This window comes from Luteolibacter arcticus (assembly GCF_025950235.1).
Classification (GTDB): domain Bacteria; phylum Verrucomicrobiota; class Verrucomicrobiia; order Verrucomicrobiales; family Akkermansiaceae; genus Haloferula; species Haloferula arctica.
On the sequence record NZ_JAPDDT010000004.1, the window covers coordinates 1 to 115,343 of the forward strand.

The 115,343-nt window shown below is 61.6% G+C and carries 85 protein-coding genes and 1 pseudogene (1 of these 86 running past the window's edge); 30 read left to right on the forward strand and 56 right to left on the reverse strand.

Features of this window, described 5'->3' with window-relative positions; genetic code table 11:
- Positions 1-746: 746 nt before the first annotated feature.
- Together OKA05_RS10950 and OKA05_RS10955 are read left to right on the forward strand one after the other, a co-directional pair.
- A complete protein-coding gene (locus OKA05_RS10950) occupies positions 747-1,130 on the forward strand; it encodes a hypothetical protein (RefSeq protein ID WP_264487180.1) in 384 nt (127 codons plus the stop codon).
- Positions 1,131-1,311: 181 nt separating this feature from the next.
- The gene (locus OKA05_RS10955) at positions 1,312-1,575 is read left to right on the forward strand and encodes a hypothetical protein (protein ID WP_264487181.1); all 264 of its coding nucleotides are present in this window, start codon (positions 1,312-1,314) and stop codon (positions 1,573-1,575) included.
- A gap of 17 nt (positions 1,576-1,592) precedes the next feature.
- Here the strand turns inward: OKA05_RS10955 and OKA05_RS10960 are convergent, their stop codons facing one another.
- From OKA05_RS10960 to OKA05_RS10970, 3 genes are all read right to left on the reverse strand, one after another.
- Positions 1,593-2,747, reverse strand: a complete 1,155-nt coding sequence (locus OKA05_RS10960; protein WP_264487182.1) for a sensor histidine kinase — start codon at positions 2,745-2,747, stop codon at positions 1,593-1,595.
- Positions 2,748-2,879: 132 nt separating this feature from the next.
- A complete protein-coding gene (locus tag OKA05_RS10965; protein WP_264487183.1) occupies positions 2,880-3,035 on the reverse strand; it encodes a DUF3309 family protein in 156 nt (51 codons plus the stop codon).
- A 391-nt stretch (positions 3,036-3,426) separates the two neighbouring features.
- Complete coding sequence (locus tag OKA05_RS10970; RefSeq protein ID WP_264487184.1) at positions 3,427-3,999, reverse strand: hypothetical protein; 573 nt, start codon at positions 3,997-3,999, stop codon at positions 3,427-3,429.
- Positions 4,000-4,294: 295 nt separating this feature from the next.
- Between OKA05_RS10970 and OKA05_RS10975 the strand changes: the two genes are divergently transcribed.
- Positions 4,295-4,795 carry a DUF892 family protein gene (locus OKA05_RS10975; protein ID WP_264487185.1) on the forward strand — a complete coding sequence of 167 codons (501 nt, stop codon included), beginning with the start codon at positions 4,295-4,297 and terminating at the stop codon, positions 4,793-4,795.
- A gap of 14 nt (positions 4,796-4,809) precedes the next feature.
- Here the strand turns inward: OKA05_RS10975 and OKA05_RS10980 are convergent, their stop codons facing one another.
- A complete protein-coding gene (locus tag OKA05_RS10980) occupies positions 4,810-6,756 on the reverse strand; it encodes a hybrid sensor histidine kinase/response regulator (protein ID WP_264487186.1) in 1,947 nt (648 codons plus the stop codon).
- Between the two features lie 254 nt (positions 6,757-7,010).
- On the opposite strand from OKA05_RS10980, the gene OKA05_RS10985 reads away from it, so the two are divergent.
- Positions 7,011-7,178, forward strand: coding sequence for a hypothetical protein (locus tag OKA05_RS10985; RefSeq protein WP_264487187.1), 168 nt, complete (start codon positions 7,011-7,013; stop codon positions 7,176-7,178).
- Between the two features lie 103 nt (positions 7,179-7,281).
- On the opposite strand, the gene OKA05_RS10990 is transcribed toward OKA05_RS10985, so the two are convergent.
- The gene (locus OKA05_RS10990) at positions 7,282-7,587 is read right to left on the reverse strand and encodes a hypothetical protein (protein WP_264487188.1); all 306 of its coding nucleotides are present in this window, start codon (positions 7,585-7,587) and stop codon (positions 7,282-7,284) included.
- 159 nt (positions 7,588-7,746) lie between these two features.
- Positions 7,747-8,664 carry a glutathione S-transferase family protein gene (locus OKA05_RS10995; protein ID WP_264487189.1) on the reverse strand — a complete coding sequence of 306 codons (918 nt, stop codon included), beginning with the start codon at positions 8,662-8,664 and terminating at the stop codon, positions 7,747-7,749.
- A gap of 162 nt (positions 8,665-8,826) precedes the next feature.
- Here OKA05_RS10995 and OKA05_RS11000 point away from each other — a divergent pair, with 162 nt between their 5' ends.
- The 5 genes from OKA05_RS11000 to OKA05_RS11020 all read left to right on the forward strand — a co-directional run bounded on the left by OKA05_RS11000 (position 8,827) and on the right by OKA05_RS11020 (position 14,073).
- Positions 8,827-10,254 carry an OmpA family protein gene (locus OKA05_RS11000; RefSeq protein ID WP_264487190.1) on the forward strand — a complete coding sequence of 476 codons (1,428 nt, stop codon included), beginning with the start codon at positions 8,827-8,829 and terminating at the stop codon, positions 10,252-10,254.
- A 12-nt stretch (positions 10,255-10,266) separates the two neighbouring features.
- The gene (locus OKA05_RS11005) at positions 10,267-10,539 is read left to right on the forward strand and encodes a GNAT family N-acetyltransferase (protein WP_264487191.1); all 273 of its coding nucleotides are present in this window, start codon (positions 10,267-10,269) and stop codon (positions 10,537-10,539) included.
- Positions 10,540-10,579: 40 nt separating this feature from the next.
- Positions 10,580-11,677: a flavodoxin family protein gene (locus OKA05_RS11010; RefSeq protein ID WP_264487192.1), complete on the forward strand. Its 1,098-nt coding sequence runs from the start codon at positions 10,580-10,582 to the stop codon at positions 11,675-11,677.
- A gap of 264 nt (positions 11,678-11,941) precedes the next feature.
- On the forward strand, positions 11,942-12,229 hold the full coding sequence (locus OKA05_RS11015; protein ID WP_264487193.1) for a hypothetical protein: 288 nt from the start codon (positions 11,942-11,944) through the stop codon (positions 12,227-12,229).
- A 2-nt stretch (positions 12,230-12,231) separates the two neighbouring features.
- Positions 12,232-14,073 carry an AsmA-like C-terminal region-containing protein gene (locus OKA05_RS11020; protein ID WP_264487194.1) on the forward strand — a complete coding sequence of 614 codons (1,842 nt, stop codon included), beginning with the start codon at positions 12,232-12,234 and terminating at the stop codon, positions 14,071-14,073.
- Between the two features lie 6 nt (positions 14,074-14,079).
- On the opposite strand, the gene OKA05_RS11025 is transcribed toward OKA05_RS11020, so the two are convergent.
- The 3 genes from OKA05_RS11025 to ku all read right to left on the reverse strand — a co-directional run bounded on the left by OKA05_RS11025 (position 14,080) and on the right by ku (position 18,144).
- Positions 14,080-14,604: a DUF892 family protein gene (locus OKA05_RS11025; protein WP_264487195.1), complete on the reverse strand. Its 525-nt coding sequence runs from the start codon at positions 14,602-14,604 to the stop codon at positions 14,080-14,082.
- Between the two features lie 282 nt (positions 14,605-14,886).
- Positions 14,887-17,211: a DNA ligase D gene (gene ligD / locus OKA05_RS11030; protein WP_264487196.1), complete on the reverse strand. Its 2,325-nt coding sequence runs from the start codon at positions 17,209-17,211 to the stop codon at positions 14,887-14,889.
- A 36-nt stretch (positions 17,212-17,247) separates the two neighbouring features.
- Positions 17,248-18,144 carry a non-homologous end joining protein Ku gene (ku, locus tag OKA05_RS11035; protein ID WP_264487197.1) on the reverse strand — a complete coding sequence of 299 codons (897 nt, stop codon included), beginning with the start codon at positions 18,142-18,144 and terminating at the stop codon, positions 17,248-17,250.
- A 213-nt stretch (positions 18,145-18,357) separates the two neighbouring features.
- Here ku and OKA05_RS11040 point away from each other — a divergent pair, with 213 nt between their 5' ends.
- The 4 genes from OKA05_RS11040 (at position 18,358) to OKA05_RS11055 (ending at position 20,541) form a co-directional block, all read left to right on the forward strand.
- Positions 18,358-18,747, forward strand: coding sequence for a hypothetical protein (locus tag OKA05_RS11040; RefSeq protein ID WP_264487198.1), 390 nt, complete (start codon positions 18,358-18,360; stop codon positions 18,745-18,747).
- Between the two features lie 32 nt (positions 18,748-18,779).
- Entirely contained in the window at positions 18,780-19,490 is a 711-nt protein-coding gene (locus OKA05_RS11045; RefSeq protein WP_264487199.1) for a hypothetical protein, read from the forward strand.
- Positions 19,491-19,504: 14 nt separating this feature from the next.
- Complete coding sequence (locus OKA05_RS11050; protein ID WP_264487200.1) at positions 19,505-20,191, forward strand: superoxide dismutase family protein; 687 nt, start codon at positions 19,505-19,507, stop codon at positions 20,189-20,191.
- A 107-nt stretch (positions 20,192-20,298) separates the two neighbouring features.
- Positions 20,299-20,541 carry a hypothetical protein gene (locus OKA05_RS11055; RefSeq protein WP_264487201.1) on the forward strand — a complete coding sequence of 81 codons (243 nt, stop codon included), beginning with the start codon at positions 20,299-20,301 and terminating at the stop codon, positions 20,539-20,541.
- A gap of 36 nt (positions 20,542-20,577) precedes the next feature.
- Here OKA05_RS11055 and OKA05_RS11060 read toward each other — a convergent pair whose 3' ends face one another.
- From OKA05_RS11060 to OKA05_RS11075, 4 genes are read right to left on the reverse strand one after another with little or no spacing between them, the layout of a single operon-like run.
- Positions 20,578-21,225 carry a TVP38/TMEM64 family protein gene (locus OKA05_RS11060; RefSeq protein WP_264487202.1) on the reverse strand — a complete coding sequence of 216 codons (648 nt, stop codon included), beginning with the start codon at positions 21,223-21,225 and terminating at the stop codon, positions 20,578-20,580.
- Positions 21,222-23,588 (reverse strand): endonuclease/exonuclease/phosphatase family protein, encoded by a 2,367-nt coding sequence (locus tag OKA05_RS11065; RefSeq protein WP_264487203.1) that lies wholly within the window; start codon positions 23,586-23,588, stop codon positions 21,222-21,224. The genes OKA05_RS11060 and OKA05_RS11065 overlap by 4 nt, the downstream gene beginning before the upstream one ends.
- Positions 23,589-23,625: 37 nt before the next feature.
- Positions 23,626-24,912, reverse strand: coding sequence for a glycosyltransferase (locus tag OKA05_RS11070; RefSeq protein WP_264487204.1), 1,287 nt, complete (start codon positions 24,910-24,912; stop codon positions 23,626-23,628).
- Positions 24,909-27,137 (reverse strand): hypothetical protein, encoded by a 2,229-nt coding sequence (locus OKA05_RS11075; protein WP_264487205.1) that lies wholly within the window; start codon positions 27,135-27,137, stop codon positions 24,909-24,911. The genes OKA05_RS11070 and OKA05_RS11075 overlap by 4 nt, the downstream gene beginning before the upstream one ends.
- 225 nt (positions 27,138-27,362) lie before the next feature.
- On the opposite strand from OKA05_RS11075, the gene OKA05_RS11080 reads away from it, so the two are divergent.
- A complete protein-coding gene (locus OKA05_RS11080; RefSeq protein ID WP_264487206.1) occupies positions 27,363-28,379 on the forward strand; it encodes a CheR family methyltransferase in 1,017 nt (338 codons plus the stop codon).
- A 213-nt stretch (positions 28,380-28,592) separates the two neighbouring features.
- Entirely contained in the window at positions 28,593-30,611 is a 2,019-nt protein-coding gene (locus tag OKA05_RS11085; protein WP_264487207.1) for an ATP-binding response regulator, read from the forward strand.
- On the opposite strand, the gene OKA05_RS11090 is transcribed toward OKA05_RS11085, so the two are convergent.
- From OKA05_RS11090 to OKA05_RS11145, 12 genes are all read right to left on the reverse strand, one after another.
- Positions 30,584-30,985, reverse strand: a complete 402-nt coding sequence (locus OKA05_RS11090; RefSeq protein ID WP_264487208.1) for a DUF6515 family protein — start codon at positions 30,983-30,985, stop codon at positions 30,584-30,586. The genes OKA05_RS11085 and OKA05_RS11090 overlap by 28 nt on opposite strands.
- Positions 30,986-31,178: 193 nt before the next feature.
- Complete coding sequence (locus tag OKA05_RS11095; RefSeq protein WP_264487209.1) at positions 31,179-31,925, reverse strand: hypothetical protein; 747 nt, start codon at positions 31,923-31,925, stop codon at positions 31,179-31,181.
- Complete coding sequence (locus OKA05_RS11100; RefSeq protein ID WP_264487210.1) at positions 31,922-32,941, reverse strand: sulfate/molybdate ABC transporter ATP-binding protein; 1,020 nt, start codon at positions 32,939-32,941, stop codon at positions 31,922-31,924. The genes OKA05_RS11095 and OKA05_RS11100 overlap by 4 nt, the downstream gene beginning before the upstream one ends.
- Before the next feature lie 42 nt (positions 32,942-32,983).
- Positions 32,984-33,823, reverse strand: coding sequence for a sulfate ABC transporter permease subunit CysW (cysW, locus tag OKA05_RS11105; RefSeq protein WP_264487211.1), 840 nt, complete (start codon positions 33,821-33,823; stop codon positions 32,984-32,986).
- Positions 33,824-33,827: 4 nt separating this feature from the next.
- The gene (gene cysT, locus OKA05_RS11110) at positions 33,828-34,646 is read right to left on the reverse strand and encodes a sulfate ABC transporter permease subunit CysT (RefSeq protein WP_264487212.1); all 819 of its coding nucleotides are present in this window, start codon (positions 34,644-34,646) and stop codon (positions 33,828-33,830) included.
- 99 nt (positions 34,647-34,745) lie between these two features.
- On the reverse strand, positions 34,746-35,759 hold the full coding sequence (locus OKA05_RS11115; RefSeq protein WP_264487213.1) for a sulfate ABC transporter substrate-binding protein: 1,014 nt from the start codon (positions 35,757-35,759) through the stop codon (positions 34,746-34,748).
- A 20-nt stretch (positions 35,760-35,779) separates the two neighbouring features.
- The gene (locus tag OKA05_RS11120; RefSeq protein WP_264487214.1) at positions 35,780-36,793 is read right to left on the reverse strand and encodes a sulfate ABC transporter substrate-binding protein; all 1,014 of its coding nucleotides are present in this window, start codon (positions 36,791-36,793) and stop codon (positions 35,780-35,782) included.
- A gap of 35 nt (positions 36,794-36,828) precedes the next feature.
- Entirely contained in the window at positions 36,829-38,046 is a 1,218-nt protein-coding gene (locus tag OKA05_RS11125) for a porin (protein WP_264487215.1), read from the reverse strand.
- A gap of 257 nt (positions 38,047-38,303) precedes the next feature.
- Positions 38,304-38,504 carry a YezD family protein gene (locus OKA05_RS11130; protein ID WP_264487216.1) on the reverse strand — a complete coding sequence of 67 codons (201 nt, stop codon included), beginning with the start codon at positions 38,502-38,504 and terminating at the stop codon, positions 38,304-38,306.
- Positions 38,485-39,069 (reverse strand): RrF2 family transcriptional regulator, encoded by a 585-nt coding sequence (locus OKA05_RS11135; RefSeq protein ID WP_264487217.1) that lies wholly within the window; start codon positions 39,067-39,069, stop codon positions 38,485-38,487. Before OKA05_RS11135 ends, OKA05_RS11130 begins: the two co-directional genes overlap by 20 nt.
- A 198-nt stretch (positions 39,070-39,267) precedes the next feature.
- A complete protein-coding gene (locus tag OKA05_RS11140) occupies positions 39,268-40,665 on the reverse strand; it encodes an MBL fold metallo-hydrolase (RefSeq protein WP_264487218.1) in 1,398 nt (465 codons plus the stop codon).
- Between the two features lie 130 nt (positions 40,666-40,795).
- On the reverse strand, positions 40,796-41,158 hold the full coding sequence (locus OKA05_RS11145; RefSeq protein WP_264487219.1) for a copper-binding protein: 363 nt from the start codon (positions 41,156-41,158) through the stop codon (positions 40,796-40,798).
- Between the two features lie 289 nt (positions 41,159-41,447).
- On the opposite strand from OKA05_RS11145, the gene OKA05_RS11150 reads away from it, so the two are divergent.
- Entirely contained in the window at positions 41,448-42,890 is a 1,443-nt protein-coding gene (locus OKA05_RS11150) for an FAD/NAD(P)-binding protein (RefSeq protein WP_264487220.1), read from the forward strand.
- Between the two features lie 14 nt (positions 42,891-42,904).
- Here OKA05_RS11150 and OKA05_RS11155 read toward each other — a convergent pair whose 3' ends face one another.
- From OKA05_RS11155 to OKA05_RS11195, 9 genes are all read right to left on the reverse strand, one after another.
- On the reverse strand, positions 42,905-44,551 hold the full coding sequence (locus OKA05_RS11155; protein ID WP_264487221.1) for a sulfatase-like hydrolase/transferase: 1,647 nt from the start codon (positions 44,549-44,551) through the stop codon (positions 42,905-42,907).
- A gap of 9 nt (positions 44,552-44,560) precedes the next feature.
- Positions 44,561-45,970: a sulfatase gene (locus OKA05_RS11160; protein ID WP_264487222.1), complete on the reverse strand. Its 1,410-nt coding sequence runs from the start codon at positions 45,968-45,970 to the stop codon at positions 44,561-44,563.
- Positions 45,971-45,992: 22 nt separating this feature from the next.
- Positions 45,993-47,420 (reverse strand): sulfatase, encoded by a 1,428-nt coding sequence (locus tag OKA05_RS11165; protein ID WP_264487223.1) that lies wholly within the window; start codon positions 47,418-47,420, stop codon positions 45,993-45,995.
- A 204-nt stretch (positions 47,421-47,624) separates the two neighbouring features.
- Positions 47,625-48,629: a cysteine synthase A gene (locus OKA05_RS11170; protein WP_264487224.1), complete on the reverse strand. Its 1,005-nt coding sequence runs from the start codon at positions 48,627-48,629 to the stop codon at positions 47,625-47,627.
- 18 nt (positions 48,630-48,647) lie between these two features.
- Complete coding sequence (locus tag OKA05_RS11175; RefSeq protein WP_264487225.1) at positions 48,648-49,631, reverse strand: serine O-acetyltransferase; 984 nt, start codon at positions 49,629-49,631, stop codon at positions 48,648-48,650.
- The gene (locus OKA05_RS11180) at positions 49,628-50,164 is read right to left on the reverse strand and encodes a rhodanese-like domain-containing protein (protein WP_264487226.1); all 537 of its coding nucleotides are present in this window, start codon (positions 50,162-50,164) and stop codon (positions 49,628-49,630) included. The genes OKA05_RS11175 and OKA05_RS11180 overlap by 4 nt, the downstream gene beginning before the upstream one ends.
- Positions 50,165-50,183: 19 nt before the next feature.
- Complete coding sequence (locus OKA05_RS11185) at positions 50,184-50,654, reverse strand: HAD family hydrolase (RefSeq protein ID WP_264487227.1); 471 nt, start codon at positions 50,652-50,654, stop codon at positions 50,184-50,186.
- An 18-nt stretch (positions 50,655-50,672) separates the two neighbouring features.
- Complete coding sequence (locus OKA05_RS11190; RefSeq protein WP_319800651.1) at positions 50,673-52,460, reverse strand: SufS family cysteine desulfurase; 1,788 nt, start codon at positions 52,458-52,460, stop codon at positions 50,673-50,675.
- Entirely contained in the window at positions 52,441-53,385 is a 945-nt protein-coding gene (locus OKA05_RS11195) for a family 2A encapsulin nanocompartment shell protein (protein WP_264487228.1), read from the reverse strand. Before OKA05_RS11195 ends, OKA05_RS11190 begins: the two co-directional genes overlap by 20 nt.
- Before the next feature lie 1,032 nt (positions 53,386-54,417).
- Here OKA05_RS11195 and OKA05_RS11200 point away from each other — a divergent pair.
- The 5 genes from OKA05_RS11200 to OKA05_RS11220 are packed head-to-tail and all read left to right on the forward strand — an operon-like array spanning position 54,418 to position 64,060.
- Positions 54,418-54,588, forward strand: coding sequence for a hypothetical protein (locus OKA05_RS11200; RefSeq protein WP_264487229.1), 171 nt, complete (start codon positions 54,418-54,420; stop codon positions 54,586-54,588).
- Between the two features lie 24 nt (positions 54,589-54,612).
- Positions 54,613-58,056 carry a laminin G domain-containing protein gene (locus OKA05_RS11205; protein ID WP_264487230.1) on the forward strand — a complete coding sequence of 1,148 codons (3,444 nt, stop codon included), beginning with the start codon at positions 54,613-54,615 and terminating at the stop codon, positions 58,054-58,056.
- Positions 58,057-58,078: 22 nt separating this feature from the next.
- Positions 58,079-61,474: a hypothetical protein gene (locus OKA05_RS11210; RefSeq protein WP_264487231.1), complete on the forward strand. Its 3,396-nt coding sequence runs from the start codon at positions 58,079-58,081 to the stop codon at positions 61,472-61,474.
- Between the two features lie 13 nt (positions 61,475-61,487).
- The gene (locus tag OKA05_RS11215) at positions 61,488-62,177 is read left to right on the forward strand and encodes a hypothetical protein (RefSeq protein ID WP_264487232.1); all 690 of its coding nucleotides are present in this window, start codon (positions 61,488-61,490) and stop codon (positions 62,175-62,177) included.
- Between the two features lie 20 nt (positions 62,178-62,197).
- The gene (locus OKA05_RS11220) at positions 62,198-64,060 is read left to right on the forward strand and encodes a sulfatase-like hydrolase/transferase (RefSeq protein ID WP_264487233.1); all 1,863 of its coding nucleotides are present in this window, start codon (positions 62,198-62,200) and stop codon (positions 64,058-64,060) included.
- Positions 64,061-64,167: 107 nt separating this feature from the next.
- Here the strand turns inward: OKA05_RS11220 and OKA05_RS11225 are convergent, their stop codons facing one another.
- The 8 genes and pseudogenes from OKA05_RS11225 to OKA05_RS29430 all read right to left on the reverse strand — a co-directional run.
- The gene (locus OKA05_RS11225; RefSeq protein ID WP_264487234.1) at positions 64,168-65,532 is read right to left on the reverse strand and encodes an FAD/NAD(P)-binding protein; all 1,365 of its coding nucleotides are present in this window, start codon (positions 65,530-65,532) and stop codon (positions 64,168-64,170) included.
- 110 nt (positions 65,533-65,642) lie between these two features.
- Positions 65,643-65,987 carry a hypothetical protein gene (locus OKA05_RS11230; protein ID WP_264487603.1) on the reverse strand — a complete coding sequence of 115 codons (345 nt, stop codon included), beginning with the start codon at positions 65,985-65,987 and terminating at the stop codon, positions 65,643-65,645.
- Positions 65,944-66,990 (reverse strand): ShlB/FhaC/HecB family hemolysin secretion/activation protein, encoded by a 1,047-nt coding sequence (locus tag OKA05_RS11235; RefSeq protein ID WP_264487235.1) that lies wholly within the window; start codon positions 66,988-66,990, stop codon positions 65,944-65,946. Before OKA05_RS11235 ends, OKA05_RS11230 begins: the two co-directional genes overlap by 44 nt.
- A gap of 226 nt (positions 66,991-67,216) precedes the next feature.
- The gene (locus OKA05_RS11240; RefSeq protein ID WP_264487236.1) at positions 67,217-68,653 is read right to left on the reverse strand and encodes a hypothetical protein; all 1,437 of its coding nucleotides are present in this window, start codon (positions 68,651-68,653) and stop codon (positions 67,217-67,219) included.
- Positions 68,654-68,708: 55 nt separating this feature from the next.
- Positions 68,709-69,140, reverse strand: coding sequence for a thrombospondin type 3 repeat-containing protein (locus tag OKA05_RS11245; RefSeq protein ID WP_264487237.1), 432 nt, complete (start codon positions 69,138-69,140; stop codon positions 68,709-68,711).
- Between the two features lie 1,297 nt (positions 69,141-70,437).
- Positions 70,438-77,844 (reverse strand): galactose-binding domain-containing protein, encoded by a 7,407-nt coding sequence (locus tag OKA05_RS11250; protein ID WP_264487238.1) that lies wholly within the window; start codon positions 77,842-77,844, stop codon positions 70,438-70,440.
- A 718-nt stretch (positions 77,845-78,562) separates the two neighbouring features.
- Entirely contained in the window at positions 78,563-82,408 is a 3,846-nt protein-coding gene (locus tag OKA05_RS11255; RefSeq protein ID WP_264487239.1) for a beta strand repeat-containing protein, read from the reverse strand.
- A gap of 169 nt (positions 82,409-82,577) precedes the next feature.
- A pseudogene (locus tag OKA05_RS29430) lies at positions 82,578-82,814 on the reverse strand (LamG-like jellyroll fold domain-containing protein); the annotation flags it as partial.
- Positions 82,815-82,940: 126 nt separating this feature from the next.
- Between OKA05_RS29430 and OKA05_RS11260 the strand changes: the two are divergent.
- A complete protein-coding gene (locus tag OKA05_RS11260; RefSeq protein WP_264487240.1) occupies positions 82,941-83,243 on the forward strand; it encodes a hypothetical protein in 303 nt (100 codons plus the stop codon).
- A 287-nt stretch (positions 83,244-83,530) separates the two neighbouring features.
- On the opposite strand, the gene OKA05_RS11265 is transcribed toward OKA05_RS11260, so the two are convergent.
- The 3 genes from OKA05_RS11265 to OKA05_RS11275 are packed head-to-tail and all read right to left on the reverse strand — an operon-like array spanning position 83,531 to position 87,632.
- Positions 83,531-85,288: a class I mannose-6-phosphate isomerase gene (locus tag OKA05_RS11265; protein ID WP_264487241.1), complete on the reverse strand. Its 1,758-nt coding sequence runs from the start codon at positions 85,286-85,288 to the stop codon at positions 83,531-83,533.
- Positions 85,285-86,238 carry an ROK family protein gene (locus OKA05_RS11270; protein WP_264487242.1) on the reverse strand — a complete coding sequence of 318 codons (954 nt, stop codon included), beginning with the start codon at positions 86,236-86,238 and terminating at the stop codon, positions 85,285-85,287. Before OKA05_RS11270 ends, OKA05_RS11265 begins: the two co-directional genes overlap by 4 nt.
- Positions 86,235-87,632, reverse strand: coding sequence for a sugar porter family MFS transporter (locus OKA05_RS11275; RefSeq protein ID WP_264487243.1), 1,398 nt, complete (start codon positions 87,630-87,632; stop codon positions 86,235-86,237). The genes OKA05_RS11270 and OKA05_RS11275 overlap by 4 nt, the downstream gene beginning before the upstream one ends.
- A 443-nt stretch (positions 87,633-88,075) precedes the next feature.
- Here OKA05_RS11275 and OKA05_RS11280 point away from each other — a divergent pair, with 443 nt between their 5' ends.
- Positions 88,076-88,969, forward strand: a complete 894-nt coding sequence (locus OKA05_RS11280) for an AraC family transcriptional regulator (protein ID WP_264487244.1) — start codon at positions 88,076-88,078, stop codon at positions 88,967-88,969.
- 92 nt (positions 88,970-89,061) lie between these two features.
- Here OKA05_RS11280 and tnpC read toward each other — a convergent pair whose 3' ends face one another.
- Positions 89,062-89,955: an IS66 family transposase gene (gene tnpC, locus OKA05_RS11285; RefSeq protein WP_319800653.1), complete on the reverse strand. Its 894-nt coding sequence runs from the start codon at positions 89,953-89,955 to the stop codon at positions 89,062-89,064.
- Positions 89,879-90,580: an IS66 family transposase gene (locus OKA05_RS11290; RefSeq protein ID WP_264487245.1), complete on the reverse strand. Its 702-nt coding sequence runs from the start codon at positions 90,578-90,580 to the stop codon at positions 89,879-89,881. The genes tnpC and OKA05_RS11290 overlap by 77 nt, the downstream gene beginning before the upstream one ends.
- 811 nt (positions 90,581-91,391) lie before the next feature.
- On the opposite strand from OKA05_RS11290, the gene OKA05_RS11295 reads away from it, so the two are divergent.
- The 5 genes from OKA05_RS11295 to OKA05_RS11315 all read left to right on the forward strand — a co-directional run bounded on the left by OKA05_RS11295 (position 91,392) and on the right by OKA05_RS11315 (position 101,420).
- The gene (locus tag OKA05_RS11295) at positions 91,392-94,991 is read left to right on the forward strand and encodes a beta strand repeat-containing protein (RefSeq protein WP_264487246.1); all 3,600 of its coding nucleotides are present in this window, start codon (positions 91,392-91,394) and stop codon (positions 94,989-94,991) included.
- Positions 94,992-95,174: 183 nt separating this feature from the next.
- Positions 95,175-96,845, forward strand: a complete 1,671-nt coding sequence (locus tag OKA05_RS11300; RefSeq protein WP_264487247.1) for a LamG-like jellyroll fold domain-containing protein — start codon at positions 95,175-95,177, stop codon at positions 96,843-96,845.
- A 36-nt stretch (positions 96,846-96,881) separates the two neighbouring features.
- Positions 96,882-98,867, forward strand: coding sequence for a glycoside hydrolase family 38 N-terminal domain-containing protein (locus OKA05_RS11305; RefSeq protein WP_264487248.1), 1,986 nt, complete (start codon positions 96,882-96,884; stop codon positions 98,865-98,867).
- A 232-nt stretch (positions 98,868-99,099) separates the two neighbouring features.
- Positions 99,100-100,308 carry a glycoside hydrolase family 38 C-terminal domain-containing protein gene (locus OKA05_RS29325; protein WP_264487601.1) on the forward strand — a complete coding sequence of 403 codons (1,209 nt, stop codon included), beginning with the start codon at positions 99,100-99,102 and terminating at the stop codon, positions 100,306-100,308.
- A gap of 26 nt (positions 100,309-100,334) precedes the next feature.
- Positions 100,335-101,420 carry a hypothetical protein gene (locus tag OKA05_RS11315; RefSeq protein ID WP_264487249.1) on the forward strand — a complete coding sequence of 362 codons (1,086 nt, stop codon included), beginning with the start codon at positions 100,335-100,337 and terminating at the stop codon, positions 101,418-101,420.
- A 573-nt stretch (positions 101,421-101,993) separates the two neighbouring features.
- On the opposite strand, the gene OKA05_RS11320 is transcribed toward OKA05_RS11315, so the two are convergent.
- From OKA05_RS11320 to OKA05_RS11345, 6 genes are all read right to left on the reverse strand, one after another.
- The gene (locus OKA05_RS11320) at positions 101,994-102,605 is read right to left on the reverse strand and encodes an RNA polymerase sigma factor (RefSeq protein WP_264487250.1); all 612 of its coding nucleotides are present in this window, start codon (positions 102,603-102,605) and stop codon (positions 101,994-101,996) included.
- Positions 102,583-103,029, reverse strand: coding sequence for a periplasmic heavy metal sensor (locus OKA05_RS11325; RefSeq protein ID WP_264487251.1), 447 nt, complete (start codon positions 103,027-103,029; stop codon positions 102,583-102,585). The genes OKA05_RS11320 and OKA05_RS11325 overlap by 23 nt, the downstream gene beginning before the upstream one ends.
- A gap of 338 nt (positions 103,030-103,367) precedes the next feature.
- Positions 103,368-104,021: a PEP-CTERM sorting domain-containing protein gene (locus tag OKA05_RS11330; RefSeq protein WP_264487252.1), complete on the reverse strand. Its 654-nt coding sequence runs from the start codon at positions 104,019-104,021 to the stop codon at positions 103,368-103,370.
- Positions 104,022-104,413: 392 nt separating this feature from the next.
- Positions 104,414-105,553: a HupE/UreJ family protein gene (locus tag OKA05_RS11335; RefSeq protein ID WP_264487253.1), complete on the reverse strand. Its 1,140-nt coding sequence runs from the start codon at positions 105,551-105,553 to the stop codon at positions 104,414-104,416.
- Positions 105,554-105,678: 125 nt separating this feature from the next.
- A complete protein-coding gene (locus tag OKA05_RS11340) occupies positions 105,679-109,206 on the reverse strand; it encodes a glycoside hydrolase family 38 N-terminal domain-containing protein (protein WP_264487254.1) in 3,528 nt (1,175 codons plus the stop codon).
- A 306-nt stretch (positions 109,207-109,512) separates the two neighbouring features.
- Positions 109,513-110,568, reverse strand: coding sequence for a LacI family DNA-binding transcriptional regulator (locus OKA05_RS11345; RefSeq protein ID WP_264487255.1), 1,056 nt, complete (start codon positions 110,566-110,568; stop codon positions 109,513-109,515).
- 97 nt (positions 110,569-110,665) lie between these two features.
- Between OKA05_RS11345 and OKA05_RS11350 the strand changes: the two genes are divergently transcribed.
- Together OKA05_RS11350 and OKA05_RS11355 are read left to right on the forward strand one after the other, a co-directional pair.
- The gene (locus tag OKA05_RS11350; protein WP_343226962.1) at positions 110,666-111,331 is read left to right on the forward strand and encodes an RraA family protein; all 666 of its coding nucleotides are present in this window, start codon (positions 110,666-110,668) and stop codon (positions 111,329-111,331) included.
- Positions 111,332-111,391: 60 nt separating this feature from the next.
- A complete protein-coding gene (locus tag OKA05_RS11355) occupies positions 111,392-112,465 on the forward strand; it encodes a mannonate dehydratase (protein WP_264487257.1) in 1,074 nt (357 codons plus the stop codon).
- A 41-nt stretch (positions 112,466-112,506) separates the two neighbouring features.
- Here the strand turns inward: OKA05_RS11355 and OKA05_RS11360 are convergent, their stop codons facing one another.
- The 3 genes in view from OKA05_RS11360 to OKA05_RS11370 are tightly spaced (at most 30 nt apart) and all read right to left on the reverse strand, a layout consistent with a single transcriptional unit that may run on beyond the window.
- Positions 112,507-113,274 (reverse strand): SDR family NAD(P)-dependent oxidoreductase, encoded by a 768-nt coding sequence (locus OKA05_RS11360; RefSeq protein ID WP_264487258.1) that lies wholly within the window; start codon positions 113,272-113,274, stop codon positions 112,507-112,509.
- A gap of 30 nt (positions 113,275-113,304) precedes the next feature.
- Entirely contained in the window at positions 113,305-114,336 is a 1,032-nt protein-coding gene (locus OKA05_RS11365) for a lactonase family protein (protein WP_264487259.1), read from the reverse strand.
- 30 nt (positions 114,337-114,366) lie between these two features.
- On the reverse strand, positions 114,367-115,343 hold the 3' portion of the coding sequence (locus OKA05_RS11370) for an MFS transporter (protein ID WP_264487260.1). It continues 676 nt past the right edge of the window; only the last 977 of its 1,653 coding nucleotides appear in the window; its start codon lies beyond the right edge, outside the window; it ends in the stop codon at positions 114,367-114,369.

Below are 115,343 nucleotides of genomic sequence, written 5' to 3' on the forward strand. Positions count from 1 at the left end.
GGTTGATCCGCGACCATGAAGTCCGGATCGAACACTCCGAAGCGCTAATCTATCTCTCCATGACCAAGCGCATGCTCACCAGAATCGCGGCCTGAGCATTTTTCAGACAGCCTCTAAGACTTTCGCGTACAAAAGCGATCGTACATCTCCCGAAAGACAGGCGGAGCAACATCCCCTAGCCTTTGGCAAGTCGACTCCCCTCACCACCTCTTACCCTTGTCCTGGTTGCCATGCAAAAGAGTCATCGTTCCCATTTCACGGTTTCCTTACCACGTCCCGAACGCTCCCAACTTGTCGCTGAAATAAAACGGAAGTTGCCTGACTCCACCAATGCCGAAATCGCCGCCGCGTTGCGCTTGGCGTCCGCCTTGCTCACCCCGGCCGTTAATCGGCCAAGTCTGGTGGTCGTGGCGGAGGGCCTCCTCAAGTCGCGCTAAACAGCGGCCCGACCTTCGCCAGATTTTCTCCCTCGTTTCCCCCCAAGAACCGAACCCAAGAAGGCGGGTGCTCTCCATGAGCGCACCCGCCGCTTTTTCGGCAGGCTCGGGTGAATGTGATCGATGTGTATGATCGCATCAAATTGCTGCGGCAGCCTGCATTCATGATAGTGGCTCACCCGCTCGGGGGCGGACGGAGAGAATGACTCCGAGTGCCAGTTGAAGTTGCGCCCCCCGCCAAGGAATACGGTGTGGCGCAGCATAGCTCGGACATCCCATCATGCATGATGCATCCATCTAACATGACCCTTGCCAGCCCTCGCCACCGACGCCTATGAACCGCCGTTCATGAGCAGTAAATCGAAGAACGTCCCGAGTTCCCTGAGGGGCAAGCGCTATACCTTGCGGGAGAAAGCCGAAGTGCTGGACTTCGTGGACCGCTACAATGCTGAGCACGGCCGCGGTGGCCAGACGGCCGCCACCAGGAAGTTCCAGTTGTCTGCCCTCAGCATTTCCTCATGGCGCAAGCAGGCCTCACAAGGAAGAGGCATTCCGTATCTACCCCCGTCACACAACCTTCCCATCGGCAGGGCAATCGCCCAGATGCAGGAGCTTCACGAGCGGATCGTAGAGCAGGAGCAGATGATCCAACGTTTGAAAGCCCAGTTCAACACGCTGAAGACCAGCCTTTGATCACGTATCGTGCAATTTGCTCCTCCGAGTTTGCCGGAAGCACGGCTGGAAGTTTTCGTCCACCCCCGTCCCAATCGCTCCGTTTGGGATTTCCTTCGGGTTACAAAGGAACTTGGTAGCACCCGTATTTCCCGCAGGCCACCCGGGCGGACATGGCACGGCGGCTGCATTTCTAGCTCGCATGAAGATCCGAAACGACATCATCACGCGGATCGAGTTCGTCGGTGGACCGGAGGACGGTCGCATCCTCGAACTCAGCGACTGTCCAGCCATGGTCACCGCTGAGGAAGCCGAAGAAATCGGCAAGGTGTCGATGTTCCTCGCCATGGATAACTTGGAAAGCTTCGAGGAAGGAGACGAGCTCGAGTTGATCATTCTCGGCCACTACGTCTCAAGTAGTAGCGACGGGAGCTGCGCCAAATTTGACTGGGTTCCATTCTGTTAGACTGCATCCCGCCCTTCTCAGGCGTGTGGAGCGGCCTCGTCGGATAGAGCGGCCGGGAAGTCCAACTCGAACGCGGCTCCCTCCACCACGGGAAGCGCGGAAATGCTCCCGCCATGGGCTTCCATGATCCGCCGCGCGAATGCCAGGCCTAGTCCGCTACCGGGAAGATGACGCGCATTCTCGCCTCGAATCCCCGATTCAAAGATGGACTCCAAGGCATGCGTGGGCACCCCTACCCCTTGATCGGAAACGCGGACAAGAATACGCCCACCGCTCCCCACCGTGCCTTCGACTACGATACGCGGCGGCCGTTCACCGGCATACTTGATCGCGTTCTCGAACAGATTGATGAAGAGCTGAACCAGCATCGTGTAGCTTCCTTGGACCCAGGGCAAAGGGGTGGCATCGATGATCGCCCCACGATCCGCGATCAGCGGTGCCAGGTTCAATCGGGCTGATTTCACCACTTCATCCAAACCCACGGCTTTCATTTCGCCGGCGCTGGTTCGCAACAGGGCATCAGCATGCAACTCGCGAATCAGAGCCTCCATTTGGCGCAGGGATTGGACTGCTTGTCGAAGCTGGCCGACAAGCGCCGGACATGCGCCTTTCTCCGCAGTCTCGCGCGCCAGTTCAGTCGTGAACAGGGCGCTGTTGAGCGGGTTTCTCAAGTCGTGGGTTACCAAGCCCGTGAACGCCTCAAGGTCGCGATTGCTGCGTTCCAGCGAGGACTCGGCGAGGCGAGTTTTCTGGAGCTGTTCCTCCAGCCGCGCATTCGCCCGCTGCAAGCCCGGAAGCTGGATCGCCTGCGGCCCGATCCGGCAGAGCGCGATCACGGTGGCCCAAGACGCCACCGCGGTGATGACTTTCACCAAGGCAGAGAAGCGGTAGATGGGATGATAAAAGATCACCGCCTCGATCACGTGAGTCCCCCCGCAACTGAAAATGAAAGCGGCAAACAGCCAAAACAGGCGGGGAAAGGCGAGCTCCCCGCGCTTCAACCACCAATAGCCGGCGAGAGCCACGGGAATCACCGAGTAGGCGGCGGCAATCGCAAGGTCGGATATGATATGGAACCACCCGTGCGCCGGGGTCCAGTCACCACAATGCCAGCGTGCGGGAAAATCGGACGTATCAAAAAGAAGGCCGAGGTTCGCCAATAGCGAGTGCATGCGGGATGGCTATCAGATCCGGAGTCCACTACAAGACTTGAGGTGGGACTCAAAACCTCCCGCGACCGCACTTCCGGCCGCATGGACCTCCCGACCTGCGCAAGAGCAAGTATCGACCGCACACCCTTACCCTCAGAGAATTCCCATGATCAGCAGGACAATGATGATCACCAGGATCAGGCCGATCCCGCCGCTCGGAGCATAACCCCACGAACGGCTGTGTCCCCACGTAGGGAGCGCACCAATGAGCATTAGGATCAGGATTACAAGTAGAATGGTTCCAATCATGACTTTTGGTATATGGTTAAAATAACTATCTGCGAGGCTGTTGAGGTGGTAGATCAACCCGCCCCCCGATTGGAGCCGACTCTCCGCCGGCAGGTTCGCCAGTGGACAGCGCCTGAGCACCGGGATCAGGTTGATGATTCACCGGTCGGGAATAATTGCCACAGGCCGTGAGGCACGAGAACACCACTAAGAAGCCAAGACTCCGGGGAAAGAGGAACGCTTTCATAGCTTTCTATTCAGCAGGCCCTGTTCCCTACCTGATAATGGCGTGGAACCCATCACCTAAGGGAATTCTGGACTGTTACTGCTCGGCCGCTTACACTGTGGCATTGCATTTGTCCCTGCCATCCGCCGAAGGATGCATGAATGCCCAAGGGGCTCGTCAACTTGGTCATGGCGGCGGCAGTTGCTGCCACACCTGGCGGATCGCATCTTGGGCCAGCTCCACTCCGTCCGGAACGGGAATAGGGCCATCCTCGGCCAGCTCGTGGGCGATGACGAGGGGAAGCACATGATCGAGCCGGCTCACTAGCGGAGGACAACCCAGCAACGCCAGTTGCGCAAACGCGGTGCATTCCTTCTGGTCCAGACACCTCGCCATGGTCAGCAGCATCCCGTAGCCGGTGACGGCCACGTCCAAGGCGATGATGTCGTCCCTCACCATGCGGGAAACCGGGTGCTCCCTGAGCTTCCCATAGATCCCGGCCAGGGTGCCTGCGACCGCCATGACCGTCCCCTTGACCGCGGCACCAAGCGCGCCGCCTCCGCCCTGGGAAATCTTCCGCAAGAAATCGGTCCGGCCCTCGCTCCCCGCCACGATGTCGAGCAAGATGTCGCGAAGCCCTTCGTGACGGTCGACCCGTTCGTCTTCAAGCTGCCCGCGAACAGCTTGGGAGATGTCGCGTTCAACAGCGACCATGTCGTTCAGGTAGGCGGTCAGGTGCTTGCGGTGGATTTCATTCATCGGGGTAGCTCTCGCAGCGGCCATGCCCGCTTGCAGCATGGACTGAGAACGCTCCCAGATCCTTCCTCGTCGGCTTCCGGTGCCGCGGCAAAATGTTGGCATTCGAAACCCAAACCACCGACTCCACAGCCGCAGGCGAAATGAACGGCTGATGGTCGCCGGTAAGGCGATGCCAATTGCGATGTTGACTTGCAAAGTGCCCTAGCAGGCTGTTCACTGTTTCGTTGAAACCGCGCCGGCAGGCTGAGGCCCCCCGGTACGAATCTGGCATAACAATTGCGAACGCCCGACTACGATGCCAACCGACCTTTTGAGCTTGTTCTTCCGGAAGCTGCGCATGCTCTACTGCAGCGAGCTTCAATTGATCAGCTTCCTCCCGGAGCTTGCCGCCCACGCCAGTGAAAGGGGCCTGCGCACCGGCCTGCAGCAGGAGTTGGAGCTTTCCCGCCAGCGCCGTGACACGCTGGAGATCATGGCTGCCACCCACCGGATCTCCTCGGCCGGTGACGATTGCGACTCAATGCGGCGGCTCATCAGTCAGAGCCGCGAAGCACTTCGCGCAACGGCCTGGCATTTCCCCGGCGACGACGATCTTCATTCCATCAGCGCTGCGCTGCACCGGCTGCAAATCCTGAACTACGGCGTCGCTCGTAGTTTGGCAAATCGGGTGCGGTTGGCAGGTGACGTGGAAAAGCTCGATGGCTTGCTGGATCTCCTTCTCGACCGCTATCCCGAAACCTGCGACGCGCTGGTGCCCGCCGGCTTGCTGGCGCGGGATCAGCCGGCGTTCCGCTGAACCCAGCCTCATCCTTATCCTGCGCGGCTCTTCTTGAAGTAGCTGGCCAGAAACGCGCGCAGATCGTCCGGCGAGACGGGCTTGACGAGATGCTCGTCGAATCCTGCTTCCGAGCTACGGCGGCGGTCTTCCCGGCTGCCCCAGCCACTCAAGGCGACCATCACCGCCTGCGGGAACATTTTGCGGATCCGCTTGCAGGCTTCAAAGCCATCGATCTTGGGCATGCCCAGGTCGAGGACCACGAGGTCCGGTTGAAACGCCCGGGCTTGGGTGACGGCCTCATCGCCATCGTAGGCAACCGCGGCCTCGAAGCCTTCCATGCGGAAGAACATGCCCATGATGTCCGCCGCCGAGCGGGAGTCGTCTGCGATCACCACGCGCAGCGCTGCGGGCACGTTTGGATCTGCGGAAGCGGGGTGAACCGGGCTGGACAACCCCTCGCCGGGAACGAGAACCGGCAGCCGCACCGTGAACTCACTGCCCTGCCCCTCTCCGCCGCTGGCGACCGTTACCTTCCCGCCATGCATCTCTGCCAGGGAACGAACGAGGGTGAGGCCGATCCCCAGCCCTTCCGCAGGCCCGGTGCCCCCCTGATCGAACAGCTCGAAGATCGACTGCTGGAACTCCAGCGGGATACCCCGCCCGTCATCCTTTACTGAAATCTTCAACATCTCCTCCGACTCCGCCATCACCGAGAGCTGGATGTGGCCACGAGTAGGCGTGTACTTGGCGGCATTCGAGAGGAGGTTGGACAACAACTGAGCAAGCCGGTGGGGATCCGCTTCGATCCTCAAGTCACCGGAAGCGAGGTTCAAGGTAAGCACTTGCTCCTGTCGCTCGATCAGCGGCTTGATTGCCTCCAAAGCCCGCTCCATGACCTCCGAGAATGCCACCTGCGACTTCCTCAGCTCGATCTTGCCAGTGGTGATGCGGGAAATGTCCACGAGGTCATCGATCAGGTGGGCCATCTGATCCACTTGCCGCTTCAGCATCGCTGCCACGCCGGCGACCTTCTCCGGATCGCCCGGCGAACGCAGGATGATGTCCACCCCGGGTAGAATCGGCGCGAGCGGATTCCTCAGCTCATGGGCAAGCGTGGCCAGAAAGGTGTCCTTGCGCCGCCCGGCCTCCCGGAGCGACTCCGCCTGGCGACGGTCAGTCAAGTCGCGGGTGATCTTGGCGTAGCCGCGGAGTTCACCGCTGTGATCCAGGAGCGGCGTGATCAGGACATGACCCCAGAAGCGGGTTCCGTCCTTGCGCATGCGCCAGCCCTCCTGCTCGGCGCGACCTTCCCTCAGCGCCTGAGCGAGTAACTTCAAAGGCACTCCGCTTTCCTTCGCCGGCTGGGGATAGAAGATCGAGAAGTGCTGGCCGATGATCTCATCCTGATCGTAGCCCTTGATGCGGTGGGCCCCGATGTTCCAGCTCATCACATGACCCTCGGGGTCCAACATGAAGATCGCGTAGTCTCGCACGCTCTCCACCAGCAGGCGGAACCGCTCCTCGCTCTGCCGCAATGCCTCCATGGTCATGCGGCGTTGCGTTAGGTCCCGGGTGATCTGAAGGAAGCCTTGGACCTCACCCTCTGGAGACCTGAGCGCGGTAATGGTCACGTGACCCCAAAAGCGTTCTCCGCCTTTGCGCAAGCGCCACCCTTCGCCGGTGAAGGAGCCATCCCGGATTGCGATCTCAAGAATGCCCTGCGGCACTCCACCCGCCCGTTCGACTTCGGAAAAGAAGCAGCCGCTGCTCTGCCCGATCATCTCTTCGGAGCGGTAGCCCATGATGCGCTCGGCACCGGCATTCCAATCAAGAATCTCACCCGAAGGCGTGAGCGTGAAAATCGCGTATTCCTCAACCACCGCGACAATCTCGTCGAAGGCAACAAGCCTGGTTTCAAGCCAAGAGGAGTCATCGGTTTGGGAGTCAGACGAGGCGGTTTGGTCGGAAAGAGCGTTCATATCCAAGACGCGAAGGGGGAGGAGATCCTCCAGCAACCGGAGGCGAAGGGATTCCAGCAAATGAAGTGCCCGCCACGAATTGATATCCCGTCACGATGTTTCATTTGCTATGACGAGCATTTCGCCCCCTTCGCGAGAATTCGTCGTGCATGCTGCATCCGGCCAGGACCGTTCGCCTAAGCCAATCGCGTACGGTACATTGCGTGAGAAGGCCTATGGCGAACCTGCCTGCAAGCCGCCACTGTGACCAACTTATGAAGTCCCGGTTGTGCTACGCGTGGTTCGGCGATGAAGATATCAAGCGCCTCATTTCGGCGGCCAAGCCCAAGGGCGACAACAAGGGAACAGACACCAAGGAACCGGCTCGGAACTGCACAAGCAACAACGGGAATAGCGGAGAGATTACCCGCATCGACGGCTAGTCACACCGCATCGAAATCACACGCGGAAATCCGAGCTTTCCGCTTCCCTATGCACACCCGCATACAAGCGGCCCGCAGGAGCCGACGCCTGCCGCCGTCGCATTCAACTGCGAATCAAGGTGTCGACGATCTCAATCTTCGGATCGTAAGGATTGAATCCCGGGCGGGCGTTTCCGAAGCACTCCAAGAGGATGTCCAGATCGCGCATCTCCGCGAGCCGGAAGTAATCCCATCCTTCCTGCGGATGAGTTTTCCATGCGCAGAGGACGAAGGCGCGGGTCTTGCGGAAGTTCCCGAAAAGATGGGGCTCCGTGATGTATTCGACCTTCCGGTAAATGAAGCGCATTCGACGGCGCTGCTTGATGCATCGGCGGACGTCTTCAAGCGAGGCGTAGGAAAGAACGGGCATGGCAATGGGCAGGGATTTCGCGAGGCCTCCGGAGAAAGAAGCCGTAAGTGGCGTCTTCTTGCATAATCCGTGCCTCGGAACTCTCAACCGCGATGCTGTACGCCAGCGCACCTTACTTCGCCTAAGTCATTTCACTAGGACCCGCCGATTTTCCTCTCGTTAGCATCCTCCCCCGGTGCCCGGCTTCTCGAACACGGCCGCGGGACCGAGGGGCACGATGCCACTCGGATTCAGCTCCCGATGGGTGCCGTAATAGTGGCGCTTGATGTGGTCGAAATTCACCGTCTCCGCCACGCCGGGCAGAGGGTAGACATCCCGCATGAAGCGCAGCAGTGGCGGGCAATCGACGACCCGGCGGAGGTTGCACTTGAAGTGGCCGTGGTAGACGGAGTCGAAGCGGATCAAGGTGCAGAACAAGCGCAGATCGCTCTCCACCAGATGTTCTCCCAGGAGAAACGTCGATCGCTCCAAGCGGACCGCCATCTCGTCAAGCCCCAGGAACAGATCGCGCACCGCTTCCTCGTAGGCGTTCTGGGTGGTGGCAAAGCCCGCACGATAGACGCCGTTGTTCACGGTTTGATAGAGATAGTCGCTGACCTCCGCCTGCTCTTCCGCAAGGTGCAGGGGGAACAGGTCGCGAGCCGCCGGACTGGCGAAGCTCTCTTGAAACATCCGGCAGATGTCATCCTCGGAGTTGTTGACGATGCGCTTCTCCACCCGATCCCACAGCACGGGCACCGTGTAGCGCCCGCGAAAGCCAGGATCCGTGGCGAGGTAGGCCTCGCTGAGGAAATGAAAGCCCTCCGCCTCGTCGCGATGATGCCCATGTCCCTCGCGAAAAGCCCAGCCACGCTCGTCCCGCACCGGGTCCGCGATGCTGATGCCGATGCTACTCTCCAGTCCTAACAGGGATCGCACGATCAGGGTCCGGTGAGCCCACGGGCAAGCAAGCGAGACGTAGAGGTGATAGCGCCCGTCCACCACGGGCGGACCACCCGCTTTCCCCACCCACATGCGAAAGGCATCCTCCTGCCTCTCGAACTGCCCCTCCTTCATTTCGTCAGGAAATTCAGCCATCGTGACCGGATAGCACCACTCTCGTGATGATGCATCCTTCTTTATCGTTGCACGGTGCACCGGGTGAGAGGTCGGCTTGCACGCTCCGCAAGCGCTTCGCTCTTGGAATCCTTACAGTTACGGGTGTCGCAAGACGGAACGGATTGAGCAACGAACGTACTCATGAAAACTTCCTCTTCCTCTCTCCGGGTCTTCGCGGCGCTGACTGCCACTCTGCTGAGCCTCCCCTCGGCCTATGCCCAGGAGCCCGCCAACCCGGAATCCGAGCCGTTGAAAGATCGCTCTACAAGAGCGTCAAAGCGCTCCGAACCTGTCGAAGACACCACCCGACGTGCCAGCGAAGACTCCCGCCCGGTTGAGGACGAAAAGCGCCCTGCCGGGGAGCGGACCCAGCCGGCGGGTAAGGATGCCCGGCCGGTGGAAGATGACAATTCCAAGGCAAACGAGCGTTCGCGGAATCAACGCGATACCGATGAGAAGGCCAGTCCCGACGCCAGGAAGACCGAGGACGCCACTCCTCGCAAAGCCTCGCCGGACGCCAGACGCACCCGGGACGCCAGCAGCGACAAGGCGGGGCCCGAAGCCGCGAAGGTAGAGGATAGCAACGACGACAAGGCGAGCCCGGATGCCCGAGAAACATCTCCGAAGGATCGTCGGCGGAATGCCCCACCCGCACCGTTTAAGCCAGAGAAAGAACTCCCGCCCGCGGAAGCGAACGTCGTCCGCGCTCACGAGGAACTCGCACAAGATCTTCATCAGCGGAAGCTCCAGATCCAAGGCCGAGACGAGGCCCGCCGGATGGTCGAAGACATTCTCGGCAAGGAGAGCAACCTTTCCCGCGCGGAGTTCAATCGCGCCGATCAATCAGCGGCACGGCGGGCGGCCCGTGCCGATCGTCGTCCTGCGGTGGAGTTCCTCCGCCAACGACTGCGGGGCCAAGCTGAGGTCCGCGAAATTCCACCGTTTTTCCGAACCGCCGCCCCGGCCGAAGCCGCGGCAGGCGAACCGATACTGCCCGAGCCCTATTTCGTCCACGAGGGTCGCCGCTATGTGTACTATCCTTCGCGCGAGGACGTCCCCGCGGTGTTGCTCGCGAGTGCCGAGCTTGAGCGCGTGAGCATCATGCCCGCGGCTGAACAGGATGCCGCCGTCTTCAGTCAACGCATCCCCTTGGAATATCGCGGAGGCGATGCCTGGGTCGTTTCCTATCCCGTGGTTTCCTCTTCCACCGTCACCAGCCACGATATCTTGTTCCTTGAAGGATCCACGCAGTTCGCCGACGGCCATGCCTTTGACATGGTCATGGCCCTCGCCGAGGCGATGCTCGACTCCGAGCTGGCAGGCTCCCGCTTCGCAATCGAAGGCCATGCCTCGGCAGAAGGGACGTCGGCCGAAAATCAAGTGCTCTCACAACTCCGTGCCGAAGCCATCGTGCGGGAATTGGTCCGCAGCGGCGTACCCGCGGATCGCTTGATTCCCTTCGGCTATGGGGAGAGCGAAGCACATCACTTGGCTGACGCTCCCGAGAATCTGCTCCGCCAAGATCGCCGCGTTGTCGTTTCCCGAATCGACGCGCCTGCCGATCGCTAGTTTCTTCTCCTCATGAGCCTCGTGACCGATCAGCCCTCCCGCCAGCGCTTCGAACTCAAGGAGGAAGGCAAGCTCGCCTACGCCGACTACAGGCGCGAGGCGAAAGTTCTCATCATTCCCCACGTGGAAGCTGATCCCGCTTTGCGGGGTCGCGGCACCGCAGGGCGATTGATGACTGGCATGCTTGAGATCGTGCGTTCCCGCGGCGAGAAGGTCCGGCCACTATGCGGATACGCGGCGGCATGGATCCAGCGGCATCCGGAGTATCACGATCTGGTTGATTGAAATCACCTGCCCGCCCTCGGCTTCCATGTTAGGTTGCCGGATGGAATCGCCGTCTTCCCCCTCCCCTTCTTCTCCCATCGTAAGAATTGGCCAAGGCCCGCTCCCCCTGCCACGTGCTGAGTTTGAGCGTCGCTACCGCGAACAATTTGCCGACCCGGCTTTCGAAGACGCCAAGGATGCCGTCGATCAGGTTACCCGGATCGCCGCCGATGCCTACGAGGAGCGTCGCAAGACCATTTCTTCCCGGCCTGCCGGATCAGGCTTCCAGGATCCTTCCTACGAGCTGGCGACCGAATGGCTCGATGCCCGAACACGCATCCAGGAAGCACAGAAGGAGTTTGAAGACCCCGCCCGGTCCACCCGCGTCCTCCTGATCAGTGCCTCGCCCCGGACTGACGAGAGCTGCCCCGGGGAAATAGCCAAGTCCTTCCGCCTCGCCGGCATCGCGCGCACGAAGCTCGAAGCGGACGGTTGCGAGGTCGATCTGTTAGACCTGTCGCTGCTAACCGCCGAGTACGGACGCCGTATCTTTCCCTGCAAGGCCTGCGTCTCCACGGCGATGCCACTCTGCCATTGGCCCTGCTCGTGTTACCCGAACCACTACCTGGGCCAAGTGCAGGACTGGATGAACGAACTCTATCCGCGCTGGGTAGCCGCGCATGGGATCATGATCATCACTCCTGTCCACTGGTTCCAAGTTCCCTCCGGACTCAAGCTCATGATCGATCGCCTCGTCTGTGCTGACGGGGGAAATCCGGATCCCACCAGCACTTCAGGAAAGGACGCAGCCAAGGCAAAGGAGATCGAGCTCAACGGTTGGAACTATCCAAAGCATCTGGCTGGGCGGCTATTCTCCGTGATCGTGCACGGGGATGCAGAAGGAAGCGGCGGGGTGCGCCGCAATCTCCACGACTGGCTTTCTGGAATTGGTTTGGTCTCTGCGGGTCCGGTCGCCGTGTTCGACCGCTACATCGGCTATTTCGAACCCTACGCCACCAGCCATGAGGCCCTTGATCGCGATGCGGCGATTCAAGAGGAAACCCGCCACGCGGCCACGACGCTGGTTCAAGCGGTGACCGAGATGCGTTCAGGACGTCGTCCTCCCGGTGACGACTTGCCCGCGCCACGAGCGAAGTGAGCTGTCCGGAATCCCGCAGAAGCACGCGAACTGCACCCTTCGAGCGGAAAATTGCGATGATCCTTCAGCCACCCGAAACCCGCACGGCCTGGAACCCCCACCCATACAATGACTTACAACGCCCACAACTTACGGCACGGCAATGGCTCATGGGATTGGGACGAAAGATAGATCTTCTAAACAACATTCCTGCACGCCTTCGCGTGGAAGCAATGCCACCACAGGGGACAACGATTTCGCCGCACTGCAAACCCCTTAACCACCATGAACAGCGACTACACCATTACCCGGAAGCGGGAATACGAGCAACGATTCGGACCCTATAGCGACGATGACTTCCGCTCTCCGGAACATTGCCCCGAAGACCGGCGCGAACTGGTCGCGGAAATCAAGGTGAGCGCGGCCGCAGTTCCGTTGTCCGATCATCTTCTGGACTACGCTCATGGCGAATACCCACTGCCGCTTACAGAACAGTTGGAACCGCTCTTCCACAAGATCATCGAGTGGGACCGCTACCTCCCACGGCATAATCAGGCCGTATTGACCCCATGACCGTGAGAAAGCGACGTCGATGGGTACGGCGCGGCGCAGTCCTGCTCGCGGGAGTGGCTGCCTTGGGCATCATGGCCGAATGGATTGCAGGCCGGGTGGTCGAACGCCGTTTTCACGAAGAACTCGCTGAACAGGGCTGGACGCTCGAGCGAAGTTCCGCGCTCTGGAACCCATGGCATGGACTAATCCTTAACCATGTCAAACTCCGGCGAGGTGCCGAATCTCCTGTCCTCGGGGCGGAGCGAGTCGCTGCTGACTTCCCGCTACTGGGAGGTGCCGGCGGCAGCCAGTGGAGGATCGGCCCCGGCGAGCTGGTGCTGCGTGACAGCGATGGAGAGATTCGCTTGCAGGAGGTCGATCTGAAATTCGATGCGCATCCTGGAAAAATCGAAGTGACCAAGGCCGAGGCTCGCCACGAATCCCTCGTCGTCTCCACCACCGGCACGATCCTTTTGGAATCCGGGAAGGGACCTTCTCGATACGAGCCTGACTTTTCCGCTCTTCGCGGGACCTTGGCGGTGCTGAAAATGAGTTCGGATAAGTTTCGCATGACCGGGAGTTTCTCGGTCGATGCCCGTGGCAGCGGACCACCACGCTGGAACGCGGACCTGAAGGGCGACGGAACCGTGACGAGCTGGCACGGCATTCCCCTGAGAAGCGTCAGTGCTGCAGCCGGCATGTCCTCGGAGCAGTCCACAATTACGGCAACCCTCGTACTTCCCTCGGGCAAGTCGGACTTCAAGGTGACCAAGGCAGACTGGGGTATCTCACCCTATCGTATCGATGGGACCCTGAAAGATGACGCCGGGCGAACCGACAACTTCTCCGGAAGCTACCAGCCCGAGGCCAACCAGTGGAATCTCGATTCCCTGTCAGGACCAGCCGACCTATGGCAACTCGCGCAAGACATCCCGTTGGTTGCTGCCAAATTGCCGGAGCAACTGCGCTGCGAGAGCTTTCCCATCATTCGTGTTGAGAAAGCCCGTTGGACCCCGGAGAAAGGTTTCGCGGTCAAGTCGGTGGCGACTTCCGGCAAGGGAAGCTTCACGATCGATCAGGGCGACCGCGAAATTCAAATCGAGAAGATCAGCGGCGGGTTTGCGTACGACGATTCAACTTGGACACTAAATGGATTATCCGCAGACGTCTTCGACGGCCGGGTCAGCGTCAGCGGCCGATACAAGGATCCGGTGTTAACAGCCGGAAAGGTCACAATCGAAGGGATCAGCCTGGCCAAGCTTAAGGAATGGTCCGGCGAGGAGGCCACTGGCAAGGGCCTCCTCTTCGGAAGCTACAGCGGCAGCGTGGACACCGGGGACAAGACCCTCAGCGGGAAAGGCAGCCTCCGCCTTGAGGACGCGCCCGTCATCGAAGTGCCTTTGCTCGACCAAGTCTGGCAGCTCTTCACTGCCATGATTCCGGGGGTGAAGCGCGCCAGCAAAGGCGCGTTCTATGCCGACTTCGTCGCCAACTCGAACTTGGTCGAAGTGCCAAACTTCAAAGCAACCGGCGGTTCACTCACCGTCACCGCAAAGGGAACCGTGGATCTGAAGCGACGCCGTGTCGATGGCGTCGCCCGGGGCAAGCTGGACGGCCTCCCTGGCTTGGTCACTCATCCCCTGAGCAGGCTTCTGGAGATGGAGGTATCCGGCCCTTACGATGACATCCGCGTGAAGCCCTTGGGACCGCCGAAGCTCGTATCGAATGCCGCCTCCGCCACGGTCGGAGTCGCCGTGGAAACGATCGAAGAAGCAGGCAAGATCTCCGGCACGGTGATCGTCGAGAGCATCAAGCTTCCATTCCGCTGGCTTCAAAAAAAGGCCGACGAAGGAGCTCCCCGATAGCCCGGCTCAAGGCCTGAACGGCTCATCCAGCACCGGCGCCACCGGATCCGCCGGCCCGGCCACCGTATAGAGGTCGATCGCCAAGCTCGTGAGTGACCGGTCGTCCGCCTCTTTCTCCGCCAAACTCGTGGCGAGTAGCGCTTCCACCGCCTCGTGTCCCAGGACCCGGGCCAGCGTGCGTGCCGTCCCGTAGCCGCAGATCAAAAGGTGTGCGACCCTTTGGGCGACGATGATCAGACGGGCATCGGAGATCACCCCATCCGTTTCGTCGCCTAGTATTTCGTGCGCCGCTTTCACCAGCTCCTTCATCGGCGCATGCACCCGGCCGCGCGGCGTAATCCCGAGCATCTCGGCGATCTCTTCGATGCGCTCGATGTGACGCTTGGTCTCTCGAGCCTCCCGGCGGAAATGTTCGGCCAGCTTTGACCGCGACGAGCTGCGGATCATCGCCGGCAATGCCAGTAGCCACTGCCGCTGAGCGCTGAACAGCTCCTTCAGCTCCGCCGCCAGAACGTCGTCGAACGTCTTCATCCCACCCCGTATCCCGCAATCGATGTGCCACCCGCTCCAGATTGATCGTCAAAGGGCCGTCTCTCAGAGGGATTGCACCTTCCCTCCGGACAATTGCATGACGCACGCTCAAAAACCCCTTCACGCTACCGGCTCTTTTTCTCGGGAAAGTAGGCGGAGGAGTAGGCAAGGGCTGCACTCAGCCGCAGCCCCTGGTCATTGATAAAGCCCTGCGCCGACGCCTTGAGCAGCTTATCCGATGCCGGGTCCCGTTGATGGTTCCTCTGCCATCGCCTTGGTAAATCATGATCCACCTGAAATCTCTCGCACAAGCGACACCGGCAAGTGCTGCGGCTCGATCGACTTCCAGCTCGCCGGTTCCTTGACAGGTTCGCGGATGGTGAAGCCACGCGGACCCATCTCGGCCAGTTCATCCCATTCGACCGGCATCGAGATCGGGGCACCGGGACGGGCACGCAGCGCCCACGGCGCGATACACGTCGCCCCGCGGCCATTGCGCAACCAGTCGATGTAGATCTTCCCGGAGCGCTTGCTTTTGGACGAGGTGATGATGAAGCGCTGTGGATTTTTTTCCGCCACCTTGGCAGCCACCGCCTTGGTGAAAGGCTTCATGAAATCCCAGCCGTGCTGACGCTTGATGTGCATCACCACGTGGATCCCCTTTCCCCCGGAACTCTTCACGCGCGTCTCCAGCCCGTAGTCCGCCAGGCAGTCACGCAGCAGGAACGCCGCACCCAGGGTTTCTTTCCACGGCACCTTCTCGTCCGGGTCCAAGTCCCATACCAGCACGTCGGGCTTGTCCACCAGCGGCAAGCGACTCCCCCACGGGTGCAGTTCGATCACGCCAAACTGCGCCAGCGAGATCAACCCGGCCACATCGTGGATGAAGAGGATCTCGGTGCCGTCATCCAGAGTCTTCACCTTCACGTGCTCCGGCACGTGACTCTTGAAGCTCTTCTGAAAGAATTTCTCGCCCGCAATCCCCTCCGGCGTGCGCAGCAGCGCCAGCGGCCGGTCAGCCACATGGGGAAGCATCAGCTCACCGACCCGCTCGTAGTAGCGAGCGACCTCCAGCTTGGTCACGCCGTCATCCGGGTAAACCACTCGGTCGGAATTGCTGATTTCGACACCCGCCACGACAGACCCGCGTCCACCTGTCGCCTCCACCGGATCGACATGCACCTCCGACGCCGGCTTGTCCTCGCGCAAGGACACGAAGCTACCTTGGCGGATGGCGCCATCCCTTGTCAGTTCGGCGAAATCCACTTCCGCCACCAGACGAGGTTCAACCCACGTCACCCCACGTTCAGAGGCGGGAAAAGGAGCCCGGCTGGTGGCCAGTGGCTTCATCTGTTTCAAAAGACGATGGCGGCTCTGGTCGGTGAAACCCGTGCCCACCTTGCCGCGCGGCACCATCCGGCCGTTCTCAACCGACCCTAACAGAAGAGCCCCGAACGCCGGACAACTCCCTTTCGGTTCCGTGAAGCCACAGATGATGAACTCCTGCCGCGGCCGGCACTTCGATTTCGTCCAGTCGCGCCGGGATTCGGGCTGATACGTGCCATGCGATCGCTTGCTGATGATGCCTTCGAGGCCGAGCTTGCAACTCTGCTGGAACAGTTCCACCCCTTCGCCAGACGGCCACGTTTTTGATCGCCGCACGGGGCCGGTCTCCTTGGGCACGAGTTTCGCCAGGTGCTCCAGCCGCTTGGATAGAGTTAGGCCCCGAAGATTGCGGCCATCGAGGTGAAGAAGATCGAAAGCCACGAAGTCGATGCCCTTGCCCGACTTCAGAGCCTCCTGCAAGGCGCCGAAGCTCGACCGGCCCTTGCTGTCGAACACCACCGCTTCGCCATCGAGCACGAAGTCCCCGCCCTTGAGCGCTTCCAGTCGCTTCGCCAGCTCCGCGAACCGTGCCGTCCAATCCAATTGATTGCGGGTGAACAGTCGCACCTCCCCTTTCTTCCGCACGGCGATCAAACGATACCCGTCGTACTTCAGCTCGTGAAGCCACTCCTTGCCCTCCGGAACCGTCGTCACCGGACGTGCGAGCTGCGGCGGCACGAAGGCAGCGACCTCACTCTCCGGCTCGGCTTCCAAGGCCTCCGGATGCGTTGCGGGATCGAGCTTCCGGAGCAACCAGTTCGGTTCCTCGCTCATTCGCGCTAACAGATACGGCCCGCTCAACCGCTGGCCGTGCAGCGCGAACTTCATTTTCCCCTTCGCGAAATCCTTCCGCCAATTCTTTTCCAGTGGTTCCCAAGTGCCCTTGTCCCAGATCGCCACGTTGCCCGCGCCATAGTTGCCCTCGGGGATCGTCCCCTCGAATCCGCCATATTCCAGCGGGTGATCTTCCACGTGCACAGCCAGACGCTTTGAAGAAAGCTCCTCCGGAATCCCCTTGGGCACCGCCCAGCTCACGAGCACGCCATCAATCTCCAACCGGAAGTCGAAATGGTGCGACCGCGCGTGATGCTCCTGCACGACGAAGCTGTTCCCTGCTTGCCGGGCCTTCTTCCCGCCCGGTTCGGGAGTTTGGCGGAAGTTCCGCTTCTCCCGGTACTTTTTGAGGGCGGCGCCCCGCTTGGTGGATTTGGCAATGGCCATGAGACCGCTTTCGCACATCCCGTTCCAAAGAATCCGTCATGCCGACTTGGCCTTCTTGCGTGCGGTTTTCTTGGCTGCTTTCTTCGCGGCCTTCTTGGCAGCGGGCTTTGCCTTCGCGGTCTTGCTAGGAGTCGTCGCCGGCTTCTTGCCCAAGCTGCGTTCCAGATAATCCGCGAGGTCCACCACCTTCCCACGAGCAGGTTCTTTCTCACCGGCGTCGCTTTGCTTCACATCCTCGACGGTCTCGCCCGTCTCAATCTTCTTCTCAATGAAGGTCATCAATGCATCGCGATACTCATCATGGTAGTCCTTGGGATCCCACTTCGCCGCCATGTCGTGAATGAGACGCAGGGCCAGATCCATCTCCCGCTTGCCGACATCGGCTTCCTCGGAGGAGGGCAAGTCGAGCTTCGACACGGCCCGGATCTCTTGCGGGAATCTCAGCAGCATGAGCACCAGCGCATCCTCCCGGACGAACATGGCCGACAGGTACTCGCGCGTACGGATGACGACCCGCGAGATGCCGGCCTTGCCCGTCTTCCGCAAGGCCTCGCGCAGTAGCACATACGCCTTCCGTCCGCGCTTTTCAGGCTCCAGGTAGTAGGGCTTGTCGAAAAGCAGCGGATCGATGTCATTCAAATCCACAAAATCGCTGATACCAATCGTCTTGGTCAGCTTCGGCTGCACGGCTTCCAGGTCTTGGTCGGACAGAAGGATGAACTGGCCCTCCTCATACTCGTAGCCGCGCACCATGCGGTCCCACGGCACCTCCTCGCCGGAGTCGGCATTCACGCGTTCATAGCGAATGCGCGCGTGATTCTTGCTGTCGACCATATGAAGCTGGACGTCTGGCTTCACTTCGGCCGCGGTGAGTGAGACCGGAATGTTTACCAGCCCGAACTCGATGGCTCCTTTCCAGATTGAACGTGGCATGACTTCTCTTTCGCAGACGCCGTGCCCGCTTTGCTGAAGCGGCGCGATGCCCCTCCACCCATGCAATTTGCCGTGCGGAGAGGCGCATCGTGCCACTTCGCCAACGTCGAGGGTTCAGTGGCGCTCCATCTGAACAGGCTGCAACCATCGCCCCCACGCAGGATGGCGGCGCTCACCTAGCATTGGCCCGCTGCCTGCGGAAAGGGTGGTGCTATGAGAGCTCAAAATTTTCCACAAACCGATCGACCGGAGAGGAATGCCGAAGAAGCGCCTGCCACGGAAACCCGCGACGCGTCCACCCGGCACGCCCACTGGGACGAACTCCACGCTTCGGGTAATGGCACCCGCCATTTTCTGACGAATCTCCGCCGAGGAATCTCGCGGCGACCGTGGACCGACATGGCGGTCGCTGCGGCGGCCGGATTTGCAGCCGGATGGTTGTTGTCGAGTCGCCACCGGTCTCACGCGTTGCGCGACCTTTTCATCGGCTCGCTGCTGCCGGCCGCATCCAAGAAGGCTCATCACGCCTACGACGCGGTGAGGGGTAACGATACAATCCGCGAGCTGGGCCACCAGTTCGATAAACTCAAATCCCGCTGGTAACCATGCAACCTTCCGACTCCCCAACCGGGCCAGTGACCTCCACAGCCCTCGCAGCCCTCGACCGACAAGCCAGGCGAGGTGCCGAATACATCGCCCGTCATCCTGCCGCAGGCATCGCCGCCTGTTTTGGAGCGGGCTATCTGGCAGGCAAGCTGCCCATCTTGCGCTTCCTCGCCGGGACCGTCCGCGTGGCGATCCCGCTGGCTCCGCCCTTGCTGGCCGTATTAGGTGCCGCCCGCGTCTGGGATCTTGTGGCACCGCCTGACGGATCGGTTGCCCCCCCTCCACGGGAGGAGGGCGAGGCGCTGAACCAACTCTTGGCGATGGCCTTGGCCAGCCGCGAAAGCTACGGGAGGGCCGCCCCGCGCTTCGATGGGGAGGATCGCCGCTTGGTCGAACATCTCCGGGCCGTTCACGACGACGCCGTGCGCCTTCTTAAAAAGGCGGTCCAAGACGCAGGGGTCTTCCCTCTGCTCGGAAATTCCCCTTGGGATGGCCTGGTCGATCAGCTTGCTCATGTATCAAGCGGACGCTTGGCTGATTCCCCGCTCTTCTCACTGATGCTATCCGCGGAAGAGTCTGCCGTCCGGACCTTCGAAGCTGCGTTGCTCGACCCTTCATTTGACGAAGAGAAGAAGACCCTGCTCCGGCGGCATCTCCTCCCGCGAGCCCAAGAGAACGTGAACAGCCTGCTTCGGCAGCGTACACAGGAGTTACCCCAGCTCGCCACGGTCACGCCTTGAACCCATCAGAGCTTATGAAAGCCAACCAAACTCTCGGAGCCAGCGGCTTTGCGATTCTTGCCCTTCTGGCTCCTTTCCTCAACGCCCAGGAATCCACCTCTCCGCTCTCGGCGCACTCGTCATCGGCGGAGATGAAAAAGCTCGTCGCTATCATTCGGCCCATCGGCAACAGCAATGTCCGGGGCAGCGTCGTCTTCGACAAGGTCGACGACGGCATCCTGATCAACGCCAAGATCGGCGGCCTGACGCCGAATGCGCATCACGCGATCCACATCCACGAGTTTGGCGATCTGGGCAGCGAGGACGCCTCCAGCGCCGGGGATCATTTCAATCCCGGAGATCATTCCCACGCCATTCCCGACGAAAGCGAGCGCCACGCCGGCGACTTGGGCAACCTGCAGGCGGACGGCGACGGGAATGCCGTGCTGACCTTGGTGGTAAATAATATCACCTTGGATGCAGGCAAACGCGGGATCATCGGCCGCGCCGTCATCGTTCACGCCAAAGCCGACGATGGAGGCCAACCCTCCGGGAATGCCGGCGATCGGATCGCCGCCGGTGTGATTGGAATTTCCAAGGATGCCAGACCCGAACCGGCTCCACCAACTCCCAAGCCCCCTGGCGAAGGCAAGCCCGCGGAACCGGAACAAAAGGAGACTCGTCCCACGACACCCGACACCGACGTGTCGGTGGACGAGTAACATCGTCGCAAGAAGAACCCATCGCCAGTTCACCTCAGGCTGCCGCGCGTAGCCAACACCCACAGACCAATGACAATATGACAACCACTCTTCACTCCGAGGTATACATGCGGGACGGCCGCGGCGGGTTTCTTCTCAGGGAAGGCGCAGAGGTTTTGAACGATTGGGGCGACGGCTGCCTCATCCGTTCGGACGAACTGGTTTCCACCGAGCCCGCCGATACCTGCTTCGTCGCAGAGGGTGATGCACTCGTTGCGCTTCGCTTTCCGCAGCTGCCGGTCGGCGTGGGCCCCTTCGAATATCTTGCGGAAAAGGACTACTCTGATATCCGCATCACCTCGATTTTCTGAGCAATTGGCAGGGAGCCAACGCCGGGATCGGCTCCGTCAACTTCCGGTTCGCGTGTATTTCTTCTTTAGGAAAAAGCCTGCGGCCAGCAGCACCGCCGACATCCCCACCAGGGCGTAGATTACCCAAGGCTTGAGGGTGTTGACCGCACTGCCCGCGCCGATCGGGATCACGCAGAAGAAAATGTAGATCGGCGCACCGACCCACAGGTAGATGCGGAATGGGACGTCAGTGAGAGCCAACAAGTAGAGCTTGGGCGCATAAGGTGGGCCATGAACGGCCGCGAAGAGCGCGGTGAACCACGCTTGATGCTTCGGGTCGATTGCCGGAATCCCGTGGCCGGCGCGACCAAGACGGTTCCTCAGCCGCTCGCGAAACAAGCCATGGGTGAGCCGGAAGGCCACGACATGATGGAAGAGGATAGCTCCCGCGGCGACGGCCATGCCCCCTCCAAAGCCAAAGCGAATGCCCGCCACTACCAGCATCGGAGTGATGGGAAAGCCGATCAATGGCAGCATGAAGAAGGCGAGGACAAACAGAGGCAGCGAGAGCCCCTCGGCAAAGGCAACAATGGATTCGCGATTCAAGTGGTCGCGGTAGCTCCACAAGGCGATGCCAGCGGCAACTAGCAGGAGGATCGAGACCACCAGCTTCTTATGCTGTCGCAGCCGGGTGGTCAGAGTCATCGGAGCGTGAGTTCCGCGCATAGCGGCAGATGATCGGAGGCGATCCTGGCCACCGGTGAAAACGGCTGGTCCACCCCCTCCACCGTGAAGTGTTCGCTGACGAACACATGGTCGATCCGGAGCAGCGGACAGGCCGAGGAGAAGGTAGGAATCGGGACGTGACCGGGCACCGCCAACTGGACGTCGCGGAACCGCTGGCGCAGCCGCTGAAGGGCCCGTGAACGAGGTCCCGAATTAAAGTCGCCAGCCACCACTACCGGCTCGTCGGCTGGAACAGTGCCCAGCCACCGTTCGCCTAACAGCTCATCGGCTTGTCGCACGCGTTCGGCGCGCCCCAGCCCGAAGTGGGTGTTGACGAAGTGAAACGGCTTGCCGCCTTCCGGCTCGACCTTTACCCAAATGGCACCCCTCGCCTCGCGGAACAGTCGCGGGTCCGCTTCGGTGAGATAGTCCGCCCGAATCGTCGTGAAGGGATGGCGGGAAAAGAGCGCGATTCCATAGCGCTCGCGCTGCTCCTCGAACATCGCGTGAAACACATGGGTCATGCGCAGATGATCGGCGATGAGCTGCGCCTGGTCGTAGCCGCGGCTGCGCAGTCGATGACAGTCCACCTCCTGCACTGCGATGATGTCAGGATCGAAGTGATTGATGACCCGCGCGACGCGCTCCGGCCGGACCTTTCCATCGAGGCCGACGCAACTGTGGATGTTGTAGGTCATCACGCGAAGGGGCAGCTCACGATCACGTTGCAAGCGTTCCGCCACGCGCTCCTCGCGGGTGCCGTCCCGCCCCAAGAAGTGTAGCCCGATTTTGCGCAGGTCCTCGCCGCGCACCCGGGTGCCCGTGGCCGGTAACCGCGCATGATGCCAGCGCCGGATCCGGTCGGGCACCAGCAGGAAGCCGCGGGTTTCTTCGGACCCGGGACCACAGTGCGCCCCGTTCTCCATCGGGAAGCTGAGAGGCTCTCCTTCGGGATCCCAGCCGGAGATGAGGAGGTTTCCGGCATTCGGATGGAAGCACAACGCCACGAGATCCTGCGTGACCTCCGCGAGAAACGGATGGGATGCACCCAACACTTCGGCCGCGTGCGTTGGCAGCGACCATTGACCACGGCCATTGAACGCCCGAACGGTGCCGTCTTCCTGAGGCAGCAGCACTAACGGAACGCCCGCCGATTTAACCAATTCTAATGCGTAATTCTCAAGCTCCTCCGAAGCCAAGGGCCGGGGCAGGTAGATGTGCCCAAGCGGCCCCATCGCGGTGACGATGATCTGGGACTCCGGCTGCGGAGTACCGCTGGCGACCGAATCGGACTGCATGCCCATGAGATTCCGGAAGCGCCCCATGGTATCACCTAGCAGTTCGGACCTCCTGCGCATCCACACCTCGGTGCCAGCCATGGGCCCGGTGGAGAACACCTCGGCCACGGCGGAGTGGAGCTCCCGTCCATACTTCCGCTCGTAGGGAATCGTGTGCTCCTGGCCATGGTCGGAGTGGACGATGACCTCGTAGTCGCGATAGGCGGAATGATCACCGGCGCGAAAGATGTCCCGAATCGCTCTGTCGATCCCCTTCAGCGTCCAGTGGGCAAAGGCGGATCGAGGTCCACGACGATGGGATTGCTCGTCATAGCCGAGGAAGTTGCCGTGGATGACGGGAACCCCGCGCTCGATATCCAGCAGAATGCGGAAGCGGATGGCTTCCCGGAGCAAGATGCAGACGACCACGCGGGCAGGCACGAAGATCAATTCGCTGAGGACGTTCTCCCGCTCGTAAAATCCTTTCACCGCGTCGGCCAGGGCGATCGCGAACTCCAGCAAGGCAAGCCCCGCCATGCGCAACAGCTTGGGGAGATAGACAAGGCCAAGCACCAGCCACTTGAGCGGATTGACACGCCGCACCAACTCCGTCGATGCGAGATCCTGGGAACAGTAGCGGGAAAAAGCGGTCCCGGCGCGATAGATGTTTGAGTAGCCACAACCGCCTTCCAAGAGCGGTTGCTCGCCCCGCTCACGGAGCTCCGCTTCGATCGCGGCCGCAGACTCGGCCTCATACATGCGCATCACCTTTCCGGACTCGCGATGAAGAAACTGGAATCCTGGAACAGCGGCACGCACTCCGTAGAAAATCTCGCCTTGTACGGCAGGCGTCGTAGATGGCACACCCGAGTAGAAGCTCTCCAAGGTGAAGTGCCCCCGCCTCATGAGCTTCGAGAGGAATGGCAGGTTTCCCTTCTCGATCGCGTATTCGAATTGGCTGCGGGAAAGTCCGTCGATCTGCAGGATGATCAATCCGGGATGCTCCGCTTCGCCGACAGGAAGCTTCACGCCGAGGAGACGCGAAGCGAGACGGGTGCGGTTCACAACGCGCCGCAGCCAGCGCAGACGGGCGGTGATGCGACTAATCAAGGCGGGCTTCGGTGGCTGGAGTTTCGATCACCGCTGCCGTCACGGCGGAAACCTTGGCAGCCAGCAGTTCCCATTCAATTTCGATGCCGGCCACCAGGCGATCCCACGAACTGTTCTCCGGCGCCTCAGGCCGTCGCTGTGCGGCGACTAGCTCCGTGTAGCACGCGATCATCTGATCGGTGCAGCGGACCGTATCGTAGTCCTTTGCCGAGAGGCGCGCACGACCCGCCATGTTCCGCCGCAATGCCGGGCTGGACACCAACCCGAGCAAAGCCTGGCTGAAGTCCTCGGGGCTCGCATCCGCGGGAAGTAGCGAGCCGTTCTCGCTATCGCGCACGATTTCCCGCACACCAGGCCCTTCCAGGGCGACGACCGGATTGCCGGCAGCCATTGCCTCGGCGAGGACGATGCCTTGGGTCTCGGTCTGCGAGGCGAAGACGAAGCAATCCATGGCCGCATAGGCGTCGCACAGGTCCGAGCCGGTCAGCTTGCCCGGTGCATGGATGCTGTCCTCCAAGCCCGCCTCGGCGAAGCGGGAGAGCATTTCCTCCCGGGCATCGCCATCCCCTACCAGCAGGAAGACCGTGTCCGGACGCTCCTGGAGGCAGGGAATGAGCGCATCCGTGAGGAACCTGAGGTTCTTTTCCGCGGCCAGCCGTCCCACATGCCCGATCACGGTGGTGTTCTTCCGGAACTTGGCCCGCTTCCGGAAGCTGGATCCCACGCCCGTTTCGAAGGCACCGGTATTGATCCCCGTGGCAATGGTCCGCACGGGAGTGGTTACTCCCCGGCCTAACAGCAGGGCGGCGATACTCTCGCTGGGAGCGATCACCGTATCGCACAGGTTGCAGTAGTCGGTGGCAAGCTGGATGGCCATGCGCTTGAGCGCGTCCGAGTCAAGCGGCACGTAGTGGGTGTAGCGCTCGTAAAGGGTATGATGGGTGAAGACCACCGGCACCTTCATCTTCCAACCCTCGCGCAGTGCGGCATCGCCTAACAGGAAAGGATGGTGACTGTGAATGAGATCCGGCTGGAAGTCTTCCATGAAGTCCCGGATGATGTTCGGCATCGGCAAGCGGACGCAGAAGTCGCTGCCGTTGAAATTCTGGATCGCCGGTACCCGCAGCACGTGAGGCGAGGGTTCCGCGCCAGCAAACTCCGGAGCAATCACCCGGACCTCATGGCCGCGGGCGCGACACGCCTCCTCCAATGTCTGCACGGAACGGGCCACCCCGCCGACATGCGGCAGGTAGGTATTGGTGAGCATGGCGATCTTCATATGGACTCCAGGGAAAAGACGCGTTGGCCTCCATTGCCAGCGATCGAGTGATAGCCCGGAACGGCGACGATGACCTGCGGTGGCCGCTCGTGCCATTCGGCTTCAAGCGTGAGCTGCTTCGCCTCCAATCGTACCGAGACAGGGCCCCATGGCGTGAGCGTCGGACCAAAGCTCACGGTACCGCCGAGCCACTCTGGCAAGATACCCGACCCGATCACGAGGTGGTCGTCCTCCTCCCGCACGAAGCAATTGCGGATCATCATCAGCCATTCCGCAGCGGCCCAGCCGTGCTGACCGTCGCCCATGCAGCCGCCATGGGTGATCGGATGAATGGCTTCAGGCCACTGGCCGGTCGGCGAAGCCAACTCGGCAACACGGCGGATCAATCCGATGAATCGCCTATCGCCGGCGCGCAAGAGGGTCTGCGCAAGATCCAGCGTGAGATAGGCATTGATCCCGGAATGGATCATCTCCTGGAAGAAGCCCCCGCCATGGAAGCAGTGGTCTAGCAACCAGTCGAGCGTCGCCATCATGCGTGGTGCCCCGCCCGGGTAAAGTTGCAGCGGATAGTCAGCGACCATCGAGCCGATCGCACCAGCATCCATGCGTCTCGCGGGGGCAGCGGGAATCGCTCCCTTGGCCCGGCGCTCGGGAATCGACTCGATGCTGCGGGTAATGTCTGCGGCGAATTCCGCGGCCAGCTTCTCGGCTTCATCCGCAGCCTCATGCTGGCAATGACGTCGCCATTGCTTCGCCATTTCCTTCAGCCCACCCCATGCCCAGAAGTCATCCCAGTAGTAGTAATCATTCGGCCCGAGGTGCTCGGCGCTGAAGCCGGCGGGTAGCAGACCACGGGTACCAGCGGGATCATCCTTGGTAAGACGCTTCCTCGCCAGCCAGCGTACCGCTTTCCGCAGTGCCCGATCCAAGGCCGGTTCCGGGGGACGGTGGGAAAGCGCGCACTGGCGGGCAGCAATCCACAGCACCTGCCCATTCGAGTCCCACTCCCCTTCCTGCGAAAGGAAGTAACCGGTGGCCGTCTGACGCGCCGCAAACGTGCCGATGATCCGGTCGGCCGCGTCGGACAGTCCGAGTGTGAGCAGCGGGTGGAGCATCAGGCAGGCATCGCGAAACCAGAACCGCCGGTAAGTGTAGGGGCCGGGGACCAACTCGTCCGCGGACAGCAAGAGAACGGTGCGCATCGCCGCGTCGTAGAGGAACTTCATGCGGGCATCGCCGATCTCCAGGGCCGCGGTCCCCTTCAATGCCTGCTGCCACGAGCGGTTGGGCGCAACGGTGCGGCCCAGATCGCGTTCCAACGAAACCGACACACCCAGCTCCCGCGGCTGCCCCGCATGGATCCGGAAAAGCGCGGCAGCGGTCGCCATGCCCGTGCTGCAGGTGATCTCCCGTTGATCGACGTCTCCCGGCAGATTGAGGTAAACATCCCCATCCGCGTAGTGGGCCATCCGCAGTGAAATCGGAGCCTCGCCCAAATCCACGGTCGCCTCGTCATTCACGCGAAAGGCCTTACCGGACGAGTCAAGGGCGATGCGTTGGATGAACTGGACACCTTCCGGGTTATACGGACGGACGGCAACAACCAGCCACCCGTCTTCCTGCGTCAATGCGCGCACATTCGTGCATACCTTCGGTGGCTGGCCGGCTTCGCCCGTCATCCGGGTTCCCAATTCCAGTTCCATGCCGTCCAACTGACAACGGGTCTTCACCTGCAACCCCTCCCCAAGCTCAAGCAACTGCGTCACCGCATGGTCTTCCAGCTTGCTCGGCAGGAGGCGCTTTCGCGATTCCGTGACGATCCAGAAGTCCAGCGACCAGCCATCGTGGAGCGGCGTCACCAGCCCATGCGGATCGACAATCGGATAGACGGCGACATCCGGCAGCCCGACCGCCGTCCAGTTGCGGTGCGTTAGATTGATGTGGCTGAAGGAAAACGCACGCGGGACGAAAGAGCGGCTAGCGGGATTGAACTGACGTTCCACCCAGAACGGCCACACCCAGTCGAGGTTGTGTTGGATCGCCTTGGCGTTAACCAAGCCGCGGGCATGGAACACGATCCCGGCTCGCAGCAATTCGAACGGCTCGGCGACCTCCGACGGCTGCGCGAAGCCACGGATCCGAGCCAGTATGGTCGCCGGATCCAGCACCCCGTAGCGGCGTGCAGCATGCTTTACGAAGAACCTCCATGGCAGCAGATTTAACATGAACTCGTCTAGATCGCAGTTCGTGTTCCACCGGCTGATTCCTTGTTCCAAGGGACCCGGCAAAGTGCCACAAATGCGAAGTGCAATTGCTGGAACCGTGCGGCGTGCAATCCTCCCACTCCCGGCCCACAGCAAGGAATTCTGCTCTAACCGCAGGATCCCGATGGGGCCAAACGCTCCGAAACGCTGGACCTTCATTCACCCTCCCGCCAAAGTCCTCCGACCATGGAATCTGCCGATCTTGGCCACCCGCTGATTTCTCACCTTCCGATCCCCCGGAGCCGCCTCGGGGCAACTGAAGGCGAAGAGATTGGCAAGCGGCCGGACTCACAGATCAATGTCCTCAGCGACGCCCGCTTCCGCCACGTCTATTTCCGCGGACTCAACCCGGTGGGAAGCAAAAGGAAGAACGACGCCATACGCCCCCCCCAGCCCCCTGCGCTCACCGGACCCCAGTCGCCCAAAGATGCCGACACCCGATTTCTTCGCCGGATCCTGGCTCAGGCCGGCCTGAGTCCGGCACTCTACCGCGCGGCACCGCTGGTCAGGCGCTTGCCTGCCTGCCTGCGCGCCCTCCGGGTGGAATGTTCCGCAGCTGCGGAGCGATTGTTGGCCGCCAATCCCGCACTGGTGTCCAAGGCACTGGAGTCGCTGTTGATCGGGACCACCGAATTGTTCCGCGATCCCGCCATCTTCACGCAATTGGAGCATCACGTCCTTCCGCAGATCGTCCAGCGCGCTACTCCCCCGCGCATCTGGAGCGCGGCGTGCTCCGATGGCGCAGAGCTCTACTCAGTGGCGATGCTGGTGGCGAAACTTGGCGGGCTCGATGGCAGTCATTTGTTAGGCAGTGATTGCCGTCCCGAGGCCATCGAACGGGCCAAGCGTGGCGTGTATCCACCGGGAGAACGTGCGCTGCCTGCGGCAACCGCCCGGCATTGGCAGGTGCTCTCCGACGACCGGATCGCGATGTCGCACGAAATGCGCCAAGCGGTGAAGTGGGAGCAGGCCGATCTCCTCGCTCCCCGGGCATTGGGAACCTGGGATCTCATCCTTTGCCGCAACCTCGCGATCTACCTGGAGCCGATCGCCGCCGACCGGCTCTGGATGCGCCTGGCGGATGCGCTGGCACCCGATGGGTTCCTGGTCGTGGGCAAAGCCGAGAAGCCCCGGCTGTCATGCCTGCGCCGCATCGCTCCTTCGATCTATTGCAAATGCACCCGTCTTCAACCGAGTTCATGAACCCTCCCCCCTCCCCGGATGCAAGGCCACCTTTTTGGCTCGCGGCACTGACTTGCGCGATGGCGGTAGCCTTCTTCGCATGGATGCGGCTCGTCGTGTTTCATGACCGGATCTTCCCCTTGTCGGTGGTTCTTCCCCTGCTCTTGTGCCTGTGGAATCGCAACCGGGGACTTCTTCACGCGATGGCTCTGAATCCTCGCGGCAGTCACCGCGGTGAAGGTCCTGATGATCCTGCCAGATGGATCGTTGCCGGTGGCTAACAAGTGGTTCTGGCTGGCTTCAGAATGGGCAAACCTCGGGGTGGTGACTATTGTCGTCCATTGCTTGATCGGCGTCCGCGATCGGTTGGACGACAAGCGACGGCGACTCGAGGTGCTCAATGTCGAGCTGGAGCAGAGCAATGTGGAGCTGGCCGCGAGGGAGGAAGAGATCGCCCATCAGAACGAAGAGTTGCAGAGCCAAACCGAGGAGCTCGAGCAGCAATCGGAAGAACTCCGCCAGCAAGCGGAAGAACTGGAGCAGCAAGGATCGGATCTCCAGGAGCTGAATCGTGAATTGATGCGGCGTGAGAAAGGACTCGAAACATTGCTCCATTCCGGCCGCTGGATGCGCGGCGACATGAGCGAGTCCTACGTGATGAGCGGCGTGTGCCAAGCAGCCCTGCAGATCTTGGACGATGTGGCCGTGGCCGAGGTGGTCGCCGTGCGGAAGGGTGCCTATGAGGTCTGGGGCGATTGCGGATTCGGAATGCGGGGGCGGATGGATGACGGCATCACCTTCGAGCAGGCCTTCGGCTGTCTAGCGGCGGAGAGCGAGCGCACGGCCGGCTTGGACGACATCCGTCAGCGCAGCGACCTGAGATTTCCGGCGTCACGCGCGGGGCGCCCGTTGGTTGCCGCCATCGCATCGCCGGTTTGGTACGAGGGCGAGGTGGTGGCCACGCTTTGCATCTACAGCGTGGAGCCCAGGGAATGGACGGAGCATGACTTCAGCATCACCGAATGGCTCGCCTCGCAAGGTGCACTCGCGCTCCAGTCGATCCGCGTCCAAAAGGAACTCGAGACGCGACGACGCGACGCCGAGAATGCCGCGCTTCAGAAGAGCCAGTTCCTCGCCGCGGTCTCGCATGATGTCCGCACACCGGCGAACGCGATCTCGCTGCTCGCCGAACTCGTCGAGCGGGCAACCACGGACCCACAGCAGTCCCACCGCATACCGGAACTGGCGCGGAGCTTGTGGGCGAATGCCCGCTCACTCGTGGATCTGGTGAGTGATGTGCTCGATCTCACCCGGCTCGACTCGGGAGCGGCCGACCTTCACCTCACCGAGTTTCCCCTGCTAGAACTGATCGACGCCGAGGTCTTCCAAGCGGAGACGACGGCGGTTGGCAAAGGGTTGACCATCGCGAAGGTGGTGCCCTCGCACTCCGTGAGGCTCTTGACCGATCGCACCAAGCTCAAACGAGTGATCGCGAACCTGTTGAGCAACGCGGTGAAGTTCACCGAGCGAGGCGGTGTCCGGGTCGAGTGTACCGTCGGCGAAGAGGTCCGAATCTCGATCGCCGACACCGGGATCGGCATTCCCGGTGATGCCGTGGACAAGGTCTTCGATGAATTCTTTCAACTCCGCAATCCCGAGCGAAACCGCGAGAAAGGCGCGGGTCTCGGGCTTGCGATTTGCCGGCGTTTGGTGGCCACTCTCGGATGCACGCTTTCGCTGGACAGCGTCGTGGGAGCCGGTTCGACCTTCACCCTCATCATTCCGAAAGAGCTGGTGGCGAAACCCGTCATCGCCGATGCGGAGAATTCTCCGGAAGCCCGACGTGACCACCGCATGCAAGGACTGCGCGTGCTATTGGTGGAGGACAACCAAGTTACCAGGGCCGCCGTGGAAGAACTGCTTTCCGGTGAAGGAGCGAAAGTCACCGCCGCGGGCGACGGGCAGTCCGCTCTGGCTTTCTTGGAGAATGCCAATTTTGACGTACTATTGTTAGACTTGAACCTCCCGGACATGGACGGAGCAGGCGTGCTCCAGCGAGTGTCCGAATCCGGCCAGGTCCTGCACCGCAAGATCGTGATTTCCGGAGATGCGCGGCCCGAGCGGCTGATAGAGGTCACGAAACTTGGAGCCGACGAAGTCCTCGCGAAGCCGGTAAGCTTGGCGAGGATTCGTGCGGCAATCCTGAAGGATGGTGCCTCTTCGGATCAGAATGGATTGTCCACCACCACATAGCCGCCGGAGCGAGACTGGTAGTAGACGTCACCGGACTGATAGTAGCGCTGTCCCTGCCGGGTTACAACCCGGTGGCCGCTCGGGAGTTCCCTCACGACGGTGGTGTTGGTCCGGGTAGTGGAACCGTAGGGCGAATCCACGACGACGTAACCACTTCCTTGGGGCCGGTAGTAGCGGTCGCCATGGGTATAGTATTGGTTTCCGCTGATAGTGACGGTGCGGTAGCCACTAGGGAGCGTCGTGATCACGTGGCTTGACCCGTGATTGTGCCCGTAGTCCGGCGTGGCAGACGTCGGGGTTTCGTGGTAGCTGCAACTGGCAAGGGCTCCGAATGCAAGAGCAGCCAGCAGGTTCAAACGATGGTTTCGTTTCATGGCATCATTATGTGTTTTCGCCGGGAGTTCTACCCCCGCCTGACCATTGCTATCGCAATTGGAATGCCGGGAGCCAAAACCCCGTCAAACGACGCTTTATCAAGGGCTGCGGGCGCATGCCACTTGCACATTGCCGGAACTGCCCTTGCGGATTGCATTCAACGGTCCATCGCCGACCGCAGAATGGCGGTGCCTACGCCTGCTTGCGCCACATCTCCTCCAGCGCGCCGAAGTGCTGGAGGACATCAAGGATCAGTTCGGCACCGAGCTTCGCGCAAGCGGCCCGGCCTTGGATGGCGGGGAGCAGTGCATGAAGGACGATTGAGCTGCCTTCGTTCGCGCCGCGTGCATTCAGGTCGCCGGTCTCCAGTGGAGCCAGACGTCCGCCGTTCCCGCTGTGATGTTGTAGGTCGATGACTGGCGGCGGAAAGCCGGCTAGCTGAAGGATGTCAGCGGCAAGATAGAGCGAAGCCTCTTCCGGAGAAAGGCGGAAACTCAGCCCTCCAGTCGTCGGGTCGTCGTGAAGGACCAGCAGGCCGTCATAGCGCTCTGTGGCAAGTTCGCGGCTGAGGATGGCGCGGACTTCCTCTTCCGCGGCGGGCGCACCCGCAGCCCACGCAAGCGGATCCGCCAGAGGAAAGGCTACCAGCTCGGTGTGGTAATGATTCGCCGGGGCCTGCAGCAGCCGCAGGGTGGCGTGAAAGACAGCGTCGGTGCTGCCGCGGTCGTACGGGCTGAGGCCCGCAACAACCAGCAAACGGCGGCGAACTTCGCCGGTGGGCCGGAGTACGGTCTTCACCACCGGCCAGTCAGTGCCGCCGGAGTGGATGGTGGATGGAATGCTGACCAACAGCTCGGGGACATCGAGCGCCATCTCGAAGTACGGCGCGAGGATATGGCGAACCTCCGAAGTCGAGGGCGGCGGAAAGAGCGGTTTCATGGCGAGTGAATGGTGGGATCGGGTTTGTGAGCTTTGGTGGAAGGTTTCGGCTCGGGAAAACGCAGGCCGACGATGTCGCCGTTTTCCAATGCCATCTCGTCGACCTGTTCGCGGGTTGCCCAGACCTCGATCTCCCGGCGGCTGCCGGTCTCCGGCACGACGCTGAGACGGGCGAAAGGACCGGCGACGAAGAGGTGGCTGACCCGGCCGGCGACGCTCACGCCTTCCTCGGCAGCGAATTTCAGCTCGATCTCGTGTGGCCGGACATAGCGGCCATCGTCGAGCTTGTTCACTTCGCCGAGGAACTCGTAAACGAAGGAGGTACGAGGTTCATCGTAGATCCCCTGCGGCGCGCCGGTCTGCTCGATCCGCGCGTTGCGCATGACCACGACCTCGTCGGCGAGCTCCAGCGCTTCCTCCTGGTCGTGCGTGACGAAGAGAGTCGTCAGGCCGATCTCGTCGTGGAACTGGCGCAGCCAGCGACGCAGGTCCTTACGCACCTGGGCATCGAGCGCGCCGAAGGGCTCGTCGAGCAGCAATACCTTCGGCCGGATGGCAAGGGCGCGGGCGAGGGCGACGCGCTGGCGCTGGCCGCCGGAAAGCTCGTGCGGGCGGCGTTTGTCGAGCCCATCGAGCTTCACCAAATGGAGCAACTCCTTCACGCGGGCATCGATCTCGCTTTTCGCCGGCCGCTTCGAGCCAGGCAGCACGGTCAGGCCGAAGGCGATATTGTCCGCCACGGTCATGTGCTTGAAGAGCGCGTAGTGCTGGAAGACGAAGCCGACGCCGCGCTTGCCAGCGGGCACATCGGTCACATCCTCACCGTGGAAAAGCACGCGGCCGCTGCCGGGATCGGCGTATTCAAGGCCGGCGACGATTCGCAGCAACGTGGTCTTCCCGGATCCGGAAGGACCTAACAGCGCCGTCAATGAGCCGTCGGGAATTTCGAGCGAGACGTCCTCGAGCGCCGTGTAGGTGCCGAAGGTCTTGTGGATGGACTGGATGGAGACGGACATGGAAGGAGACGCGAGACTTGAAGACGGGAGGAGACGAAGGGATCAGTGTCTCCCTTTCGCCGAGTGGCCGGTGAAGTGTTCGACCGCGGTTTTCAAGCCGAGGGTAACGAGCGCGAGCAGCGCCAACAGCGCGGCGCAGGCGAAGGCGGCGCTGAAATGATATTCATTGTAGAGCACCTCGACGTGCAGTGGCAGCGTATTGGTCTTGCCGCGGATGTGGCCGGAGACCACCGAGACCGCGCCGAATTCGCCCATCGCGCGGGCGTTGCAGAGCAGCACGCCGTAGAGCAGGCCCCACTTGATATTGGGAATGGTGACGCGCCGGAAGATTTGCCAGCCATGCGCGCCGAGCGTGACGGCGGCCTCTTCCTGGTCACTTCCCTGGCTTTCCATCAGCGGGATCAGCTCGCGGGCGACGAACGGAAAGGTCACGAAGACGGTCGCGAGAATGATCCCCGGCATGGCGAAGATGATCTGGATGTCGTTCTCCTGAAGGAACGGACCGAACCACCCCCGCGCGCCGAATAGCAGCACGAATACAAGACCCGCGATCACCGGTGAAACGGCAAAGGGCAGGTCGATCAGCGCAAGCAGGAACGAGCGCCCCTTGAACCGGAACTTGGTGATCAGCCACGCGGCGGCAACTCCGAAAACCGTATTGAGCGGGACGGAGATCAAAGCGGCGATCAGCGTGAGCTTCACGGCGGACAGCGCCGCATCCTCGGTGAGCGATTTCACCAGCACGTCCGTGCCGCGGCGGAAGGCCTCGATGAACACCGCCGCCAACGGCAGAAGCAGGAACAGCGTGAGGACCGTGAATGCGAGTCCGATGAGCAGCCAGCGGACCGGAGCGGACTCAGTGGTGACAGAGCGATAGGCCATCGGTTCAGCGGGTCTGCCAGTTCAGGCGACGTTGGAGGAGGTTGATGAGAAAGAGCAAACCAAAGGAAACGATCAGCATCCCGGAGGCGATGACCGCGGCGGCCTCGTACTTGAACTGCTCCAGTTGCTTGACGATGAGCAGCGGCAGGATCTCGGTCTTCATCGGCAAGTTGCCGGAGATGAAGATGACCGAGCCATATTCGCCGATGGCCCGGGCAAAGGCCAAGGTGAAGCCGGTGATCAGCGCGGGCACGAGCATCGGGAAGATCACCCGCCGGAAGGTCGTCCAACGGCCGGCCCCAAGACTGGCGGCTGCTTCCTCAAGCTCGCCGCCGAGATCCTCCATCACCGGCTGCACGGTGCGGACAACGAAGGGAAAGCCAATGAAGGTCAGTGCGATGAAAACCCCGACAGGGCTGTAGGCGCTCTTGATGCCCAATTCCGCAAGGTGGCTCCCGATCCACCCGTTCGGCGCATAAATCTGGGTGAGCGTGATGCCCGCGACCGCCGTGGGCAGCGCGAAAGGAAGGTCCACGATGGCATCGAGGATCTTCCTTCCGGGAAACTCATAGCGCACCAGCACCCACGCGACCAGCAGGCCGAAAACCACGCTGACGGCGGCGGCGGCGGCACTCGCCCCGAAGGTCAGCTTGGCGGCGGCCAGCACCCGCGGTGAAGAGAGGATGGCCCACCACTCTCCCGGTCCCAGGCCCGCCGCCTTGATGAACAAGGCAGCCAGCGGGATGAGGATGATGCCGCTCAGCCAGAAGATGGTGATGCCCATCGACAGACCGAAGCCGGGAATTACGCGAGGTTTCGCCATGGAGTGTTCAGTTTTCAGTTCGAAGTTTTCAGCAATGGCAACCCGCCCGGCAGGCTGCTTTCTCTGAAAACCCGATCCTGAGACCTCTCAAACTGCGTCTTACTTTACCCCGTAGGCTTGGTCGAAGGTGCCGCCGTCCTCGAAGTGGGTCTTCTGCGCCTTGGCCCAGCCGCCGAAGTCCTTGTCCACGGTCACCAGCGGGATCGTCTGCAGCTTGCTGCTGAACTTCGCGAGGATCTCCGCCTTGCGGGGACGATAGAAGTGCTTGCCCGCCAGTTCCTGGGCTTCGTCGGTGTAAAGGAACTCCAGATAGGCCTTCGCCGCGGCGGCGGTGCCATGTTTCTCGGCATTCTTTTCCACCACTGCGACCGGAGGCTCCGCCAGGATGCTCAGGGATGGATAGACGATCTCCGTTTGATCCGGAAACTGCTTGGCAATGAGATACGCCTCATTCTCCCAGGAAAGGAAGACGTCGCCGATCTTGTTCTGGGCAAACGTGTTCGTCGAGGCCCGGGCACCGGTGTCGAGAATCGGAACGTTCTTGAAGAGCTTCGTGATGTACTCGAGCGCCTTTGCCTGATCCCCTCCGTTTTGCTTCTCCGCCCACGCCCAGGCCGCGAGATAGTTCCAGCGTGCACCACCGGAAGTCTTCGGGTCCGGCGTAATCAACTGCGTGCCTTCCTTGACGAGGTCACCCCAGTCCTTGATGCCCTTGGGGTTTCCCTTGCGGACGACGAAGACGATCGTGGAGGTGTAGGGCGAGCTGTTGTCCGGCAACTTCGCCTGCCAATCCTCGGGCAGCAACTTCGCCTGCTTGGCGATGATGTCGATGTCACCGGCAAGCGCCAATGTGACGACATCCGCTGGCTGACCGTCGATGACCGAGCGTGCTTGCTTTCCGGAGCCGCCGTGAGACTGGGTGATCTTGATCTTACCCTTGCCATCGGCTTCCCACTTCTTGGCGAACGCGACATTCACCTCTTCGTAGAATTCGCGGGTCGGATCATAGGAGACGTTCTGGAGTTCGAGTTCTCCAGAGCCACCTTTCTTGCCGCAGCCCGGCAGCGTCAGCAGGGAGGCCAGGACGAGCGGGATAAAATGTCGTGATTTCATGGTTTCAGTATCGGTGAGGTTTATGGGGTGTAAATCTGGTCGAAGACGCCACCATCGGCGAAGTGAGTTTGCTGGGCCTTCGGCCAGCCGCCGAAGTGGTCAATGGTGACGAGTTCGATCTTCGGGAAAGCGGACGCGTATTTCGCCGCGGCCTGCGGGTCGCGAGGACGGTAGAAATGCTTGCCGGCAAGGTCCTGACCTTCCGGGGTGTAGAGGAACTCGAGATAGGCCTTCGCGGCCTCGGTGCTGCCCTTTTTTGCCGCGACCTTTTCCACCACCGCGACAGGCGGCTCGGCCAGGATGCTCAGCGAGGGATAGACAATCTCGGTCTCCCCGGGGAACTGCTTCGCGATCAGATGAGCCTCGTTCTCCCACGAGAGGAGGACGTCGCCGATCTTGTTTTGCGCGAAGGTCGTGGTGGATCCACGCGCCCCGGAGTCGAGCACCGGCACGTTCTTGTAGAGCTTGGTGATGTAGTCGCGGGCGGCCTGTTGGTCGCCGCCGTTTTGCTTCTCCGCCCATGCCCAGCCGGCGAGGTAGGTCCACCGCGGAGCACCGCCGGTCTTCGGATCGGGCGTAATCACCTTCACCCCGTCTTTCACGAGATCTCCCCAGTCCTTGATGCCGCCGGGATTCCCCTTCCGGACGACGAAGACGATCGTGGAAGTGTAGGGCGAGCTGTTGTTAGGAAGCTTGGTCTGCCAGTCGGCGGGAAGAAGACCTGTCTGCTTCGAGATCATGTCGATGTCCAGCGACAGCGCGAGCGTGACCACATCGGCCGGCTGGCCGTCGATGACCGCACGGGCTTGCTTCCCGGATCCCCCGTGGGACTGGGTGATGGTGATCTCCCCTTTCCCATCGGCCACCCACTTCTTGGCAAAGGCCGCGTTGACCTCCTGGTAAAATTCGCGGGTCGGATCGTAGGAAACGTTCTGCAGCTCGGTGACTTTGCCGGAACCCGGGCGCTTCTCTCCGCACCCCGGCAGAGCGATGAGCGCTGCGAGGAGGGTGGGAATCAATGCGTGTGCTTTCATGTTAGAGAAGAGGGTTCGGGCTGACATCCCGCGCTTCAGAAGTAGAGGCGGAGGCCCGTGAGGAAGGTGACGCCCTCGTAGTCGCCGCCATTGCCCCCGCCATCCAGCTTGGCATACTCGGCACCGGCCATCAGCTTCAGCTTGTCGCCGTGGATGAAGTACTGTGCGCCGAGATAGAGCGCGTGATATTCGTCGCCGCGACCGCCGCCCGTGAGGTTTGGCGCCTCGCTCTCGTAGCGGGTCTGGCGGATCACGCTGTCGGGGCCATCGCCCGTGGTGAAGCTGTAGCGGCCGACAAGCTGGAGACGCTTCGGGATGAGATCATACATCGGCTGGATGAAGAAGCCGAAGACATCGCCGTCCCGGCCTTCACCGCCGGAGCCATTGAAGCCCTCGACCACCAGCGCCCATGGTCCCTGCTCGCCCCAGAAGGTGGCAGAGACAATGTCGTCGTAGCGGGTGAAGAGATAGTCGTCCTTGTCGTGGCCGCTGTGGATCCAGTCGAGGCGGAAGTCCGCCTTCTCCCACCCGAAGCACGCCTTCGCATCGTAGCCGACGCCGGCACCCACGCTGTACTCTCCGCCGAACTTGCCGAACTCCTTGTCGCTGTCGTTCGAATAGCCGCCGACCTGCCAGGTGAAGTCCCCCGCCTTGCCCTCCGCCGTGAGGCCGAGGATGCGATTCACGCGGAGCTGGTTGAAAACCTGCGAGCTGTCGAAGGTCTGCTGGAGGTCGCTCGATTGCAGCCAGTCGAAGTAGCCGATCAGCGGCTTGATATGGCCGGCGGTGAGCGTGAAATTCTTGTTAGGCTTCCACTTGATGTAGGCATCTTCGAGTCCGTTGTAGAAGGGATCGAAATTGTCCGTGCTCTGGAAGGTCGCGCGGAGCTCGATGGTCTTGTCGAACATCTTCGCGTCAAAGCCAAACCGGAATCGCCGGTCCTCCCACCCATCGACGTCGCCTTGATCGGAATCCACCCAATAGTACTGCCCCTGATACTTCCCGATCAACTTGAACTCCTGCAGCAGCGGATTCTCGTCGTTCTTGTAGAGCACGAAGTTGCTCCACAGCTTGTCGAACGTCGCCGTCTCCTCTGCCGAGGGCGTGCTGAAAGGTTCGAAGGCCATGCTGGTCGAGGGGACGCCAAGGAGTGTTCCCGTCGCGATGAGCAGCGGGACGTTGGAAAATCGGGATGCACAGGCAGCAACGGAGATATTCCGCACTCCCGGGGTTCGGGTGGTGGTGGTTTTCATGGATATTGAATGCTCCAATGGAGAGGCTCGGGTGCCCTTGGTAAGGGGTTGCGGGACTCGGGGAGCTGCCTCGCAGGCAAAAAGAGACCACCGATGGGAAATGCGGGAACGGGACGGAGATGCGCATCGCGGCGCTCTCACCGTGTTTTTGGGTCCGTTCGCCGAGTTCCTCCGGTGGTCCGGTTGGGTCTCTTGAATCAGGAAACGTGGCGTACTCGCATGCGGCCCGCGATGTGAAAGGGGAAACGGTTAGTGCTTCAGGATGGCGAGCCGGGCTCGTCGGATTTGGCCGGGAAACGGGTCTTCTCCAGACTCTCGACCTGAGTCACGCGTCCTTCATGGACGATGATCTGGACGGAGCCGAAGCGGAGGTCTTCGACCTTCTTTCTCACAACCTCCAACCAATCGGCCGGGAGGGCGGTGTCCGTTTTCGGACGGTCATTTGCTTTGGTGCTCATCGCTCGGGGCGGTCACAAGTTGGGAAAGTCCTTGGAGGAAGCCGTCCGCGGGGTTCGCTTTACCGCGGGCGGGGGTGGCGCTGTTCTTCACGCCGGGGTGACTCGAGAAAGGCGGGGCAATGCCGTCGCGGCGCATCTTGCGCAGCGTGACTTCCACGACTTGGGCCAAGGTATAGCGGTCGAGGATGTTGGCGATGGCGTTGCGGACATCGATCATCAGCATCCGCAAGCCGCAGTGGTCCTCATCCGGGCAAGTGCAGCGCTGGTAGGCGAATTCGCTGGCACAGCAGATGGGAGCCAGACGGCCGTCCATCAGGCGGACCAGATCGCCGATGCGGATCTTGTCGGCGGCAGTGGCGAGCGTGTAACCGCCCAGCTTGCCGCGCTTGGTTTCGACGATACCCGCCTCGCGCAGCTCCTGGAGGATGCGCTCGATGAATTTCAGCGGGAGCCGGTTCGCATCCGCGAGCTCGACGCCAGAAACAACCGGCAGCCCCATTTCGGTGGCAATACCTAGGTGGATGGCGGCGCGCAGAGCATACTCGGCTTTCTTGGAAAGGTGCATCAGCGAATGTGGAGTGGAGAGTAGGAATTAAACGCGGGTGGTAAAGAGGGTTTTTGAAATCCATCCCAACCCCTTGAATACAAGCAGTTAATCAATGGAAAACAACCCCTCACACCAAAGAATACTCCGGTATCCCCACCCGATCCAAGGAATCTTTTCCCGTCAAAACCCCCGCCAAGTGGGGGATTACGCGGTCCTCTACGACAATTGCTCGACGGGCAGCCCGGCGTTCTTCCAAGCCTGCCAACTGCCCGGCACGTTGCTCACGTCGGCAAATCCCTCCTGCTTGAGGATGCTGCTGGCGATGCTCGCCCGGTAGCCGCTCGCACAATAGACCGCCACAGGCCGCTTTTTGTCCCACGCCCCGCACTTTTCCCGCAGCTCGGGCAGAAAGCAGTGTTTCGCCCCGGGAATGTGGCCTTTCTTCCACTCCCCCCGCGACCGCACATCGATGATCTGCAGTTCGGCAGCCCGCTCCTGCAGCTCGTGCACGGAAATCTGCGGCACATGCGCCAGCTTGTTCCCCGCGTTGTTCCAGACTCCCATCCCTCCAGTCAGATAGCCCGCAAAGTTCCGGTAGCCGGTGCGCAGGAACAGCGTCACCACCTCATCCAGCTTCGCATCGCTCTCCAGCACCAGCAGCAGCGGCTTCTCCGGATCCAGCAGCCATCCTGCCCAGATCGAAAGTATCGGAGTTCCCCCGAGATTCAAGGCCCCGGGAATGTGAGCGCCACCGAAGCCAAGCATCGTCCGCGTATCCACCAACACGCCCGCCCCCTTCTCGACCGCTTCGCGAAAAGCCTCCACCGGCAGCGCCGCCACGGGCACCGGACCGCGCAGGATCTCCGGCCCCTGCGCATTGATCTTCTTCATCCGCGGGTAGTAGGTCGGCACCGGTGGCACACCGGACAGGACCTTATCACGGAAGGACTCGAAGTCCGGAAGCTGCAGGTAGGGATTCGATCGCCGCTCGTAGCCGATGGTGCTCTGAAGGCGGTCGCCGATCTCTGCACCACACGGCGAACCGCTGCCATGTGCCGGGAAGATCGCCACGCCATCGTCCAGCTTCAGGTAAAAGCCACGCAGCGTCTCGAACAACTTCCTCGTCAGCTCCTCCGTCTCGCCGGAGCCGAGCAAATCCGGCCGCCCCGCCGAATCCACGAAGAGCGAATCACCCGTGAGCACGCCCCAGATCCCTTCGCTCCCCTCCCCGTTCGACAAGACATAGCTCACATGCTCCGGCGTGTGACCGGGCGTGTGCTTCACCGTCACCCTCGTGTCGCCGAATTCGAAACTGTCGCCATCCTTCACGCCCTCGTGCTCGAAGCCATACTGCGCCCCGCCCTCGTGGCTCACATAGATCTTCGCCAAGCCCGTGCGTTCCCTCAACTCACGCGCCCCGCTCACCAGATCCGCGTGGATGTGCGTCTCGAAGATGTGCGTGATCGACAGCTTGTTGTCCCGCGCCAGGGAGAGGTACTTCTCCACATCCACGGTCGGATCGAAAACCGCTGCGGTTCCCGTTTCGTCATCCCCGACCAAATAGGAAAGCTCCGCGATACCGTCGGTTTGAAAGCGTTCGAAAATCAGGGACATTGGCTTCGGTCCTTCTTCTTCAAGTTCGGTGATACCCTTGTCAGGAATACGGCGTTTGCAAGGAAAGGGAGGAGGAGGCTGACCTTGATCTCCTTCATGGCGAACCTCGCCACGCACGAAGTCGCTAACTCTACTCCTGCGCGGCGTCTTCGCCGTCGTCGCCCACAGCCTCTTGGCCGGGTTCGATCACCTTGACCAAATCGATCCAGCCATCGTCACGGGTGACGTGGAGGCGAAAGGTCACGCCATCGCCCGGATGCACGCCTTCGAATTCGCGGGCATCCTTAGCCCGCAAGGTCATCGACATGGCCTCCATGAAACCGGGGATCTCCTCATGACGAATCACCGCTGCAGGTACCTCGGGCCTTAGCTTCTCGACCACACCGCGCAGGTCATAGGTGCGGACCTCACCGGGCTCGATCAACGGTTTCTCCGAGGCGGTCACCAGCTTCAGAATGAAGGGCAACGTGAAAAAAATTCGGATGGTGGACATCGCCTTACGGGGTTGGGGGCTTACTGGAAACGGGCTCGCCTTGGCGAAGGGGCGGTCTCCCGGGCCGGGTCAACCGTGGGGTGCGGTGTCATCCACAGGGCGCCTCCGGAACAAGGTCGGCAGCCCTTACTCCCGCAGCGCGGCGTGGTCGCCTGCGCCCGCGAGGACTTGGCTAAAAGTAGGCTCGGTGGTATGAATTGAGCAACGGAAAACTCCGTCACGGATGGATGAAATGAACAGCGCCGCAGGCCTTCCCAAATCGAATCACTCCCTCCATCGTACCGGCACCATGGCCAGCGACTCTGAGACTTCCCTGGACGCCCCGGCCTCGCCTCGTTTCGACGTGGCGATCATCGGTGCCGGCTTCAGTGGCTCGATGCTCGCGGTGCATCTGTCGCAGGCAGAGAGTCCCCCGCGCGTGGCACTGATCGAGCGCACCCCTGCCTTCGGCCCCGGCCTCGCTTACGGTGCCGCCGCCCCGGAGCACCTCCTCAATGTCCCGGCGGGAAAGATGAGCGCGTTTCCTGACCGGCCGCATCACTTCCTCGAGTGGGCGCGCACCACCGATCCCACCATCGGCCCCGGAGCTTTCCTCCCGCGCGTCGTTTATGGAAAGTATCTCCAGCATCTCGTCGCACAGGCCGCACTGCGAACGCAGAACCTCCAGTTCATCAATGGCGAAGCCATCGATGTCGAAGCCCTGCCCGCAGGTGGCGTGCGCATTCATTTCGCCGGTGGCGGTATTCTTGAAGCGAACGATGTGATCCTCGCGTGGGGCAATCTTCCGCCCACCACGCCTGCGAGCGCCGATCCACAAGGACCAGGCGACTCGGAGACCCGCGTGCTTCAGAATCCATGGTCGGGCCAAGCTCGCGCGGCACTCGCAAAGCCCGGCGAAGTGCTCATCATCGGAGCCGGCCTCACCTGCCTCGACCTGCTGGTAACCGCGAAGAAGATCGGCCGCACCGCGCCCATCCATGTGCTCTCGCGACACGGGCTTTTCCCCCAGGCGCATCGCGCATCCTCACCGCGGCGCTCCTTCCTGGATCCGGATCAGCTGCCGAAGAATATCCGACTGCTCTTCCGCCATGTCCGCGCGGAGATCGCACTCGCCGCCACCAAGGGCATGGACTGGCGCGCCGTCGTCGATTCATTGCGTCCGCACACGCAGGCTATCTGGATCGCCTTGCCGCGCGAGCAAAGGCGACGCTTTCTCCGCCACGTGCGTTCGCTGTGGGAGACCCTGCGGCATCGCGCCGCCCCGGAAATCCGCGCGGTGAAGGACGAACTGGAAGCCAGCGGCCAACTCATCCGCCATAGCGGCCGGTTGGAGAGCATCCAACCCTTGCCAGACGGCGTCGAAGTCATCTATCGACCGCGCGGGTCATCCGTCGCACAGCGGCTGAAGGTGGGCGTGGTGATCAATGCCACCGGCCCCGAGGTAAATCCCGAGCGAGGCCAGTCTCAGCTCTTGAAGAACCTTATCGCCCGCGGTCTCACCACGCCCGATCCGCTCGGCCTGGGCATCGAGGTCACTCGCCTCGCCGGTGAAGGTGCCGATCCGCTGCATACGGTCGGCAGCCTTCGCAAAGGCTCGCTCTGGGAAAGCACCGCCGTCCCGGAACTGCGCGTCCAAGCCGCCGAACTCGCGCGGCAACTTCTCGCCGCCCGCGATGCCACCGCCACCGGCGCTACATCAGCCGCCGGGCATCTCTGGATCTTCGAGATCTAACAAATCCATCGCCTTCACTTCCCGGCGGCGATGAACTCTTCCTTCGAAAGGATGCCATCGCCGCTCTTGTCAAAGCGGGTGAAGCGCGCGGGTGCCTTGTCGGGATCGGGCCGATTCGCTAGGAACTCCTCGCGGGTCAGCGTGCCATCACCGTTCTTGTCCTTGTTGGTGAAGAGCTTCGCACGGTCCTGTCCGCCTTTCGGTGCAGCGGTGGCAGGCCCCTTCACTTGTGGCTTCGCCTCGGGAAGCGCCGCCACTTTCGCCTGCAGCGCGGCGAAGACTTCCGCGTCTTCCTTCACTTGATTGCGCGTCTCCTCCGGATCGGTGCGGTAGTTGTAGAGTTCCCACTCCGCGGTGTCGGTCGGAGCGCCGGGCTTCTTCCACTCCACGATGCGATGCGTCGCCGTCCGTAGCGAACGACCGAGCACATCCTGCCGCGGATAAACCTGATAGACCGCTTCATTCACCGAGGCCGATGCATCCTTGAGCACCGGCACCAGGCTCTTACCCTCGATCGCAGGCTTGGACGATGGCAAGGGCAAGCCATTCAACTCGGCGAGTGTCGGATAAAGGTCAATCGATTGAACAAGCGCCTTCGTCTTCGTGCCCGGCGTGGTCACCCCCGGTGCCGCAATGATGAAGGGAATGCGGGTCGCCTGCTCGAAGTTCGAGTGCTTCGACCACAAGCCATGATCGCCGAGGTGCCAGCCATGATCGCCCCACAGGACCACGATGGTATTCTCCGACAGCCCCAGCCGGTCGAGCGTATCTAACAAGCGCCCGACCTGCGCATCGGTATAGCTCGTAGCGGCATAGTAGCCGTGGAGCAATTCCAGTTGCTTCTCATCCGGTAAGGCATCGCCGTCCTTCGTGTCCTTGTAGCTGGAAAGCTCGCCATTTGACCGCAACGCAACAGCCGGGGTGCCCTCCGGAGCCTTGCGATACGTCGGCAACTTGAATTGCGAACGCTGGTAGAGATCCCAGTATTTCTTCGGCGCGACGAAGGGCAGATGCGGGCGGATGAATCCGGCACCGATGAAGAAGGGCGTATCGGACCGGGCCTTCGCGGCTTCTAACCGGCGGATCACTTCATCCGCGGTCCTGCCGTCCGCATAGGTATCGTCCGGCACCTCGGCGGACTCGGTCGCGGATCCATTCGGGCCGCCGCCATTCTTGCGCGGAGCCCCACCCTTCGGCGGCTGGCTTTCGTCCAGCGCATAGGTCTTTCCCGCCGGGCGGACATGCGGAACACTCCATGAGGCTGCATCATCCGAATTTCCGTGGCCGACGTGGAAGAGCTTCCCCACCGCCTCGGTGCGATAGCCGTTCTTCAGGAAATGCTGCGGCAGCGTCACCGCATCCGGCGCGGCGTGGCGGAAGTTCGTCGCGAGATCATAGATGCCCAGGCTCGCCGGCGGGACGCCCGTGAACAACGAGTTCCGCGAAGGCGCGCACACCGCCTGATTCGTGTAGGCATGCTCGAACAGCAGCCCGCGCGAAGCAAGCCGGTCGATGTTCGGCGTCTTGGCAATCGGATCGCCATACGCGCCGATGACCGGCTTCAAGTCATCGACGGCGATCAGCAGGATGTTCTTCTTCGCTTGAGCCCCCAACGGCATGACCGTGGCGAGAAGCAGGAGGAAAGGGATGCGGGATTTCATGATCAAAGGTCACTTGTTAGCTTTGGCGGCGGCACGTCTGCCTCTGCCGCCTTCCGCATCACGCCAGCCATCGCCCTTGGTCAGGCCGGGGGCATTCTTAGACGGAAGTAGTGCGGCGAGTTCGCGTTTCAGTGAGCCGTGCTCCTCCTTCGCGGCGACGTTCGTCCATTCGTAGGGATCGCTACGGTGGTCGTAGAGTTCTTCCGATCCATCGGCATAGCGCGTGTAGCGCCAGTGCTCGGTGCGGATGGAGTGGTTGCCTTGGAGCCAGGTGCTCAGCGCGTGGCCTTTCCATTCGGCAGCCGGATCGGCGAGCAGCGGGCGGATGCTGTCACCCTCGACATGCGATGGCCTGGCAATGCCCGCAAGTTCGGCGAGCGTCGGATAGAGGCTGCTGAAATCGACGGGCCTGGAGCTGATCGTGCCTGCCTTCGTCACGCCCGGCACGACCCAGATGTAGGGCGCGCGTGTCGCTTCCTCCCACAGCGCGAATTTCCGCCAGTGCTCCTTCTCGCCGAAGTGCCAGCCGTGGTCGCCTAACAGAATGACGATGGTGTTCTCGCGATGCTCCGAGGCATCCAGCGCATCGAGCAAGCGCCCGATCTCGGCATCCGCGTAAGAAACGGCAGCAAGGTAAGCCTGCACCGCTTCCTTCCATCTTCCCGACTCGAGGATCTTCGCATGATCTCCATTCGGCCTCGCAAAGCCCACAGCCGCCGCGGGCACGTCGTCGAGATCGTTCAAGCGAGTCGGTGGAAGCTGGATCGACTCCAGCGGATGCAGGTCGAAATACTTCTTCGGCACGAACCACGGCATGTGCGGCTTATGCAGGCCCACGGTGAGCAGGAAGGGCTTGTCGTGCTTCTGTTGGAGCTGGCGGATGCCGTAGTCGACGATGCGGTGATCGCTGAGTTCGGAATCGTCCGCTTCCACCACGCCGAAACGAATGCCGCCCACGCCCTTGCTGCCCGCGGGCTCGGGGCCAGCCTTGCCTTCATTCTGCAAGTAGTCGTCCCACTCCGACTTCCGGTCATAGCCGCCATGGTAGAGCTTGCCCGATCCAAGCGTCACGTAGCCCGCCTGGCGAAACACGGAGATCAGCGTCTTTTCCGGCGCGATGACCTTCCGCCAATCATCGCCATTGCCATAGACGCCTGACGTGTAGGGCCTCACTCCGGAGAGAAAGCTCGCGCGCGAGCCATTGCACACCGGCACCGTCGCATGCGCGTTGGCGAAGCTCACACCGCGCGCGGAAAGGCGGTCGATGTTCGGCGTCTTCGTCTGCTTGTTGCGACCGGTGTAGCCAATCCAGTGATTCAAGTCGTCGGACGCGATGAGCAGGATGTTCGGCTTCCGCTCCGGTTCGGCATGAAGGAGCGGCGCGAACACCAAAAGGGCGAGGGAAAAGGTGGCTTTCACAGCGTGTAAAGGGAGCATGAGGTTACTTGCGCCGCTTGTTCTTTTTCTTCGGCGCGGCATCGGTTTCCGGCTTCTCGTTCTTCGTCGGAAGAGCTGCCTTCACCTGTTCACGCCACGCATCCAGCTTCCCTAAGAGCTCTTGAGCCTTCTCCGGATTGGCGCTGGCGAGGTTGTTCTTTTCTCCCAGGTCCGCCTCCAGGTCGTAGAGCTGGAGCGAACGGTCCTCAAGACTCTGGATCAGCTTCCACTGGCTGCTGCGGACGACGCTCACCGGTTTGGTCCGCCAGGTGTTATTGCCCGCACCGAGATAGCCGGGGAAGTGCCAGAAGAGGGCATCCCGCTCGACCTTCGTGTGCGCCGGATCCTTCAAATGCGAAACGTAGCTCACGCCATCGAGCACGTGATTCTCGGGCTTCTTCGCGCCCGCGAGCTCAAGCGCCGAGGGATATAGGTCGATCGAGGCGATCGGCTGGTTTGAGACCGTACCCGCCGGGATGGTGCCTTTCCAACGGAACACATAAGGCGCACGAATGCCGCCCTCGTTCAGTGTCCCCTTCCCTCCCTTCAACGGCGCATTGTCGGTGGTATCTTTGGCTTGGATGCCCTCGCGTTGATAACCACCGACACCGCCGTTATCGCTCGAGAAAATGACCACGGTATTCTCCGAGATGCCCAGCTGATCGAGCTTCGCCGTGATGCGACCCACGCTTTCGTCCACGCTCGAGAGCATCGCCGCATAGACCGGATCATGATGACCACCTGCAGCCGGCTTGGCCTTGAATTTCGCGATCAGCTCCGGCTTCGCCTCGTACGGCGCATGCACGCCGAAGTGCGGAAGGTAGAGGAAGAACGGGCCATCCTTGTGCCGCTCGATGAAGTCCACCGCCCTGTCCGTTAGAAAATCCGCGAGGTAAGTGCCTTCCGGATACGAGACCTTCGGATCGGTGGTGAAGTTGAAGTGCCGCCCATTGGAAACGATCGCCTCGTCGAAGCCGCGCTTGGAAGGATGCGCCTCCGGCTTGCCGCCCAAGTGCCATTTTCCAAACAGCGCCGTAGCATACCCCGCGCCCTTCAACGCCTGAGCGATCGTGACCTTCTCCGCCGGAAGCGACACTACATTGTCCACGGGTCGCAGCGCTTGGCTGCGCCAGTTGAAGCGCTCGATCCCCCCCACCGTGTAGATCCCCGTGCGCGGCCCATACTGCCCGCTGATCAATGCCGCCCGGGTCGGCTGGCAATTCGGCCCGTTCGTGTAGCCGTTCGTGAACTTCAGTCCCTCCTGCGCCAACCGGTCGATATTCGGAGTTTCGTAGTACTTGCTCCCGTAGGCCGACACGTCGGTGTAGCCGAGGTCATCGGCCAGGATGAAGACGATGTTCGGATGATCGGCCGCGCGGACTGCGGCCAAAGGAAGCAGGAGCGCGGAAAGAAGCAAAGGGACGGAGTTCATGCAGAAGCGAGTGGTATCGTGAAAATGTAGGGTCGTGACGGAACGAGTTCGGGTGAAACCGTGCTGCGCCGGCTTAGTTACCTTGATCGCGCTTTTAGCTGTATAGATTTGAAGTGCTGACTTTCTCGTGAGGTATTTCGTGAGCGAGGAGACTGTTCCCGGGAAAAGAAGACCCTTATCGCGGCCTTTTGTCGGCCCGGCGCCTCAACCAAACACGGCTTCCACGGAAATCCCCGGATCCAGCCCGTTCTCCAGCAGCCACTCGGGATTGAAGAGCTTCGACTGATACTTAGCACCCGAGTCGCAGAGGATCGTCGTGATCGTCTGGCCGGGACCGCGATCAAGCGCATACTTCACCGCACCGGCGACATTGATGCCGCTGGAGAGGCCAAGAAACAGCCCCTCCTCGTGCAAGAGCTGATAGACCACCGACAGCGCCGCCTGGTCATCGACGCGATAGGCCTTGTCGACAGTGATGCCCTCGATGTTCTTCGTCACGCGTCCCTGCCCAATGCCTTCGGCAAACGAATCGCCGTCATCATCCTCGAGATTGCCGTGGGTGAACCACGACCACATCGCAGCCCCATAGGGATCGGCGCAAACGACGGAGATCTCCGGGTTCTTCTCCTTCAGGAAAAGCGAGGTGCCCGCCAGCGTCCCACCGGTGCCGACCGCGGCAACGAAAGCATCCACCGTTCCCGCCGTCTGCTCCCAGATCTCCGGCCCGGTCGTCTCGTAGTGAGCCTGGCGGTTCGCCGTGTTATCGAATTGATTCGCCCAAAGCCACCCGCGTTCCTCAGCCATGCGGCGGGCAATGTGGTTGTAGTTGTCCGGGTCGCTATACGGCTTGGCCGCCACGGGAATGACCTCCGCGCCGAGCGTGCGAAGCTGCTGGAACTTCTCCGGCGACTGGGTCTCGGGAATGATGATGACCGTCTTGTAGCCCCGCGCATGGCCGATGACCGTGAGCCCGATGCCAGTGTTCCCCGCGGTTCCTTCTACAATGGTGCCACCGGGCTGAAGCAAGCCGCGCTTCTCCGCATCGGTGATGATGCCATGTGCGGCGCGGTCCTTCACCGAGCCGCCGGGATTCATGAACTCCGCCTTGCCAAGGATCTCACAGCTGGTGAGCTCGGAGAGCTTCTTCAGGCGGATCAGCGGGGTCTTGCCGACGTGGAAATCGACGCCGTGGTATTGGGGGAGACTCATGGTGGAAGGATGACAGGTTCAGATGGACCAGAGCAAGTCCGCCTGATCGCGGCCACGGCCCTGGCGGGCGGGCTTGGGTTTGATGCTGAGGTTCTTCTCCTCGTAGATGACCAGCGAGTTCGCGGGGATGCTGTGCATCAGGAAAACGTTCGCGCCGATGGTCGAGTTCTCGCCGATGACCGTGTCGCCGCCGAGAATGGTGGAGTTCGGGTAGATCGTGACATTGTCGCCGAGGTTTGGGTGGCGCTTGAGGCCTTTCACGACGTTCCCGTCCTCGTCCTTGATGAAGGTGCGCGTGCCGAGCGTGACCCCGTGGTAGATCTTGCAGTGGTTGCCGATGTAGCAGGTCTCACCGATGACCACGCCGGTGCCGTGGTCGATCAAGAAATGCGAGCCGATGCTCGCGCCGGGATGGATGTCGATGCCGGTGCGCGAGTGCGCCCACTCCGTCATCATGCGCGGGATGATCGGCGCGCCGGCGCGGTAGAGCCGGTGAGCCATCCGCTGGATGGCGATCGCCTCGATGAACGGGTAAGAAAGGATTACCTCCTCGCGACTTCGCGCGGAGGGGTCGTTTGCATAGGCTGCTTCGATGTCCGTGCGCAGCACCTCGCGGACGATGTGCAGGGCGCGGCAGAATTTCTGCATGATCGGCGGCGTCTTGCCGGTCGGCACATTGGGATTGCCGATGCGCACGCTCTTCCGCACCTGGTCCTCAAGCCGCGAGATGACGTCCCACAACCGGCGCGCCGTGAGCTCGGCAAGGGTACCATTCGGAACGACATCACTGTCGAGGAAGCCGGGAAACAACAGCTTCAACAGATCCTCGCAGACCTCGCCTACACTGTTCTTCGACGGCAGGTTGAGCGCCTCGGCATTGTTCCAGCCGCCGAAGCGCTCATACGAAGCGAGCAACTTCGGCACGTATTCGCCGTAAGGGATCTCGAACGGAGAACCGCCCGCATCTCCGAACTTCGAAACCGAAAGGGGAGAATCGCTCATGAGGAGGAACGCTGGTTCCACGGGGCCTTGGCTATGAGCAGACCCATGCCGCACCAGTCGGTGATGCCAGCGAAGACGAGACCTGCTCCGACGAAAGCGGACAGGCCGAAGAATCCGGGATGAACAAACCAGCCGAGCGCCACGCCAGTGAACACCAGCGCACCGGCAGCAATGCGCACCTGGCGCTCGAGCGAGATCACCTTTGCCTCCCCGCGGATGACCGGCAGGTTGGCGTTAATCCATGCCTGCGTTCCGCCTTCCACGACCACGGTATTCTCATAGCCGGCGGCCTGGAACTGGTCGGCGGCCTTTTGCGCCCGCGCTCCGGAATGGCAGAGGATGTAGATCGGCTCCTTGGCAGGCAGCTCGCCATTCTCGATCCGGCGCTTCGGAGCAAGGGCATCAAGCGGGATGCTGCGAGCTTCCGGCACATGGACTTCGTCGAATTCCAATGGGGTCCGCACGTCGATGACGGCAATCGAGGCGTCCTGGTCGAGCAGGCTCTTGAGTTGTGCAGGAGAAATGTGGCTCATGATGGAAAAGGGAAAGGATTCAGGATCGGAGGGTGGCGATGAGCCGCTGAGGATGCTTCAAAAGGTCGATGGCGTCCAGCACGCTGGTGGTGAGCACGTCGGCGCTCTGCACCGCGGCGACCGAAGCTCCTTCTTTCTGCAGGACAGCGATTCCGAGCGCAGCGGCCTCCAGCATCAGGCGGTCGTTGCGACCATTGCCGATGGCGACCACCCCGTCCGCGCCGAGGTCGCGGACATACTCCAGCTTCGTTTCCGCCTGAGCCTCGGAAGGAATGATGGTGAGCGAGATCGGCAGCCCGTCTAGCTGCGCCGCAGCGAGACCGTGGGTATCGGCGGTGATGACGTGAAGCCGGAAGCTCTTCGCAAGGCACCGCAGGTCCTCCCTTACCCCGAGATGAAGCGCACCGTCCACGGCGAGTGTCCCGTTGTAGTCCATGACGATGTGCTCCAGCGCCAGCCGGTCAAAGCCGGGAATGTCGATCTCAATCATCTCTAACAATCTTGGTTCTTAGCGTCGCGCAATGCCGTGCAGCGCCTGGATCAGCGCATCAACGTCCCCGCGGTTGTTGTAAAAGGCGAGCGACGGGCGCACCGTCCCTTCGATGCCGAAATGCCGCACGGCCGGCATGGCACAATGGTGGCCGGCGCGAACGGCGATGCCCTGCCGGTCAAGTTCCTTGGCAATGCGATCGTTCGGGATACCGGGAATGACGAAGCCGAAGACGCTCGCCTTGTTCGCCGCGGTGCCGATCTGGCGGATGCCGTGCACCGAACGCAACGCATCCTCCGCGTACTCCAGCAACGAGTGCTCGTAAGCAGCCAGCGCTGGAATGCCGAGATTGATGAGGTAATCGATCGCCGCCCCCAGCCCCACCACACCTGCGATGTCCGGCGTGCCTGCCTCGAATTTTTCCGGTGGTGCGTTGTAGATCGTCTTCTCGAAGGTCACATCCTTAATCATGTGTCCCCCGCCCTGCCACGGCGGCATCGCCTCAAGCAGGTGCGACTTCCCATAAAGCGCGCCAATCCCCGTGGGACCGAAGACCTTGTGACCGGAGAAGACGAAGAAGTCCGCGTCCAGCGCCGTCACATTGATCGGAAAATGCGGGGTCGACTGCGCCCCATCGACCAGCACCGGAATTCCCCGGGAGTGAGCCATGGCAATGATCTCCTCGATCGGGTTCACCGTGCCCAAGGCATTCGACACATGGGTGACGGAAACGATCTTGGTGCGATCGGTCAGCAGCCCCGGCAACTCTTCTAACAGAAGCTCGCCGCGATCGTTGATCGGGATCACCCGCAAGGTCGCGCCGACCTGACTCGCGAGCAACTGCCATGGCACGATGTTCGCGTGATGCTCGAGCTGGCTGACCAGGATCTCGTCGCCTTGACTGACGTTCTGGTGACCCCAGCTCTGTGCGACGAGATTGATCGCCTCGGTGGTGCCGCGGACGAAAACGATCTCCTTCGCATCCGCCGCGCCGAGGAACTGGCGGACCTTCTCGCGGCCGCTTTCGAAGAGTTCGGTCGAGCGAGCCGCCAGGGTATGCGCGGCACGATGGATGTTCGAATTGTCGCGCGAATAGAAGCGGGAAGTCGCATCGATCACCGATTGCGGCTTGTGCGTGGTGGCGGCATTGTCGAGCCACACCAGCGTGCTGCCATTCACGTGCTGCTGGAGCGCCGGGAAGTCCTTGCGGACGCCATCGATATTGAACTCCGGCAAGCCCGACAGCGGCGATGGCTGCGTGCCGAAGGACGTGAGCCGCAAACCCGGCACATCCTTCAGGAAGTAGAAGTCCGGCTCTAGCAGATCGGATCCGGTTCCGGGTAGCCCCGGATGATCGGCGGCTTTTGTCGGCGGGGATGACACCCGCGAGCCAAGGCCCTGGGTATAGAATGACGGCTCGCCGAATTCATGCGAAGCACCATCACCCGGGCGATGCGTGCCGCTCGGCGGTTCCTTGTCCTTCGCCACGGGCTCGGGATCCGCCGCGACCACCGTGGGATGCACCGGCGGTGCGGCTGCCGAGGACGCATGCGGAAAGCCACCGGAGAGCGAGATGTCCCGTCCGCCCTTCGAACTCCCGGATGATCCCAGCGGGTTCGAGGACGGCAGTTCCGCCGGCAGGCCCGCGACGGTATGCGGCACCGAGACCGGCGCGGACGGCAGTTTCGATTCCGACGGGGCGCCGGAGAAATACTCATTGGCGAGCCGCGAGACCAGTGCCGTCCCGAAGTCATCGGCACCGAGGTCCACCGGCAGGGCCGCTGAATCAAGCCGTGGGATAGACATATTCGTGATAGTTGCCGATGGAGACATCGTCGAGGACGGCCAGTGCATCCTCGCCCAGCTTCGCGAGCGAGAAGTAGCGGGTCACGAGGTGCGAGGCGATCGAGTGCTCGTTCGTGCCCATGTAGCGGACGGAAAGGCCCGGCTCGATCTCACCGGCCACCCCGGCTTTCTGCAAGCCCACCACGCCGCGCTGCTTTTCGCCCACGCGCAGCAGCAGGATGCTGGTCTTGCCCTCCTTGATCGGCAGCTTGTCGCTCGGGATGAGCGGAATGCCGCGCCAGGTGAGGAACGGCGAGCCGAACAGCGTGATGGTCGGCGGCGGGACACCGCGGCGGGTCGCTTCCCGTCCGAATGCCGCGATGGCCTTCGGATGCGTGAGGAAGAACGCCGGCTTTTTCCACACGAGCGAAATGAGTTCGTCCAGATCGTCCGGCGATGGCGGCCCCTTGCGCGTCTTGATGCGCTGGGTGGGGCTGACGGTGTTCAGCAGGCCGATCTTGGGATGATTCAGCAACTCGTGTTCCTCGCGCTCCTTCACCGCTTCCACCGTCAGGCGGACCTGCTCGCGGAGCTGGTCGATCGCGTTGCTGTAGAGATCGGTGATGCGCGTGTGCGTGCGAAGTACGGTTTGTATCGTACTAAGGTGATACTCGCGGGGATCCTGCTCGTAGTCGATGAAATCGGTCGGCAGTTCTGGCTCGCCATCGTCCACGGTCAGGAGATCGACGGTCACCCCCTCGGAGTTCTGCCTCACGCGGTTGACGCGATAGACCCCGCCATCGACATCCACCCACGGCAGCAGGAGGTGTAGCCAGCGTGGCGTGATCTCATCCCACTGTGGCTGGGTGACGGTGGCGGTGGCCAGGTTTCGCGCGGCTTCGGCGCTGACGCTGAGACGGACGGGAAGATCGACTGGATCAGGCATGGTGATGCGGGGAGATTGTTGTTAGAATAGTGAAGCGGAGAACGGCCCTTGCGGCCGTACTGCGGAACCATGGTGAGATCCTCCGGATGCCGGTCGGATCGATTCGCTGATAGGCTTGGGCCACCCGTGGACGGATGCGGCTCACCGGCCTGCTTTCGCCTCCATGAGTTTGGTCGGCGGCACCCGTCTCGCCAAAAATAGCCGGGTATCCTCGTGGACTCTCCAGCTATCGCGAAAGCAAGCGCTCAGGAAGCCTGAGTTGACCGCCGTTCCCTTGTCAATGCCATGCACGACCTTATTCCTACTTTTTGACAGAAATGACACTTCCACGCGATCCCAAGATCCCTTGACTCCCTCCCGGTCGAGAGGGGCGCGGCAGAAGTATTATCAACCACAATCCTTTTAACTACGGGGCGTCGCACCAAGCTCAACAGGAGCCAAAGCGCCGATTATCCTCCGTCGCGAGCCGAGCTTCATGGTCAAAAGCGAACTTTATGAAAAAACTTCTTGAACTCCCACTCGTTAGTCGGCATTAGTCCGCCCGTCAGCCGCAAACCGGGTCCGATGAGCAGACCGGCAAGCGCTTCGGCCACCCCAAGCAGGGGAGCATAGTTGGCATGGTGCCGCGATACGCGGGACGGGGATGAGGCCCCGACCGTAGCGGCAGATCGAAACACACTCTCCTGCACCACCGATGAAATTTTTCCCGAACCGGCCCGTCAGCCGATCTGCCGTCTCGCTTGAGGCAAGTGCAGCCTGTTGCTGTTGTTAGGCACCGTCGTGACTTTCCGGTGATCCACCGGATGGATTCGCGGTCAACGGGCGATGTTTTGGGTTTCATCGCCAGTTGATCGCTCTGAAGCCACGGCGGGCGCGGGCTTCTTGGGTTCTCTCGAGCCCGCCGTGGCTATCCTCAGCTGGATCACCGATTAGCGGCGTTTAGCGCCTTCCCGTTCGCGATCCCGGGTCATCTCCGACCCATTCTGCTTCCCATCTTACCGGCCTTTTTTTGCCCAAAACCGATACCTTACCATGCTGCTCTACAAACTTCAGCTCCTCACTCCCGGCCAGTCGACCCGGCGTGCAATGAGCGCGCGGCTCCTTGCCGGAGCTCAACCGGACGCCTTCGTGACCCGCGTCCGTCACCGCCGGTTGCCGGATGCCAGCGAGGCTCCGGTCCGCCGCTTCCGCAAGGTCGCCTGATTCCCCACCTCTCTAAAGATCCCCATGTACCGCACACACCATCACCACAGCCTCCGGCTCGCCATCATCGCCGCCGGACTTGGCGCAGGAGTTTCCCACGCCGCCGTCCTCCCGAATCCCACTGCCGCCCTCTACGACAGCAATCTCAAAGGCCTCGCCAACGACGGCGGAACCGGCGGCAGCCAGTCCGGCATCACCGCGCTCGACGATTCCCATCACGTGCAGGGCCTCACCTTCAGCATCGCCTTCACCCCGACCGCCACTGACCTCGACGTTCCAGCCAACGCCCGCACCGTCTTGCTGATCGAAATTGGCGGCACTTCAAACGGTTTCGGACTCTACCTCGTGGACGGAGTGCCGACAGTGCTCTCCAAGCAGAGTTCCAACGACGTCACGGTGCCCGCATCGTTGAACGACACATCCCTGCCCGCCATCGCGGTGCAGAGCCCGATCGGCAAGCTGAATGCCGGCACCGCCTATTCGTTTTCCGCCTCTTGGAATCACCTGGGCACCCTGGAACTGAGCGTGACGCCGGACGGCGGCTCCGCCGTGGTTTCCTCCCATGCGATCTCGGGAACGGTCGGCAATTGGTCCGGAGGCGATACCATCAACGTAAAGACACTCTCGGTCGCAAACGCCGGCGGCCTGGCTGGGAATAACGCCGGCAACGTGCTCGGGTCTCCCTTCGACGTTCACAATGCCTCCAGCTTCGCCGGTTCCGTAAGCCGGGCCCTGTTCTGGAATGTCTCATCGGTGACGCCGCAGGTCTCTACGGCACCTGCCGTACTTGGCTTCGAGGCGACTCCCCTCCCCTCCACCGGGAAGGTCCGGCTCCACTGGCGGGTTACTCAAGGGGGAGCACCCGCGGCGACCAGCCTGGTGATCAAGTCCGGCGAGACCGTCATCCACACGCCGACCACGCTGGAGAACTTCGCCGACGTGGATGCCAGCGGTGCAACCGACTTCACCCTCAGCGCGACGAACGCAACTGGCACCACCACGGGTAGCGCCAGCGTCGCCGCCGAGACCGCCTTCTCCGCCGCGGTTCGGACGGATGCCCCGGTCGCGTGGTTCCGCTTCAACGATCAGACCGGCTCCCAGCTCATTGCCGACTCAGCGGAGAATGCCACGCCCCACAACGGCCGGATCTTCGGTCAAACGATTAGCGGCAGCAGCGGCTTCGTCGATGGTGCGGCTCTCTTCGACGGGGGCAATGGCATCATCTCCAATACCATCCTCGACCCCGGCAACCTGACTACCGGCTTCACCGTGGAAGCGGTCCTCCGTCGCGCTCCGGGAGTGGTCGGCGGCAATCCGGTGGTACTCGCTCAACGCGGCTCGACCGGTCGCTTGTTCCTCACTTCCCCCGCGGATGGCAAGCTCATCTCCGATATCGGCGGCGGTGAAGCGAAGCACTCCGATGGCAAGCTCCACGACAACCAGTGGGCGCACGTCGCCGTGGTAGTGGATCGCCAGCACACCGAAGTGCGCTGGTATATCGACGGCGTGCTCGCCGGCTCCAGCGCGGATGGACAAAATCCTGACGGCTCCACATTCAATTCGAACTTTACCGTCGAGTCCGCGACCGGCGAATGGATCATCGGTCTGGGGAAGGCGCTCGCCGGCAATCACTGGAAGGGTCACATCGACGAACTCGCGGTCTATGACCGGGTGCTCGATGATCCAAATGGCGACACCAATCACGCGGACTCGCGCATCGCCATCCACCGCGACGCCTGGTGGAGCGAAACCGCCGGACTGCTCGATTTCAGCGCCTCCAAGCCACTGGTGAACTCGAGGGATCCCGTGCAACTGATCACCAAGGTCGGTGCGGATATCACATCCGTCACCATCAACAACAACGTCGGCAACGTGCCGATCGTCAATGGCACCGCCACCATCACGGTGAATCCCGCGGCCACCACGACCTATCAGGTCACCGCCACCGGCCCGGGAGGCGACATCACCAGCACCGTCTCGGTGACCGCCCTGCAATACCAGGCGCCGATCGTAAAAGGCTTCGCGGCCACCAAGCTCGGCACGGCGGGTCAGGTGCGACTCCACTGGAAAGTCTCCGAAGGCGAAGCGCCAAATCCGACAACGATCAGCATCAAGACGGGCGAAACCGTGCTTCACTCCCCCACCACGCTCCAAGGCTTCGTGGATGTCGATGCCGGCACCGCCAGCGACTTCACCCTCACCGCGGTGAATGAAACCGGAACGACTCCCGCGAACACCTCGCTGGATGCCGAGAACGCCTTCTCGACCGCGGTGCGAGAAGACGCACCGGTCGCATGGTTCCGCTTCAATGAACCCACGGGCACCGAACTCTTCGTGGACTCCGCCGACAATGGCGCTCCCCACAACGGCCGGCCCACCGGCACGCCGGTGAGCGGCGTGGAAGGCGTCGTGGACGGCGCGATCTCAATCGATGCGAATGGCGGCGTGGTCACCGACTTCATCCTGAATCCCGGACAGCTCGATCCCGGCTTCACCATCGAAAGCGTGGTTCGTCGCGATGCGGCAATCAACAGCCTGAACCGTGCGATTGTCAGCCAGTCCGACTCCAATGGCACCGGCCGCGTGCTGCTCGGCGTATCCGATTCCACCGGCACACCCCGCACCTATCTGGGCCAGGGCGTGCGCAAGGATGCGGATGGCGATCTCGCCGCGGAAACCTGGGCCCACCTCGTGGTCGTGGTGGATGCCCTGAACACGGAGATCCGCTGGTATCTGGACGGCGAATTGATCGGCTCCACGAAGGACGGCACGAATCCCGACGGCAGCGCCTTCGACCCGAACTTCATCTTGGAAGCCTCCGAGGGTGCCTGGAACATCGGGGTTCAGAAGACTCTCGCCGCCGATCTGTGGCGCGGTGAGATCGACGAGGTCGTAATCTACAACAGCCTGCTCGACGATCCGGATGCGGACCCTCTAACGCCCGACTCACGCATCGCTGCGCACCGAGCGGCCTGGTGGAGCCAGACCTCCGGCGTCATCCAGTTGAGCACCGCGGCAGCGACGCTCAATGCCGGCCAATCGACCGACCTCACCATCAAGGTCGGACCCGACATCACCTCGGTCAGCATCGATCAGGGCATCGGCGATGTCACGCTGGTGAATGGCAACGCAGTGGTTCCGCTGAACCCCACAGCCACCACCACCTACACCATCACCTTCAGTGGTCCCGGCGGCACCTTCACGCAAACCGTCACGGTCACCGTGACAGAGCCTCCATCGATCACTCCGACCGTCGTCTCAAGTGTGATCGTGGGCAGTAACTTCGTCCTGAATTTCACCGGCTCACCCTCCACGACCTACGCGGTCCGCGGCTCCGTCACTCTGGCGGACTTCAGCGAGGTTCTGGACCCCGTCACGACGGATGCCAGCGGTTCCGGCACCGCGACCATTCCGATCACGCCGGGAACCACACCCGTCCGCTTCTTCCGCATCGAGGACCTCCCGTGAGTCCATCCGCTTCCCATCCGACATGACTTCCCGCTCTTCCAGACCGACCTCCAACAAGGGATTCGCCCTGGTGGCTTCGATGATGCTGCTCGTGCTTCTGCTCGTGCTGTCGGTCGGCCTGCTCTCTCTGTCCGCCATTAGCCTGCGGGCGTCCTCGCACGAGACCCTGCTCCTGCAGGCCCGCGCGAACGCCCGCCTCGCCCTGCAGCTCGCGATCGGCGAGCTGCAGGCAAGCGCGGGACCGGATCAGCGGGTCACGGCACCGGCCTCGATCCGCGACAAGAGCGCCCAGCCCCACCTCACCGGCGTGTGGGATGGCTGGAAATGGAAGGGCGAAGGCAACGCTCCGGACTGGAAGAAAGAGAAGACCGATCGTTTCCGTGGTTGGCTGGTTTCCTCGCCCGATTCGCAGCGGACGGGCGAGGAAACCTACGCGGACCACGAGCCACAGGGGGAGAGCATCAAGCTGGTCGGCGGCGACGCGGAGACGAAAGCCGAGCTTGTTAGCATCGATGGATCTCAGCAGCAACGCTTCGCCTGGGCTGTCTTCGATGAAGCGCAGAAGGCCTCCATCTCCTTGCCTCACGGCCACAAGACGGAGACCTTTGCCGACTCCTACGACCGTAGTAGTGCAGCCCCGCGCCTCGGATTCGATGCGGTGGAGAAATGGGAGACGCTCGCGGATGAGAAGAATGATCCGGCAAAGCTTCTCACGATCGCCCAAACCCGCCTCGCCGGATTGGATGAAAAGGACGCCGGCTTCCACGACCTCACCAGCGGCAGCCTCGGGCTGTTGACCAACGCCGCCGACGGCGGCTGGCAGCAGGATCTTTCGCGCTTGTTCGACGCCCCCGCGCTGCCGACCGATTTTGCATCGCGCTTCATCTACTCCAGCCAAGCCACGCCGCTGGTCCCGCTGCCAACCCGCTTCAACGGGGCAAACCCGCTGCCGAGCCCTGACCCTTCCTGGTCGCTGCTTCATTCGCACTACCGCTCCTTCACGAAGCTCTCCGGCAGCACGCGAGCGATCGACGCCTCGGTCGGCTCCGTCACTGCCCGGCCGAACGCTGCCACCGCGGCCTCCCAACTACTCCGACACAAGGCTTTCACCGAACAGCAGCTCGCGCCGGTCATCGCCAAGGCGCAGTTCGTCTTCAGCCTCGCCTTCGGCTACAATGGCGAGACCCTGGACAACATGTGGTCCGATGGAAGCGCCCGCAAAACTCCGGCCAACCAGCGCGACGAATACATCACATGGGTCGTTATCGATCCGGTCATCACGCTTTGGAATCCCTACAATGTTCCGATGCGCTTCACCGGCGCACGCGTCGAGCTCTACCGCATTCCCCTTGCCTTCCGCATCTACAAGAACGGCCAGCTCATCAACACCGAGTACACGAAGCTGACAAACGCTCACACCCAGGAAGACTTCAAGACCCGCCAAGCGCGCTTCTACCGCCTGAACATCTTGCCCGAGGACGGCGTGGACGAACGCATCCTCGCTCCCGGCGAGCACGTCGTCTTCACCGCGCACAATCACAAGATGCATGGCGGTCATGACTACAATCTAACGGGCGTCACGCTTCGTCCCGGCTTCCATCCACCGGCGGGCAATGCCAGCGACCCCGAAGTCGGCGGCGTGACCACGCAGAATATCTTCGTCAACTCGAACGGTGCCTCGTCCGGCAAGGACTACGGCAAAACCGTCCGCACCATCGCGGTGAAAGCCGGTGACCGCATCCAACTCGAAGTGAAGGCCGAGCGCGCGGGCATCGACAACTTCAAGGAGACCGGCGGCAAGGAGGTGACCGGCTTCCTCAAATACTATCTCGGCGGCGGCAATGTCTCGCGCCTGTTAGGAGGCGTCGAGTTGGACTACGGCGACCGCGAGGGCGAGCTGCTGCCGTATTACCCGAAGGAAGACCTGCCGACCATCGTGGTGAATCCGGACATCCCGAAAGGCAGCACCGGCGGCTTGAATCCCGCCCGCCACGCGCTGCGCTTCAAGGAGCCGTTCCTGATCGCGACCTTCCAGGAAAAGACCGAGCGCGACTCGCGTTTCGGCTCCCGCTCCTGGATCAACAACGCACCGCTGAATTTCTATGCCTCCGAAGGCATCGATCAGACCGAGGACTTCTCCCATCACCAGTATGAACTCAAGTGGGAGGTCATGACCGACTGGCCGCCGAACAGTCCGACCATCGAAATCAGCAACAACGACAACCGCGGCTACGGCGGGCCCGGCATCTACGCGCAAAGCGGCTCCGAGTTCGCGACCTTCGCCAGCCTTCCGCTCGGCCCCGCGCATTCGCTGGCACAGCTCCGCCACGCGCCGCTCAATGCCGGGGGCCAGCTCCCACTCACCAGCCAGATCGTCGCGAACTCCTTCGCCCCGCCGCTGCTCGGGAACGACCGCGTGAAGACCAGCGCAGGTAGTCGCACCTACCTCGACCACTCGTATCTCGCGAACAACGCACTGTTCGATTCGTGGTTCCTTTCCACTGCGGCGGATCATCCGGCGCTGTCGGGAAGCGACGAGCGGACATCGGAGGATTTGCTCGACGGCTTCTTCACCGATGGAAAGCAACTGCCGAACCAACGCTTCCTCCCTTACACCGGTGGCGCGGACAAGGACGAACTGGTCACGCAGCTCGTCGCTTCAAACGAAGCCTACCGCGAGATCGCCGCGCACCTTTGGATCGATGCGCCGTTCAACGTGAACTCGACTAGCGTCTCCGCTTGGCAAGCGCTGCTCGCGTCGAATTTCGGGTCACCGGCTCCGATCATTACGGATGGCTCGCAGAAACTTCACGAAGGCGAGGGTCTCTCCGTGCTGCGCCACTCCCACGCTGCGGCCGTCGACTTCGAGTCCGCGGGCGGCGGTCTGGATGGCGAACACGCGAAATGGAACGGCTACAGGCGCCTGACCGCCGAACAGATCGAGAAGCTCGCCCAAGAGATCGTCACCGAGGTGAAGCAGCGCGGCCCGTTCCAGTCGCTGGCCGAATTCGTGAACCGTCGCCCAGGCGAAGGTGATCTCGCCCAGAACGGAGCACTGCAAGCAGCGATCGACCGCGCCGGGCTTAATGACGCAGTGCGCGATGCCATTCACGACCTAGGCAACGGCAACACCGCCGACGGAGCCCCCGGCGTGATCAACCAGGCCGACCTCCTCACCCCGCTCGCACCGCAGCTCGTGGTCCGCGGCGACACCTTCCGCATCCGCACCTACGGCGAGGCCGCCGATGACCGCGGCTCGAAAGTCCGCGCCTGGGCCGAGGCCACCGTTCAGCGCGTCCCGGATTTCATCGATCCCACTGACAAGGCCACTGCCACTCCCACTTCCGTCGTCAACCAAAGCTTCGGCCGCCGCTTCGAGCTGGTCTCGTTCCGCTGGCTGAAGCCCGGAGAACTCTAACACCACACACGTCATGAAGCACATCGCCGCCCTCATCGCCCTCGCCTTCCCACTGCACGCGGCTCCGGAGAGCCGCAGCATCCAGGCCTCCTTCTACTGCTTCCAGTATGCCCCGGGCATCCAGTCCATCGAGGTGCCCGATGGCGGAGCGGGCCAGTCCGTCCGCCTTTCCACCGCGAACATTACGCCCGCCGTGTCCCTGACCCTGTCCGGCAACGACGCGCTCGTTTTCACCAGTGGAGACAAGACCAAGCCCGCCGCTCGCGTGACCGTCCCCGGTGAACTCGGCAAGGCACTCATCGTCCTGATGCCCGCACCCGCCGGCAGCCCGGAGCCCTACCGCGGCTTTGCGCTGGACTACACTCGCGACCGTTTCCCGCTCGGCACCTACCGGCTGGTCAATGTTTCGAAGCACCCCATCCGCGGGGCGATCGGCCGCAGCTACGCCGAAGTGCAGCCTGGCGGGGTCGCGGGTCTCGAACTTCAGGGCGATGAGGGCGCGACTCAGGGGGTGAAGTTCGAGTTCAATGAAAAGGGCAAATGGAACCGTCTCACCGAAACCCGTGCCGCCGTCCGCCGCGACCGGCGCTGGCTGGTCTGCGTTTATCAGGATCCCACCACCCAACGCATGAACCTCCGTAGCATCCCGGACCGGGACTATTCCGTCACCCCTCCGACCGCGACCGCCGCCCTTTCCGAATGAAATTCTCAACGACCATCACCATGAAATCGAACTACATGCTCATCGGCCTGCTGGCCGCCCTCGCCATCCCTGCCCACGCGGAGCGGAAGCCGAATATCCTGCTCATCGTGGCCGACGACCTCGGCTGGGGCGAGCTCACCTCGCAAGGCTTCACCAAGGACATCCCCACGCCGAATATCGACAGCATCTCGGCGAATGGCGTGCGCTTTACGAATGGCTACGTGAGCGGACCGTATTGCAGCCCGACCCGCGCCGGCCTGCTGACCGGTCGCTACCAGCAGCGCTTCGGCCACGAATTCAATCCCGGGCCGCCGACCGAGGCCAATACCTCCGTGGGGCTCTCGCTCCAGGAAACGACCATTGCCGATCGCCTGAAGTCCGCTGGCTACGCCACCGGCTGGTTCGGCAAGTCGCACCTCGGCAACACCCCGGAGTTCCACCCGCAAAAGCGCGGCTTCGATGAATTCTACGGCTTCCTCGGCGGTGCCCATGGCTACTTCGATGGAGGAAAGGGCGACAACGCCGTGCTCCGCGGCACCGAGCCGGTGAAGGAAACCGGCTACCTCACCGAGACCTTCGCCAACGAGGCCGCGTCCTTCATCGAGCGGAAGAAGGACCAGCAGTGGTTCGTCTACTTGCCCTTCAATGCGGTCCACGCACCGCTCGACACGCTCGCGAAATACGACGAACGCTTCGCTTCCACCAGCGATCCGAAGCGCCGCAAGTTCGCCGCATTGCTGTCGGCGCTCGATGATTCCGTCGGCACCGTTTTGAACAAGGTCCGCGACCTGAAGCTCGAGGAAGACACCGTGGTCTACTTCATCAGTGACAATGGCGGACCCACCCCATCGATCACTTCCGGCAACGGCCCGCTTAAAGGCTACAAGGCGCAGACCTCCGAGGGCGGCATCCGCGTGCCCTTCGCCATCCAGTGGAAGGGCAAGATCCCTGCCGGCAAGATGGAAGACCGCCCTGTCATCCAGCTCGACCTGCTGCCGACCAGCCTCGCCGCCGCCGGCGTGGAGATCGACCCCGCATGGAAGCTCGATGGCGTGAACCTGCTGCCCTACCTGAAGGACGGCAAGGCCGAGGAACCACACGAAGCCCTGTTCTGGCGCTTCGGCCAACAGATCGCCGTCCGCAAGGGCGACTGGAAGCTGGTGAAGTCCGCCGCTGACGGCAACACCCGCGCTGGCGCAGGAGCCGCAAGCACGGAAGGAGCGAAGCTCTACAACCTGGCCCAAGACATCGGGGAGAAGAACGACCTCGCTGCAAGTAATCCGGAGAAGGTGAAGGAACTCTCCGATGCCTGGAACGCGTGGAACGCTACCTTGGTGGATCCGAAATGGACGCCGGGCGGGAAACGTCGCAATGCCAACCGCCGCGGCGAGGCGACCAGCAATGCCACGCAAACTGGCCCATGGAAGTCCGGCGATGAACTCAGCAGCCAGGAGTCGCCCGACATCGCAGGCAAAGGCTTCACCGTCGCCGCCGAGATCGAAGGTGAAGCGAACGACGGAGTGATTGTCGCCCAAGGTGGCAACTCCCGCGGTTATGCGCTCCACATCGCCGAGGGCAAGCTGGTCTTCTCCGTGCGCAACGACGGCGACCTGTCTTCAGTGGTGGCCACCGAGCCCCTGTCCGCCGGCACTCACAAGGTCGAAGCCGCGGTCGATCCCAGCGGCCAGGTAAAGCTCACGGTGGATGGCAAGCAAGTCGGCGAAGGCAAGCAAGTCGGCGAAGGCAAGCTCGCCAGCCTGATCGCCCGCCGTCCCGGCCAAGGCCTGACGGTTGGCAACGACGGCGGTGCCCCGGTCGGCGAATATGCCGCACCGCATACCTTCAAAGGCAAGGTGACGAACGTCACCGTCAAGACACTCTAACTGCCGGTCTTCGGAGAGAGATTTGTTCTGTTATAGTAAAAAAGACCAGGGGTGCCCGGCTCGGGCACCCCTGGATCTTTATACCACATCCACAACCTGGAAAATCTTCAGACGGCAACCGCGACTCGCGGGCTGCGTTCGAGCTCGTTCACCAACCGTGCCGCCAATGCAGAGGTGTGAAGGCGCAACTCGGGCACCGCGGTCACTTCGAAATAGCGGGCACGCAGCAGCGGGCCGGTCACATAGAGCCATTCTAGCGGGAAGCCATCGCGGCTGATCGCGCGGTAGTCGGGATGAATCTCGGCACCGAGCCGGAATTCATCCGGCACGAGGAAGCCGCGACGCAGCAGGTTCGTGATCAGCGGTTGCTTGATCGTGGTGATGTCGCGTGCCGGGCCGGTGGCATCGATGATGTGATCCGCGTCGAGCCAGCGCGTCACCGCAGCGCGATTGCGCGGGGCCAGACCGAGACGCAGGCGACCGTCCTTGTTCTCCACCGACACGATCGTGCCGCGCTTCAGGTCGAGCTTGCCCTCGTCGATGAGGTTCTGGAAGGCATGGAAAGTAGCCGGCGCACACTGGTGACGATGGACTTCCCAGAATGGACTGATGAAGCGGAGGAATTTCCGCCGGTCTTTCGAAGACATCTCCTGCCACAGCGACGGCGTGGCCGGCCGGAGCGCGGCGAAAAGGTCGCGCCAGTCGCCGCCCTCCGCATTGTGACGGGCAAGCGCCCGGCGGAATAGCCGCAAACTGCGCCGCAGGTTAGAGTCAGGAAGCTCATCGAGTTCCGGTGGCAAAACCGGCGACGCGCTTTCATAAGGACGCGGCAGCAGGCCATTGCGGGAGATCGCGTGGATGGCTGCGGGCGTACCGCGGCGCTCCAGTTCAAGCACGGCATCGATCATCGTGAGCCCGGTGCCGATCACGAGCACCGTCTCGCCTGCCTTCACCTTGTCGAAGCTTGAGGTCTTGCGCGCCGGCAAGGTATGCTCGGCCCAGATCGAACCGGCAAAGGCGGAGCCTTGGTTGCCGGTGGCGAGCACCACCCGCGAGCACATCAGCGCGGTCTGGTCCTTCAGGGTCAGCACCGCGACGCTACTGTTGGGGTTGGTCTGCACGTCGATGACCGCGCGATGATCCACACGCAGATTGGGACAATGCTTCTGGGCCTCCGCCAGACAGTGCTTGATGTAGTCGCCGTAAATGCGGCGCGGCAGAAAATCCTCCGGCGTGATCTGCTCGCCGAGCACCCGTTGCGCGAACTTGAAGAAGTGATCCGGATCGTCCTGATAGGCGCTCATCCGGCGGGCCGGGATGTTCAGCAGCGCATGCGGGTCATCGCGACGATACGCAAGCCCCGGTCCAACATCCCCGCTTTCCTCGAAGAGAATCACCGGACGATCCGGCAGTCGCAAGGCGAGATGGATGGCGGTGAGTGTGCCGCTGAAGCCGCCTCCGATGACGGCCACTGGAGTTTGAATATGGCTCACAATGATCGAATGTATTTAATCTGATAGAGTATTCAGTCAAAAAGCTGTCGGCAGTCCATTACGACGCCGGCAGCTTTCCTTTCCACAGCTCAAGAAGATTGGCGGGCCGGCTTGCGCAGGCGGCGGGCGATTCGGGTCTGCGTGTGGAGCAGGCGCACCAGGAAGCGAGCGACGGAGTGGACCGAGCGAGGGTCGGTCCAATCCGACGGCACGATCAAGCGAAGCTGCCAGCGCTCGTCGGGCTGGACCGGCCTCACATTGATGGAAGACGGCACCGCGATGCGACCGCGGATCGCGGGAATGATCACGCTCACGGTTTCCAAAGCCTGATAGACCGCTGGCGGGATCTCGCCAGCTAGGGTGAATTCCTTCACATCGGCGGACTGGATCTCAATGAGACCGTGCGACGCCTGATCCTTGAACTGATCGGCCAAATGGCCCAGCAGGTCCCACTTGGGTGAACGAATTCTTGTGGACCCAGTTCGCGCCATAGTTCGCGCTGATGGGGTAGTACTCGATGGGAGTGTTGCCCGTGATGCCGGCGACGGTGAGGTCCTCATCGAAGGACTTCCAATCCATGCCGAGCGCGAAAGTCTGATAGAAAGTATCCGTGCCCGGCAGATCGAAGAGGGCGCGCAGCCCGAAGACCTCCCCGCGACCGGCCACCGCCGCGCCGCCCAAGGTGGAAATGTCACTGTCCTGCTTGGTCGCATGGAACATCAGGCTGACGCCGTCGGAAACGCGCGCCAGGTAGTAGCCGGAATAAACCAGCGCATCGTCCGGATTCTCCGGCGCGATCTGGAAATCGAGACCCAGCGTGTGACCGCGCTGGAACATGTTGCCGTAGCTGAGCGAAGCATTGAGGCGCGACTGCGTCGTGTTCGGGCTGTAGCGGTTGTTCACTTCCAGCGAGCCGTGCAGCGGCGACTTGTCCTCGACCTCGAGGTCCACGTCAAAGGTGCCGGGCTCGACGCCGGGGCGGAGCTGCGGCTTTACAGTGCGGTCGGGAAGACGGTTCAGCGCGATGATCTCGGCCTTCACCTTCTCGAAGTCCGGCACATTGCCCTCCGCAAGCGAAGGGATCTCGGTCTTGATGCGACTCGGCAGATGGTAGCGCGCTCCCGTCACCCGCAGCCGGCCGATGGTGCCCTCCGTCACCTGGAGGCGGATGATTCCCAAACGGGGATCCTGCGATGGGATCTGCACCGTGACGGTCTGATAGCCCTTGTCGCGATAGGCCTTCTCAAGCGAAGCGCGCGCCTGCTCCACATCGCCTGCGGTGCGGCCGGGTCCAAGGAACGGATAGACCGCTTCCTCGATCTCCAGCGGCGAGAGCAGCTTCGATCCCTGCACGCGATACTCGCGTACCAGCAGGGTCATCTCCTCCTGCGCGGACGCTGGTAGCAGCCCCGCGACGACAATCGAGATTCCCAGCACGGCCACACGGACCGGCCGGGATGGGCGCGGGGGGAAAAATGATGAGGATGTTTTCACAACGGTTGTCTCGATGCCGCCCCGAGCTCGGAAGAACTTCCTGCTCGCGGGTAAGATGGGACAAAGGGTGGCCCTGACGGGCCGCGAAGAATGTCAGGGGAGGAAAGCCCGGGAGCCGTCCGCGCAAGGAGGAGGTGGAGCGCGGCCCGGTCCCGGGGCGATCGATCGATCACTTGAAGGTCACGATGCCGCCGTCTTCGAAGCGCTCGACCTTGAGCGTGTCATCGAGAAGGATCCCGCCGCCGGTCGCAGCGTCCGTCTCCAGGATCTGCTCCTTCAGCGTATCGACAAACTCCTGGCGGAAGGTGGGTGAAGGATCCGTCAACTTGCCGACCACCCCGTTCACGGGCTCGACGACTCGATTGTACAGCCAGAGGGAGTATTTCCCGTTCTTGATGTTCGCGGGGGTATTATCCACGCCGTTGTACTTGAGTTGGACACCGCGGGTGCTTTGCGGGCGTTGCGCAAGGGTCAGGCCTTGTCCAAGGACTCGTCCGTTCCCGTCACCGGGAGTCACGTAGCCGATGTAGTATCCGCCGGTCGCCGTGATGCCGCGCTCATCGTTCAGGACGCTGTAGGCAGCGGATCCAAGCGTGTAAGTCAGGGCGACCGCAAGGTTGGCACCCGAATTGTAGCCGCCGGAGGCAGTGATGCCGCTGTTGGATTCCGTGCCCCAGGGTGCGTGGCTGTTGACCACTCCCCCGGCAACCCAACCGTTCGGATTGATGGACTTGTTGGAATCGTAGTTGGGGTGGTCACCGTAGATGGGATTTCCCAGTCCATCGTTCCCGTTGGCTGCAGGTGCCTGCGGTTGCCACACGGTGAGGTTGGCCAACCCGGAGATTCCAGTTTCTTGAATGGCACCGAAGCGCTGGCCCGCGCCAGTATTACGGCCGATCGCAAAGACCACCTTGTTGAGGTCCGCGCTATTTCCCGTGAACGACGCGAGGGGCAGGTAACCCGCCGAGTAGAGTTGATTGACCTGCTGGGTGGTGATGTTGTCCGCCGGGAAGCCGGGGCTGGCATAGAAACCGAGTGGGGAGATTCCGACGTTGGTCTCCTTGATCGTGTCGTTATAGGTTCTCGGCGGATTCCCATAGGTCCCCTTGAAAGGGGAAGTCGCATGGAAGTTCGTGGAGAGGCCGAAGTCCACGGTCGAAAGCAGATAGTCCTCCGTATTTTCCGGGTCGATCGGATTGGCCGGGATGGATCCGCTGCCCACGCCGTTGGTTTCATCGAAACGAGCTTCGAAGGTCGGATCGGCAACATGCGCCAGACCCGCCAGCGCTCCGGCGTAGTTGGTGCGGACGATGACGTGCTGGGTTCCATTGATGAACCCGTTCCAAGTGCCGAAGTTGGAGTTCTGGACCGCGTTGGTGATGTTTTGGGACTGGCCGCCAGCTCCCGTGGCACTGCCATCGAGGCCGCGGTAATTCCAGTTGGTGAGGATTTTGCTTAGCGCGCGCTGGGTGGCATTGCGGTCACCATTGGAGGCCGCGAAGTGAATGATGACCGTGCTCGCGGTGGGCGCGGTTCCCTGGGCAGCGACGCGTTCGACAGAAGCGATGGAAAGGGCGCCGAGCGCTGCATATTTGAAAGATTTCATGGTCGATATAAAAGAGGTTATGCTTTGAAGCGAATGGACTGACAAAACGAAGGGATTACGGATTGGTGACCCGGGCGCGGTAGAAGCCGCGCGGCAAGGCGTTTCGGCCGGCGTCGTTATCGACGAGGTTCCAGACCGAGCCGGTTCCGGCCGTGGTGCCTACCTGGATCCATGTGCCGAGCAGATCGTCGTTGTACTCAATGACGTAAGTGCGACCCGCCACCGTCGGCAGCGAGAAGGACTTCGAGACGCCGGGTACCACCACGGGAGCGGGCAGCCTGAAGAACGACGAGCCGCTGTTCGGATTGGTGCCGGCGATCGCCTCGTCAGCATCGCTGAAGCCGTCCCCATCCGAGTCACTATTGCCCGGCACGGTGGCCGCCCGGGTGAAGCTCAGCGCGCCCGAACTGGAGATCGTGAAGTAGCCGATGTAGTTCACCTCCGCAGGATTCCCGTCCGTAGGGCCGCCGGTGTTCGTAAAGATCAAGGGCCGAATTCGCTGCCCCTGCTCCGAAATCACCTTCGATGCTGGTCCAATATCCGAAGTCGAGGCCGCCGGTTCGCGTCTGGACCTGATAATAAAACAGCGCGGTTTGAGCACCTGCGGGAGCTTCTTCCTGGAAGCCAGCATCGGGATTGCTTGCCGTTCTCTCCAAGGCATTGAATCCAACGCTGAGAACGGAAGAAACCTGGGTGTTGAAGAGACTCGCGTGAGCGCTCGCGTTGATCGGATTCCACGCCGTGCTCTGCATCGCAAGGGACGGACGCTTCCGTGTGACATAGCCGGTGTTCTTGTCCGCCGAGTTCCGGCCGATACCACCCCAGAGGACATTGGGACTGGCGTGCCAATTCACAGGGTCTTCGCCCACGAAGATGTTGAACGTCGCAAGGTCCGCTCCGAGATTCGGCACCCCGGGAACCGCGACGGCACTACCCGGTGTGGACGAGATCAGCTGCGAGACCGGCCCGATATTGACCAGATAGGTTCCCGACTGGTTTTGGGGACGTCGGAAGGCCAGGACAAAGTCGCCATCCACCGAGGGGACTACAGGAACCGCGTAGAGGACGGGAGCGGCGAGCCCCAGGAGGAGGCCTGCCAGAACGAGTGGCGCGGACCTTCAATAGTTGATTTTTTTGTATGTTTTAGGAATTTCATGAAAATGGCTGTGAGTTTCGGAGTGCATTTCCGGCAGACTGAATCGCGGGCGGAAGAGGGAGCGCGCTACTGGAATAACAGGCCGCGGAGCGACCTAAGACCGGGCACGGGGACCAACCCGCCTGCGAACAAACGAAGTCCGGGGGATCAACGACAAAACGAGTTGCCGGATCTTGCCGGAAAAGCGGAGCACCGCGGGAAGGCGGGGGTCACGTAAGCGGGATGGATCATTGGAGGAATCGTTGGTTCAGCGGGGTTTCGCAAGATCAAGACAGCTCGCGAGGAGCAGCGACTGTTGCGTCTTGGCTCGTCAGGCAGGCGTCCTGCCGGACTCCGGGAATACTCAGGGACTCCGCCGTAAACGGTGGTCCTTTCCCGAAATGCTGGCTCCCCAGGAGTGGGGTCACCATCGATTCCCATCGCCCTCGGTGCGGGTAAACGGGGCGGCCTTGCGACCGCGGGCGGAATTCATACCTTTCAGGGTGTGATTGCAAGCGGTTTTTTAACCCGACTTTTGATCTGGCAATCAGCAGCCCTTCGTAGAGATCGCCAAGCCAGTGCCTTACAGGCATTCCAGCCCCGGCGATGAGATCGACCCACACCGGTAGCCCCCCTGCCCCGCTCAAGCTCAGGGCTGCTCGACCCTGAGCCGCACGAAGCGGCGCGGCTGCTGGGACACGACGGGAAGACGGCGTGTGACCGTCTCGGTGAGCCCATCGGGGTTCGGCGCGCTTTCCTCACTGCCCACCCATGCCGGGGTGGCATCAGCCCAGCCGCCGACCGTGGTCGAAATCTCTTCGTGGTAATCGAGATCGTGGCTGCCCAGCAAACGGCGGTAGCGGAAGACGAGGTGGGGAGATCCGCTGAAGGTCTCGATGGCAGCCACTGGCAAGCCACTGCGGCTGGAGATGAAGGGATCCATGCCGAACGCGAACTCGAGGAGGTTGGCCACGCCATCGTGATCGACATCGCCGGACGAACTGCCGAGGGCATCGTCCTCGATCTCCCCGAGAGTAAAGCGGAGCGCCTGCCAGCGGTCGAAACCTTCACCGGCCGGAATGCGGATGCCGGTGGACTCGCTGCCGGTAGCAAGGCCGCTGGTGAGATCGTGGCCTTCGGGAATGGTGAAGACGGAGACGATCTGGCCGGTCAGGCGGTCGCGTTGTTCGAAGCGGCGAACCCCGGCGGGAAGATTGTTAGGGATCATCGTCCCCCAACGGCTCGCTTGCCCCGCGACTTCGGATTGATAGAAAGGCGCGTAGTTCGAATCAACGCCCGCGCCGCTATCCTCGACCGGGGTGGCGGCGAGCGGCGATGTGAGGCCGGCTGCATCGGTATAGAGAACCATGAAATTCCGCGCGATGGCCGCGGAGTCGCCGTGAAGCGCGGAACCCTCCGCGCTGCCCGTGCCGAAGGAACGGACCTGGGCAGAGCCGGCGGAAGTCAGGAAATGGAAAGGCACGTCGCCGCCATTGCCATCGTTGAGCAGGATCCGCGGACGCACGGCATTGCCCGGGGTGAAGCGGATGTTGCCGGTCGGCTCGATCACGAACCAGCCGGTGTGGCTGCCATCGGCGCCCGTGGTGAATTCGCCGTGGCGGACACCGAGGTCACCGGGGAGGAAGCGCGGCGAAGCGGTGCTACGCACGAAGGGCCCGGCATTCCCCGTGGCGAAGATCATGTTCCCCGCGCCATCGGTTTCCGGCGGGTCCTCATCGGTGACCATCTGCTGGGCGTAGCGATAGGTGGCGGAGGGCAGCAAGCCATCGATGCGCAACAGGCTGGCATGGGGAACCCGCAGCGTATTCGCCGGGTAGGCACCCTGGATGAAGGACGGCATCACGAGTGAAGCCAATCCTGCGACACGCGTGGGGAAAGCGTGGCTGGTGCCGGTCAAGCCGCTGGCGGACGCCGTGAGCGTGTAAAGTCCGGGCGTCGGGAAAACGAGGTCATTGAAGGTCGCGACTCCGTTCACCGCGGCGCGAGTAACAGTACCACCAAGCACGCCGGGCTGACCGGCGATGGCGAGCGTGATCACACCGCTGAAATTCTCCGCGACGACATCGTTGCGGCCGAGCGCGTGGACGATGACCGGCGAGGCCACCGACCCAGCCTGGGCTGTAGCAGGCGCGGTCGCGATGGCAAGGGACTCGGCAATGACCGGCCCGGCGGTGACCTGGATCTCATCCAGCCGGAGCTGCGCACGCGAACCGCTGGTGCCACTACGGAAATAGTACTTCCAGCGCAGCTCCACGAGCGGCTGGTTGTCCGCGGCGGCCGGCAGCGATACCGGGCCGAGCACGGTGGAGTGAGCGGCGTTGGCGTTGCGGACATACTCCACGGGCGCGCCGCCAGCACCGGGGACATCGAGGAAAGCGGTGACGTTGCCGATGCGATACTGCAGGCGAATGCCGTAGTCGCGTTCGTTCGGCGCGACCGTGCCGCCGGTCCAGCGGACCCGGATGTCCTGGCTGCCGCGGGTGTCCAGAGCGAGCACGGCGGCCCCGACAAAGCCAGCTCCCGGAGTGGTCTGCGGTCTACCGGTATTGATAAAGCCGATGCCGGGCAAGCCGAGGCCATTGATGCGGCTGCGGTCGGTCAGATTGAAGGGAAGCGTCCACGGCAGGTCCATCGGCGTGGCAAGAACCGGGTCCGGCAGATCGGTCTGGAAGAAGCGCATGCTCGGCGGCGCCGTTCCAGCGGGCTCGTTCGAATTCCAGCGCGACAGCGCATACGGGCCTTCCGTGGCGAGCGGGTGGGTTACCTGGAAATCCGCTGAGGTCAGGGCGCTCCACGTGGTGCCGGAGCGGAGCCGCGCTTTGACCGTGGTATTGCCATTGAGGACGATGGACGGGACCGAGGTCTGGACGAGCGAAAGATCGAAGCGGAGGTCGGTGCTGTTGGCGCTCGACTGATGGATCTCCACCGCGATCACGTTGTTGTCGGCGACCAGGAGATTCGGAGGGATCGCGTAGTTGTAAACCGTTAGCTTATCTCCCGCGACGTTGCTGGCGGCGAGGGTGGTGTAGCCGACGGTGCCGGTGGGCATGTTCGAGCGGGCGACTTCGGTGCCGTTCAGATAAACGACCGCGCCATCGTCGCGAACGAGACCCAGCGTCAGGCCGGTGACGGTGGCAGGATTGGCGACGCTGAAGGTTTTCCGGAAGTAGGTGGTGCGATACTTGTCACTGGCGGACGGCCCGTAGCTGACGATGCTGGCTTCGTCGCCGGTGCCGTATCCAAGGGGCGCAGTCCCGATGGCCCAGCCACTGTCGCTGTAGGCGGTAGTGTGCCAACTGGCCGCGGGGAGTGATCCGATGTCGCGATAGCGCCAGGTCGAGCCCATCGGAATGAATGTGGTGGAGGTGGCAACAGCGGAAAGCGCCGCCGAAGAAATACCCCCACCGGGCAAGCGTGGATCCGACCCGTCGAGCGTGAAATAAATCGTGCCGCTTCCCGCAGTGATGGGGACCGCCTGGCCCTTTGAAACACTGCCACCGTGTTGGCTAAGCACGGGCGGGTCGATGGCCGGATAGAAGCTGCGGTTGCGCAGCATCGTGAAGAGATTGGCGGTGCGCTGCGGAAAGAGCCCGGTGCGGATGGTTTGCGCGGCGCTCTCCCAGTTGGCCGGCGTGCGATAGCCCCAGCGGGCGCACTCGGCGATCAAGCTGTCCTGGACTTCCGCCATCCGGGCATTGAGCCGCGCAAGATTGCGGTCCGGAGTAAGCGCACCGTTGTTGAAGAAGTGGCGGTGGATGCGGTCGGCAAGCAGGATCTTGAAGTCGGGATGTCCTTCGGTGACGAGAGCTCCGAAAAGACCGCCTGGACCCGCCGTGGCAGTGGTGTCGAGATTGAGGGCGGAGGTGCGGAGGAAGCCGTCGGCATCGGCCAACCAGAACTTGAAGCCGGGGCCGGGATCGATCGGGCCGGCGCAGCGGTATTCGCTTTCACAGTTGCCGTAGAACCACAGCAGCATGAAGTCGATCAGGTGGGGAACATCGAGACGGCCCTTCACCGCGACATAGGAATTCCGATTGGCGCGGACGGTGTCCCATGAGGCGCGATGCTCGGGGTCGGGCGTGCCGGTGACGAAATTCGCGCCGTCGTTATCGTTGCCTCTGACCACCATGTAGTCGTCATCCGGACCACCGAGGTAGTCGGAGAGGAAATCATCATCGAGGCGCTCGTGGGCATTGTATTGGCCCCAGTAAGTGCCGTTCACGTAGACGTGGACGAAGCGGCCATGGGGATTGAGGCTGCCCATTTCGAGCATCGTGTCCTCGACGAAGCGGTTGGCCATGTAGAAGCCGCGGTCCACCATGTCGTGGTTGCCGGCGGTGAGGTCGAGGGTGTTGATTTCGTCGTGGGCAGCCATGCCCCGGTCGAAGCCGCGGAATAGCGGTGACTCGAGTTTGCTCGCGCCGTAGTCCGAGCGGAAGTTTACCCGATAGCTCTTCTTCGCAAAGTTCGTCCACGAGCCGCCGAAGCGGGTCAGGCCCGCATTGACCTGCAGCGGCGGCGAGCCATCGGGCAGCATCACCTCGATCGAGGCGGGCCGCTCGTTGTAGTCATCGGGAAGAACGGGGACGCTCAGACAGATGGTCGGGAGCTGGGTCAAGCTGCTCCGGAGCCGAGTGGAAAGCACCCCCTGGGTGTAGGTAGAGTTCATCAGCGGCGAACTCATCACGCTGTCGCGGAAGACGTAGGTGTGGGTCACCGAGGGCGACGCGTGGTAGCCGCTGCGGCGGACGGCGGCACGCACGGTCACGCTTCCATTGACCGCGATGGGTCCGGCATAAGGGATGGCAGGCTCGGAGCCATCGGTCGAATATACGAGCTGCGCGGCAGGATCCGACTTGCTGAGCGTCAGCGAAAACGGCGTGTCACGGAAACCTCGGCTGTGGCTAAAGACGGGCGGCTGCAGCCAACCCGAAAGCGCAGTGCCGAGGTTATGCTCGCGCGGCGATGGTTCGAGGAAACCGAGCGTGCCAGCACGGGCTCGGCCATACGCAAGATCATCGAATTGAGCGGGATAGTTCGCAATGGAATCGACGATGCTTCCATTCGGCGCTGCGAGGACGACGGCCTCGCCACCCGCAGAAAGACTGAAGGTGGTGTGGAGGTTACCGGCGGGATCGACGGGCGTGTCGCTATCCGAAGTGAAGACAATCAGGTGGCCGTTCGCCGGAATGACGGTGCCTGCGGGGAAGGTCCATTTCAGCGGAGTCGCTGTCGTGTCGCTCAAGCCGTAGTTCGCGAGATTGAATGGTGTGCCGTTCGGGTTATGGAGTTCGATCCAGTCGGGCTCCTGCCGATAGCCGTCGCTGAGAGAAAAGCGGTTGGCGGCGACGAACTCGCTGATGCGTGGCGGAAGCGACTGGCCATTGACGACGACCGTGACGGCGCGCGTGACCACGACGTCGTGATTCTTTCCAACCAGCAGGTACTCCGTCGTGGCGGTGGGTGAAACCACGAGGGAGCCCGCACCTTGCGGATTCACGTAAAAGCCAGCGGAGCCGACACCGGGATAAAGGGACAGCTCGCGGAGTCCCTCCTCCTGCCAAGCCAGCGTGGACGATTGACCGGACGTGATCTGCGCAGGCGTGGCGGTGAAGCCAGTGAGCCCTGTCTCGGCGGCGGTGAGACCGAAGGCCTGCACCTCACGCAAGCGCAGCCACCATTCGGTGCCGCCGGTGGCTGACGTACGTTCCTTGTTCTCCAGCCCGATCCGGACGTAGCGCGCGTTCACGGGACCTGGCAAGGCGATGTCAAAAATCGCCGAGGTGCCGCTCAGGTGCTTGGAGTAAACCGAATTGCGGTTCTCATCGAAAAGCCGAACGGTCGCATGGGCGAGCCGCTTCTGATGGTCGGCACTGTCGAAGGCAATCGCGCGGATGCTGTAGAGCGAACGGACCTGGCCGAGGTCGGTCTCCCAGTAGCCATCGACGGTCTGCGTGGTGGTCTCGGTGAAGGTCGCGTGGTTGCCGTCGTTGGCGAGGGAGGGCGATGGCAGGTTGTCGGTCAGGCGCACCATGTAGGCGGGCGTACCGAGGGCATAATTGGTGCCCGTCAGCACGCTGACGCCAGCGAACGAAACAATGCGGTCGCCGTAGCTGTTGAGCGCGTTGTTTTCGAGTCCGATGCGGAGGTAACGGGCGCCCGCGGTGCCGGCAGGAATGTCGAAGCCCCACGTGCCACCAACCCCCGGATGGGAAACGGAGGTTGTAGCCAGGGTGTTAGAGTTGGCGTCGAGCAACCGCAGCGTGAGTCCCCCGAGACGGGCCGATGCGGCATCGGCGCGGGCAACCAATTCGACGCGCCGCACCGGACGACTGCGGTCAAGGGTGAGCAGCCAATAGCTGTTCGAGAGGTTCTGCGTTTCGCTGAATGTAGCCGCATTGGCATCGATCGCGAGGGCCGCGGTATTGGTGCCGTTGGTGGACGATTGGGTGACCGTGGCGATCGAGGTAAGGTCGAGCGGGCCGACGGCGGGCGACGGGTCCCCGAGGACGCGCCAATCGGCCAGGGCAATGCGATGATCCCCCACCCCGTTCGTTTGTCCGGCGGGAAGATCGAGCCGAAGCAAACGGGCATCGATCCCAGCCGGCAGGAAGACCGCCCAAGTGCCCCCGGGTTCGACGGCAGTGATGGTGGTCTCGAAGAGAAGCTGGTCACGAAGCCCGAAGACGCGGAGGCGGACGCCATTGAGAATGCCCGCGTAGGCGGCTCCAGCCGGCGCGACGAGCTCGATCCGGCTGGCCCGGACATAGCGGTCCAGTTCCAGTTCCAGGAACGAGCCGGGGCTATTGGCGGTCTCGGTGAAGGTGGTGGGATTGCCATCGATGACCTGCGGCGTGGCAGTGGCCATCGCCAGCAGGTTGAGCGGCTGGTGCGGCGGAATGGTCGCGGGATCCGCCGTGTCAAAGGTCCAGGTGAAGATGGAACTGCGTCCGGCTTGGTCGGTGACTTCAGCACGGGCGTTGTAGAAGTGGTTTGTCAGAAGCGTGGCGGACGAGCTGACCGTGCGGCTCGTCGCGGTGCCGTCAATGGTGAGCGTCGGTGTGATGTCGGCGTTGTTGAGGAACAGCCGGATATTGCCCGGCGCGAGGGCGTTGGGCGCGACCGTGCTGACGTTGAAGCCAAGACCGCCGTTGAGCGGGTGAAAGGTGGTCTTGTCCGCCGGGGTGAGACTCCCGACCAGCGGCGGACGATCGATTGGCGCGACGAGCAACGAAGCGGGCTTTGTGCCGGTGGCGAGGGCATTGATGTGGGACTGCTCGAGCGCGGTGGTGAAGATCGCGAAGTCATCGAGCCGGCCTTTCATCACGTTGCCCGGGCTGTCGAGCATTTGGCCCAGCAGGACCTCCGTCCAATCGTTGGTCAGAGCCGCGGCACCGGAGCTTGAGGTGACGGGTTGGCCGTTGATCCAGATCTCTTTGGTGCCGCCATTCTTGACGAGAGCGATGTGGTTCCATTGCTGCCAATTCAGGCCCGGCACCGAGCTACTCGGAATGGAAAGCCGCTGGGACGGGATGGCGCAACAGCCCGAGTGGTCGAAGAAGATCGTGCCGTCACTCCACGGCATGTGGCTTTGAAAGCCTCGATTCCCGGAGGCGGCGGAGCGGAACCAGACCGTGGAGGAACTGCCGATGGAGGCGTCCCAGCGCTGCCAGAAAACCACGCTGATCTTGTCGCCGGTGAGATTGCGCTGATTCAGCAGCCCCATGAAGGCGGCATCGGTGATGCGTGCGGAGCTGTTGCCGGCGGTGCCGAAGTTCATGGCGCGGTCACCGGCTTGGCCACTGCGTCCACCGCCATCCGCGCTGTAAGCGGTGTTCCCTTGGAAGGCGATGGTGGTGCCCGCAACGACGTCGGCGGATTGGCTCGGCACCGCGGTGCTGTCGAAGTCCCAAATGCCAAGCGCATCATCAGGATCCACGGGAGGAACGGACTGCGCCCGCAAGGGGGCCATGCCGTTGAGAACGAGCAAGCAGCCGGCGAGGATGCCACGGGCCAAGGAACGGAAGGACTTCACAGTTGGCTAAGACAGGGAATGAGCGAGGGCTCACCGAGGATCGTGGGTAATGCGATCCGGCGCCTACGTTTCAGTCTGAACTCAGAAGGCCGACCGTAAAGAATCTTTTCCTACCCGAAAGATGACGATTCTTGCACTCGAATTCCAGAGGCCGGGATTCGCTGGTGGCCTCTCAGAGTAGATCTCTCCCGAAATCGCGAAACGCACTCCTTCCGGCGAGCGATCCATCGAACGAAGGCGCAACTACCGCTCATTTCCCGGCAGTGAAGACGTCACGAAAGTCCGGCCATTGAGGCGCGGAGCCACACGGTGGAGGCACGGGTCATAAGATCAATTCGAAACGGTGGGACGGGACGCGGGACGGGAAGAGCGGTGCCTCTCAAGCGCATCGGCGGGGCAAGTAGCCTTCGCATCCTCCGGGGTGGAACCGCACGGCCGTTCCTCCAAGAACACGGCGGGAGAAAACATCCGACTCCGCCGCGAATTCGGAAGCGCTCGCGCTTATCCCCGCCGACAGGCAGCTCGATGATCCCACGCGCGGCAAGGCCGGGTCCGCATGGGTCACGCGGTGGAAGCCTCAACCCCGGCTGCCGCCCTGATGCTGGCCGTGCGAGATCTTGTCATCCTCAGCCGCGGCAAACAGCACTGAGGCGGTGGCAAGGAAAAGGCCAATGCCGAGGCGTTTCATGGAAAGGATGGTGGGTTGATTCGATGGTGGTCACTCCTCCACCTTCAACCGTGCGAACAATCTTCCGCCCACGGCAGCTACCCGCGGGATGGATACCGTGACTTGGTCCGGCGCGACGCCGTTCTCGCTCACTTGGACGGTGACGCCTTGCGCATCCGGCCCGGAACTGGTCGCGCCAATGACAACGTCCGTCCAACCCGTGAGTCCGGATCCCCACTGGATCCGCTCGTCGCCGTGATGAGCTTCGGCTTCGTCCTGCCGTTGGAAGGTGAATGTCAGGTGGGTGGCGCTGACCGAGAGCACGGGATTGCCCGAGACATCGGAATCCTGCGGATCGCCTGCGAGGTAGAACTCGAGCAAGTTGCTCAGCCCGTCATGATCCGCATCCTCAGTGGAGCTGCCCACCCCTTCGTTCAGCGCCCAGGTGGTGTAGGGGTTCGCGGGAAGTCCCGGAGCCTGGTCCGTCACCTCAAGGGTGCCATCGACGGCAAGGCGGCTGATCTTCCAGTAAAGTCCCGAGCCAAGCGCCGGCAGATTGAAGGTGCCGAAGCTCCCAGCATAGCTGGTGGCGCTGAAGAGTTGGAAGGTATTACCCAGTTGGAAGGCGTCCGCGCCGATGGAGGTCACCGTGAGCGTGCCCCCGAAGGTCAGGGTGCTGACCCCGGAGACCTTGTCGGACGACAACGTGGAACCGGTCCGCCCGATCTCCATCGCCACGGTGCCGGAGGTAGCAAGCGTCTGGTTGCCAAGCGTGAGCGTGCCAACGCCACCGGCACCGGGGGCCAGCGTGCCACCGCTCTGCACCGTGACCGTGCCGCCAAGCGTTCCACCGCTTTGCACGGTGGTGGCGGTGTTACCCAGCGAACCGGTGACCCTCAAGGTGCCCCCGCTGATGGTGGTGGCCCCCGTATAGGTGCTGGCGTTGGACAAGGTCAGCGTGCCGCCTCCGGTCTTGGTCAGCTTGCTGGCACCATTGATGACGCCGGCGTAGGTGGTGGATGTCCCCAGGTTGCCGATCTTCCACTCACCACCGGTCTTGGAGTTGGCATTCAAGGTGCCGGCACCGGTCAATTCACCGAATTCACCGATCGCGCCGTTGGCATAGAGGCCCATGCTCCCATCAACGATCACCTTGGCATTCTGCAGCGCCACGGTGCCCCTGATGGTGACGTCGTTCGCAGCCCTGAGCGTGCCTTGGTAGCCGGTCCAGTTGCCGTAGGCGGATTCCAGGATGATCGAGCGACCGGAGCCACTCACGCCGTAGCCGGAACCGTTGGTCAGGTTGACATAAGCGGCGGAGTTCCCCGTCATGCCACCCGAGAGCCAGTTGTGTTTGCCGTAGCTTCCACCGGTGGCATGGACCGTGTTGGTGCCGATGACGGTGATGTTGTCCTTGAAGCCGATATCGCCGTTGTCCGCCTGATATTGGGCCGCGGCGCGAAGCGTGGCTCCTCCACCCAGCGTGACGCTGGTCACATCCACCCAGTTGACGTTGTAGGAACCGTAGCGAATTTCCAGGGCCGCATTGGTCACGCTCAAGGCAGTGCCTGCTGCAAAGGTGCTGTTGACGGTTTGCCGGACAATTCCGCCCTCAATGGCGAAAGGGCCGGTGAGCGTGTTGGCCGCGCCCAGGCCCAAGGTCCCGGCACCGGCCTTGGTGAGGCCGTCATTGCCGGCAAGTACGACATTGATCGTAGCTGCCTGGTTGTTGACCGTGATCTTCGGACTACCACTGGTGACGTCGAGCGTGAGCGGTCCGCCGCTGCCGGTGTTGAGCGTCCAGTTGTGGGACGGTGTGGTATCGCCGAAGGCTAGGTGCCCGATGGTGCGCGCGCCATCGAGCGTGACGGTCGCATTCGCGGTCAGGTTCAGGGTGGCGAAGTTGGCGATCTTGTTGGCTCCGCTGGGGATGACGCCGCCGCTCCAGTTGCCCGTGGTCGCCCACGATCCGCCCGCTGGGTTGGTCCAAACGATGCCGGTGACATTGATCAGCAGGGTGGCGGTCGTGGAAGCGCTCGCCGGATCGGTCACCCGCACGGTGAAGCTGTTCAGGCCACTATCGCTATCCGCAGGCGTGCCAGAGAGCGCGCCACTCGAGGAGACGGTCAGCCACGCGGGCCCGCTGTCCTTGGAGAAGGTGAAGGTGTCACCCGCATCCACATCAGTGGCATCTGCTGCGATGCTGCCGCTGTATGCCGCATAGCAAACGGTGTCGGCCTTGGTGATCGGATTGGCGGTGAAGACCGGTGCGTCATTGGTGTTGGCCACCGTGATCACCCATGCGGATTCCGCATAAGCACCCAGCGAGTCGGTCACGCGGATCACAAACTCGTTCACACCCACATCGTCATTTGTGGGGCTGCCGCTGATCGCGCCATTCGCGGCGACGGTCAACCAGGAGGGACCACTTTGCCTGCTGAAGGTCAGCGTTTCCCCCGCGTCCACGTCGCTGGCCTCACTTGCAATCGAGACGCTGAAGGCGGCGTCTTCGGTGGTGTTGGTGCTGGCCAGTGCATTGAGCGTGGGAGCCTGGTTGACCCGTGTGACGGTGACCGAGACGGTCGCGGTGGACGTGCCGTTCCCACCATCGGCAATGGTGTAGGTGAAGCTGTCGGGGCCCATGTAACCGGCGGCCGGAGTGTAGGTCACGTTGCTGCCGGAGATGGCCACGCTGCCGTGGGCCCCTTGGGTGACGGCAAGCAGCGAAAGGATGTCGCCATCGGCATCGGTGTCATTCGCCATCACGGGGAAGTTGCCCACCGTGTCCTTCTGGATCGCGAAGCTGTCGTTCAACGCCAGCGGTGGAGCGCCGACACGGATGGTGCCGTTCACCGCGAGGTTGCCGGTTTCCCAGACCAGACCTGGGGAAAGGGACGGCAGCGTGATGCTGCCGAGGGTGCCCGTATAGGTCGTGGCGGAGAAGAGCTGGAAGGTATCCCCGGCCAGCAGCGCACTACTGCCGGTGTTCGTGACGACAAGCGAGCCTCCATAGGCGAGCGTCGTGATCCCGCTGACACTATCCGTGGAGAGCACGCTGCCGGTGCGACGGATCTCCATGACCGCAGTGCCCGCGAGGGTGAGCGTGTTGTTGATCGCAAGCGTTCCGATGGCACTCACGCCCGGGGCAAGCGTGCCGCCGCTTTGCACGGTGACCGCCCCCGACGTGGTGCCGGTGCCCTCAAGAGCGGCTCCGGATAGTACGGTAGTGGCCGTCGCGGCAAGCGAGCCGGCAAGGCGAAGCGTGCCGCTGCTGACCGTGGTGGCTCCGGTGTGAAGGTTGCTACCACTGAGGGTAAGTGTGCCGGTGCCGGTTTTGACCAAGCCGCCGGTGGTGGCGGTGGAAGCACCGGAGATCGTCAAATTGGTTGCCCCGGTGCTAACATCGACGGTGCTGTGGGTGCCGGCTGTCAACGTGAAGCTGCGGTTCGTGCTGGCAGTGGCGCCGGTGTACTGCAGCGTGCCGCCCGCGAGGACCAGATTGCCCGCCGCATTCGTCGCCTTGCCGAGATTGCCCGCCACGCCGCCGTTGCCGATGGTGCCGACGCTGAGAATGCCGCCGTTAAGGGTCGTCACGCCGGTGTAGGTGTTCACCCCGCTGAGGGTGACGCTGCCAAGGCCTGCCTTGGCAAAATCGCCGGCTCCGCTGATCACGCCGGTCTGCGTGAAGGCGTCGCTGCCGGCCACCCACCAGGTCGTCGGCTGCGTGAGAGTGTAGGCATTGGAGCCATTGCTGCCGATGTATTCGAAGTACCAGACTGGACCCTTGAAAACGGTGCTGCCGCGCCGTTCGTCCGCACGCCAGTAATAGACGCCAGGCGTGGTGATTCCCGAGGCAACGGGGAGGGTGCTGAAATTCACCCGACGCCGTGGTGGCATCGCGGACTCCGGCATAGGTGCCGAGGTAAACGTCATGCGAAGTGGCGCCGGCCGGTGCAAGCCAGTCCAACGCGGGGCTCAGGCTGCCGGCCACGATGACGGCGGAGGGCGGCGCGGGGTCATTGGCGGTGCCGCTGCGTTGGGCAAGCGCCAGGGCCTCGGCCGCGGTAAGGGCGCGGTTCCAGATGCGGACGTCGTCGATCAGGCCATTGAAATATTGAGTCGGGCTGCTGGCCGAGTGACCGAGCTTGATGCCGGTCTGTCCGGTGAAGTTCGACAGGGTCTTGGCGCCGCTGGCGACCAGGACGCCATCGACATAAAGCTTCTGCCCACCCGCCACCGGAGCGTTTGAACGGCCCGCGCCGGGAATTGATCCCGCCGCGGTAGGGACCGGCCCTCGTTTCATTCCCCTGCGGCGGGGGGTGTTGCTTGGACTTCAGCTCTGCGGTGTCGCCATCATCTTGTTTTGCGGGGTACCTTTCTCCCGGGAGTTGCTCGCCGGGGATTTCCCCCACGGCGAGCCTCGCTTCCGATGGCGCTGACCCTCGCCGTCGTGCTGATTCAGGCCGGTTATTGGCTCGGCTACCGGCATCAGGCATCGCTGATCCTCCCTCGGCACGTCGTGCCAGGCCACCTCGTGCTATACCTGGCACGCCTGAACTTCATCTTCGCGGGCGGCGTCTTCTCCACCGTCTTCTTCGCCCGCTACGATCAAGTGATCTTTTCGCTCCACGGGATGGCTCTTCTTTTCGGCATCCTGTTTTCGATGTTCTGCGTGTCGCTCGATCTCGAACGGATCGGAGCGGCCTTTCTCCGCGGAAAAGTCTCATCCTGAATTGATTGATAGATCGCCAACCACAACACCTCGGTCTCACGAGTTCGGTCGATCTTTCCTTCGGCGACATCTTGAAAGAACTCGACGGCGGCGCCACGGTAGCCTTCGAAAAAGCGGGTGACGGTCGCGTCCGGAGCGGTTCTGGGTCGGCTTTCCCTGAGTGCAGGAGGTGCGCGGCACCGCACTCTATGAATGGCATACCAGATGCAGGCCGGCGGGCCGGACGTGACCGACCTGCTCCCGCTGAAAATGTTGCAGGCTTCCGCGGTGATTCCTGTCCAACAGGATCATTCTCTCACGTAGGCTTTGAGGGTGGCGCATTCATGGCCGATGCCTTTGCCGTGCGGGCGAATCGTGTAAGGACCCACCGATGCTGGGACCACAAAGGACTCGGCATAATGAACCACAAACGGATCGAATGTTCCGGTGGGGCTTTCAACGATTGCTTCTTCTCCCTCGACAAGGTTCAAAACATTGAGCGTGCCCTGCGTGTCGTGCGCGACGGTCTTGGTAAACCAGTGTCTCCTCGTCTCGATGAAGTCGCTTTCATGCAAGCCGGTTCGCTCCTCGCGCCAACCTTCGCCGCAGCCGAGAGTTTCCACCCGGTTGACAAGGTTCTTCTTGGTCCATTCGGTGTTGCGCGACCAATCGATATTCGAAGCTCCGTGTTCGAGGTGGATCGGCCGGGCTTTGCCATCCAGGCCTAGCCGGTTCCAATCCCACATTTTGAAGGTGAAGATGTATGGAGTCGCGCTGATCTCGAGCACCATCGACTCCGAGCCGGAACAATGAACCGTGCCGGAGGGTATCAGGAAATGGTCGTGCTTTTTTGCCGGAAACCGGTTCACGTAGCGTTCGTCCGGGAACGGGATTTCGCCCTCTTGGGCGCGTTTCAAGTCCGTCAGCATGGACTCCGGATCCACGCCGTCCTTCAAACCGAGGTAGACCTTCGCATCCCGCCCAGCATCCAATAGGTAATAACTCTCGTCCTGAGTATAAGGCATCCCGAATTTTTCGCGGATGTATTCCTTACGGGGATGCACTTGAAAGGAGAGGTTTCCTCCGCCCATCGTGTCCAGAAAGTCGAAGCGGATGGGAAACTCGTCGCCAAAGCGAGACTGAACGGTTTGCCCCAGCAGTGCCCTCCCTTGATCGAATACGAGATCGATGGAGGGCAGTTCGAAGCGATGCTTTCCGAAGCCTAGTAACAGCGAATTTTCTTCCGGCACGCAGTCAAAGCACCAGGCATAATTCACCTCCGTACGGTCGAGGTCGCACACCTCCTTCATCCATTGGCCGCCCCAGACGCCGGGGTCGAACAAAGGAACGACCCTGAAGGGACGCCTGGCTGCGGTGACCAGTCCGAGGCGCACCGAATCTCCATCCGCCAGCTTGGCATGGTCGATTTGATGGGTATCGAGGAAGAACTCAGCTTTTCCTAGCAACGGTTTTTTCCAACGGTCGGCCACCCGCCAGTCGATGAAGTAAGCGCGCTTGTATTTCCCTGCATGGTGGGAATCGAAGTGGTTGACGCCGAGATTTGAAATCTCCTTCCGTCGCTGACGTTGCTGGATTTCCCACCTGGCGAGGTCGGCGTACACCAGGATGTCAGAGTCACAAAGCAGCGTGGCGCCGACGCCGACAATCAACACCAGGCCCTCGTTGATCGCGTCCGAACTTTCCCGGAGGACTTGCAAGGCCGCGGGATCGAAAAACTGGGGCAAAGTGAGGCTGGAGAGGAAGCCGAACACCGGATCGTCTCCGCCCAGGAAGGGCTCGCAAATGCGGTTGATCTCGACTTCCGGAAGCAACCCGTCCGCACTGCTGACGAGCAAAGCAGGCTGGAGTCGGGCGGCAAGGGATCGGGCAACGGTGGTTTCATCAACACCGGGATAGCATTCCACCGCCATGACGGTTTTACGATTGCCTCGAAGTAAGATTGCCTCGCGAAGCCGGCCTCCGATCGCTTCCCAGCCCTCGACACATGACTGCTCCGAATCGGGCACTGCAACAAAGGGATGCTTATCGTAGTTCGGTTTCCTCATTTCGAAAAATAGGTGGATTGTTCTCTGAACAGCCATTCAGAGGCCACGAGCGCGGCCTGATCGCCAAGCAAGGATGCCTCCACTCGAACCCGGCCCCATGGAGTATGGGCGTGCCGGTGGATATGCTCGCGCAGGGCGGGCAGAATGAGGTCGGCGGCACTCATGATTCCTCCTCCAAAAATCACCACCTCGGGGTCATAGGAATGGATGAGGTTGACCGCGAGCGATGACCAGACAAGCAGGCTGTGCTCTCGAAGCGCGATGGCGCAGGTATCCCCGCCGGAGGCTTGCCGAATCACCGATTCGAAATCGAGAACGGGTTCCTTGGAAACCGCGCTTGTGGCGAAGTCCGTGCGGTTCGCAGCCAGATGAGCAAGGGAAGTGGTCGATGCCTCAGCTTCGGCGCATCCCGTATTGCCGCAGGGACAAGCCCGCCCCCCGTAGCGCAAGGTCGTATGTCCCCCCAAGACACCGGCTTGACCATGCACGCCGCGCATCACCTTGCCCTCCATGATAGCGCACGTACCCAATCCGGTTCCGAGGGTTACCATGACAAGATTATCCGTGCCGCGGCCCGCGCCATACTGCCACTCTCCGATGCACGCCATGCGAGCGTCGTTTTCAATGGCAAGCGGCAGGCCGAGCTGCTCATGGGACCAGGCTCTCAAATCAATTCCGACGGCATCCGAGTACTTTCCAAATTCATCCAGAATGCGACCGCTTTGATGGTCCACCAAACTCGGGAACGAGATCACCACCCCCGTGCATTCCGCCAAAGGTATTCCCACGTCGTCCAACATGCGGAGCCAAGCTGCTTTAATGACAGGTAATTGCGGAGCCAATCCCTGCTCGGAGTTCGAGGGTTCCACAACTTGGGAAAGCACCTCTCCGCCGCGCACGAGACCCAGCTTCATCCGTGTGCCTCCGAGATCGCCGACCAAGAGAATCATGGTTGCCCTCCTTCCTTCAACAATTCAGGCCCAGTACGGTTCCATTCTTCTTCGATCTCTTCCAGTGTCCGGCCCTTGGTTTCGGGAACGAATGCGAATACGAAGAGCAATGAGACAAAGCTGATTCCGGCATAGAGCCAGAACGTGATGGCCGGCCCCACGGAAGGGCTGTCATTCAGCATGGGGAAGGTCTGGGCGACGATGTAGCAGGACACCCAAACCGTCAGTGAAGCCAGCGACATGGCGCGTCCTCGAAGTTTGTTCGGAAAGATTTCGGCGCAAAGTAGCCAACCTACCGGTCCCATCGCCATGGCAAAGGCGGCGATGAAGCCGATGACGGCGAGCAGCAGGGGCAATCCGCTCTGTTGGGTATGAAACATCCATCCGACCAGGGTGAGCGAAATGGTCTGCACGGCAGTGCCAACGATCAGCAAGGGACGGCGGCCGGCCTTGTCCACCAGCCCGATGGCCACAAAGGTGAAAACCACATTGATCAGGCCAACCCAGACGGAGGACATGAAGGCCGCATCTTTGCCGCCGCCGGCGGATTCAAAAATCTTCGACGAATAGTACATGATGGCGTTGATCCCGCAGAACTGAGAAAATGCCATCAGCAGTACGGCGATGAGCATCGGCTTGAGATTGGGGGGCCTGAACAATTCCGCGAAGCGGCCCTCCTCACCCGCCGAAGCTGTCCGGATGGCGATCAGTTCTCTGGCGGCGTGTTCGCGGCCACCCACTTTCCCAAGGATCTCCCGGGCCTCGTCTTCACGACCCCGCTGCGACAACCAGCGCGGACTTTCAGGAACCGCGAAGAGCAGTCCAAGAAACATCAGAGCAGGCACCGCGCCTGCACCCAGCATCCAACGCCATCCGAAGTCGGTGTTCCATGCGTCATCCCCCATGCCCTGCACGGTCTTGTTCACGAAGAGGGTGAGGAAGATTCCCACCACGATGCCCAGTTGGAAAAGCGTTCCAAGTCTTCCCCGCCACTTCTCGGGTGATATCTCCGCAATATAGACCGGACAGATCATCGACGATGCCCCGATCCCAAGGCCACCGATGAAACGTGCGGCGAGGAACTCCTCAAAGGTACGCGGAACCGCTGAAAGTATCCCGGACAGGGCATAGAGCAGGGCGCAAACGAACAGGATCTTTCGGCGACCGAAGCGGTCGCTCAGAAAACCCGCGAACATCGCACCCGGAATGCAGCCAAGAATTGCACTGGCACCCGCGATTCCTTCTTGGGCCGCGTTCAGGCCCATCGAGGCCTTGAGGTAGGAGTTGGCGCCATTGATGACCGCCGTATCGTAACCGAACAGAAAGCCGCCGAGAGCAGTGACACCGGTGGCGAACAATACGAAGCGGAGTGGAGAGGAGACGTCTTGAGTCATCGTGGTGGGGTGGGATCACCGCTGGTGCCGGAAAACGGATGGAGCGAGCCATCGGAATGAAATGGCCCTTGAATCGACGGCCGAATAATTCGGTGGCCGCAGAAAGGCTGGTGTCGCTGCGTCCTCCGGATCCAGAAAGCTTTTCATCGTGATTCGTGGGTTGGGAGCCGGCGGCGGGCAAGTTCCGCGGTATGACGGAATCGGCCGCGGCTTCGGTGAGGAAGGCGGGCTCGATAGCACACCTTCCTGTCAAACCCGCATCCATGGTCGATCCCCTTTCGTTTCAGGTCGATAATTTCGACGGGTCATTTTGCGACAACCGTTGTTCTCGCAGGGATTTTGCATGCACCTTTTATCGATGCTTAGGCAACATTTCGCGACAATCGCGGGTTTGGAGCTTGCTCAACCGATAGGCCGATGTTTGACTCCCATTCCCTGCTTCCATGCAACTCGGAACTCCATTTCGGCACGCCCTACCGGTAACGGAGCACGTATTGGCTGAACCACTGCATGTGACCTACACCGGATGGATAAAGCTGGGTGCCGGCCAGCCCTATTTAAGCGGCCCAGGCGAAACGCCCGTCTTCTTCCGCTATTTATGGAATGAAGGCAGAATTTTGCCGGAGTTCTGTTTGGTGCTCATTCGGGGAGGTCAGGGGGAGCTGGAGACACGGCACGGGATCCAACGGATTCCAGCGGGAACCGCGTTTCTATTGCGTCCTGGAGAGTGGCACCGCCATCAGCCGTCTCCCGACACCGGCTGGACCAATTTGTGGATCGCCTTCAACGGGGAATTGCCACGCCGCTGGATGCGAGAAGGCTCCTTTCATCTGACGGGCAATATTGCGGTGGTTCAGGATTTTGACCTGTTTGTGGCCCAGTTCGAGCGCCTGCTTTGCAGTGTCCAAAGCGCGCCCAACGACAATAGTTCTATCCTTTCTTACCAATTGATCGGGATTCTTTCCCATTTCCTACATGACGGGCTCAACTCGGACGCCAGCGTCCTTCATGCGGACGAACTGGTATCCAAGGCTTTAGCGTATATTTGGGGAAACCTTCTTCAGACTTTGAGTGTGCCGGATGTGGCGCAGCACCTCGGCTGCCACCGCCGCTCGTTGGAGCGGCGGTTCAAAGATGGAACCGGGCGCAGCGTGCTCGACGAGATACAAGCCTGTCGCATCGACCGTGCCAAACGCATGTTAGAGGGAACCCCGCTCACGCTGAAAGAAACAGCCCTCCGGGCAGGGTTCCGGAATGGTCCGCACATGCGGCAGGTGTTCCGCGCGCAATTCGGCCTCAGTCCGGAAGCTTTCCGGGAGTCGACGAAAGGAATCTGAACCGCGGGAAAATTGCACGTCTCATTCGGAAGAACGCCCTACAGTAAGCTTGGCGCGTAGCGCCATCTGATTCCTCTTGCCGGGTCAGGTTGTCAGGCCGCTTTCCAGATCTGCTTTCCCTGGCGGGCGCGGAGCCAGTTTGCCGGGGTTAGCGTGACCACTTCGCTTTCCATCATCGCGGGCAGTCGGGTGAGCACGTCTTCCAGATACTCGCGGGTGCCGAGGCCCAGTCGCCGGCAGTTCTCGACGATGGTGTAAAGGATCGCCGCCCGCTTCCCCGCTTCGCGACAGCCGATGAACAGCCAGTTCTTTGCTCCCAGCTTGGTCGGGCGGATGGCATTCTCGACGAGGTTGTTGTCGATCTCGATCTGGCCGTCGCCGAGATAGACCTCAAGCTTGCTCCACTGTCTGGCCGCGTAGTGGATCGCCTTGCCGAGCTTGCTCTTGGGCAGGATGGCGCGCAGCGCGAGGCGGTCGATGAGGGCTTTGAGCCGCCACTGGATCATGCGGCCTTGCGGGGCACGCACGGCTTCACGCAGGGCGGGCCCGGCCTTGGCTTCGCGCAACAGCCTTTCGATCCCATAGAGGTGTCCGATCTGGCGCAGGATCCAGGCGACGAGCTTGGGGTCCTGTTCCTGCACTTCGAAAAACTTCCGCCGCAAGTGGGCGTGGCAGCCAGCCAGCACGATGTGGGGATTGTTCCTGGCCCAGGCGGGATAGGCCTCGTAACCGTCGCACTGGATGGTGCAGGCGGCGGGGCCGGAGCTGCCGAAAAGCTCGACGATTCCGCCGACATCGCGTCCGGCCCGCCATTGGTAGATGACGGTGCCGCCGGGGATGTTGGAGGCCCAGAGGTAACCAGTCTGTGCCTGGCCACTGCCGGGCTCGAGGTAGTCGATCGGCGTTTCGTCAAACTGCCGGTAGCGACTTCGCCAGTGCTCGGACTGGATGGCGCGGTAAACGGCCGAGAGCCAGTCGGCTCCCAGTGCGGCCCAGTGCGGCCCAGTTGCACAGCGTCTTGCGGTGGAAGCTCACGCCCTGGCGGGCAAAGATCTCCGCGTGCCGGTAATACGGCAGGTGGCAAACGAAGCGGTTGTCGATGATCTCGGCGACGAGACCGGGAGTGGCGAGGCACCGGTCCAACAACGACGGCGGCAACGGTGCGACGACCGGTTTGGCCAGCACGTCACCCTTGCGGACGTACTTGCCGCGGACCAGCCGGATGCGCCGGAATTCGCCGCGCTTGTAGTCGAGCTGTTCGCGGACCTCCTCGCCGATGCGCCGCCATTGCTCCGGGTTGGCAAGTACTTCGGGCGGATCGAGGACCTGCTCGACGACGGGCAGATGTTCCGGGATGCGCGGCGGCCGAGGTTGCTTGCGCCGCCGGTCGCGGCGGTCCGGATCCTCAGCCGCCGGTCCGTGGTCTGCGGGAGCGGCGGCGGGCGCTTTTTTTGGCGGTTCGAAGAGTTCGAGATGGGCGGCATCGAGCTGCTCGCTGGATTTGCCGAAGATGCGGCGGCAGAGCGCATCGATGGTCTGCTTGAGGACGACGATCTCGGCGTCGCGTTTCGCGATCTCGCCAAGCAGTTGCTGCCGTTCGCCGTCCTCCATCTACGGTGGATACCGTAGCATACCGTAGCAAGCGGCGTGCCTTTTCGCGCTGGCTCAGGGCAGTTCATACCACGGGCGCTTGCAGCCGTGGCGCATGTCGATGCCGTCGAGCAGGAGCGCCAGCGCTGTGGAGTTCAGGCGCAGCTTGCCGTCCTTGGTGTCGGTGCCCTTCGGCCAGGCAAAGGTCGCGACGCAGGAGCTGCGGACAACCGTTGGACTTCCTTACTAATCAGGAACCTTTTGGCGCAATTTATAGGGAGAATGAGGATGACATTCGATTGCCGACCGTTTCCATGACGCAAAATACACGCTTGGAAGACTTGTTTCACGGTCGGGTCATCACAGTGTGGTATTGATCGATTGAAGGACCTCCGCCTTTCCAACCAGCCATAAAATCCAAAGTAAAATCCTCAAACCATTCAGCATGAAAACTCGCCACCGCTTAAAATTAAGTATTTCAATACTTTTAATATCAATATTGACCGCTTTAGGAGCGGGGCGCGCCTTTTCCGCAGGCATAACGTGGAACTCGCCCGTCACCATTTCCGCGGACTCCGACGTATCCACCAGCGGCACATTGCTTGCCGCTTATAATATGAATGGTGGAGCCGTAACTCTCAACGGCGTAAACTTTGCCAACGGAGTCAACTCCGGCGGGACGTTCTCCCTCGGATCCAATTTCAGTTTTAACATCGCTGCTGTGTTCGGCAGCTTCGGAGGTGCGGCGGCTCCCTATTCCGGCCTCTCGGTCAATTACCAAACCCTTCTTACTACCGGCAACTTTCAAGGGGGTGGAACGCCTACCATCACCATGAACAGCTTGACGGTTGGCCGCCAGTATCTCGTCCAGATTTGGTGCGACGACTCCCGTGGCTTTGATTATACCTCAAATCTATCTAGCACCGGGGGCAATACCGTGGTGGTCGATTATAACACAACCAATGTCGACGGCGGGTTGGGCCAATATGTCACCGGCACATTCACCGCTTCCGGGGCGACGCAGGCGTTCACCCTCAGCGGCTCGCCCATTATCAACGTACTGAATGCCATTCAACTGCGCGATGTGACCGTGAGCGCGCCGACTGTCACATGGAATGGGAATCTCAATGGCAACTGGGACACCAGTTCGCTCAACTGGACCAATCCAGGTGGAGCAGCGGCCTACGCGAATGGCAACAACGTCGTGTTTAACGACAACGCCACTGGAACGACCACCGTGAGCAACACCACCGCGGTTTCACCTCTGTCAATTTCCGTCAATAACACTAGCAAGGCATACACAATTGGTGGCAGCGCAATCGCCGGCAGCACCGGTCTGACCAAGGAAGGCACCAGCACGTTAACGCTGACGGGCACAAACACATTCACCGGCCCCACCACCATTAGCGCCGGCAGCTTGATCATTGACGGCACCGGCCGGTTAGGCGGCGGCTCCTATGCCAGTCCGATTTCAAACAACGGAAACTTCACCTATAACAGCTCCGTCGCCCAGTCACTCTCAGGAGGCATCAGCGGGACTGGCGAATTGGTTCAAAATGGCCTTGGAGCGCTCACTCTTGGCCTTGGCAACACCTACACCGGTGCTACTACTGTCAATGCCGGGACCCTGATTGTGTCTGGTAGTATTGCTTCCTCGCCAACTGTCACCGTCGCAAGTGGTTCGATCCTGGAGGTTAGCGCTACCACTTATAACGCGCTTGCCTCTGGTGCAGGCAAGAGCTGGACCGTGGGTGGCATCATCAACATCACCGGGGCGGCCGAAGTTTTGACCTTGCCCGCCACCACGACGCTCAACGGTGGCACCCTGACCAGTACCTCGTCAGGCGGCGCCACCTTTGGGTCCTATCATAGCGCAGGCCACACGATCACCGCCAACGGTACTGGCAACGCCATCAGCAGCGTCGATTTCGGGATTTCAACTGGCACCACCCTGACCCTCAGCACGCCCTTGGCAGGAGACACGCTTGCCGGTTCGACGGTATTCAAGGACGTGGCAGGCCCGGGCGCGCTTACCAAGAGCGGACTTGGCACCGTGACCCTCTCAGGTGCTAACAGCTACAGCGGTCCCACCAACGTCACCGGCGGCACATTGATGGTCGAGGGTTTGCTCGGGCCCGGTGCGCTCACGGTTGCCTCGGGTGGAACCCTCGGCGGCAGCGGCAGCATCGACGGCGTGGCTAGCGTGGCATCCGGAGGAATGTTGTCACCAGGTACGGGCGGTAGCGGAACCCTCACCTTCAACGCGCACCTCACCCTGGCTGGCAGCACAAGTTTTGTGGTCAGTAAAACTGGTGCGGTGCTCACCAACACTAAAGTGGATGGAGTTGCCGGCGTCACCTTTGGCGGCAACCTCACCATTACCTCGACGGGGGAAACGCTTGCCCTCGGTGACACCTTCGAGCTGTTTGTCCCGGACGGCGGCTTGAGTGGTGCATTCGCAACCTACTCCTTGCCACCCGCGCCTGCGGGCCTTGCCTGGGACACCTCAAACTTGTCAGTCGACGGAACCATCACCGTCGCCAATTTCCTCGGCCTACCGAATTTCAATCCTCCTGCAGGCGGATATGTCGGCACTCAGTCGGTGTCTGTTTCATCGGATAGCGGTTCTACGATCTACTATACGACCGATGGCAGCACCCCGACCACGTCATCTTCGTCGGGAGCCAGCGGCGGCTTCGTGATCATCGTGCCTGTGAACTCTACTGGCTTTACGATCAAAGCCTTTTCCCGCAAGTCAGGCTTGGCGGACAGCCCGGTGGCGGCGGCGAGCTACAATACCATTCCCACCGGGGTCTGGAATGTGGATAACAACGGCGATTGGTCGGATGCGGGAAATTGGTTGTCCGGCGCGATTCCGAGCGGCAGCGGTGTGGCCGCCGATTTCAGCGTGCTTCCCCAAACTGCCGATGCCACGGTTACTCTCGATACCAACCGTGCCATTGGCAGCATGACCTTTGGAAACACCAACAACTTCAATTGGACCCTGGCTTCGTCCGGCGGCAGCATTCTCACCTTAGACGCGGGTGTTGGAAATCCCTTCATCAATGTGATCGACAACACCACCACCCTGACCGGCGGACTCGCCGGTTCCCAAGGGTTGGTAAAAAACGGCGCCGGCACCCTGATCCTGAGCGGCACGGGGAAAAACTACACCAGCACCACCACGATCAACAACGGCACGTTGGAGTTGCTCGCCACCGGTCCCTTCGGCAGTTCCATAAACATCGGCGGTTCGGCAACCCTCATTGCTGACAGCTCAAGCAACCCCGCAACGGTGACTCTCAACGGCAACATCAGTGGCTCCGGGGTTCTGCAATTGAAGAGCCTCGGTGGCGGAAACACACGGCTCGTCGGTGATAACAGCGGCTTCACCGGCACCGCTACCTTAGCGGCCGGGCAAAATGTCTTCGTGTGGGAGAACAGCCTCGCAGGCAGTGCGGGAGCCGCATGGACTATTGAAGGCAGTTACGCGATGACTTTGGACCTTTCCTCGCCCACCATCCACCTCGGTTCGCTGTCGGGGACGAATCCAGCCACTCAGATCGGCGGTTGGAATCTGAGCAGCGGAGTCCATACCTTCGAAATCGGAGCGCTGGGAACTTCGACAGGTTTCGCGGGTGTTTTCGCCGACAGCCCCATCGGTGGCCACACGGGAACCGTGGCCCTGACCAAGGTCGGCACCGGCACCTTGAGTCTGAGCGGCGCCAGCACATATACCGGCGACACCACCGTCAACGCTGGAGCGCTGGTGCTGGCTTCTGGAGGCGCCCTCACCTTCGCGCCCACCACCGACGGGATCTCCAATAAGATTACCGGAGCCGGTACAGTCACGTTGAATGGAACTTTCAACATCAACCTTGCCGGTGCCGACACGACCAGCGGCAACGAATGGACACTGGTGGATGTCGCCAACAAAACCTACGGCGGAACCTTTGCAATCCCCGGCTTCACCGAGACTGCTGATGTCTGGACGATGACCGGTAGCAACACTTGGACCTTCACCGAGTCCACCGGCATCCTCACTGTCACCGGCGACAACTACACGACTTGGGCTGCCAGCTTCCCTGGGATTGGCGATCCCGCACCTTCCGCCGACCCTGATCATGACGGGATTGAGAACCTGCTTGAGTTCGTCGTCGGTGGAGATCCGAGGGTTTCCAGCACTTCCTTCCTTCCAACCTTGGCCACCGTTGGACCGAACCTCGTCCTGAGTTACGATCGCAACGACGACTCCGAATCCGGCACCACCCAAGTGGGACAGTGGAGCGCGGACCTTATCACTTGGCAGGACATTTCTCCGGTCTTGCTCAACGAAAACGGAGGTGCCCCCGACGCCATGACGGTTAGCATTCCGCTGACCAACGCAGTGAATGGAAAACTCTTCGCGCGCCTCCATGTCACCCGCCCGTGACCAAGGTCACCAACTCGTGCCCAGAACACATGAGATGAAGAAGGGCCTTATTCCCGTCGCCTAGGATCTGGGAAACTGGAAAACGGGTTTCGCCCACCACCAGCGCCAGCGGAGACGACCATGGGGTCGAACCCGCTGGCGCTGCCTTCCGGACACTTCCAAGCACTTGGCCATCATCACGACATGCCACGCAATCTCCACTTACTGCTGACCACGTTGGTGACCGCTTTGAGCCTGGGGCTTGGCAGCGGGACCTCTCTCTGGGGCCAGGTGGTCACACCCGTCTCGGCAACAGCCAGTTCGTTTTTCAGCTCCGCGCACGATCCCTCGAACCTCATCAACGGCACGGGCATGGTGGGAGGGGGAAACATTCTCACCAAAACCGCCAACGCTCATGGCAGCGCTCAGGGCATGTGGCATTCGGACGGCAGTGCGGTCGCCGGCACCTGGGTCACCTTTGATCTTGGCACCACGTACACCCTGAGCGCCATGGACATCTGGACGCTCAACCAGCCCGGCTACCTTGGCCGCGGGGTCCAGACTTTCAGCGTCTACACCTCCGCCAACACCACCGGTCCTATTTCAGATTATGTGGGCAGCTTCAATCTGGCGGAAGGCACGGGGGCCAATGGGGAACCGGTGCAGCGGCGCCCATTCATCGCCACCGGGGTCCGCCGGGTTCGGTTCGTGATCGCCAATTGTTGGAGCGGACTTGCCAATGATTATGTGGGACTTGCCGAAGTGCGCTTCGAGGGAGTCGTGGAATCCATCAACGTCGCCAGCGGACTGGCGGGTTACTGGAATCTCGACGAAACCAGCGGATCCACAGCGGCCGATTCGTCGGGGAATGGCAACCTGGGCACAATTCATAATACTTCGGCAAATGGTGGCCAGTGGACGACCGGCAAGGTCAACGGCGCGCTGCAGCTTCGCGGTGCTGGCCTGGGCGATGATTATGTGATGGTGCCCCCTGTGGAAACCTCTCCTACCCACACGATGAGCCTCTCGGCATGGGTGTTGGCGGCTCCCAATTCGAATGACACCTTGACCGGCGTGGTTGAAAATTCAGCCCGGGCCCTCACTGTCGCCCAAGAAGGAGCATCGCTGCCCCCGACCCTTTGGCAGCACGTGTGCATGGTGGCTGACAGCGGACGCCTGCTCGTCTATCGCAATGGGTTGCTGGTGGGCTCGGGTTCCTACGACGGAACATTTTACGATCCATCAAACCCGCTGGTGCTGGGGGCGCATCTGCTTGCGGACGGCACTACTCTGGATGCCTTCTGGCAGGGCAAATTGGACGAGGTCGCCTATTGGACCCGTCCATTGACAGCGGCTAACGTCTTCGAAGTTTTTGCCGCGGGCTATCACGGCACTGCGGTTACGACCGCGAACGGCTACGCCAATTCACCGCCGCTGTTTGTCACCCCGCCCCAGAGCGCGAATTACTATCAGAATCAGCCGTTCTCGCTGGTAGCGGATGCTTCCGGTCTGGGCACCCTGACCTTTCAATGGTGGAAGGACGGAGTGCCCCTCGCAAATGGGCAATCCCGGGTTTTCAACGATCCTGGAGCCGGCCCCGGTGCGTCAGGAAATTATTCCGTGGTCGTCACCGACGGCAATGGCAACAGCACCACGAGCACATCGGCCACAATCTCCGTCAGCCTGCCTGATCTGGAGATTGAATGGGTCCCCGCCGGCGTGCAGCTCAGTTGGCCCGCCGCCGCCACAGGCTACCACCTCGAATTCTCTCCGACTCTTGGCGACCCTTGGACAGACGTTCCGGGAGTCGTCAACAATTCCGTGACACTGCCGACCGTAGTTCCCGCGCAGTTCTATCGCCTTCAAACGAACTGAGATGGAATCTTGATCCGACCATCACCATCCACAGTCATGATTCTCGCACATCCAATGGAATCCTCGGTTCCGCTCATTCTGCGGCAGGTCATCATGGCCATCATCCTGGTGCTTCCGGTGAGCGTTGGCAGCCGCGCCACAGCAGCCACGATCACGCCCATCTCGGTGACCGCCAGTTCGGAGTTCAGTGCCTCACAAGGTGCCGCCAATCTTATCAATGGAAGTGGTCTCTCGGGCAGCGGCCCGATTCAGAGCCAGACTCATAACAACGCCGGCAGCGCGACATCCATGTGGCATTCGAACGGAAGCGTGGTCGCGGATAGCTGGCTTGTTTTCGACCTGGGGGCGGAATTCTCGCTGTCCGGCATCGACATCTGGCAAATGAACCAGGCCGGCCAGCTTGGCCGTGGCATCAAGACGTTTGCCATTTACACTTCCAGCAATGCCTTGGGACCCATCACGGATTTTGCGGGAAACTTTACCCTCAACCAAGGTGGCGGAACGGCCAGTGAGGCGGCTAAGAATCTCCCCCTTTCCCTCAGTGGCGTGCGGCGGGTCAAGTTTGTGATTGCCAATTGCTGGAGCGGGTTGGCCAGCGATTATGTGGGCCTATCAGAAGTGCGGTTTCAAGGTACCGGCCCTGCCCTCCTCGTCACCAGCTTCAAGCAATCACGCTTTCTGGTTCAGTCGAACGAGGCACTCCTCAATTCAACCACTTTCAACCTGGCAGCGTCCGGGGATATTACCAATGGCTTGTTCCGGATTGGCGACTCTCCCGCCGTGCCGGTCAACCTCACCAGCGCGCAAACGGTCACCGCGATGGCGCCCGACGTGTCGGTTTCCAGCGTTGTCTTGGCCACGGTGACCGTCGACGGACAGGTGGTGGCTTCGCAATCCATCGTGATCCAGCCGGTGCGTCATCTCACCATCTACGTCCTGCCGCATTCCCATGTCGATATCGGCTACACGGATCTCCAGAACATCACCATCGACAAGCAGGTGAACAACCTCGTTCAAGGAATTCAGTACGCCCAACAGACTGCCGCCTACCCGCCCGGAGCCCGCTTCATCTGGAATCTTGAGGGTACCTTCCCCGCTGAACTCTACCTTGAGCGCTTTGATGCACAGGCCAGGGCCAACTTTCTTGCCGCAGTCGAAAATGGCCAGGTTGAGGTGAATGGCATGTACATCAACGCATTGACAGGTCTGTGCCGTCCCGAAGAACTGCTTCGCCTCTTCCGGCACGGGACACAACTCGCCGATCTGACCGGCGTGCCGGTTGAATCGGCCATGCTCAGCGACGTGCCCGACCTCACCTGGGGATCGGTCACGGCCATGGCGCAAGCCGGCATCAAGTATTTATCCACGGGCCCCAATTACTTCGATCGCATCGGCTATGTCCTGCAAGATTGGCAGAACAAGCCGTTCTATTGGCTTGGCCCGGACGGCCACTCAAAGGTCTTGGTTTGGATGTGTTTCCAGGGTTACGGAATGGCGCATATCTACGGCGCCCTTGGCGAAACAGTGATCAATGACGTGATGGTGAGCCTTGAGCAGGCTGAAAATCCTTACGACGTCGCTTACATCCGGTGGGCCGGACACGGGGACAACGCCGTGCCCGAGCCAGAAATTTGCGATGCGGTTCGGGATTGGAATGCCCAGTATGCCTATCCCAAGCTGATCATTTCCGGCACGACGGAGGCCTTCCGCGCACTGGAACAACGGCATGGAGACAGTCTCCCGGTGGTAACCGGCGATTGGACCCCCCCATTGGGAGGATGGCAGTGGCTCGTCCGCACTCGAAACCGGAATGAGCCGGAGGAGCTCGGACCGGCTCGCACAGGCCGAGGCTCTGTTTGCCATGGGCAGCCCCGCCGCATTTTCCGCCACGGCCTTCGATGTCGCGTGGTCCAACGTTTTGCAATATTCCGAACACACCTGGGGCGCATGGAACAGCGTCAGCGCGCCGGACAGCCAGTTCGTGTTGGATCAATGGGCGTTCAAGCAGAACTACGCGATTGAAGCCGACAATCAGTCCGGCGAATTGCTGCTTCAGGCGAAAAATGCCCTTCCTGGCTCGAATCCGAGCCCCGGCAATGTGGATGTCTATAACACGCTCTCATGGCCCCGCTCTGAAATCGTCCAGCTCTCCCCAGCGCTCTCGGCTGCTGGCGACCGAGTGCTCGACGAGCAGGGTCAACCTGTCGTTTCGCAGCGGCTCTCAAACGGCGAACTGGCGTTCCTCGCCGCCGATGTGCCGGCGCTAGCCGCCCGGCGATACACCGTTGCAGCAGGCTCGGCTTACACACCCACACCCACGCTGTCGCGCGCGATTGGCAGCATCGGTGGCACCGTCGTTGGTCTCGGAAATCCCGAGGCCAGAGCCAGCGGCTCGTCTCTCGCCGGAACCTTGGACAACGGCCGCCTTCATGTCCGGCTTGATCCAGTTACCGGCGGAATCACCGAGCTGACCGCGGCGGGAATTGCCGGAAACCTGGTGGATGCCAATGGCGGCGAAACGCTGAATGATTACCGCTATCAGGTGGGGCCCAGCATGCCCACCACGCCCTTGCGCAATGGCGCCGTCACCATCAGCGTCGGAGAAACCGGCCCCCTGGTGGCCTCGCTGGTTGCTCAATCGAACGCACCCGGGTGCGCCAGCCTGCGCCGGGAGATCCGTTTGATGGCCGGTCAGGATTTTTTGGAAATGGACAACCTGCTGGACAAGTCCCGGGTGGCGTCTGGCAACTATGAGAGCGTCAACTTCGCCTTCCCTTTCAACATCCCCGGCGGACACATGCGTCTCGATCTACCGTTGGGGTCAATGCGTCCCGAGCTCGATCAGATGTCAAGCGCCTGCAAGAACTGGCTTGCCATCGGCCGCTGGACCGACATCGCCAATGCGGATTACGGCGTCACTTGGGTAACGCTGGACGCTCCGCTCATCGAGGTGGGCAGCATCACCGCCACTCTGTTCGGCTCACAGGGAGCCTCGGCATTCCTGAGAACCAATACCCCGGGTCAGAAAATCTATTCGTGGGCAATGAACAATGCCTGGCACACGAACTTCCGCGCCTATCAAACAGGCCTTACCCATTTCCGTTACATTGTGCGGCCGCATTTATCCAGTTCGCCAATTGAAGCCACTCGTTTTGCGATTCCCTTCAGTCAGCCGTTGCTGCCAGTGGCCGCCAAGGGTGCCGCAGCTCCGTCGCAGTCTCTCCTGGAAGTGGGTTCACCCGACATCATCGTTCTCGGATTAAAGCCAAGCGATGATGGGGCGGCGCTCATCGTGCGGTTGTTTGGTGCGGCGGGCAAAGACGCCACCGCAAATCTGACTTGGTCTCAAACGCCGGCACACTTGTGGCTGAGCGATACCACGGAGAAGCCGTTGACCCCCGTGTCGGGGCCGGTGGCTGTCCCCGGCTGGGGTCTCGTCACCCTCCGTGTGGAAATGCCGTAAGTCTTTTACCTGAACCTTTGTCGAGCATGCTGAACATCAACAACCTTGGTTTTTATTTGCTGGGAGCCCTGACCCTTGCTCCGTTGCGGCTCTGTGCCCACTCGGTTTCGTTCCTTGAGGGCACAGCAGTGGTGCATCGCGACAAGGTGGAACTGGTCCTCGCCGTCAGTCCAGAGGACCTTTTGCACTCTTCGGAAGAGACCTCCCACTTTAAGGAACGGGTCGCTCCGGCCGCGCTTGCGAAAGGGGGAGATGCGCACCGGAAGTTCCTGCTCGATGGCATCGTCATTCGTGACTCCAAGGGGCACCGTTTGAACGGCAAGGTTACAAAGGTCGAAGTTCCGCCCTTGCCTGATACCGGAGTTCCACTCGCCAGCCTAAAAGCGACCCGTTTCACTTTCCATATCGAATACGCGATGGCCGGTCCCTCGGCTCAACTCGGGTTTCTACAGCAGTTCGACACCTCAAAATCGGGCGCGCCGGTAATCATGAAATTGCGGTTGCAGCGCGCGGGGCAATCGAACGGGCCGGAGATTCCGGTTCCAACCGGAGAGATTCCGACAACCTTGGCCCTCGACTGGACCGACGAAACAAGGGCAGCCACTTTGGTGGCGGCGCCGCTTGAGCCGGTTGACGTATCCCTCCACATCCAAAAGGAGAACGTTCAGGTCGAGATTCTGATGCCCCTGCTGACGCTCGAAACTTGGCAAACTATGCCGCGTGCCTATCCGGGTGTTCTTGAGATCGCCGAGCAAACTGCCGCGCGGTCATCCCTTGAGAATTGGCTCACCGAAATCAACGAGGTGAAGATTGATGGCGTGATCGTGAAACCCACTCTTACCCGCTTCAATTACCGCAGCGCCGATTCCAAGGATCTTGCTTCGCTCGCGAAGCCAAGGCGTCTCAGCGCCGCCACGACCCGCGTCGGCGCGACCTTGACCTATTCAACCCAGGACGTACCGCGGAAGGTCGAGTTGAAATGGACATTGTTCAATCGTCAGGCAACGGGCGTTCGCGCCCTCGTGTTTGCGAATGACCAGGAGGGCAAACGGATCGAATTCTCTCCCAGGAACCCGACATACACGTGGGACAACCCGCATCCATCGCCCTAATCCTCGTTCCCAAATCAACGGCGGGGCGGGCCGACGACGAGGCTCAGGACAGTTCATGACAGTATGGCGGGGCCCCACCCGCTGCCTGAACCTTCCAAAGCGGTTGTCCGAAATCAATTCCGAAACCCCGTTTGGCGCCCCCTTCAAAATGCGTTGCCCGAAGTTCAGGTTTTAACGTGGTCCTGCGGAAGACAAGTTGAAGGCTTGAACTCCGCCCCTCCGAAAGGCCCTCGGTGCTCCCGGATTTCGGCAATTGGCAGATGATCTATCTAGTACGGAAGAGCATGCATTCCGATCCGGTTGCTCCCGCAGGGTAAGCGTGGTCTGAGCCGCCATGCGGTCTCTCTCGCCGCTGCATAGCGAAGCGGTCAAAGCGTGGCGTCGTATGAATGCTACGCGTGACGCTCTCGTGAGGTTTTCGGCCTTGCCGGTGACCACCAGCGGTTCGAGGGCGTCTTGCCCAGAAGCGGTGGCGGTCAGCAGTGCCAAGGCAATCAGCGAGCGGCGGGAAGAGGGGAAAAGATGGGTCACGCCGGTGAACGGCATCCACCGGAAAATCCCACGGAAAAATTTTCAACTGGTCTCACGCTGCCACCATACCTCCAAACGTTGCCGCGCGCGGTAAAGGCGTCCTTCCACCGCACGCTCGGAGCATTTCAGGATCGCGGCGCATGCGCCGTGGCTGAGACCGTCAAGGCAGCTCAAGACGATGACCGCGCGGAATTTTTCTGGCAGGGCATTGAGGCCGCGGTCCAGCTTCGCCAGGTCTGTGCCGCGCATCGCCGCCTCGTCCGGCGAGGGACGGTGGCAGGCCACTTCATGGTCCTCCAATGCCAGGAGTTGACGACCGCGGGTCGCGGGTCGCTGGCGAAATCGGTCGCGGCAGAGATTTAACGCGATCTGGAACAACCATGTGCTCACCCGCGCCCTGCGTCGGTAGCGATCGAGCGCTCCGTGGGCGCGGATGAAAGTGTCCTGACAAGCTTCCCGTGCGTCTCCAACATCGCGGAGGTAGTGGAAACAGAAATGATAAACGCGTTGCTGGTGTTCCTCGACGAGGGTGCGGAACGCTTCCTGACAACCACCCTGTGCGGCGTGGAGCAGTGCGGCTTCGGCCGCTTCGTCCGGCGTTGCTACTCCCAACGGCAATGCACCAACAGCGCTACTCAGGGAGAATGCTGTCATGGGTCCATTGCAAAAGTTTCTCCGCTTGCTCGGGATCTAGATGTTCCTTCATGGCGAAGAAGTGACTGAGCGTCGCGCGCTGAAGGGTGGCCTGGGCGGCATTCAGCCGTGTCAGGGCGGCCTCGATCTCCGGCGACCCAGACTTCCCCTGCCGAACGGCATCCGCGAGTTCTCGGCCGGCCGAGACGATTTCTTCGCGCAGCCGCCGCCGTTCCGTTTCGTCTGCAAGCTCGATTGGCTCCAGCGCCTCGTGCTCGGCGGGTGTGAGCGCCAGTTGAGTATGCATCCACCTGTGGAAATCCTGCTCCGAAGGCTTTGCAGAAGTTGTCCTTTGGTCCGAGCGCGAGACCAGAAATGACGTGCCCGCCGCAAGGCCCACGGTTGCCAGCGCCCAGATCAATCCGGTGGACCGCGGCGAGCTCATCGCGGGGCAAACAAGGACGAACCACCAAAGATCTCCACAAAGGGAGGCGGAGCACTTTGCTCGCGCGGGCTCGCGAAAAATCCAATGGCGGCCGAGGTCACCACGGCCGCCGCGCCAAGGACCAAAAGGTCGCGAGGCCCGAGAGCCGGGGCAGTTGATTTCAACCGGGCGATCACCCCCTCCGCAAATTCCAGCGGCAGCGCGTCCGGACGGGTCCGTCGAGCCTAGGAGAGCGCATCCTGCAAAAGTCCTGACATGAGGCAAGAGCCTAGCCGCGGCCCGGCCGGGAGCGAGACGAAGAACGGCCTTCTCGTTGGTTAAAGCAACCCCTTTTCAGATCAGCGGCGGCGGCGCAGGAGCGCAAGCAAGCCGAACGCGCCAAGTAGGGCTGAAGCGGGTTCAGGAACGGCAACGCCGTCGAATTTCACTTCGGAGAGACCGACGTATTCGTTGGCCGCGCCACTCCACGCAGTATCGATCTCAATTCTAACATGCGTCACACCGGTTTGCGACAAGGTGAATTGCTGGGCTGAGTTGGGTCCACCCGTCGATTTCAAGAGATTCAAGTTGGAGGACGCCGTGAGCCAGTTGGTTCCGCCGTCAATCGAGTAGAGCAGATCGAACTGATTGACGCCGCGATTGAAGCTGTCGAAGGGCTGATTGTGCTGCCAGATGTAAATGCTAGTAAGGTCGTAGGCGGTTGTTCCGACTCCATCGAGATCGAAAGTCACGAACTGATCGTTCGTCACTGGAGCCACCCCGCCAACCCCTTGCCCAGCCCCGGCATGCCATTGGCCAGTTGATCCAACGTCTTCATTGTGTTGGGAAGAGAAGTCGTAAGGCCCGGCACCGACAAGACCAGCATTGTTGACAAGGTTGATTGGATCCTGTTGTGCGGCAAAGTAGGTGCTCGCGGTCGCGCTGACCCCGATGATGACGGCTCCGTGAACGGAGGCGCAGGCGGCGAGAAACAGGAGAGGAATGGATTTCATGGATGATGAGGTGCCTGGTGGAGGATTTTTGAGCGGATTTTGTCTGCGCATCGTCAGATTCACTTTGAAAATAGCCCCTGCACGGGTCGGCCATCAAGTTTCACACAGGGGCAAATTGCGCCTTTGAAATGCCGGAGAAGGCGAACATTCGGGAGTCCACCCACTATATTACGACAAATCGTTACCTTACCATGTCGCCGTTACCACGCAGCGGGCTTTCACCACTCATGTTTAGGACCGAACTCGGCAGCGCGGTGAGCGCTTCTTCGCAGCTCGATACGATGCCGGAGCCGTCAATAGCCGGAGGGACGGGACTCCGTCCGACGACGCAGGATTGAGGTGGATTGTGGTAGTCGGCTCAGGAGCATGGAGGTCTACGTCGCCCGAGACATTCAAGGGGAATACGGCAGTGCTCGTTGGATCGCCCAAAACAGGCCGATGGCTGCGATCACCACGGACGCGGGAAGGACAATGGCCCGGCGATACCACGGCCGGCGGCGCCAGTACCCGACGGCCAGCATTGCCAACCCGATCACCGCAAGTTGGCCACCCTCCACTCCGAGATTGAACGACACCAGCGCGGTCGCAAACTCCCGCCGTGGCAGACCCAAATCTGTTAGAACGCTGGCGAAGCCAAGGCCGTGGATCAAACCAAAGCCAAACACCACGATCAGCCGCCAGCGGTGGAGCTTGTCAGTGAAGATATTTTCCGCAGCAACGAACGCAATCGATAGTGCGATCAAAGGTTCCACAATGTGGAGGGAAAGGCGGACGATGCCATACATCGACAGGGCAAGGGTGATGGAATGGGCCACCGTAAATGCAGTGACCTGCATGAGCAACGGGCCGAGGCGATTACCCAGCAGGAACAAGCCGAGCACGAAAAGGATATGATCGAGGCCTTTCGGTACAATATGAACGAAGCCCAATCCGACATACCGCTTCGCCCACTCCCAGCGGCTGGGTTCAGCGACTGGTGAAGCAGCAGGATCATTCGGTGTTGGGGCCGAAGGAGCGACATCAAGCGTCACCGGCAAGGGAGAGCTAACCACTCCGGCATCCACGACCAACACGCCGACCGGCTGATCCTGCCGAACCACCGACAGGGAGGACATTCCCAACTTGGAAGGCAGCCGGAACGATACCGAGCGTGCACCTGCCGGCAAACGACCTTGCACGGTGAGTGCCAATAAGACTGGCAGCCGCGCCATGGTCATTGCTTTCTCATGGCGCCTGACATCATCCACGCTGGGGAAAGCCAAAGTCTCCACGGTGCCGGATCTGCCGTCTTCCAACACCGCGAATTCATTTTTGAATGTCGCCGCGGCTTCGGCCAAACGAGCGGCCAGGACGTCCTCCGGTCCGTCGAGGAGGTCATTCATCGGGCCAATGGTCACGTCTTCGGGAGTTTTGTTCAGCGCAAAGGCGAGCACGTCGAAGGTCAATTCCATCGCGTATCCGCCATCCCGCTGGATGGTCGCTGTTGCCGCCGGGATCACCGCGACATGAGCCCAACCCGAGAGCGTGAGCACGCACCAAAGCATCAGCCCCATCCACCCCGTCCTTTCCGAGTGGTGGCTTTTAGGAGCGGGACGTGCGTTCACATTTCAGTGTCGGAGGAACATCGCAAAAGAGAGAGCAGCGTGTTGATTTGGGTCTATTCAAGCACCCAGCTTTTTGGCGCCCACGCCCCGAGTGACGAGGTGAATTGACCGCCCTCTATTTTCATCGAGTCGCCTGCTCTCTGCCCTCTCAAATCAACCGGATGCGCTTTCGTGGCTTTGAACCCTTTGGGCAACGTAATCGTGACCGCACCTTCCCCGCCGGCCTGCTCCCACAAGCGCAAAACGGTCCCTGTACCATCGGGATTCGGACAAAACGCGGTGACACGAACTCCCTTCCGCGAGAGAGAGATCCCACTCTGGGCGACAGCCAGATTACCTCCCATGCCGTCAGTGCAGCCAGCCACCACGGGCTGCCGGACTTCCCAACTGGGGGTAAACAACGCCTGCTCCTCCGTTGCGTCTTCAGCGACAGGCCAGAGTCGCAGCGAAGCCTTCCAAGTGCCCTTGATCCACAAGGGATAGTTGGTGTTCCACATGTTGTTGTAGAGATTTACAAACAACGCAGGGTTGGTTGGCTTGTACGCGGGCGAGTACTGCCACAATCCCGGCTCGCCTAGGCTCCACAGGGGAAGATCAGCGGATGCCGCCGCCATGCCTGCGCCCGTGTCTCCGGCACGCACCGTGATGCCGCGGTCCACCGACAGCATCCGGCGGTTGGCTCCGAAAATAATATCTTTCAGAGGATCGATGGTTCCGCCGACGCGGCCGACGCGGAAGCAGGGCTCCTTCACCTTGAATGGAAGGCAGAGCCATCCGCCTTCGGGAATCGGGTCAGGAGTCTTGCGATCCACCCGCCATTCGATATCCACGCAATTCCGATCGCGCGGAAACGTGAATGTCAGACCGTAGCCCTTGGCCAAGCCGAGCGGATCGATGGCGGAGAGGGTCACCGTCTCGCCCATCGGCGAGGCGGCAACTTCTGCGGTCCAGCCTTGGGGAGTTCTCGCGAGAAAAGGAGAGGTCTTTTCATTCGGCATCCCGCCTTTGCCAAAATCTCCCCAAACCCAGCTTCCCGCTTCCGTGCGACCATACGAATTCACGAAGTTTTGCACTTGAGTCAGGCTGAATCGTTCGTGCAGGAATTGACCGAGGACATGCTGGCTGGAATCCACCAATTCGCGGCCGGTCGCCTTGTCTTCAAGCGATGCGATGCCGCCGCGTTCGAGGTCGAAGGTCGCGATGAAATGAGAAGTCTCCAAGGTGTTGCCCTTGAGCGTCGCGGGCGGAAGAGCCGCAGGTTTGCTCGCACCTACCTGGGGCACGATTCCATACGTGCGGTAGCCGCCCGGCGGCAGGTCGAGGGCAGCGATGTTCAATGTCCGGCCATCGAGGGCGAAGGGAACCGCTTTGCCCGTCGCCAGATCCACCACTTTTGAAAGAGCTCTGCCCGCCATATTTTCCGGCAGTTGCAGTTCCACCTGAGCACTGCGCGCCCAAGGGAGCGGATTGAAGAGCACAGCGCGAAGGCCGTCAGCCTTGACGTTTTGCGCGAGTATCTTCATGCGCGCGGCAAGTTCAGTGTCGGCAATGCCACCGGCCTTGCGACCGTAGTCCATGTGATACTCGTAGGTGTCCTCAAATTTTTGATAGTCACCCTTTTCATACTTGGCTTGCCACGCCTCACCAAAGGTTCCGCGAAAGTAAGCGCCGTTGATTCCCCAGGTGTGTTCGCCATAAAAGCCTCCCAGCGCATAGGCTTCCGCCAGAGGAGTAGCGACCGGGTTTGGGGCCATGCCCCATCCGCGCAATGAGGTATCAAGGATCCCGAGGCTGCCCATGTTCGTGGCGGCACGGCGATGGATCGCGGTGGCCGATGGGCAACTCATTTGACCATGGGTCCAAGTGTCGGGCATGTCACCACGCACCACCGGGAGTGTCGGGCGTTCCTTTTCTTCCTGGATGATGGCATCCGCGAATTCACTCGGCCGGCCGAACCGGATCCGCACCCCCGGCAATTGCTTGCGTGCCTCGTCCAGCACGGACTTCACGTAATTGGCCGGCGGAGGACCGGCGTTGTCCCCCAACACAAAAAACGCCAGCCAGGATTTGTGCGGCCATCCGGCGGGTGGCTGCACGTTGGCCCAACCGTAGCGAGGCGAAATGCCGAGCAGCACTCGCGAACCGTCGGGACCCTCCCACCACGACAACGTGGGAATCTTGGACCATTCCGACATGGGCTTGCTGCCATCATTCGCGCCGATGTGCAGGAAGTTGATGCCGGCGTTCTTGAGGACGGTCGGTAGAATCCACGCCTGCTCCGGCATGTCGGTCTGCTTCGCATCGGTCGGCAATGGGATGCCAAAGCGTTTCGCCATCCGTGTGCCAAATCCCAGACCGCGCACCACTTCCTCGGCATCGCTCGCTTCCGATTCCAAGGTAAACGGCAAGGCGTGCCAAGTCAGGCGTCCATCTTTCACCGCCTGTTCAAGGCGCGCACGGCGTTGCGGGGTCTGTTGCGGATCCAGCACGACTTCCATCGCCCAAGCCGGCAACATCCATGAGAAGCGGTCGTCTTTCGGCAGATCCTTCGTCTGGTCGAACACGGCCAGCAAGTGGTCCATGTCGCTGGCGCGGTATTTTTCAACCACCTCGGGCACCGTATGAGTGTAGCCGATGTCGAGATGGCATTTGAACGTGACGATGACTTCCTCCAGATCGGGCCATTCCTTCGGCCGTTCGACGGTGGTCTCAATGGTCTTTTGAAAACGGCCGGCCTTGATCGAAATCGTGACTTTTTCCGTGGAGGCACGGGTGTTGCCCTTCCCTGGCGGGAGATCGAATGTGAAATGTTTCTGCCCACCGCTGAGCGGATTGACGGCGGTTTCGACGGACGCGCCGCCGCAGGTCACCTTTGCGAGGCCGCGAACAAAGAGCGGCGCGTCAAACGCGACTTCTACCTGCCGCCGCCACCTCTCCTCGGCTTCCACCCGGAATGGAAACCCTCTCACCGTCACTGAGGTCGGTGCAGGCGCGCTTGTGGCGTCCACCTGCTTGCCGCGGGTCAGAAGTTGAACCTCCGCCAAGCCAAGGAATTCGCTGCCCCAGCTATCATTGGCCAGCAGAACAAGGGACTTGGTCATCTGGCCCGCCAGCGGCAGGGAGAAGGAAGCGTTCTCGGTGGCTCCGCCGGAAGCGCGTGGAATTTCAAAGACCTCTTTGCCTGCCACCAGAGCGGGTTTGAATGTTGATCCGTCGCTGCTGACAAAGGCTCGAACATGGCGGAAGCCACGATCCGTCATGCCGGTTTGATTGTGGTTCCAGATCCGGCACGATCCCAAAGGCTTGGCTTGGGCGAGATCCAGGCGCAGCCATGCCTTGCCGACGGGCAAGGCCGGGTCGGGCTTGGAAGGGGCGGCACCTGCAGCGCTGTGCCACATGGTAGCCGAGTTGATTTCGTTATCGTGCTGCAAACTAGCCGCATTCAAGCCCGACCCGTTGATCACGTTGACGACTTGGATTCCCGAATAGGAACTGGAAGACGTGATTGAGATTTCAGCAGACGATACGGCTTCGATACCAACCTCCACCGCGGTGATCCGGAGGGCGGGGAGCAAGAGCAAGGTTGTGAGCAATAGATGGCATTTCATCGGATGTGCCTGGATTCTGAAGGACGGTAAAAATATTAAAGCCGCGACGATTGATGAGCTTCACAGCAGCCGCGAAAAGGATTGGCTCCTCTCTCCGCCGTCGCACCGGCTCGCGCCGCGGTGACAGGATCGCCAGCCAAGGTACGGGGCGGGAGTCCACCAGCCGACGCGAAACTTGAGGTAGCTTGTGGTAGGCCGGAGGCGCAAGCCGCGAGTCTCCTGTAGCGCGGGAGACGCGAGCCAGGTGGAACCCAAGGCGATCACCGCTTGCGCGGCGGGCTAACAATCGGTCCAGACCGGGTTGATGAGGATCGTATGAGGAATGTCGGGACTGCCCCGTTCGTTGCGGTGAATTTGTGCGACCACCATCTCCACGGCGACACGGCCAAGTTGCTCCGGTTGGTAATCGAGACCACCCACTCCCTGCTCACCTCCTTGCAGCATGAGCCATGCGATCGGCAACCCACTAACTTGGCCCCCGTTCGAACACGGTAGCTCGCACCAAGGGAATTTCTCCGCCACCAGCACTACCCCGGGCTTTTCACGGCGCAACCATCGCGCAAATCCGGCGGGATCGTCAGGTGAAGCGAGGAGCGGATTGACGCGGCCACGAGGAGGCAATTCCTGTTGGCAGGCCAGAAACGCTGCCAACCATTTGGTTTCCACCCGTTCGTTCATCTCCGGGGTGAGCGCGAGACCGATGCGTTCAAACCCCTTGGCCCGAAGTTGCGTCCATGCCAGCACCGAGCCTTGGAAATGGTTGGGCGAGACGCGGTGCATGACCGGTTCGTGAAGGCTGGAGCCAATGGTGACGCCTGTGAATCCACGTAGATCCAAAGCAAACCGCATGGATGGCTCTGGCACGGGCGGTATGATCATGCCCCACTGGCCGCGAGCCGCCAGGCGGCGGCGAAGCCCCTCCGGGGATATCCCCTCCGTGCCGACGGGGTAGACTTCCAGACCGTAACCCAGTTCCTGTGCCCGGGCCAGCGCGCCGCTCATGATCGGTTTGGCGCTCATGGCGGGGTCGCCGTCTTTTCCGGCAGGCCAAAGATCGATCCACGCGATATGATGGGGATCGCTTCGCCGGCGGCGGTGGTGCATCTGTGCCATCAACGCGGAAACCATCGGATGGGGCCGGTAACCGAGCCTCTCCGCGGCGGCCTGAATGGCCAGGCAGCGCGACACCGAAATCGAGGGATCGTTTCGCAAAGCTTTCGAAACGGTGGAAACCGACACCCCAACGTCACGAGCCAAATCACGCATGGTGAGGGATTGGTCAAAGCTCACGAAACGATATTCGTAAAATGCAGCTAGCCCGGCAAGCACCAACACGTCAGGTCTTTCTGCAATGACTGAATGGCAAACCGACTCCGAGCTGCTTACATTGGATAAGAGTCAACTTCACCCGCCGGTGACAGGTCTTTCCTCGATGACTGAATGGCAATCCGACTCCGAGCTTTTTTCTTTGGTTAAGAGCCGCCTCTACACCCCGGTAGTAGGTGACATCCTCGACCGGCTGGGGCTTACCCATCAGTTCCTGCCGCAGCCGATTCAACCCTTGCTCACCGAAATGAAACTCGCCGGGCGGGCAATGCCGGTGCTCATGATCGACGTTCACGGTCCCCAGAAGCAGCCTTTTGGCAAACTCACCGAGGCGCTTGATCAATTGCAGCCCGGCGAGATTTATCTGGCGAGTGGCGGCGACATGCGGTGTGCCTATTGGGGGGAAATCCTCACCGCTACCGCGCGGATGCGGGGCGCAGTGGGAGCGGTCATCAATGGCTTCCATCGCGACACTCCCCGCGTCCTCGAACAGGACTGGCCGGTCTTCAGCCGCGGCAGGTTCGCTCAGGATTCGGCCGTTCGAACGCAAGTTGCGGAGTACCGTTGTCCCATCGAAATAGGTCAGGTTCAGGTCGAGCCCGGGGACCTCGTCTTCGGAGATCTTGACGGAGTGGTGATCATACCCCGTCGTGTGGAGGAAGTCCTCATCGTTGAGGCTCTCAAAAAGGCCGCGGGCGAGAACGTGGTGCGCAAGGAGATTGAGAACCACATGTCGAGCACGGCTGCCTTTCAAAAGTACGGGATCCTCTAGGCTTCCGCAGCAGGTTGATCCGCCCAAAGGTGCAGCCCCGCCGTTACCCGTTTGATCCTTATGAAACTCGGATTCGGACTCTACCGACATCAGCTCGACGCGGATCATTTCCGCTTCGCCACGCAATGCGGGGCCTCCCACCTTGTCGTGCACTGGGTGGACTATTTCCGCTCTTCACGCGACAACCAACCGGGGGATCAACCGATTGGCAACGACTCCGGCTGGGGCTTGGCCGGCGATCCCGACAAACTCTGGTCGTTCGAGGAATTGTCGGCAGTGAAGGAGGAGGCCGCTTCCCACGGGCTGCAAATCGAAGCGATTGAGAATTTCGATCCTGCCCACTGGCACGACGTGTTGCTCGACGGTCCGAAGAAGCTCGAGCAGTTCGAAAAGCTCAAGACCATCATCCGCACCGTAGGGCGCGTGGGCATTCCGACCATCGGCTACAATTTCTCGATTGCCGGCGTGGCCGGTCGCATCAAGGGACCGACGGCACGAGGGGGCGCGGAAGCGGTGGGCATGGAGAATCCTTACGACACCCCGATCCCGAACGGCATGGTTTGGAACATGGTGTACGATCGCCATGCACCGCCGGGCAATCTTCTAACCATCACTCCCGAAGAGCTGTGGCAACGTCATGGGGAATTCCTCGACGTCCTCATGCCGGTCGCGGAGGAAGCGGGGGTCACCCTTGCCCTGCATCCCGATGACCCGCCCACGCCAACGCTTCGCGGTCAGCCTCGGTTGGTCAACCAGCCGCACCTCTATCAGCGGGCGATTGATCGTCATTCCAGCACGCGCAACGCCTTGGAATTTTGCTTGGGAACGCTGGCCGAAATGACGGATGGAGACCTGTACGAGGCGGTCGATAACTACAGCCGCCAGAACAGGGTGGCTTACGTTCATTTCCGCAATGTCCGCGGCAAGGTCCCGCACTACTGTGAAACGTTCGTGGACGAGGGCGACATCGACATGCTGCGGGTGCTCCGAATTCTCAAAGGGAACGGCTTTGAAGGAGTGTTGATTCCCGATCACGCACCGCAGATGACATGCGCCGCACCGTGGCACTCGGGAATGGCCTTTGCCTGTGGCTGGATGAAGGCGGCCCTGCAGAGCGTGGAGAACGACCGGTAGTCTCGCTTTATGCGGCAGCTCCTTCGGCACAATCGTCTGCCTCAGCCCAATTTCGGCAATCCCACGCCCGCGTCCACGCGGAGGGTGAAGCCATCCACCTCCTCGGCCAAGGAGGAGCAGAGGTAGAGGAAGGCATTGGCGATGGCCCCGGGCGAGTTACGTTTGCCCAAGGGCGAAACGCGATCCACCCAAGCCCGATACTCCGGATTGTTATCGTAGACCAGCTTGGAACTGCCAGCCGCCACGTTACCGGGACTCACGCAATTCACGCGGATCTGATACTTGGCGTACTCGAGCGCAAGGTTCTTTGCGAACATTTCGAGCGCGGCCTTGGACGCGACATAAGCGCTGATGCCCTCCATCGGAATTTGTGCCACATACGAGGATGTGAAGATGAGGTGCCCGACGCAGCCGCTCGTGCGCCAATGGGAAAGCACGCTGCGGGCGAAATACGTTTGCGCCAGGAAGTTGAAGGCGACGATCCGGTCGAAATTCTCCTGGTCGCAAGTTTCAAAGGGAAACACGCCGGTGCCCCCGGCATGGCCCAGCGCAATGTTGATGCCGGGATACTGGACGAATGCCGAATCGACCGCGCGCGACACTTCGACGTGATCCGTCACATCCATTTGCAAATAAGGGGTCGAGGGAAGGCCCCAAGCTTCGAGGGTTTTCCTCGCGACGGCGTCCGGTTCGCGGTCGGTCACCACCACGGTGGCACCGGCGGCATCCAAGGCCTTGACGATGAATTCTGAAATGGGGCCCAAGCCCCCGGTGATGAGGATGGTTTTGTCGGAGAGGTCGAGGTGCATCGGGTGAAGAGCGTGTGGAGTGTGGAAAGCTCAAAACACGGCACAACATGGCGAGCCGCAGGGGAATACCGGACCGTGAGTGCCGGTAGGTTGGCCCGTGGCGGGATCGAGTTCAAACGGAACCACCTCATGGGAGTCCTGGTTAACCGAAAGCAGCCAGCGGCCGGAGGGCGAGAGCGCGATGTCACGCGGCGTCTTCCCTCGCACTGAGAAGCTGCCGGCGAGCGCAAGATCCCCTAGGGTGTCCACGGCAAAACAAACCGCCGTGTCGCTGTGACGGTTGGAAACGAAAAGGGATTTGCCGGAGGGATGGAACTCGAGGGCCGCGCCTGCGGGTACGTCGGCGAAGGTTTCCGGCAGGGTCGCATGCACCGCGATCTCACGCCAATCCTCGCAGTTTCCCTCTAACACCCGCAACTTCGCATCCAATTCGCCAAGCACATAGAATCGAGGCAGCGCCGGATGAAATACCAGATGGCGCGGACCGGATCCGGGGGCGACCGCAATCGCCCGCGCTTCGCCCAGATGCTTCCCGTCGAAGGCATGCAGCCAGACGCAGTCGCAACCTAGGTCGCACACCAGCACGTGCCGCCCATCCGGCGCGAACGCCGCTTGATGCGGATGGGATTTCTCCTGCCGATCCAAATCGGAGCCGTGGCCTGGATAAACGATGTGCTGGTGTGCGGCGGCCACTTCGCCGCTTGCTCCAAGTGCATGGACGGTAACGCCGCCGAGGTAATTCGACACAACGGCGGCTCGCCTGTTAGAGGAAAGCGCGATGTGACAGATGGCTCCGCCAAGCGTCGACTGGACGTGGCCGATCCGCGTGAAATCCTTCGAATCGAAAGCCGAAATTTCACCCGGCTCCAGGTAACGCTCGGAGGCGACCAGCAACGTTCCTCCCGCCCGGGTGAGCCAGATGGCATTCTCCGCGTTGGAGCAAGAACTCACGCGGAAGATTTCACCGGTCTCCTCATTCAAGTCGCAAGCGGTGATCCCCTCTCCCGTGGCGTGGAACCAGGGGCCCGGGATGTTGAGCGAACCGATGAAGATGCGGGTCATGGTCTGGCTGAAAGGAGGGAACGATGCCGGCTATTTCGCGAAGTAAGCTTCGATTTCTTCGAGCGTCTTGCCTTTGGTTTCGGGGAGGATGAATGCCGCGAACAGGAAGTAAACGAAGGTGCATACGAACCACACCCCCCACATCGCGGCGTAACCGAAGTTTCCGATGATGGGCAGGAACAACCAAGTGGTGAGAATGGTGACGCCCGCATTGCCCAGAACACCAAGCCCCATGCCGATGGAGCGTACGCGGGTGGGCAGAAGTTCCGAGGACATCAGCCACAGGCAAACGCCGGGGCCGAAGGCAAATCCGACGATGTAGAGGATGAGGCAGGCGAAGATGATTTGTCCGGTGGTTTCGGAAGGAGCCGGGCTGAATTTGGCGCGCAGGATTTCCAATTTGGCGTCGGGATGGGCGGCATCGGGCTTGAGGGCAAGCACCGGATCCTTGGCGTCACTGCGCAGCAGCAGCAAAGGCTGCTCCTTGCCGCCCCGCGTGTACTGCACGCTCACCTGCACCACGGGCGCATCAGATGCGGCAATCTCCTTCACCGGAATGACCAGCGCGTGTTCCTCGATCTGTTGCGTCAATGGTGCCGTCACATCGGTACGCCCGGCTTCCACTTTCCAATAGGTGATGACGCCGGTGCCCAGCGCGACCAACATGATGGCGGTGCCGATTTTGAGCAGCCACTTGCGCCCGAGGCGGTCGACGAGAAGGACGCCGAAGATGGTGGTGACGAAGTTCGCCACCGCCAGCCACACGCCGGTGTGGGCGGCGGCGCCTTCGCTCAGGCCCGCCTGGTTGAGCATGACCACGGGGAAGGTGAACACGGCGCAAATCCCGGTGGCTTGGTTGATAGCCAGCAGGGTGATGGCCAAGGCCAACGGCCAAAGGTAGCGCTTTTGGAGAATTTGATCGGAGCCACCGGCCTTGGCAGTGTGGGCGGTGGCCGCCAGTTCTTCCATCTCACGCAGTTCCAGCCGCGCCTGGGCCGCGTCACGGC

What these genes read in the sequence shown, in the direction of transcription:
- OKA05_RS11015 (WP_264487193.1), top strand. Translation starts at nt 11,942, where the DNA reads ATGAACAGCGACTACACCATTACCCGGAAGCGGGAATACGAGCAACGA.
- OKA05_RS11190 (WP_319800651.1), bottom strand. Translation starts at nt 52,460, where the DNA reads ATGTCTATCCCACGGCTTGATTCAGCGGCCCTGCCGGTGGACCTCGGT.
- OKA05_RS11220 (WP_264487233.1), top strand. Translation starts at nt 62,198, where the DNA reads ATGAAATCGAACTACATGCTCATCGGCCTGCTGGCCGCCCTCGCCATC.
- OKA05_RS11010 (WP_264487192.1), top strand. Translation starts at nt 10,580, where the DNA reads ATGGAATCGCCGTCTTCCCCCTCCCCTTCTTCTCCCATCGTAAGAATT.
- OKA05_RS11075 (WP_264487205.1), bottom strand. Translation starts at nt 27,137, where the DNA reads ATGTTAAATCTGCTGCCATGGAGGTTCTTCGTAAAGCATGCTGCACGC.
- OKA05_RS10980 (WP_264487186.1), bottom strand. Translation starts at nt 6,756, where the DNA reads ATGAACGCTCTTTCCGACCAAACCGCCTCGTCTGACTCCCAAACCGAT.
- OKA05_RS11175 (WP_264487225.1), bottom strand. Translation starts at nt 49,631, where the DNA reads ATGAGCGATTCTCCCCTTTCGGTTTCGAAGTTCGGAGATGCGGGCGGT.
- OKA05_RS11120 (WP_264487214.1), bottom strand. Translation starts at nt 36,793, where the DNA reads ATGAAAGCACACGCATTGATTCCCACCCTCCTCGCAGCGCTCATCGCT.
- OKA05_RS11270 (WP_264487242.1), bottom strand. Translation starts at nt 86,238, where the DNA reads ATGATTCTCTTGGTCGGCGATCTCGGAGGCACACGGATGAAGCTGGGT.
- OKA05_RS11325 (WP_264487251.1), bottom strand. Translation starts at nt 103,029, where the DNA reads ATGAGCTCGCCGCGGTCCACCGGATTGATCTGGGCGCTGGCAACCGTG.
- OKA05_RS11290 (WP_264487245.1), bottom strand. Translation starts at nt 90,580, where the DNA reads ATGGAGGACGGCGAACGGCAGCAACTGCTTGGCGAGATCGCGAAACGC.
- OKA05_RS11165 (WP_264487223.1), bottom strand. Translation starts at nt 47,420, where the DNA reads ATGAACTCCGTCCCTTTGCTTCTTTCCGCGCTCCTGCTTCCTTTGGCC.
- OKA05_RS11315 (WP_264487249.1), top strand. Translation starts at nt 100,335, where the DNA reads ATGCTGAACATCAACAACCTTGGTTTTTATTTGCTGGGAGCCCTGACC.
- OKA05_RS10960 (WP_264487182.1), bottom strand. Translation starts at nt 2,747, where the DNA reads ATGCACTCGCTATTGGCGAACCTCGGCCTTCTTTTTGATACGTCCGAT.
- OKA05_RS10995 (WP_264487189.1), bottom strand. Translation starts at nt 8,664, where the DNA reads ATGGCTGAATTTCCTGACGAAATGAAGGAGGGGCAGTTCGAGAGGCAG.
- OKA05_RS11040 (WP_264487198.1), top strand. Translation starts at nt 18,358, where the DNA reads ATGAGAGCTCAAAATTTTCCACAAACCGATCGACCGGAGAGGAATGCC.
- OKA05_RS11005 (WP_264487191.1), top strand. Translation starts at nt 10,267, where the DNA reads ATGAGCCTCGTGACCGATCAGCCCTCCCGCCAGCGCTTCGAACTCAAG.
- OKA05_RS11145 (WP_264487219.1), bottom strand. Translation starts at nt 41,158, where the DNA reads ATGTCCACCATCCGAATTTTTTTCACGTTGCCCTTCATTCTGAAGCTG.
- OKA05_RS11135 (WP_264487217.1), bottom strand. Translation starts at nt 39,069, where the DNA reads ATGCACCTTTCCAAGAAAGCCGAGTATGCTCTGCGCGCCGCCATCCAC.
- OKA05_RS11360 (WP_264487258.1), bottom strand. Translation starts at nt 113,274, where the DNA reads ATGCACCTCGACCTCTCCGACAAAACCATCCTCATCACCGGGGGCTTG.
- OKA05_RS11150 (WP_264487220.1), top strand. Translation starts at nt 41,448, where the DNA reads ATGGCCAGCGACTCTGAGACTTCCCTGGACGCCCCGGCCTCGCCTCGT.
- OKA05_RS11265 (WP_264487241.1), bottom strand. Translation starts at nt 85,288, where the DNA reads ATGAGGAAACCGAACTACGATAAGCATCCCTTTGTTGCAGTGCCCGAT.
- OKA05_RS11090 (WP_264487208.1), bottom strand. Translation starts at nt 30,985, where the DNA reads ATGAAACGAAACCATCGTTTGAACCTGCTGGCTGCTCTTGCATTCGGA.
- OKA05_RS11155 (WP_264487221.1), bottom strand. Translation starts at nt 44,551, where the DNA reads ATGAAATCCCGCATCCCTTTCCTCCTGCTTCTCGCCACGGTCATGCCG.
- OKA05_RS11200 (WP_264487229.1), top strand. Translation starts at nt 54,418, where the DNA reads ATGCTGCTCTACAAACTTCAGCTCCTCACTCCCGGCCAGTCGACCCGG.
- OKA05_RS11055 (WP_264487201.1), top strand. Translation starts at nt 20,299, where the DNA reads ATGCGGGACGGCCGCGGCGGGTTTCTTCTCAGGGAAGGCGCAGAGGTT.
- OKA05_RS11355 (WP_264487257.1), top strand. Translation starts at nt 111,392, where the DNA reads ATGAAACTCGGATTCGGACTCTACCGACATCAGCTCGACGCGGATCAT.
- OKA05_RS11300 (WP_264487247.1), top strand. Translation starts at nt 95,175, where the DNA reads ATGCCACGCAATCTCCACTTACTGCTGACCACGTTGGTGACCGCTTTG.
- OKA05_RS11125 (WP_264487215.1), bottom strand. Translation starts at nt 38,046, where the DNA reads ATGAAAACCACCACCACCCGAACCCCGGGAGTGCGGAATATCTCCGTT.
- OKA05_RS10965 (WP_264487183.1), bottom strand. Translation starts at nt 3,035, where the DNA reads ATGATTGGAACCATTCTACTTGTAATCCTGATCCTAATGCTCATTGGT.
- OKA05_RS11185 (WP_264487227.1), bottom strand. Translation starts at nt 50,654, where the DNA reads ATGATTGAGATCGACATTCCCGGCTTTGACCGGCTGGCGCTGGAGCAC.
- OKA05_RS11130 (WP_264487216.1), bottom strand. Translation starts at nt 38,504, where the DNA reads ATGAGCACCAAAGCAAATGACCGTCCGAAAACGGACACCGCCCTCCCG.
- OKA05_RS11050 (WP_264487200.1), top strand. Translation starts at nt 19,505, where the DNA reads ATGAAAGCCAACCAAACTCTCGGAGCCAGCGGCTTTGCGATTCTTGCC.
- OKA05_RS11060 (WP_264487202.1), bottom strand. Translation starts at nt 21,225, where the DNA reads ATGACTCTGACCACCCGGCTGCGACAGCATAAGAAGCTGGTGGTCTCG.
- OKA05_RS11180 (WP_264487226.1), bottom strand. Translation starts at nt 50,164, where the DNA reads ATGAGCCACATTTCTCCTGCACAACTCAAGAGCCTGCTCGACCAGGAC.
- OKA05_RS10985 (WP_264487187.1), top strand. Translation starts at nt 7,011, where the DNA reads ATGAAGTCCCGGTTGTGCTACGCGTGGTTCGGCGATGAAGATATCAAG.
- OKA05_RS11115 (WP_264487213.1), bottom strand. Translation starts at nt 35,759, where the DNA reads ATGAAATCACGACATTTTATCCCGCTCGTCCTGGCCTCCCTGCTGACG.
- OKA05_RS11275 (WP_264487243.1), bottom strand. Translation starts at nt 87,632, where the DNA reads ATGACTCAAGACGTCTCCTCTCCACTCCGCTTCGTATTGTTCGCCACC.
- OKA05_RS11240 (WP_264487236.1), bottom strand. Translation starts at nt 68,653, where the DNA reads ATGAAATCTTTCAAATATGCAGCGCTCGGCGCCCTTTCCATCGCTTCT.
- OKA05_RS11100 (WP_264487210.1), bottom strand. Translation starts at nt 32,941, where the DNA reads ATGTCCGTCTCCATCCAGTCCATCCACAAGACCTTCGGCACCTACACG.
- OKA05_RS10955 (WP_264487181.1), top strand. Translation starts at nt 1,312, where the DNA reads ATGAAGATCCGAAACGACATCATCACGCGGATCGAGTTCGTCGGTGGA.
- OKA05_RS11295 (WP_264487246.1), top strand. Translation starts at nt 91,392, where the DNA reads ATGAACAGCTTGACGGTTGGCCGCCAGTATCTCGTCCAGATTTGGTGC.
- OKA05_RS10990 (WP_264487188.1), bottom strand. Translation starts at nt 7,587, where the DNA reads ATGCCCGTTCTTTCCTACGCCTCGCTTGAAGACGTCCGCCGATGCATC.
- ligD (WP_264487196.1), bottom strand. Translation starts at nt 17,211, where the DNA reads ATGGCCATTGCCAAATCCACCAAGCGGGGCGCCGCCCTCAAAAAGTAC.
- OKA05_RS11210 (WP_264487231.1), top strand. Translation starts at nt 58,079, where the DNA reads ATGACTTCCCGCTCTTCCAGACCGACCTCCAACAAGGGATTCGCCCTG.
- OKA05_RS11095 (WP_264487209.1), bottom strand. Translation starts at nt 31,925, where the DNA reads ATGAAACCGCTCTTTCCGCCGCCCTCGACTTCGGAGGTTCGCCATATC.
- OKA05_RS11000 (WP_264487190.1), top strand. Translation starts at nt 8,827, where the DNA reads ATGAAAACTTCCTCTTCCTCTCTCCGGGTCTTCGCGGCGCTGACTGCC.
- OKA05_RS11305 (WP_264487248.1), top strand. Translation starts at nt 96,882, where the DNA reads ATGATTCTCGCACATCCAATGGAATCCTCGGTTCCGCTCATTCTGCGG.
- OKA05_RS11215 (WP_264487232.1), top strand. Translation starts at nt 61,488, where the DNA reads ATGAAGCACATCGCCGCCCTCATCGCCCTCGCCTTCCCACTGCACGCG.
- OKA05_RS11350 (WP_343226962.1), top strand. Translation starts at nt 110,666, where the DNA reads ATGACTGAATGGCAATCCGACTCCGAGCTTTTTTCTTTGGTTAAGAGC.
- OKA05_RS11330 (WP_264487252.1), bottom strand. Translation starts at nt 104,021, where the DNA reads ATGAAATCCATTCCTCTCCTGTTTCTCGCCGCCTGCGCCTCCGTTCAC.
- OKA05_RS11080 (WP_264487206.1), top strand. Translation starts at nt 27,363, where the DNA reads ATGGAATCTGCCGATCTTGGCCACCCGCTGATTTCTCACCTTCCGATC.
- OKA05_RS11260 (WP_264487240.1), top strand. Translation starts at nt 82,941, where the DNA reads ATGGCGCTGACCCTCGCCGTCGTGCTGATTCAGGCCGGTTATTGGCTC.
- OKA05_RS11365 (WP_264487259.1), bottom strand. Translation starts at nt 114,336, where the DNA reads ATGACCCGCATCTTCATCGGTTCGCTCAACATCCCGGGCCCCTGGTTC.
- OKA05_RS11195 (WP_264487228.1), bottom strand. Translation starts at nt 53,385, where the DNA reads ATGCCTGATCCAGTCGATCTTCCCGTCCGTCTCAGCGTCAGCGCCGAA.
- OKA05_RS11320 (WP_264487250.1), bottom strand. Translation starts at nt 102,605, where the DNA reads ATGACAGCATTCTCCCTGAGTAGCGCTGTTGGTGCATTGCCGTTGGGA.
- OKA05_RS10970 (WP_264487184.1), bottom strand. Translation starts at nt 3,999, where the DNA reads ATGAATGAAATCCACCGCAAGCACCTGACCGCCTACCTGAACGACATG.
- OKA05_RS11280 (WP_264487244.1), top strand. Translation starts at nt 88,076, where the DNA reads ATGCAACTCGGAACTCCATTTCGGCACGCCCTACCGGTAACGGAGCAC.
- OKA05_RS11205 (WP_264487230.1), top strand. Translation starts at nt 54,613, where the DNA reads ATGTACCGCACACACCATCACCACAGCCTCCGGCTCGCCATCATCGCC.
- cysT (WP_264487212.1), bottom strand. Translation starts at nt 34,646, where the DNA reads ATGGCGAAACCTCGCGTAATTCCCGGCTTCGGTCTGTCGATGGGCATC.
- OKA05_RS11170 (WP_264487224.1), bottom strand. Translation starts at nt 48,629, where the DNA reads ATGAGTCTCCCCCAATACCACGGCGTCGATTTCCACGTCGGCAAGACC.
- OKA05_RS11025 (WP_264487195.1), bottom strand. Translation starts at nt 14,604, where the DNA reads ATGAAGACGTTCGACGACGTTCTGGCGGCGGAGCTGAAGGAGCTGTTC.
- OKA05_RS11255 (WP_264487239.1), bottom strand. Translation starts at nt 82,408, where the DNA reads ATGCCACCACGGCGTCGGGTGAATTTCAGCACCCTCCCCGTTGCCTCG.
- OKA05_RS10975 (WP_264487185.1), top strand. Translation starts at nt 4,295, where the DNA reads ATGCCAACCGACCTTTTGAGCTTGTTCTTCCGGAAGCTGCGCATGCTC.
- OKA05_RS11070 (WP_264487204.1), bottom strand. Translation starts at nt 24,912, where the DNA reads ATGAAGATCGCCATGCTCACCAATACCTACCTGCCGCATGTCGGCGGG.
- cysW (WP_264487211.1), bottom strand. Translation starts at nt 33,823, where the DNA reads ATGGCCTATCGCTCTGTCACCACTGAGTCCGCTCCGGTCCGCTGGCTG.
- OKA05_RS11140 (WP_264487218.1), bottom strand. Translation starts at nt 40,665, where the DNA reads ATGTCCCTGATTTTCGAACGCTTTCAAACCGACGGTATCGCGGAGCTT.
- ku (WP_264487197.1), bottom strand. Translation starts at nt 18,144, where the DNA reads ATGCCACGTTCAATCTGGAAAGGAGCCATCGAGTTCGGGCTGGTAAAC.